Annotated in this window: 108 protein-coding genes, 1 tRNA gene, 1 pseudogene and 1 riboswitch (2 of these 111 only partly in view); of the genes and pseudogenes, 71 read left to right on the plus strand and 39 right to left on the minus strand. The window is 72.9% G+C overall.

Annotated features, from left to right (window positions below; translation table 11 throughout):
* The 3 genes from OG982_RS25330 to OG982_RS25340 all read right to left on the minus strand — a co-directional run.
* Window positions 1-96: the beginning of an ABC-F family ATP-binding cassette domain-containing protein gene (locus OG982_RS25330; RefSeq protein WP_266949276.1), read on the minus strand. It extends 1,551 nt beyond the left edge of the window; the window shows 96 of its 1,647 coding nt (coding positions 1-96); the start codon lies at window positions 94-96; its stop codon lies off the left edge, out of view.
* Between the two features lie 232 nt (window positions 97-328).
* A complete protein-coding gene (locus OG982_RS25335) occupies window positions 329-742 on the minus strand; it encodes an SsgA family sporulation/cell division regulator (RefSeq protein WP_266782855.1) in 414 nt (137 codons plus the stop codon).
* Between the two features lie 188 nt (window positions 743-930).
* A complete protein-coding gene (locus OG982_RS25340) occupies window positions 931-1,341 on the minus strand; it encodes a (4Fe-4S)-binding protein (RefSeq protein WP_266782853.1) in 411 nt (136 codons plus the stop codon).
* A 183-nt stretch (window positions 1,342-1,524) separates the two neighbouring features.
* Between OG982_RS25340 and OG982_RS25345 the strand changes: the two genes are divergently transcribed.
* Both OG982_RS25345 and OG982_RS25350 read left to right on the plus strand, forming a co-directional pair.
* Window positions 1,525-1,671: a hypothetical protein gene (locus tag OG982_RS25345; RefSeq protein ID WP_266950005.1), complete on the plus strand. Its 147-nt coding sequence runs from the start codon at window positions 1,525-1,527 to the stop codon at window positions 1,669-1,671.
* Window positions 1,659-2,678 (plus strand): annotated as a pseudogene (locus OG982_RS25350) (WD40/YVTN/BNR-like repeat-containing protein); the annotation flags it as partial. The gene OG982_RS25345 and the pseudogene OG982_RS25350, both read left to right, overlap by 13 nt.
* On the opposite strand, the gene OG982_RS25355 reads toward OG982_RS25350, so the two are convergent.
* Window positions 2,679-3,161 carry a GNAT family N-acetyltransferase gene (locus OG982_RS25355; protein ID WP_266782851.1) on the minus strand — a complete coding sequence of 161 codons (483 nt, stop codon included), beginning with the start codon at window positions 3,159-3,161 and terminating at the stop codon, window positions 2,679-2,681.
* 223 nt (window positions 3,162-3,384) lie between these two features.
* Window positions 3,385-3,684, minus strand: coding sequence for a YciI family protein (locus OG982_RS25360; RefSeq protein ID WP_266782849.1), 300 nt, complete (start codon window positions 3,682-3,684; stop codon window positions 3,385-3,387).
* Window positions 3,685-3,710: 26 nt separating this feature from the next.
* Between OG982_RS25360 and OG982_RS25365 the strand changes: the two genes are divergently transcribed.
* On the plus strand, window positions 3,711-4,388 hold the full coding sequence (locus OG982_RS25365; RefSeq protein WP_266782847.1) for an endonuclease V: 678 nt from the start codon (window positions 3,711-3,713) through the stop codon (window positions 4,386-4,388).
* Here the strand turns inward: OG982_RS25365 and OG982_RS25370 are convergent, their stop codons facing one another.
* Complete coding sequence (locus tag OG982_RS25370) at window positions 4,389-5,588, minus strand: trans-acting enoyl reductase family protein (RefSeq protein WP_266782845.1); 1,200 nt, start codon at window positions 5,586-5,588, stop codon at window positions 4,389-4,391. It lies immediately after the preceding gene.
* Window positions 5,589-5,684: 96 nt separating this feature from the next.
* Between OG982_RS25370 and OG982_RS25375 the strand changes: the two genes are divergently transcribed.
* The 6 genes from OG982_RS25375 to OG982_RS25400 all read left to right on the plus strand — a co-directional run bounded on the left by OG982_RS25375 (window position 5,685) and on the right by OG982_RS25400 (window position 13,015).
* A complete protein-coding gene (locus OG982_RS25375) occupies window positions 5,685-6,071 on the plus strand; it encodes an MmcQ/YjbR family DNA-binding protein (RefSeq protein WP_266949278.1) in 387 nt (128 codons plus the stop codon).
* Window positions 6,072-6,174: 103 nt separating this feature from the next.
* Window positions 6,175-7,305, plus strand: a complete 1,131-nt coding sequence (locus OG982_RS25380; RefSeq protein WP_323139281.1) for a CaiB/BaiF CoA-transferase family protein — start codon at window positions 6,175-6,177, stop codon at window positions 7,303-7,305.
* Complete coding sequence (locus OG982_RS25385) at window positions 7,305-8,330, plus strand: LLM class F420-dependent oxidoreductase (protein WP_266949279.1); 1,026 nt, start codon at window positions 7,305-7,307, stop codon at window positions 8,328-8,330. The genes OG982_RS25380 and OG982_RS25385 overlap by 1 nt, the downstream gene beginning before the upstream one ends.
* A 12-nt stretch (window positions 8,331-8,342) precedes the next feature.
* Window positions 8,343-9,485, plus strand: a complete 1,143-nt coding sequence (locus OG982_RS25390) for an acyl-CoA dehydrogenase family protein (protein WP_266782841.1) — start codon at window positions 8,343-8,345, stop codon at window positions 9,483-9,485.
* A gap of 34 nt (window positions 9,486-9,519) precedes the next feature.
* Window positions 9,520-10,734: an acetyl-CoA C-acetyltransferase gene (locus OG982_RS25395; protein ID WP_266949281.1), complete on the plus strand. Its 1,215-nt coding sequence runs from the start codon at window positions 9,520-9,522 to the stop codon at window positions 10,732-10,734.
* 109 nt (window positions 10,735-10,843) lie between these two features.
* Complete coding sequence (locus tag OG982_RS25400; protein ID WP_266949283.1) at window positions 10,844-13,015, plus strand: 3-hydroxyacyl-CoA dehydrogenase NAD-binding domain-containing protein; 2,172 nt, start codon at window positions 10,844-10,846, stop codon at window positions 13,013-13,015.
* Window positions 13,016-13,078: 63 nt separating this feature from the next.
* On the opposite strand, the gene OG982_RS25405 is transcribed toward OG982_RS25400, so the two are convergent.
* Both OG982_RS25405 and OG982_RS25410 read right to left on the minus strand, forming a co-directional pair.
* The gene (locus tag OG982_RS25405) at window positions 13,079-13,672 is read right to left on the minus strand and encodes a 1,4-alpha-glucan branching protein (RefSeq protein WP_266782835.1); all 594 of its coding nucleotides are present in this window, start codon (window positions 13,670-13,672) and stop codon (window positions 13,079-13,081) included.
* 58 nt (window positions 13,673-13,730) lie between these two features.
* A complete protein-coding gene (locus OG982_RS25410) occupies window positions 13,731-14,456 on the minus strand; it encodes a MerR family transcriptional regulator (RefSeq protein ID WP_266782833.1) in 726 nt (241 codons plus the stop codon).
* A gap of 109 nt (window positions 14,457-14,565) precedes the next feature.
* On the opposite strand from OG982_RS25410, the gene OG982_RS25415 reads away from it, so the two are divergent.
* Both OG982_RS25415 and OG982_RS25420 read left to right on the plus strand, forming a co-directional pair.
* A complete protein-coding gene (locus OG982_RS25415) occupies window positions 14,566-16,398 on the plus strand; it encodes a long-chain fatty acid--CoA ligase (protein WP_266782831.1) in 1,833 nt (610 codons plus the stop codon).
* 77 nt (window positions 16,399-16,475) lie between these two features.
* On the plus strand, window positions 16,476-18,140 hold the full coding sequence (locus tag OG982_RS25420) for a bifunctional aspartate transaminase/aspartate 4-decarboxylase (RefSeq protein WP_266782829.1): 1,665 nt from the start codon (window positions 16,476-16,478) through the stop codon (window positions 18,138-18,140).
* A 39-nt stretch (window positions 18,141-18,179) separates the two neighbouring features.
* On the opposite strand, the gene sph is transcribed toward OG982_RS25420, so the two are convergent.
* Window positions 18,180-19,172 (minus strand): sphingomyelin phosphodiesterase, encoded by a 993-nt coding sequence (sph, locus tag OG982_RS25425; protein WP_266782827.1) that lies wholly within the window; start codon window positions 19,170-19,172, stop codon window positions 18,180-18,182.
* A gap of 152 nt (window positions 19,173-19,324) precedes the next feature.
* Here sph and OG982_RS25430 point away from each other — a divergent pair, with 152 nt between their 5' ends.
* On the plus strand, window positions 19,325-20,218 hold the full coding sequence (locus tag OG982_RS25430) for an oxygenase MpaB family protein (protein WP_266782825.1): 894 nt from the start codon (window positions 19,325-19,327) through the stop codon (window positions 20,216-20,218).
* Between the two features lie 42 nt (window positions 20,219-20,260).
* On the opposite strand, the gene OG982_RS25435 is transcribed toward OG982_RS25430, so the two are convergent.
* Both OG982_RS25435 and OG982_RS25440 read right to left on the minus strand, forming a co-directional pair.
* On the minus strand, window positions 20,261-21,763 hold the full coding sequence (locus tag OG982_RS25435; protein ID WP_266782823.1) for a M1 family metallopeptidase: 1,503 nt from the start codon (window positions 21,761-21,763) through the stop codon (window positions 20,261-20,263).
* Between the two features lie 204 nt (window positions 21,764-21,967).
* A complete protein-coding gene (locus OG982_RS25440) occupies window positions 21,968-23,089 on the minus strand; it encodes a hypothetical protein (protein ID WP_266782821.1) in 1,122 nt (373 codons plus the stop codon).
* A gap of 196 nt (window positions 23,090-23,285) precedes the next feature.
* On the opposite strand from OG982_RS25440, the gene OG982_RS25445 reads away from it, so the two are divergent.
* The 4 genes from OG982_RS25445 (at window position 23,286) to OG982_RS25460 (ending at window position 28,793) form a co-directional block, all read left to right on the plus strand.
* On the plus strand, window positions 23,286-25,784 hold the full coding sequence (locus tag OG982_RS25445; RefSeq protein ID WP_323139282.1) for a Tex family protein: 2,499 nt from the start codon (window positions 23,286-23,288) through the stop codon (window positions 25,782-25,784).
* Between the two features lie 473 nt (window positions 25,785-26,257).
* Window positions 26,258-26,716, plus strand: coding sequence for an ImmA/IrrE family metallo-endopeptidase (locus OG982_RS25450; protein ID WP_266782819.1), 459 nt, complete (start codon window positions 26,258-26,260; stop codon window positions 26,714-26,716).
* Window positions 26,706-27,887: an MAB_1171c family putative transporter gene (locus OG982_RS25455; RefSeq protein ID WP_266782817.1), complete on the plus strand. Its 1,182-nt coding sequence runs from the start codon at window positions 26,706-26,708 to the stop codon at window positions 27,885-27,887. The genes OG982_RS25450 and OG982_RS25455 overlap by 11 nt, the downstream gene beginning before the upstream one ends.
* A gap of 120 nt (window positions 27,888-28,007) precedes the next feature.
* Window positions 28,008-28,793, plus strand: coding sequence for an SDR family oxidoreductase (locus OG982_RS25460; protein ID WP_266782815.1), 786 nt, complete (start codon window positions 28,008-28,010; stop codon window positions 28,791-28,793).
* Here OG982_RS25460 and OG982_RS25465 read toward each other — a convergent pair.
* The gene (locus OG982_RS25465; RefSeq protein ID WP_266782813.1) at window positions 28,780-30,417 is read right to left on the minus strand and encodes an ABC-F family ATP-binding cassette domain-containing protein; all 1,638 of its coding nucleotides are present in this window, start codon (window positions 30,415-30,417) and stop codon (window positions 28,780-28,782) included. The genes OG982_RS25460 and OG982_RS25465 overlap by 14 nt on opposite strands.
* A 125-nt stretch (window positions 30,418-30,542) precedes the next feature.
* On the opposite strand from OG982_RS25465, the gene OG982_RS25470 reads away from it, so the two are divergent.
* Together OG982_RS25470 and OG982_RS25475 are read left to right on the plus strand one after the other, a co-directional pair.
* The gene (locus tag OG982_RS25470; RefSeq protein ID WP_266782811.1) at window positions 30,543-31,547 is read left to right on the plus strand and encodes a GlxA family transcriptional regulator; all 1,005 of its coding nucleotides are present in this window, start codon (window positions 30,543-30,545) and stop codon (window positions 31,545-31,547) included.
* A 29-nt stretch (window positions 31,548-31,576) separates the two neighbouring features.
* Window positions 31,577-32,203, plus strand: coding sequence for a DJ-1/PfpI family protein (locus OG982_RS25475; RefSeq protein WP_266782809.1), 627 nt, complete (start codon window positions 31,577-31,579; stop codon window positions 32,201-32,203).
* Here OG982_RS25475 and OG982_RS25480 read toward each other — a convergent pair.
* The gene (locus tag OG982_RS25480) at window positions 32,190-33,008 is read right to left on the minus strand and encodes an enoyl-CoA hydratase/isomerase family protein (RefSeq protein WP_266782807.1); all 819 of its coding nucleotides are present in this window, start codon (window positions 33,006-33,008) and stop codon (window positions 32,190-32,192) included. The two genes, OG982_RS25475 and OG982_RS25480, sit on opposite strands and share 14 nt — an antisense overlap.
* Window positions 33,009-33,094: 86 nt before the next feature.
* Between OG982_RS25480 and OG982_RS25485 the strand changes: the two genes are divergently transcribed.
* A complete protein-coding gene (locus OG982_RS25485) occupies window positions 33,095-33,763 on the plus strand; it encodes an HdeD family acid-resistance protein (protein WP_266782805.1) in 669 nt (222 codons plus the stop codon).
* Between the two features lie 94 nt (window positions 33,764-33,857).
* Window positions 33,858-34,415, plus strand: coding sequence for an ATP-binding protein (locus OG982_RS25490; protein ID WP_266782803.1), 558 nt, complete (start codon window positions 33,858-33,860; stop codon window positions 34,413-34,415).
* 71 nt (window positions 34,416-34,486) lie between these two features.
* Here OG982_RS25490 and idi read toward each other — a convergent pair whose 3' ends face one another.
* The gene (idi, locus tag OG982_RS25495) at window positions 34,487-35,086 is read right to left on the minus strand and encodes an isopentenyl-diphosphate Delta-isomerase (RefSeq protein WP_266782801.1); all 600 of its coding nucleotides are present in this window, start codon (window positions 35,084-35,086) and stop codon (window positions 34,487-34,489) included.
* Between the two features lie 130 nt (window positions 35,087-35,216).
* Window positions 35,217-36,557 carry a bifunctional class I SAM-dependent methyltransferase/N-acetyltransferase gene (locus tag OG982_RS25500; protein ID WP_266782799.1) on the minus strand — a complete coding sequence of 447 codons (1,341 nt, stop codon included), beginning with the start codon at window positions 36,555-36,557 and terminating at the stop codon, window positions 35,217-35,219.
* 396 nt (window positions 36,558-36,953) lie between these two features.
* On the opposite strand from OG982_RS25500, the gene OG982_RS25505 reads away from it, so the two are divergent.
* The 15 genes from OG982_RS25505 (at window position 36,954) to OG982_RS25575 (ending at window position 54,323) form a co-directional block, all read left to right on the plus strand.
* Window positions 36,954-38,747, plus strand: a complete 1,794-nt coding sequence (locus OG982_RS25505; RefSeq protein ID WP_266791714.1) for a DUF5941 domain-containing protein — start codon at window positions 36,954-36,956, stop codon at window positions 38,745-38,747.
* A complete protein-coding gene (locus tag OG982_RS25510) occupies window positions 38,744-39,496 on the plus strand; it encodes a phosphocholine cytidylyltransferase family protein (RefSeq protein ID WP_266782797.1) in 753 nt (250 codons plus the stop codon). The genes OG982_RS25505 and OG982_RS25510 overlap by 4 nt, the downstream gene beginning before the upstream one ends.
* Window positions 39,484-40,545 carry an iron-containing alcohol dehydrogenase family protein gene (locus tag OG982_RS25515; RefSeq protein WP_266782780.1) on the plus strand — a complete coding sequence of 354 codons (1,062 nt, stop codon included), beginning with the start codon at window positions 39,484-39,486 and terminating at the stop codon, window positions 40,543-40,545. Before OG982_RS25510 ends, OG982_RS25515 begins: the two co-directional genes overlap by 13 nt.
* On the plus strand, window positions 40,523-41,302 hold the full coding sequence (locus OG982_RS25520; protein ID WP_266782778.1) for a CDP-alcohol phosphatidyltransferase family protein: 780 nt from the start codon (window positions 40,523-40,525) through the stop codon (window positions 41,300-41,302). The genes OG982_RS25515 and OG982_RS25520 overlap by 23 nt, the downstream gene beginning before the upstream one ends.
* An 8-nt stretch (window positions 41,303-41,310) precedes the next feature.
* A complete protein-coding gene (locus OG982_RS25525) occupies window positions 41,311-42,183 on the plus strand; it encodes a glycosyltransferase family 2 protein (RefSeq protein WP_266791713.1) in 873 nt (290 codons plus the stop codon).
* A 97-nt stretch (window positions 42,184-42,280) separates the two neighbouring features.
* Window positions 42,281-43,210 carry an ABC transporter permease gene (locus OG982_RS25530; RefSeq protein WP_266782776.1) on the plus strand — a complete coding sequence of 310 codons (930 nt, stop codon included), beginning with the start codon at window positions 42,281-42,283 and terminating at the stop codon, window positions 43,208-43,210.
* A complete protein-coding gene (locus OG982_RS25535; RefSeq protein ID WP_266782774.1) occupies window positions 43,203-43,985 on the plus strand; it encodes an ABC transporter ATP-binding protein in 783 nt (260 codons plus the stop codon). The genes OG982_RS25530 and OG982_RS25535 overlap by 8 nt, the downstream gene beginning before the upstream one ends.
* 357 nt (window positions 43,986-44,342) lie before the next feature.
* Window positions 44,343-45,269, plus strand: coding sequence for a squalene synthase HpnC (gene hpnC / locus OG982_RS25540; RefSeq protein ID WP_266782772.1), 927 nt, complete (start codon window positions 44,343-44,345; stop codon window positions 45,267-45,269).
* Window positions 45,270-45,319: 50 nt separating this feature from the next.
* Entirely contained in the window at window positions 45,320-46,255 is a 936-nt protein-coding gene (hpnD, locus tag OG982_RS25545; RefSeq protein ID WP_266791711.1) for a presqualene diphosphate synthase HpnD, read from the plus strand.
* Between the two features lie 166 nt (window positions 46,256-46,421).
* Window positions 46,422-47,801, plus strand: coding sequence for a hydroxysqualene dehydroxylase HpnE (gene hpnE, locus OG982_RS25550; RefSeq protein WP_266782770.1), 1,380 nt, complete (start codon window positions 46,422-46,424; stop codon window positions 47,799-47,801).
* The gene (locus OG982_RS25555; protein WP_266782768.1) at window positions 47,798-48,970 is read left to right on the plus strand and encodes a polyprenyl synthetase family protein; all 1,173 of its coding nucleotides are present in this window, start codon (window positions 47,798-47,800) and stop codon (window positions 48,968-48,970) included. Before hpnE ends, OG982_RS25555 begins: the two co-directional genes overlap by 4 nt.
* 115 nt (window positions 48,971-49,085) lie before the next feature.
* A complete protein-coding gene (shc, locus tag OG982_RS25560; RefSeq protein ID WP_266782766.1) occupies window positions 49,086-51,236 on the plus strand; it encodes a squalene--hopene cyclase in 2,151 nt (716 codons plus the stop codon).
* Window positions 51,236-51,880 carry a 1-hydroxy-2-methyl-2-butenyl 4-diphosphate reductase gene (locus OG982_RS25565; protein WP_266782764.1) on the plus strand — a complete coding sequence of 215 codons (645 nt, stop codon included), beginning with the start codon at window positions 51,236-51,238 and terminating at the stop codon, window positions 51,878-51,880. Before shc ends, OG982_RS25565 begins: the two co-directional genes overlap by 1 nt.
* Before the next feature lie 5 nt (window positions 51,881-51,885).
* Entirely contained in the window at window positions 51,886-52,917 is a 1,032-nt protein-coding gene (hpnH, locus tag OG982_RS25570) for an adenosyl-hopene transferase HpnH (RefSeq protein ID WP_266782762.1), read from the plus strand.
* A complete protein-coding gene (locus tag OG982_RS25575) occupies window positions 52,914-54,323 on the plus strand; it encodes an aspartate aminotransferase family protein (RefSeq protein ID WP_266782760.1) in 1,410 nt (469 codons plus the stop codon). Before hpnH ends, OG982_RS25575 begins: the two co-directional genes overlap by 4 nt.
* A gap of 18 nt (window positions 54,324-54,341) precedes the next feature.
* Here OG982_RS25575 and OG982_RS25580 read toward each other — a convergent pair whose 3' ends face one another.
* Window positions 54,342-55,148: a tyrosine-protein phosphatase gene (locus OG982_RS25580; protein ID WP_266782758.1), complete on the minus strand. Its 807-nt coding sequence runs from the start codon at window positions 55,146-55,148 to the stop codon at window positions 54,342-54,344.
* 278 nt (window positions 55,149-55,426) lie between these two features.
* Window positions 55,427-55,635: riboswitch (cyclic di-AMP (ydaO/yuaA leader) on the plus strand.
* Between the two features lies 1 nt (window position 55,636).
* Between OG982_RS25580 and OG982_RS25585 the strand changes: the two genes are divergently transcribed.
* The 3 genes from OG982_RS25585 to OG982_RS25595 all read left to right on the plus strand — a co-directional run bounded on the left by OG982_RS25585 (window position 55,637) and on the right by OG982_RS25595 (window position 59,040).
* Complete coding sequence (locus OG982_RS25585; RefSeq protein WP_266782757.1) at window positions 55,637-56,632, plus strand: LysM peptidoglycan-binding domain-containing M23 family metallopeptidase; 996 nt, start codon at window positions 55,637-55,639, stop codon at window positions 56,630-56,632.
* A gap of 166 nt (window positions 56,633-56,798) precedes the next feature.
* Complete coding sequence (locus OG982_RS25590; protein WP_266782756.1) at window positions 56,799-57,584, plus strand: SGNH/GDSL hydrolase family protein; 786 nt, start codon at window positions 56,799-56,801, stop codon at window positions 57,582-57,584.
* 256 nt (window positions 57,585-57,840) lie between these two features.
* Window positions 57,841-59,040, plus strand: coding sequence for an MBL fold metallo-hydrolase (locus OG982_RS25595; RefSeq protein ID WP_266782754.1), 1,200 nt, complete (start codon window positions 57,841-57,843; stop codon window positions 59,038-59,040).
* Window positions 59,041-59,153: 113 nt separating this feature from the next.
* Here OG982_RS25595 and OG982_RS25600 read toward each other — a convergent pair whose 3' ends face one another.
* A complete protein-coding gene (locus OG982_RS25600) occupies window positions 59,154-59,609 on the minus strand; it encodes a GNAT family N-acetyltransferase (RefSeq protein WP_266782752.1) in 456 nt (151 codons plus the stop codon).
* A 390-nt stretch (window positions 59,610-59,999) separates the two neighbouring features.
* Between OG982_RS25600 and OG982_RS25605 the strand changes: the two genes are divergently transcribed.
* The 8 genes from OG982_RS25605 (at window position 60,000) to OG982_RS25640 (ending at window position 65,891) form a co-directional block, all read left to right on the plus strand.
* On the plus strand, window positions 60,000-61,694 hold the full coding sequence (locus tag OG982_RS25605) for an ATP-binding protein (protein WP_266949285.1): 1,695 nt from the start codon (window positions 60,000-60,002) through the stop codon (window positions 61,692-61,694).
* Window positions 61,695-61,729: 35 nt separating this feature from the next.
* A complete protein-coding gene (locus OG982_RS25610) occupies window positions 61,730-62,161 on the plus strand; it encodes a roadblock/LC7 domain-containing protein (protein ID WP_266791709.1) in 432 nt (143 codons plus the stop codon).
* Window positions 62,158-62,586, plus strand: coding sequence for a DUF742 domain-containing protein (locus OG982_RS25615; protein ID WP_266782748.1), 429 nt, complete (start codon window positions 62,158-62,160; stop codon window positions 62,584-62,586). Before OG982_RS25610 ends, OG982_RS25615 begins: the two co-directional genes overlap by 4 nt.
* On the plus strand, window positions 62,564-63,211 hold the full coding sequence (locus OG982_RS25620) for an ATP/GTP-binding protein (protein ID WP_266782746.1): 648 nt from the start codon (window positions 62,564-62,566) through the stop codon (window positions 63,209-63,211). The genes OG982_RS25615 and OG982_RS25620 overlap by 23 nt, the downstream gene beginning before the upstream one ends.
* Window positions 63,208-63,756: a GAF domain-containing protein gene (locus OG982_RS25625; RefSeq protein ID WP_266782744.1), complete on the plus strand. Its 549-nt coding sequence runs from the start codon at window positions 63,208-63,210 to the stop codon at window positions 63,754-63,756. Before OG982_RS25620 ends, OG982_RS25625 begins: the two co-directional genes overlap by 4 nt.
* Window positions 63,757-63,836: 80 nt before the next feature.
* On the plus strand, window positions 63,837-64,193 hold the full coding sequence (locus OG982_RS25630; protein ID WP_266782742.1) for an MmcQ/YjbR family DNA-binding protein: 357 nt from the start codon (window positions 63,837-63,839) through the stop codon (window positions 64,191-64,193).
* A 101-nt stretch (window positions 64,194-64,294) separates the two neighbouring features.
* Window positions 64,295-64,368 (plus strand) — tRNA-Pro (locus OG982_RS25635).
* A gap of 161 nt (window positions 64,369-64,529) precedes the next feature.
* A complete protein-coding gene (locus tag OG982_RS25640) occupies window positions 64,530-65,891 on the plus strand; it encodes a phosphatase PAP2 family protein (protein ID WP_266782740.1) in 1,362 nt (453 codons plus the stop codon).
* Window positions 65,892-65,898: 7 nt separating this feature from the next.
* Here OG982_RS25640 and OG982_RS25645 read toward each other — a convergent pair whose 3' ends face one another.
* Window positions 65,899-66,522 carry a LysE/ArgO family amino acid transporter gene (locus OG982_RS25645; protein WP_266782738.1) on the minus strand — a complete coding sequence of 208 codons (624 nt, stop codon included), beginning with the start codon at window positions 66,520-66,522 and terminating at the stop codon, window positions 65,899-65,901.
* A 69-nt stretch (window positions 66,523-66,591) separates the two neighbouring features.
* On the opposite strand from OG982_RS25645, the gene OG982_RS25650 reads away from it, so the two are divergent.
* Complete coding sequence (locus tag OG982_RS25650; protein ID WP_266791707.1) at window positions 66,592-67,500, plus strand: LysR family transcriptional regulator ArgP; 909 nt, start codon at window positions 66,592-66,594, stop codon at window positions 67,498-67,500.
* A 22-nt stretch (window positions 67,501-67,522) separates the two neighbouring features.
* On the opposite strand, the gene OG982_RS25655 is transcribed toward OG982_RS25650, so the two are convergent.
* Window positions 67,523-68,026 (minus strand): pyridoxamine 5'-phosphate oxidase family protein, encoded by a 504-nt coding sequence (locus tag OG982_RS25655; RefSeq protein ID WP_266782736.1) that lies wholly within the window; start codon window positions 68,024-68,026, stop codon window positions 67,523-67,525.
* A gap of 76 nt (window positions 68,027-68,102) precedes the next feature.
* On the opposite strand from OG982_RS25655, the gene OG982_RS25660 reads away from it, so the two are divergent.
* The 8 genes from OG982_RS25660 (at window position 68,103) to OG982_RS25695 (ending at window position 74,919) form a co-directional block, all read left to right on the plus strand.
* On the plus strand, window positions 68,103-68,717 hold the full coding sequence (locus tag OG982_RS25660; protein ID WP_266949287.1) for a cysteine hydrolase: 615 nt from the start codon (window positions 68,103-68,105) through the stop codon (window positions 68,715-68,717).
* A gap of 18 nt (window positions 68,718-68,735) precedes the next feature.
* Complete coding sequence (locus OG982_RS25665; RefSeq protein ID WP_266782732.1) at window positions 68,736-69,581, plus strand: HipA family kinase; 846 nt, start codon at window positions 68,736-68,738, stop codon at window positions 69,579-69,581.
* On the plus strand, window positions 69,578-69,961 hold the full coding sequence (locus OG982_RS25670) for a DUF3037 domain-containing protein (protein WP_266782730.1): 384 nt from the start codon (window positions 69,578-69,580) through the stop codon (window positions 69,959-69,961). Before OG982_RS25665 ends, OG982_RS25670 begins: the two co-directional genes overlap by 4 nt.
* Window positions 69,962-70,105: 144 nt before the next feature.
* The gene (fabG, locus tag OG982_RS25675; RefSeq protein WP_266782728.1) at window positions 70,106-70,867 is read left to right on the plus strand and encodes a 3-oxoacyl-ACP reductase FabG; all 762 of its coding nucleotides are present in this window, start codon (window positions 70,106-70,108) and stop codon (window positions 70,865-70,867) included.
* A 20-nt stretch (window positions 70,868-70,887) separates the two neighbouring features.
* Window positions 70,888-71,679, plus strand: a complete 792-nt coding sequence (locus OG982_RS25680) for an SDR family oxidoreductase (RefSeq protein ID WP_266782726.1) — start codon at window positions 70,888-70,890, stop codon at window positions 71,677-71,679.
* A 152-nt stretch (window positions 71,680-71,831) separates the two neighbouring features.
* Window positions 71,832-73,415, plus strand: coding sequence for an ABC transporter substrate-binding protein (locus OG982_RS25685; RefSeq protein WP_266782724.1), 1,584 nt, complete (start codon window positions 71,832-71,834; stop codon window positions 73,413-73,415).
* 140 nt (window positions 73,416-73,555) lie between these two features.
* Window positions 73,556-74,224: a uracil-DNA glycosylase gene (locus OG982_RS25690; protein ID WP_266791706.1), complete on the plus strand. Its 669-nt coding sequence runs from the start codon at window positions 73,556-73,558 to the stop codon at window positions 74,222-74,224.
* 95 nt (window positions 74,225-74,319) lie between these two features.
* Window positions 74,320-74,919 (plus strand): hypothetical protein, encoded by a 600-nt coding sequence (locus OG982_RS25695; protein WP_266791705.1) that lies wholly within the window; start codon window positions 74,320-74,322, stop codon window positions 74,917-74,919.
* A gap of 31 nt (window positions 74,920-74,950) precedes the next feature.
* Here the strand turns inward: OG982_RS25695 and OG982_RS25700 are convergent, their stop codons facing one another.
* Together OG982_RS25700 and OG982_RS25705 are read right to left on the minus strand one after the other, a co-directional pair.
* Window positions 74,951-75,559 (minus strand): hypothetical protein, encoded by a 609-nt coding sequence (locus OG982_RS25700; RefSeq protein WP_266782722.1) that lies wholly within the window; start codon window positions 75,557-75,559, stop codon window positions 74,951-74,953.
* Between the two features lie 146 nt (window positions 75,560-75,705).
* The gene (locus tag OG982_RS25705) at window positions 75,706-76,230 is read right to left on the minus strand and encodes a DinB family protein (RefSeq protein ID WP_266782720.1); all 525 of its coding nucleotides are present in this window, start codon (window positions 76,228-76,230) and stop codon (window positions 75,706-75,708) included.
* 84 nt (window positions 76,231-76,314) lie between these two features.
* Here OG982_RS25705 and OG982_RS25710 point away from each other — a divergent pair, with 84 nt between their 5' ends.
* Window positions 76,315-77,226, plus strand: a complete 912-nt coding sequence (locus OG982_RS25710; RefSeq protein WP_266782718.1) for a Gfo/Idh/MocA family protein — start codon at window positions 76,315-76,317, stop codon at window positions 77,224-77,226.
* Here OG982_RS25710 and lnt read toward each other — a convergent pair.
* The 5 genes from lnt to OG982_RS25735 form a co-directional block, all read right to left on the minus strand.
* Window positions 77,165-78,760, minus strand: a complete 1,596-nt coding sequence (lnt, locus tag OG982_RS25715; protein WP_266782716.1) for an apolipoprotein N-acyltransferase — start codon at window positions 78,758-78,760, stop codon at window positions 77,165-77,167. The genes OG982_RS25710 and lnt overlap by 62 nt on opposite strands.
* Window positions 78,761-78,799: 39 nt before the next feature.
* The gene (locus OG982_RS25720; RefSeq protein ID WP_266782715.1) at window positions 78,800-79,270 is read right to left on the minus strand and encodes a nuclear transport factor 2 family protein; all 471 of its coding nucleotides are present in this window, start codon (window positions 79,268-79,270) and stop codon (window positions 78,800-78,802) included.
* A 69-nt stretch (window positions 79,271-79,339) separates the two neighbouring features.
* Window positions 79,340-79,516 (minus strand): hypothetical protein, encoded by a 177-nt coding sequence (locus OG982_RS25725; RefSeq protein WP_099893904.1) that lies wholly within the window; start codon window positions 79,514-79,516, stop codon window positions 79,340-79,342.
* A 115-nt stretch (window positions 79,517-79,631) separates the two neighbouring features.
* Window positions 79,632-80,510, minus strand: a complete 879-nt coding sequence (locus OG982_RS25730; protein WP_266782713.1) for an undecaprenyl-diphosphate phosphatase — start codon at window positions 80,508-80,510, stop codon at window positions 79,632-79,634.
* Between the two features lie 48 nt (window positions 80,511-80,558).
* Complete coding sequence (locus OG982_RS25735; protein WP_266782711.1) at window positions 80,559-81,275, minus strand: TVP38/TMEM64 family protein; 717 nt, start codon at window positions 81,273-81,275, stop codon at window positions 80,559-80,561.
* Between the two features lie 49 nt (window positions 81,276-81,324).
* Here OG982_RS25735 and OG982_RS25740 point away from each other — a divergent pair, with 49 nt between their 5' ends.
* From OG982_RS25740 to OG982_RS25755, 4 genes are all read left to right on the plus strand, one after another.
* Window positions 81,325-82,041: a DNA alkylation repair protein gene (locus tag OG982_RS25740; RefSeq protein WP_266782709.1), complete on the plus strand. Its 717-nt coding sequence runs from the start codon at window positions 81,325-81,327 to the stop codon at window positions 82,039-82,041.
* Between the two features lie 256 nt (window positions 82,042-82,297).
* On the plus strand, window positions 82,298-83,479 hold the full coding sequence (gene tuf, locus OG982_RS25745; RefSeq protein ID WP_266782707.1) for an elongation factor Tu: 1,182 nt from the start codon (window positions 82,298-82,300) through the stop codon (window positions 83,477-83,479).
* Window positions 83,480-83,574: 95 nt separating this feature from the next.
* Window positions 83,575-84,438, plus strand: a complete 864-nt coding sequence (locus OG982_RS25750) for a patatin-like phospholipase family protein (protein ID WP_266782705.1) — start codon at window positions 83,575-83,577, stop codon at window positions 84,436-84,438.
* Window positions 84,439-84,505: 67 nt separating this feature from the next.
* On the plus strand, window positions 84,506-85,297 hold the full coding sequence (locus OG982_RS25755; protein ID WP_266791704.1) for a spermidine synthase: 792 nt from the start codon (window positions 84,506-84,508) through the stop codon (window positions 85,295-85,297).
* An 8-nt stretch (window positions 85,298-85,305) separates the two neighbouring features.
* Here OG982_RS25755 and OG982_RS25760 read toward each other — a convergent pair whose 3' ends face one another.
* Both OG982_RS25760 and OG982_RS25765 read right to left on the minus strand, forming a co-directional pair.
* Window positions 85,306-86,628: an MFS transporter gene (locus OG982_RS25760; RefSeq protein ID WP_266782703.1), complete on the minus strand. Its 1,323-nt coding sequence runs from the start codon at window positions 86,626-86,628 to the stop codon at window positions 85,306-85,308.
* 155 nt (window positions 86,629-86,783) lie between these two features.
* The gene (locus OG982_RS25765; protein ID WP_266782701.1) at window positions 86,784-87,827 is read right to left on the minus strand and encodes a hypothetical protein; all 1,044 of its coding nucleotides are present in this window, start codon (window positions 87,825-87,827) and stop codon (window positions 86,784-86,786) included.
* A 96-nt stretch (window positions 87,828-87,923) separates the two neighbouring features.
* Here OG982_RS25765 and OG982_RS25770 point away from each other — a divergent pair, with 96 nt between their 5' ends.
* The 4 genes from OG982_RS25770 (at window position 87,924) to OG982_RS25785 (ending at window position 92,221) form a co-directional block, all read left to right on the plus strand.
* Window positions 87,924-88,376: a DUF4442 domain-containing protein gene (locus OG982_RS25770; protein WP_266782699.1), complete on the plus strand. Its 453-nt coding sequence runs from the start codon at window positions 87,924-87,926 to the stop codon at window positions 88,374-88,376.
* 249 nt (window positions 88,377-88,625) lie between these two features.
* A complete protein-coding gene (locus OG982_RS25775) occupies window positions 88,626-88,778 on the plus strand; it encodes a DUF2191 domain-containing protein (RefSeq protein WP_266791703.1) in 153 nt (50 codons plus the stop codon).
* Between the two features lie 140 nt (window positions 88,779-88,918).
* Window positions 88,919-91,423, plus strand: coding sequence for a glycoside hydrolase family 3 C-terminal domain-containing protein (locus tag OG982_RS25780; protein WP_266782697.1), 2,505 nt, complete (start codon window positions 88,919-88,921; stop codon window positions 91,421-91,423).
* Between the two features lie 57 nt (window positions 91,424-91,480).
* Entirely contained in the window at window positions 91,481-92,221 is a 741-nt protein-coding gene (locus tag OG982_RS25785) for a DedA family protein (RefSeq protein WP_266782695.1), read from the plus strand.
* A gap of 365 nt (window positions 92,222-92,586) precedes the next feature.
* Here OG982_RS25785 and OG982_RS25790 read toward each other — a convergent pair whose 3' ends face one another.
* Window positions 92,587-93,138, minus strand: a complete 552-nt coding sequence (locus tag OG982_RS25790) for a gamma carbonic anhydrase family protein (RefSeq protein WP_266782693.1) — start codon at window positions 93,136-93,138, stop codon at window positions 92,587-92,589.
* Between the two features lie 191 nt (window positions 93,139-93,329).
* On the opposite strand from OG982_RS25790, the gene OG982_RS25795 reads away from it, so the two are divergent.
* Window positions 93,330-94,064 carry a DapH/DapD/GlmU-related protein gene (locus tag OG982_RS25795; protein WP_266791701.1) on the plus strand — a complete coding sequence of 245 codons (735 nt, stop codon included), beginning with the start codon at window positions 93,330-93,332 and terminating at the stop codon, window positions 94,062-94,064.
* A gap of 36 nt (window positions 94,065-94,100) precedes the next feature.
* Here the strand turns inward: OG982_RS25795 and OG982_RS25800 are convergent, their stop codons facing one another.
* Window positions 94,101-94,967: a DMT family transporter gene (locus tag OG982_RS25800; RefSeq protein ID WP_266782691.1), complete on the minus strand. Its 867-nt coding sequence runs from the start codon at window positions 94,965-94,967 to the stop codon at window positions 94,101-94,103.
* Window positions 94,968-95,063: 96 nt separating this feature from the next.
* Between OG982_RS25800 and OG982_RS25805 the strand changes: the two genes are divergently transcribed.
* A complete protein-coding gene (locus OG982_RS25805; RefSeq protein ID WP_266791699.1) occupies window positions 95,064-95,666 on the plus strand; it encodes an XRE family transcriptional regulator in 603 nt (200 codons plus the stop codon).
* Between the two features lie 14 nt (window positions 95,667-95,680).
* Here OG982_RS25805 and OG982_RS25810 read toward each other — a convergent pair whose 3' ends face one another.
* Entirely contained in the window at window positions 95,681-96,085 is a 405-nt protein-coding gene (locus tag OG982_RS25810) for a CoA-binding protein (protein ID WP_266782689.1), read from the minus strand.
* Window positions 96,086-96,217: 132 nt separating this feature from the next.
* Between OG982_RS25810 and OG982_RS25815 the strand changes: the two genes are divergently transcribed.
* The 3 genes from OG982_RS25815 to OG982_RS25825 all read left to right on the plus strand — a co-directional run bounded on the left by OG982_RS25815 (window position 96,218) and on the right by OG982_RS25825 (window position 101,137).
* Complete coding sequence (locus tag OG982_RS25815; protein WP_266782687.1) at window positions 96,218-96,844, plus strand: YigZ family protein; 627 nt, start codon at window positions 96,218-96,220, stop codon at window positions 96,842-96,844.
* Between the two features lie 112 nt (window positions 96,845-96,956).
* Entirely contained in the window at window positions 96,957-98,126 is a 1,170-nt protein-coding gene (locus tag OG982_RS25820) for an exonuclease SbcCD subunit D (RefSeq protein WP_266949289.1), read from the plus strand.
* Window positions 98,123-101,137 (plus strand): SMC family ATPase, encoded by a 3,015-nt coding sequence (locus OG982_RS25825; RefSeq protein ID WP_266782683.1) that lies wholly within the window; start codon window positions 98,123-98,125, stop codon window positions 101,135-101,137. Before OG982_RS25820 ends, OG982_RS25825 begins: the two co-directional genes overlap by 4 nt.
* Window positions 101,138-101,204: 67 nt before the next feature.
* Here OG982_RS25825 and OG982_RS25830 read toward each other — a convergent pair whose 3' ends face one another.
* Complete coding sequence (locus tag OG982_RS25830) at window positions 101,205-101,651, minus strand: Lrp/AsnC family transcriptional regulator (RefSeq protein ID WP_266782681.1); 447 nt, start codon at window positions 101,649-101,651, stop codon at window positions 101,205-101,207.
* A gap of 94 nt (window positions 101,652-101,745) precedes the next feature.
* Between OG982_RS25830 and OG982_RS25835 the strand changes: the two genes are divergently transcribed.
* Window positions 101,746-102,279, plus strand: a complete 534-nt coding sequence (locus OG982_RS25835; protein ID WP_266782679.1) for a rhodanese-like domain-containing protein — start codon at window positions 101,746-101,748, stop codon at window positions 102,277-102,279.
* A gap of 120 nt (window positions 102,280-102,399) precedes the next feature.
* Here OG982_RS25835 and OG982_RS25840 read toward each other — a convergent pair whose 3' ends face one another.
* The 5 genes from OG982_RS25840 to OG982_RS25860 all read right to left on the minus strand — a co-directional run bounded on the left by OG982_RS25840 (window position 102,400) and on the right by OG982_RS25860 (window position 109,543).
* Complete coding sequence (locus OG982_RS25840) at window positions 102,400-104,106, minus strand: DUF885 domain-containing protein (protein ID WP_266782677.1); 1,707 nt, start codon at window positions 104,104-104,106, stop codon at window positions 102,400-102,402.
* 228 nt (window positions 104,107-104,334) lie between these two features.
* A complete protein-coding gene (locus OG982_RS25845) occupies window positions 104,335-105,771 on the minus strand; it encodes a GNAT family N-acetyltransferase (RefSeq protein WP_266782676.1) in 1,437 nt (478 codons plus the stop codon).
* 173 nt (window positions 105,772-105,944) lie between these two features.
* Window positions 105,945-107,531, minus strand: a complete 1,587-nt coding sequence (locus tag OG982_RS25850; protein WP_266791698.1) for an alkaline phosphatase — start codon at window positions 107,529-107,531, stop codon at window positions 105,945-105,947.
* Window positions 107,532-107,796: 265 nt separating this feature from the next.
* Window positions 107,797-108,611 (minus strand): IS5 family transposase gene (locus tag OG982_RS25855; protein WP_266949290.1). Its coding sequence is split into 2 segments (ribosomal slippage): window positions 107,797-108,282 and window positions 108,285-108,611, totalling 813 coding nucleotides; the frame shifts between segments, so codons are not numbered across the junction.
* A gap of 68 nt (window positions 108,612-108,679) precedes the next feature.
* Window positions 108,680-109,543 (minus strand): alpha/beta fold hydrolase, encoded by an 864-nt coding sequence (locus OG982_RS25860; RefSeq protein ID WP_266782674.1) that lies wholly within the window; start codon window positions 109,541-109,543, stop codon window positions 108,680-108,682.
* Window positions 109,544-109,829: 286 nt separating this feature from the next.
* Between OG982_RS25860 and OG982_RS25865 the strand changes: the two genes are divergently transcribed.
* A complete protein-coding gene (locus tag OG982_RS25865; protein WP_266782672.1) occupies window positions 109,830-110,603 on the plus strand; it encodes a GntR family transcriptional regulator in 774 nt (257 codons plus the stop codon).
* A gap of 379 nt (window positions 110,604-110,982) precedes the next feature.
* Here the strand turns inward: OG982_RS25865 and OG982_RS25870 are convergent, their stop codons facing one another.
* Together OG982_RS25870 and OG982_RS25875 are read right to left on the minus strand one after the other, a co-directional pair.
* Window positions 110,983-112,137 (minus strand): ROK family transcriptional regulator, encoded by a 1,155-nt coding sequence (locus tag OG982_RS25870; RefSeq protein WP_266782670.1) that lies wholly within the window; start codon window positions 112,135-112,137, stop codon window positions 110,983-110,985.
* Between the two features lie 100 nt (window positions 112,138-112,237).
* Window positions 112,238-112,351, minus strand: the end of a protein-coding gene (locus tag OG982_RS25875; protein ID WP_266782668.1) for a response regulator transcription factor. 537 nt of this gene lie beyond the right edge of the window; 114 of the gene's 651 nt are visible here — the last part of the coding sequence; its start codon lies beyond the right edge, outside the window; it ends in the stop codon at window positions 112,238-112,240.

Genomic DNA, 112,351 nt, shown 5'->3' on the forward strand with positions numbered 1-112,351 from the left:
GCCCACGGCCAGGTGGAAGCCGTCGAAGACGGGGGTTCCGTCGGGCCAGTCGAAGGAGAGGGCGGAGCAGGTGACGAAGGTAGGGGCGTGGCTCATGGAGGCCTCCAGGTTGCGTGAGTGTGCGTGCAACTCGGGGAGACAGCCGTACCGGACCGCGGTGGTGGTGCTGACGGGCGGTGATCGGTGTCTCGGACCTCAGACGAGCAATGTCCTACTCCGTTTCGGCGGCAATGGGGCGTCAACGAAGTTACGGGCGGCCTGGGCCGCCCGCAAACGAATTATGGAGGGGGAAGGGTCAGGGGCGGGGGAGGGGTAGCGGAGATGTGTGTCAGCGGCCGCGCATGAGTTCTGCCAGGCCGTGGTCCACGTCGAGGTAGAGGTGTTCCAGGCCCGGCGGTACGACGGCCGCGGCCCGTTCCAGGAAACGGTGCAGCTCGGCCGTGAGCATCAGCACGATCGCGACGCCCTCCGGCGCGTGGAACTCGACGGTCGTCCGGTCGGCGTCGTACGGGCGCACGCGCACGTCGCCCGCGCCCGTCGGGCGGTCCAGCCCGGACTCCAGCAGCTCGCGCGCGAAGGTCCAGGAGATCTCGATGCCCTCCAGCGTGGCCGGGGCGGGGAAGGCCATGCGGATGGCGAAGGGATCCGCGCGGTCGTAGCTGAGCGTGACAGGTACGGTCTCGACCTTCGGGGCGGTGGCGACCAGACGGGCCTGCACGGCCTGCTCGATGACAGTGATCAAGGCTCGCTCCCTTGCGGCGGATCTGCTGGCGGGCCTGGGGTGGAGCCCGACAACCGGATAGACGCCGGAATCGGCAATTCCGTGCATGCGGAGTTGCGTGAGCTGTGTCACCGATTGGCCGAAACGCGTCCGTGTGATCGCACAGAGTGACCGTGGGGGAGGGTGGGACGGGGATGGGAGAAGGGGTCTCAGTCCGCGCCGCAGGCTCCGGAGTGATCGCAATAAGGCTGGTTCCGGCTCACTCCACAGGCGCAAAGCATCGCCCGGGTCTCCCTGCGGACCCCTTCCGGAGTCGTCACGCTCAGTTCGCCGCGCAGGATCAGTTGGCCGACGGAGGACCGTACGACGGTGGTCGGCCGGTCCGGTTCCTCGGCCGGGCCGTCGGAGAGGCGGTACTGGAGCGCGCCCGAGGGACAGCGCCGGATCACCTCGGCGACCCGCTCGGGATCAGCCGCGTCCGGCTGCACCCAGGGGCGCTGCCCGGAGTCGAAGACCTCGGGCAGGCCGTGCACGCATTCGGCGGCGTGGAGGCACCGCCCGACGTCGTAGGTGACGGTGATGTGCTTGCCGTCGTAGGCCTTGGGTTCCTTGGAGGGCATGGGGCCAGCGTAGGAATGTGGCGGTGGGGACGCACCCTGGACGGCGATTCCGGGGTGCGTTAGCTTCCGGCGCCATGAGACTTCTGGGAGTTGGGGCTGGGGTTGGGGTCGGGTTTGGCGTCGCGGTGCGGGGCGGGGTGTGCGCGGTGAGCTTGGTGTTGGGGGTGATGGGGGCGCCGGCTGTTGCGGGTGAGGGGGCTGGCGGTGATTCGGGTGCTGGTGGTGCCGGTGGTGCTGCTGGTGCCGGTGGTGCTGCTGGTGCCGCTCGTGCCGCCGGTGCTGCTCGTGGCGACGGTGCTGGTGGGTTACGTGGGCTGGGGTGGGGGGTGAAGGAGACCGGGAAGGACTCCCGGTTCCGGGGGCTGGCCGCCGTCAGTCGTAGTACGGCCTGGGTGGCCGGGTCCAAGGGGACCGTGCTCAGGACCGTGGACGGGGGCCGCACGTGGCGGGACGTTTCGCCGCCCGGGGCGGTGGCGGAGGGGCTGGAGCTGCGCGACATCGAGGCCTTCGACGCCCGGCGCGCGGTGGCGCTGTCCATCGGTGAGGGCGAGGCCTCCCGGGTGCTGCGGACCGAGGACGGAGGGGCGACATGGAGCGAGACCTTCCGTAACCCCGATCCGCGGGCCTTCTACGACTGCCTGACGTTCTTCGACTCCCGGCACGGACTCGCGATGAGCGACCCGGTGGACGGCAAGTTCCGCATCCTGTCCACGGACGACGGCGGCCGTAGCTGGGAGGTCCTGCCGAGCACCGGCATGCCGGACGCGCTGCCGGGTGAGGCCGGCTTCGCGGCCAGCGGGCAGTGTCTCGTCAGCGCCGGGGCGCGGGACGTGTGGCTTGCCACGGGTGGCGGCGCCGTCTCGCGCGTGCTGCACTCCGGGGACCGGGGGCGGAGCTGGAAGGTGGCCGAATCCGTGATCCCGGCGGGAGACCCGGCGAAGGGCGTGTTCGCCCTCGCCTTCCGCGACCGTACGACGGGCCTCGCCGTCGGCGGTGACTACCGGGCCGGGCAGGCCTCCCCGCGGGCCGCAGCGGTGTCGTCCGACGCGGGCCGCACCTGGCGCCCGGCGACGACCCCGCCGCCCGGCTACCGCTCGGGCGCGGCCTGGCACCCGTACGCCCGGGGAGCGGCGCTGGCGGTGGGACCGACGGGCACCGATGTGACGCTGGACGGGGGGCGGACTTGGCGGGCGCTGGACGCGGGGTCGTTCGACACCGTGGACTGCGCGGGCGACGGGGGATGCTGGGCTGCGGGGGAGAAGGGGCGGGTGGGGAGGTTGGAGAAGCCTGAAGGGTTGGAGAGGTCTGAAAGGCTGGAGAGGTTGGACCGGGGCTGATCAGGGCCTTGTGTTGGTGAAGAGGTCCATGCCCGGGTAGCGGCCACTGACGAAGCCCGCTGCCTTGTAGACGGGCTCGCCGTCGGCGCTGGCGTGCAGCTGGATGTAGTGGATGCCGCTGTCGTTGAGCCAGGAGACGAGCCCGTCGACGATCCGGCGGCCGTGGCCGCGTCCGCGGGCGGCCTCGTCGGTGACGATGCCGTCGAGGTAGCCGCGGCGGCCGTCGGTCCACTGGGGGCTGGGGAGGTGGTACGTCACCCAGGCCATGCCGGTGGCCAGCAGGGGCTCGCCGGGGGCTCCGCCGACTACCAGGCAGTGCACGTCGGTTCGGCCGGTGATGCGTTCGCGGAACCAGCCGTGGGCGTTCTCGCGCCAGACGGAGTCGGCGGGGCCGGGGTCGACGCCGAGGCTGGACAGGGCGACGGCGCGCAGGCGTATCAGCTCGGGGATGTCGGCGGGGGTTGCGGGGCGGGGGGTGGTCAAGGGGAACTCCGTGGGCGGGGTGGGGCGGGGCGGGGCGCTGCGGTGCGGGGGTGGTGCCGGGCGGGGTTGGGCGGTGCCCAGGGACGGGTCCCGCCGACCGCGTGTTCAGCCCCGCCGGCGTTCGCGGCGCGGGGTCGCCGCGCCACAGATCGCCACGCGCTTCGCACGGCTTGGCGGCTGACCGCCGTATGGGGCCGCCGGGACGCCTCCAGGTCGGGCGACGCTACGGCAGCGGGGTTTCGCGGACCGTCGCGAGGTCGGCCGAGGTCTTCGTGGCGATGAACTCGGTGATGCGGTACTCGCAGACCCCGGCCACCGTGAAGGGGTCGTCGGCGGCGATCTTCTCGATCTCCGCGCGGGAGACCCCGCCGGCCAGGACGACGCCGCCGTCGCGCGGGACCTTGCGGCCGGACGCGAGGAAGACGCCTGCCGCGTAGTGGCCGTCCAGCCAGGCGATGTGGGCGTCCATCTGCTCTTCGACGGCTTCGATGGGCGCGATGTAGGTGAGCTCCATGACGAACATGATCGCCAGGCTACTCTCGCACCATCATGACGAGCGTGAAGACCCCCGCCGACGAGGCCGAGGCCCGGGCGATACAAGACGAACTGCGTAAGAGTGTGGTGCTGGACGAGGCTGGGCCCGCTGTGGGGCTCGGGCTGATCGCCGGTGTGGACGTCGCGTACGACGACGAGCGCGATCTGGTGGCCGCGGCGGCCGTGGTGCTCGACGCGGCGACGTTGGAGGTGGTGGAGGAGGCGACTGCCGTCGGGCGTGTGAGCTTTCCGTATGTGCCCGGGCTGCTGGCGTTTCGGGAGTTGCCGACGGTTTTGGCCGCGCTGGACGCGTTGAGCGCTGCTCCGGGGCTCGTGGTGTGCGACGGGTACGGGTTGGCGCATCCGCGTGGGTTCGGGCTTGCCTGCCATCTCGGGGTGGTGACCGGGTTGCCCAGTATCGGCGTTGCGAAGAACCCCTTTACGTTTGCCTACGAGGAGCCGGGCGCGCGGCGGGGCGACGTCTCGTCGCTTGTCGCGGCGGACGGGCAGGTCGTCGGGCGGGCGCTGCGGACTCAGGGCGGGGTCAAGCCGGTCTATGTGTCCGTCGGGCACCGTGTTTCGTTGGACAACGCCTGTGCGCAGACGCTGGCTTTGAGTCCCCGGTTCAGGATTCCGGAGACCACGCGGCACGCCGACTCGCTGTGCCGGCGTGCGCTGCGTGAGGCGTCCTGATCAGCGGGCGTCGGCCACCCGGAAGCGGATGCCGGCCTTCTGGAGGCGGTCCAGGAGGGCGTCGCCCATGGCCACCGCGGTGGTGAGCTGGCCCGCCCGGTCGGGGAGGGTGTCGTACGCGAGGCAGAGGGCCGATTCCGCGAGCATCTTCGCCGTCTCGCCGTAGCCCGGGTCGCCGCCCGAGACCTCGGTGAAGACCCGGCGGCCGCCGCCGGTGCCGACGAAGCGGACGGTGAACCAGCTGCGCGCCCGGCGCGCCGCGTCCGGGCCCCGGCCCGACTCCCAGCGGCTCATCAGCCAGCGCCGCGCGGGCGGGAGCTGGGCCAGGGCGGCGGTCGCGCCGAGGGCCGCCGTACCGCCCAGGGCGATGGGGAGGTGCTGGACGGAGGCGTAGTGCCGGTAGCGGAAGTCCGGGCCGTAGCGGTCCAGGGCGGCGGCCGAGCGGGCGACGATCCGGGGGTCGAGCGCGGGCAGCGGCAGGGCCCAGGTGCCGGTCTCGGTGCTGAACCGGGGGGCGCCCAGGGGGCCTCGTACGCGGCGTCCCAGGAGGCGGGGCTCGTGCAGGCGGCGGGTGTGGGCGGCGGCCAGGGTCTGGGGGCCGCGGCCGATCGCGGTCAGGGCGGAGGCCAGGGTGCCGCCGGAGAAGAGGGCGTTGGAGCGCATGAAGCCGTCCACGCGGAGCGGGACGCCCTCGGGGAGCTGGTTCACGGTGAAGTACGCGCCGAGGTCGGCCGGGATGGAGTCGAAGCCGCAGGCGTGGACGAGGCGGGCTCCGGTCTCGCGGGCCCGGGCGTCGTGCTCGACGTACGTCCGGTCGACGAACTCGGGCTCGCCGGTGAGGTCCAGGTAGTCGGTGCCGGCCTCGGCGCAGGCGGCGACGAGTTCGGCGCCGTACCAGATGTACGGGCCGACGGTCGTGGCCAGCACCCGGGTGGAGGCGGCCAGTTCGCGCACCGCCTCGGTGTCCCGGGCGTCGGCCCGGAGCAGTGGAAGGTCCGCGCAGGCCGGGTCGAGGGCGGTGAGGTGCTCGCGCAGCCGTTCCAGCTTTCCGAGGTCCCGGCCCGCCAGGGCCCACCGGCAGTCGGCGGGGGCGTGTGCGGCGAGGTACTCGGCGGTGAGTGCTCCCACGAACCCGGTCGCGCCGAAGAGCACTACGTCGTAGGCCCGTTCCGGATCGCCTTGCCGAACCCCTGCGTTCATGTGACCGCTCCTCCCAGCTGTTGTCGGTGGCTGAGGCTAGCGTGAGTCTCGACTGTCCGTGCGAGCAGGTGTGACCTGCGGTAAGTGGAGGCGTCGATGAAGGCTGCGGTGCGCAAGTGGGAGGCGGTGCGGGAGTTCGCCCTGGGGCTTCCGGAGGCGGTCGAGGAGTTTCCCTGGGGTCCCGAGGACTGTGTGGTGAAGGTCAACAAGAAGATCTTCGTGTTCTTGGGCAATACCGACGGGCCGCCCGGGCTGTCGGTCAAGCTGAAGGACGAGGCGCTGCACGGGCACGCGATGACGGCGCCGGGCGCGACGCCCACCGGGTACGGGCTGGGCAAGGCGGGCTGGGTGTCGGTGCCGCTGGCGGAGAAGGGCGCGCCGTCGGCCGAGGTGCTCTGCGAGTGGGTGGAGGAGAGCTATCGGACCGTGGCCCTCAAGCGGCATCTGAGGGAATTGGACGCCCGGATCGAGACAACCGGCTAAGCGCTTGCTTGCTTGGGGCTTGTGCTGAGTGGAACACGTTCCTAGCATCGCTGGTGTTACATCAGTTGTGTCACACCGTGCGGCTAACAATGCTGGGGGCTCGATGGCAGTGACAGGGAACGGCCCGCTCGCCGGAGTGCGCGTCGTCGAGCTGGCGGGCATCGGCCCGGGCCCGTTCGCCGCCATGCTCCTCGCCGACCTGGGGGCCGATGTCGTACGGGTGGACCGGCCCGGCGGCGGCGGGCTCGCCGTCAACCCGGCGTACGACGTCACCAACCGCAACAAGCGGTCCGTCCTGATCGACCTGAAGTCCGCCGAGGGGCCCGAGCGGGTGCTGGAGCTGGTCGAGCGGGCCGACGTGCTCATCGAGGGCTTCCGTCCCGGGGTGGCCGAGCGGCTCGGCGTGGGACCCGCCGACTGCCACGCGCGGAACCCGAAGCTGGTGTACGGCCGGATGACCGGCTGGGGCCAGGAAGGCCCACTCGCGCACTCCGCCGGGCACGACATCGCGTACATCGCCGTCACCGGAGCCCTCGGCATGATCGGGAACCCGGGTGAGCCCCCGGCCGTTCCCGCCAACCTCGTCGGGGACTACGCGGGCGGTTCGCTCTATCTGGTGATCGGCGTCCTCGCGGCCCTCCAATACGCCCGCACCCCGGGCGGCGCGGGCCAGGTCGTGGACGCGGCCATCGTCGACGGGACCGCCCACCTCACCGCCATGATCCACGGCATGGTCGCGGCCGGCGGCTGGCAGGACCGGCGCGGGGCCAATCTGCTGGACGGCGGCTGCCCCTTCTACGGCACGTACGAGACCTCCGACGGGCAGTACATGGCGGTCGGGGCATTGGAGCAGCAGTTCTACGACGAGTTCGTCCGGCTGCTGGGGATCGTGGAGGAAGCGCCCGCGCGCAGGGACGTGGCGCGGTGGGGGGAGCTGCGTGAGGCCGTTGCCGCGCGGTTCAAGGCTCGCACCCGCGCCGAGTGGACGGCGGTCTTCGAGGGGACCGACGCCTGTGTGGCACCCGTGCTCTCGCTGCGCGAGGCGCCGCAGCACCCGCACCTCGCCGCCCGCGGCACCTTCACCGACTTCGGCGGGATCACCCAGCCCGCCCCCGCGCCCCGGTTCTCCGCGACCCCGACCGCCGTCACCGGCGGCCCCGCCCAGCCGGGGGCCGACACCGAAGCCGTGGCCGCCGACTGGGGCGTGCCGGGCCTGACCGCGAAGGGCGCCTGATGGAACTGTCGATGATGCTCGACTACGCCGAGGACCCGCGCCGGGCCGCCGACGAGGCCGCCGCGCTGGAGTCGGCCGGTCTCGACGCCGTCTGGGTCGCCGAGGCGTGGGGCTTCGACTCCCCGACGATCATGGGCTACCTCGCCGCCCGCACCGAGCGGATGAAGATCGGCTCGGCGATCGTCAACGTCTACTCCCGCACCCCCGCCCTCATCGCCCAGACGGCCGCCGGGCTGGACGCGCTCTCCGGCGGGCGGGCCCTGCTCGGACTCGGCGCCTCCGGGCCGCAGGTGGTCGAGGGCTGGCACGGGAAGCCGTACGACAAGCCGCTCGGCCGGACCCGCGAGACGGTCGGGCTGTGCCGCCGCATCTGGCGCCGCGAGACCATCGACCACCACGGCATCACCGACATGCCGCTGCCGCCCGAGAAGGGCGGCCGGCACGGCAAGCCGCTGAAGATGCTCACCCGGCCGGTGCGGAGCGACATCCCCGTCTACATCGCCTCGCTGGGGCCCGCGAACGTGCGGATGACCGCCGAGATCGCCGACGGCTGGCTGCCCACCCTGTTCATCCCCGAGAAGGCCGACGCGGTGTGGGGGAGCGCCCTCGCCGAGGGCGCCGCCCTGCGGGCCCCGGAGCTCGGGCCGCTGGAGACCGTGGCGGGCGGGCTGCTCGCCATCGGTGAGGACGCGGCCGCCGTACGGGACCTCGCGCGCCCGCAGATCGCCCTGTACGTCGGGGGCATGGGCGCGGCCGGCAAGAACTTCTACAACGACCTCGCCGTCGCCTACGGGTACGAGGAGGAGGCCCGCAAGATCCAGGAGCTCTACCTCTCCGGCCGCAAGCGCGACGCCGCGGCCGCCGTCCCGGACGAGTTCTGCGAGCTCATGACCCTGTGCGGGCCGGAGGGCTACGTCCGCGAGCGGGTCGAGGCCTTCCGGGAGGCCGGCGTCACGATGCTCAACGTCACCCCGGTCGGCCCCGACCCGGCCCGGCTGATCGAAACCGTCAAGAACTGGCTGTAAGGAGCCGCATCCATGAGACGCCAGATCTTCGACGCCGACCACGAGGCGTTCCGAGAGACCGTCCGCGCCTTCCTCGCCAAGGAGGTGCTGCCGCACTACGACCAGTGGGAGAAGGACGGCATCGTCAGCCGCGAGGCCTGGCTGGCCGCCGGCCGCCAGGGACTGCTGGGCCTGGCCGTCCCCGAGGAGTACGGGGGAGGCGGCAACGCCGACTTCCGCTACGCCGCCGTGATAGCCGAGGAGTTCACCCGCGCGGGCGCCGCCGGGCTCGCGATCGGCCTGCACAACGACATCATCGGCCCGTACCTGACCTCGCTGGCCACCGAGGAGCAAAAGCACCGCTGGCTGCCCGGCTTCTGCTCCGGCGAGACCATCACCGCCATCGCGATGACCGAGCCGGGCGCGGGCTCAGACCTCCAGGGGATCCGCACCACCGCCGAGGACCGGGGCGACCACTGGCTGCTCAACGGCTCCAAGACCTTCATCTCCAACGGCATCCTCGCCGACCTGGTCATCGTCGTCGCGAAGACCACCCCCGAGGGCGGTGCGCACGGGCTGTCGCTGCTGGTCGTCGAGCGCGGCGCCGAGGGCTTCGAGCGCGGCCGCAACCTCGACAAGATCGGCCAGAAGTCCCAGGACACCGCCGAGCTGTTCTTCAACGACGTGCGCGTCCCGAAGGAGAACCTGCTCGGCGAGCTGAACGGCGCCTTCGTCCACCTGATGACCAACCTCGCGCAGGAGCGGATGGGCATCGCGATGGCCGGCATCGCCGCCGCCGAGTACCTGCTGGAGATCACGACCCAGTACGTGAAGGAGCGGGAGGCCTTCGGGCGGCCGCTGTCCAAGCTCCAGCACATCCGCTTCGAGATCGCGGAGATGGCCACCGAGTGCGCCGTCACCCGCACCTTCCTCGACCGCTGCATCACCGACCACTCCAACGGCGAGCTGGACCACGTCCACGCCTCGATGGCCAAGTGGTGGGCCACCGAACTCCAGAAGCGGGTCGCCGACCGCTGCCTGCAACTGCATGGCGGCTACGGGTACATGACCGAATACCGGGTCGCGCGGGCCTTCACCGACGGCCGCATCCAGACCATCTACGGCGGCACGACCGAGATCATGAAAGAGATCATCGGTCGTTCCCTGCTCGGCTGACCTCCCCCTCGCACACCTCCGAAAGGCTTGACCAGTGAGCACCGAAGCTTACGTATACGACGCGATCCGCACCCCGCGCGGCCGCGGCAAGGCCAATGGCTCCCTGCACGGCACCAAGCCGATCGACCTCGTCGTCGGCCTCATCGACGCCCTGCGCGAGCGCAACCCCGGCCTGGACCCGGCCACCATCGACGACATCGTGCTCGGCGTCGTCGGCCCCGTCGGCGACCAGGGCTCCGACATCGCCCGCATCGCGGCCATCGCCGCCGGGCTCCCGGACACCGTGGCCGGCGTGCAGGAGAACCGCTTCTGTGCCTCGGGCCTGGAGGCCGTCAACCTGGCCGCCGCGAAGGTCCGCTCCGGCTGGGAGGACCTGGTCCTCGCGGGCGGCGTGGAGTCCATGTCCCGCGTCCCGATGGCCTCCGACGGCGGCGCCTGGTTCGCCGACCCGATGACCAACTGGGACACCGGCTTCGTCCCGCAGGGCATCGGCGCCGACCTGATCGCCACCATCGAGGGATTCTCCCGGCGCGACGTGGACGAGTACGCGGCGCTGTCGCAGGAGCGCGCGGCGGCCGCCATCAAGGACGGCCGCTTCGCCAAGTCCGTCGTCCCGGTCACCGACCGCAACGGCCTGATCGTCCTGGACCACGACGAGTTCGTCCGCCCGGGCACGACCGCCGACACCCTCGCCAAGCTCAAGCCGTCCTTCGCGGACATCGGCGAGCTCGGCGGTTTCGACGCCGTCGCGCTGCAGAAGTACCACTGGGTCGAGAAGATCGACCACGTCCACCACGCGGGCAACTCCTCCGGCATCGTCGACGGCGCCTCGCTCGTCGCGATCGGCTCCCGCGAGGCGGGGGAGCGCAACGGCCTCGCGCCCCGCGCCCGGATCGTCTCGGCCGCCGTCTCCGGCTCCGAGCCCACCATCATGCTCACCGGCCCCGCCCCCGCCACCCGCAAGGCGCTCGCCAAGGCCGGCCTGACCATCGACGACATCGACCTGGTCGAGATCAACGAGGCCTTCGCGGGCGTCGTGCTGCGCTTCGTCAAGGACATGGGCCTCTCCCTCGACAAGGTCAACGTCAACGGCGGCGCCATCGCGCTCGGCCACCCGCTCGGCGCCACCGGCGCGATGATCCTCGGCACGATCGTCGACGAGCTGGAGCGCCAGGACAAGCGCTACGGGCTCGTCACCCTCTGCGTCGGCGGCGGCATGGGCGTCGCCACCATCGTCGAACGCCTGTAGCCGTGCGGCGCGGCGCGGGTCCGACGACCCCGTGGCGCCCGAGCCGGACCACCCGGCCCCCCTCCCGCCCGGCCCTGCCGAACCAGACTTCCACGGAGAGACCCACCCCATGACCGAGACCCGCACCATCCGCTGGGAACAGGACGAGACCGGCGTCGTCACCCTGATCCTCGACGACCCCAACCAGTCCGCCAACACGATGAACCAGGCGTTCAAGGACTCCATCGCGGCGATCGCCGACCGCGCCGAGGCCGAGAAGGACTCCATCCGGGGCATCATCTTCACCTCCGCCAAGAAGACCTTCTTCGCGGGCGGCGACCTCAAGGACATGATCCGGCTGCGCCCGGCGGACGCGCAGATCGCCTTCGACACCGGCACCGAGATCAAGCGCTCCCTGCGCCGGATCGAGACCCTCGGCAAGCCCGTCGTCGCCGCCATCAACGGCGCCGCCCTCGGCGGGGGTTACGAGATCTGCCTCGCCTCCCACCACCGCGTCGCCCTCGACGCGCCCGGCTCCAAGATCGGCCTGCCCGAGGTCACCCTCGGTCTGCTCCCCGCCGGTGGCGGCGTCACCCGTACCGTGCGCCTGATGGGCATCGCCGACGCGCTGCTCAAGGTACTGCTCCAGGGCACCCAGTACACCCCGCAGCGCGCCCTGGACAACGGCCTCGTGCACGAACTGGCCGCCACGCCCGAGGAGATGCTGGCCAAGGCCCGCGCCTTCATCGACGCCAACCCGGAGTCGAAGCAGCCCTGGGACGTCCCCGGCTACCGCATCCCGGGCGGCACGCCGTCGAACCCGAAGTTCGCCGCCAACCTCCCCGCGTTCCCGGCCAGCCTGAAGAAGCAGCTGAACGGTGCCCCGTACCCGGCGCCGCGCAACATCCTGGCCTGCGCCGTCGAGGGCTCCCAGGTGGACTTCGAGACCGCGCTCACCATCGAGGCCCGCTACTTCACCGAGCTGGTCACCGGACAGACCGCCAAGAACATGATCCAGGCGTTCTTCTTCGACCTCCAGGCCGTCAACGCCGGCCGCAGCCGCCCGCAGGGCATCGAGCCGCGCGCCGTCCGCAAGGTCGCCGTCCTCGGCGCCGGCATGATGGGCGCCGGCATCGCCTACTCCTGCGCCCGCGCGGGCATCGAGGTGGTGCTCAAGGACGTCACCCCCGAGGCCGCCGCCAAGGGCAAGGCGTACTCCGAGAAGCTGCTCGACAAGGCGCTCTCCCGGGGCCGTACGACCGAGGCCAAGCGCGCCGAGCTGCTCGCCCGGATCACCCCGACCGCCGAGGCCGCCGACCTGGCGGGCTGCGACGCCGTGATCGAGGCCGTCTTCGAGGACACCGCCCTCAAGCACAAGGTGTTCCAGGAGATCCAGGACGTCATCGCGCCCGACGCGCTGCTCTGCTCCAACACCTCCACGCTGCCCATCACCGGGCTGGCGGAGGGCGTTTCGCGCCCCGTCGACTTCATCGGGCTGCACTTCTTCTCGCCCGTCGACAAGATGCCGCTGGTGGAGATCATCAAGGGCGAGCGCACCGGCGACGAGGCGATCGCCCGCGCCTTCGACCTGGTCCGCCAGATCAACAAGACCCCGATCGTGGTCAACGACTCGCGCGGCTTCTTCACCTCCCGCGTCATCGGCCAGTTCATCAACGAGGGCGTGGCGATGGTCGGCGAGGGCATCGAGCCCGCCTCGATCGAGCAGGCGGCGGCGCAGGCCGGCTACCCGGCCAAGGTGCTGTCCCTGATGGACGAGCTGACCCTGACCTTGCCCCGCAAGATCCGCAACGAGAGCCGCAAGGCCTTCGAGGCCGAGGGCAAGGCGTGGACCGAGCACCCCGCCGACGCGGTCATCGACCGGATGGTGGACGAGTTCGGGCGCCCCGGGCGCAGCGGCGGGGCCGGCTTCTACGCGTACGACGAGAGCGGCAAGCGCGCCGGCATCTGGCCGGGCCTGCGCGAGCACTTCGCCAAGCCGGGCCATGAGATCCCGTTCGAGGACATGAAGGAGCGGATGCTCTTCTCCGAGGCCCTGGACACCGTCCGCTGCCTCGACGAGGGCGTGCTCACCTCGATCGCCGACGCCAACATCGGCTCCATCATGGGCATCGGCTTCCCCGCCTGGACGGGCGGCGTGATCCAGTACGTCAACGGCTACGAGGGCGGCCTCGCGGGCTTCGTCGCCCGGGCGCGCGAGCTGGCCGAGAAGTACGGTGAGCGCTTCATCCCGCCGGCCTCGCTGGTCGCGAAGGCCGAGCGCGGCGAGACGTACGCCGACTGAGCGGACGGCCGCGCCGCGGTCCCGGGGGCGGGTCCTGCCCCCGGGACCGTTCGGCGTGGCGGGTCAGCGCGCGGCGAGGGACGCGAACACGCCCCGGTGCGCGGTCCCGTCGGGGCCGGTCCAGCCCGCGGTGACCTCGCCGAGGGGCTTGGCCGCGGGGGCCGACGCATCCCCGAGCACGCGCGTCACGGTGAGCGCGGGGGCGTCCTCGGCGTCCGCCGGCTCCGGTCCCTCGTACCGCGCGGTGACGGAGGGGTCCGGGGTGTCGCTCAGGCTCTGCGCCTGCGGCTCGGCGCGGCCCCGGAACAGCGCCAGCAACTGCGCGGTCAGCACCGGGTCGTGCGGCCCGTCGTACACCCAGCGGCGTCCGAGGACGCCGTGCTCGGTGGTGCCGACGAGGGCGGCCTCGGCGCCGGCCAGCGGAGCGCCGCGGTAGGTGAGCGGCACGTGGTACGCGGTCGGCTCCTCGCCCGAGGTGTCGGTGACCACCATGAACTCGATGCCCACCTCGCCCTCGGGGTCGTCGAGGCGGAATCCGCCCGCGCGGGCCAGGGCCGGCGGCCGCCCGGTGGGCAGGTACCAGGGCTGGGCCGGCAGCCAGGCGGCAAGGAGCTCCAGCTTGCCGGGGCTCATCGTGGTCTTGTGGATGATCGACATGGCGGCGAACCTACCTGCTGGGTCGGCCCGTTGGGTGGCCGGGTGGGGCCGCGCGAGGTCACCCCTCCGGGGCGAACGCCGCCTTCAGTTCTTCCTTCAGCGACCGCTGGAAGGCGGTGACCAGGGCTTGAACCACCATCGGCTGCATGTGCGCGGACAGCGCCTTCATCGACTCCACCCGCTCCGGATCGCTTTCGCCCTGCGTGAACGGCCCCCACACCTCGTCGCGGAACAGCGCCGTCAGCTGGTGCGCGGCGGTCCGCGCGTGCTCCAGCAGCACCTTGCGCGCCACCAGGATCGTCTCGTGCGCGATAGGCACGTCGAGCAGCGCGACCCCCAGCCGCAGCAGGCCCACGTCCACCCGGAAGCCCTCCGCGCTCGGCGTCAGCACGTTCATCGCCGTCAGCCGCCGGATGTCGGCCTCCGTCAGGGCCCGCCCGGCGCGCTTCTCCAGCTCCTCCCGCGAGGACTCCAGCGCCGAATCCGGCGCCCACGTCGCCACCAGCGCCCGGTGGATCGCCAGGTCGTGCGCGCTCAGGTCGTCCGGCAGCGCGTCCAGGTACCGCTCGATGGCCGACAGGGTCATGCCCTGGTGCTGCAACTCCTCGATGAGGGCCAGCCGGGACAGGTGCTCCGGGCCGTAGTGGCCCACCCGACGAGGGCCGATCACGGGAGGGGGCAAAAGCCCGCGCGTGCTGTAGAACCGTACGGTGCGGACGGTCACGCCCGCCCGGGAGGCCAGCTCGTCGACGGTGAGCGTCGGCTCGGGTGCCTGGGTGGTCATGGTCTCCGCCTCGCTCTCTGATCAGCGCGTCTACGCACGTTCCGTTCCTGCACTGCGGTTCAACAGTATTGCTGTCGCACCAACGATGTGAAACGGCCAGGAGCTGCCCATGCCCACGAATCTGCGACTGCCCGGACAACCCGACGAGCTCACCCTCCCCGCCCTGCTGGCCCGCAACGCCGCCGAGTACGGGGACCTCCCCGCCCTCTCGTGGCGCGAGGGCGACGGCTGGTCCACCCTCAGCTGGGCCGAGGCCCGCCGCAAGGTCGCCGTCCTCGCCTCCGGCTACGCCGCCCTCGGCGTCGAGCGCGGCGAACACGTCCTGATGATGATGGGCAACCGGCCCGAGCACTGGCTCAGCGACCTCGCCCTCGTCCACCTCGGCGCCGTCCCCGTCACCGTGTACGGGACCTCCGCGCCCGAGCAGATCGCGCACATCGCCCGCCACAGCCGGGCCCGCGTCGCGATCGTTGAGGGCGCCCGCGAACTGGCCCGGTGGGAGCCGCTGCTGGCCGACGGCACGGTCGCCCTGGAGCGCCTCGTCGTGGCCGAGGCCGCCGAGGCGGGCCCGCACCGGACGTACGGCTCCCTGCACGCGAGCGGCGCCCGCACGCACCGCCCCGACGCGTTCGAGAAGTCCTGGCAGGAGTCCCGCCCCGAGGACCCGCTGACGGTCGTCTACACCTCGGGGACCACCGGGGACCCCAAGGGCGTCCGGCTGACCCACCGCAACATCATGCTCCAGTCCGTCCGCCTCGACCGGCGGGTGGACCTGCCCGAGCACGCCGAGCACATCTGCTACCTGCCGTTCGCGCACATCGCCGAGCGGATCCTCGGCATCTACCTCCCGCTGCTGCGGGCCGCGCACGTCCGGCTGGTCGCCGACCCCACCGCCGTCGCGGGCGCGGTCCGCGAGCTTCACCCCGTGCAGTTCTTCGGGGTGCCCCGGGTCTGGGAGAAGCTCGCCGCGGGCGTACGGGCCGTCCTGGCGCGGCTTCCCGAGGCGCAGCGGCAGGCCATCGAGGCCGCCAACGACCTCGCCCGCGCCTGGGCCGCCCACCGGGAGCGCGGGGAGGCGGTCCCGGCCGCGCTGGAGTCCTCGTACGCCCGGGCGAAGGAGCAGGTGCTCGACCCGCTGCTGGGCCTGGCGGGGCTGGACCGGCTGGCCTGGACCGCCAGCGCCACCGCGCCGATGCCGATCGACGTGGTCCGCTTCTGGGCGGGCTGGGGCATCACCATCATGGACGCGTGGGGGCTCACCGAGACCTCCGGCGTGTGCACGGTCAACAGCCCCGACGGCTTCCGGCTGGGCTCGGTCGGTCGCCCCATCGAGGGGCTGGAGCTGCGCCTCGCCGAGGACGGGGAGATCCTGACGCGCGGCGCGACCGTGTTCGGCGGCTACCTGCTGCCCGACGGCTCGGTGGAGAGCGCGGCCGACGCCGAGGGCTGGTTCCCGACCGGGGACATCGGCCGGCTCGACGAGGACGGCTTCCTCTGGCTGACCGACCGCAAGAAGGAACTGATCATCACCTCGAACGGCAAGAACGTCTCGCCGGCGCTGGTGGAGAACACGGTCAAGGAGCACCCGCTGATCGGCCAGGCCCTGGTGCACGGCGACGGCCGCTCGTACCTGGTCGCCCTGCTGGTCCTGGACCCGGAGCTGGCTCCGGCCTGGGCGGCCGCCCGCGGCATCGAGGCCGCCACGCCCGCCGAGCTCGCCGCGCACCCGGACGTCCGCGAGGAGGTCGCCCGCGCCGTCGAGGCGGCCAACGCCCGCCTCAACCGCACCGAGCAGATCAAGCGGTACCGGCTGCTCACCGAGGAGTGGGGCCCCGAGTCCGGGGAACTGACCCCGTCGCTGAAGCTGCGCCGCCGGGTGGTCCGGGAGAAGTACGGGGCGCTGATCGACGCCCTGTACGAGCAGGCGCCGCCCGCGCGCTGACCCGGATGGCCCCGTCCGGTGAGCGCCCGGCCGCTCACCGGACCAGGGTGGGGTCATGCCGCGCAAAGACGTCAGCCGTGCCTGAGACCAGCTTCAGCCGTGCGCAGATCCGGGCGCTCGCCCGGCTCGGCCCGTTCGAGCTGAAGGACACCTTCATCCGGCTCGCGCAGGAGGCCCAGGCGGGGGAGCCGGGCCAGAAGGAGACCACCGCCCGCGCGATGCTGAACGCCGGCCGGGGCAACCCGAACTGGATCGCGACCGGCCCGCGGGAGGCCTTCCACGCGCTCGGCTACTTCGCGCTCGACGAGTCCCGGCGGGTGTGGACCGCGGACAACCTCGGCGGAATGCCCGAGAAGCGGGGCATCGGGGAGCGCTTCGAGTCGTGGGTGCGCCGCCACCCGCAGCTGCCGGGGGTCGAACTGCTCGCCGCGTGCGTCGGGTACGCCCTGGCGCGGTGGGCGTTCGACAAGGACGCGTTCGTCCACGAGCTGGCCGACGGCGTCATCGGCGACAACTACCCGGTGCCGGACCGGATGCTGACGCACGCCGAGCACATCGTGCGCGGCTACCTGGGGTTCGAGATGTTCGGCACGCGGCCGCCGAAGGGCGACATGTCGCTGTTCGCCACCGAGGGCGGCACCGCCGCCATCTGCTACGTCTTCGACTCCCTGATGAAGAACGGGGTCCTCCGCAAGGGCGACAGGATCGCGCTGATGACCCCGGTGTTCGCCCCGTACGTGGAGATCCCCGAGCTCGACACCTTCGCCTTCGAGGTCGTCGAGGTCCGCGCGAGCCCCTCCGCCGAGACCGGGGTACGGCAGTGGCACTACCCGCCGGAGGAAGTCGCCAAGCTGGCCGACCCCGCCGTCCGGCTCGTCTGCGTGGTCAACCCGGGCAACCCGCCGTCGCTGGCGCTGGACGAGCGGGTGGCGGAGCAGATCAAGGACATCGTCGCCGGCCCCAACCCCGGCCTGCTGATCGTCACCGACGACGTGTACGGCACCTTCGTGCCCGCCTTCCACTCGCTCGCCGCCGACCTCCCCCGCAACACCCTGCTCGTGTACTCGTACTCCAAGCACTACGGGTGCACGGGCTGGCGGCTCGGTGTCATCGGCCTGCACGACGACAACGTCATCGACGAGACGATCGGGAACCTGCCGCAGGAGGAGAAGGACCGCCTGGCCCGGCGCTACCGCACGCTCAGCCTGGAGCCGGACAAACTCCGCTTCATCGACCGGCTGGTCGCCGACTCGCGCTCGGTGGCCCTGGGGCACACGGCCGGCCTCTCGCCGCCGCAGCAGACGATGATGGTGCTCTTCTCGCTCTTCGACCTGCTGGAGGAGGGCCAGGCGTACAAGGAACGCGTCCGGGAGATCGTCCGGCGGCGCCTCGGGCTGCTGATGGAGGGCGCCCGGATGAAGATCGCCGACGACGACCGGCGGGCCGGGTACTACGTCGAACTCGATCTGCTCGCGGAAGCCGAACGGGTCCACGGCAAGGCGTTCGCGGACTTCCTGGAGAGCACCTACGAGCCGCTGGACCCGCTGTTGCGGCTCGCCGCCCAGACCTCGGTGGTCCTGCTGCCGGGCGGCGGCTTCGACGGACCGCAATGGTCGGTCCGGATCTCCCTGGCCAACCTCGACGACATGGACTACCTCAAGATCGGCCACCACCTGCGCGAGGTCTTCCGGGAGTACGCGGCCGAATGGACCCGCGCGCGGTCCCCGGGACGCCCCGCCTGAGGGCGGGGACGTCCGAGGGCGCGCACGGGACGGCCCGGGTCAGCGGCCGATCAGCGGGTAGTGGTCGGAGAGGTTCGTGTACGTGTAGGAGGTGCCCCAGCTGGAGACGGTCCAGGGCGCCGACTGCTCCTTCACCACGTTGTTCTCCCAGCCCGCCGGACGGGCGTTGCCCTTGCGGTACAGGACGTAGTCCAGGTCCTCGCGCGGGTCCGTCGGGTAGCGGTAGTTCGCGATCGAGTTCAGCGCGGTGTCGAAGGAGTACGGGTGGCCCGTACGGGTGTCGGCGCCGGCCAGGTCCGCGTTCGCCAGCATGGAGCCGTACTCCGCCGTGCGGGAGTCGACGTTCATGTCGCCCGCGACGATGACCTGCTCGTTCGCCGGGATGTTCTTGCCGTCGAGGAACGCGTCGATCTGCTTGAACTGGAGCGCCCGCATCTCGGCGGCCTCGCCGGCGCCGCAGCCCGGGTCGGTGGACTGCGCGTGCGTGCCGACCACGTGGACCTTCGTGCCGTTCACGTTCAGCACGGCGTACGCGAAGCCCTTGTTGGACCACCAGTCCGCGCCGCACGCGTCCTTGTAGACCACCTGCTCCTTGCGGACGATGGGCCACTTGCTCAGGATCGTGACGCCGCCGTCCTCCGGGGTGGTGGAGGAGTACGAGCCGCCCGTGGCGTCCCAGCCGCTCTTGCTGCGGCCCACGACCGGGGTCTGGTACGGGTACTGCGCGGCCGAGTTGGCCTTCAGAGCGTCCGAGGCGCCGTTGTCGAAGGCCTCCTGGAGCACGACGACGTCGTGGCCCTGGTAGAAGGAGGCCTTGGGGATCTCCGACGCGCGGTGGTCCTGGCCCCAGTTCGGGTACAGGTTCTTGCTCATCAGGAAGACGTTGTACGACAGGACGCTGAGCCGCGGGGTCGCGGCGGCGCTCTCGGCGGCCGTGGCCGCCGGCGCGGTGGTGGCGGCCAGCGCGCCGACGGCGAGGGCCGCGACGGCCGTGGCGGCGGCCCGGTGGCGGCGGTGCGTGGTGAGCGGCATGAGGTCTCCATCGTTCGCTGCGTGGGGGAGATCGACTCCGTCATCCAAGCAGCCGCGGTTACCTCTGGGTAACACCTGTGACAAGACTTTCTGTCGGGAGTGCGGACGTCTGGCACGGCATGCCACCGGCGCGCCCTCGCATACTGGATGGCATGAGGAAGACACAGGTCCCCGCACCCGCGGAGGCGGCCGCGCGCCGCCCCGACCCCGAGCCGCCCGCCCCCGGCGGGGTGCTCTGGACCATCTCCGGGGACATCCGGGCCCTGCTGATGCTGCCCGCCGCCTTCACCATGCAGGTCGCGCACCCCGCCATCGCCGCCGGAGTCGACGAGTACTCCGTCTTCCGCACCGACCCCTGGGGCCGCGGCGAGCGCTCGCTGCGCTCCGTCCAGCTCTGGGTGTACGGCGGGGAGCGCGCCGCCGAGGAGGGCCGCCGGGTGCGCCGGCTCCACAAGGAGATCCAGGGCACCGACACCCGGGGGCGCCGCTACCACTCCCTCGACCCGGCCTGCTACTCCTGGGTGCACGCCACCGGATTTCCCGTCTACCTGTACGCGGGGCGGTACCTGCTGCGCCCGTTCACCCCGGCGCAGGAACGGCAGCTCTACCGCGAGTGGCTCCAGGTCGGGCGGATCCTCGGCCTCCACGACCGGGACATGCCGCAGACCATCGAGGAGTACTGGCCCTACTACCGGCGGATGCTGGCCGAGGAGATCGAGCCGACCCGGGTCGCCCGCGAACTGGTCGCCACCGATGTGCCGCTGCCCCGGCCCGAGGGCGGGTCCTTCGCCGTGCGGCTGCTGCTGCGGGTGGCGTGGCCGGCGCTGCGGGTGCTGTTCCTGCGCTTCCGGGCCTTCGTCACCGTCGGGTACATGCCGCCCGACGCGCGCGCCGCCGTCGGGCTGGAGTGGAGCCCGGCCCAGGAGCGCAAGCTGCGGCGCTTCAGCGCGGCCGTACGGATCCTCGTACCGCTGCTGCCCGAGCGGCTGCGGTACCTGCCCATCGCCCGCGAGGCGCGGGCCCGGTGGCGCGCCGCCGCCCGCTGAGGGGCGACGGCGCGCGGGGCCTCGTACCGCGGCCGCCTTCGGTCAGTGCTCGTGGACCGAGTCCGTCGCCGCGATCTTCTTCCAGGACTTCGGCTCCACCGGCTGGGCTGCCTTGAGGGAGCGGGCGCCCTTGGACGGGGCGGCGGCCGGCGGGGCGAAGGCGGGCTTGCCCGGGGTGTAGAGCCAGGTCTCGAACAGCTGCGCCAGCGGCTTGCCCGAGATCTTCTCCGCGTACCGGACGAAGTCGCCGACCTTGGCGTTGCCGTACGCGCGCTCCGTCGGCCAGCCCTTGAGGATCCGGAAGAACTTCTCGTCGCCGACCTCGTTCCGCAGCGCCTGGATCGCGATCGCGCCGCGGTCGTAGACGGCTCCGTGGAACTGGTTGTCCGGACCCGGGTCGCCCGGCTTGACCTGCCAGAACGGGTCCTCGGCCGGACGCAGCCCGTAGGCCCAGTCGGCGAGTTCCTGCGCCGTGCCCTCGCCCTCCTTCTCCGACCACAGCCACTGGCTGTAGCGGGCGAAGCCCTCGTTGATCCAGACGTCCTTCCAGCCCTCGACGGAGACGCTGTCCCCGTACCACTGGTGGGCCAGCTCGTGCACGACCACCGAGACGTTCGAGCCGCTCTGGAACTGGCGCGGGCTGTAGAACGGCCGCGTCTGGGTCTCCAGCGCGAAGCCGGTCGGCACGTTCGGGACGTACCCGCCCAGCGCGTTGAAGGGGTACGGCCCGTAGACGCCCTCCAGCCACTCGGCGATCTCGCCCGTCCGCTCGACGCTCGCGCGCGCCGCGCCCGCGTTCTCGCCGAGGTCCGTGCTGTACGCGTTGAGGATCGGCAGCCCGCTCGCCGTCTTGTCGGTGGTGATGTCGAACTTCCCGATGGCCAGGGTGGCGAGGTAGGTGGCCTGCGGCTTGTTCGAGCGCCAGTTGTAGCGGGTCCAGCCGAGCCGGGAGCTCTGGGACTGGAGCACGCCGTTGCTGATGGCCTGCGTACCGTCCGGGACGTTGACGGAGACGTCGAAGGTGGCCTTGTCGAGCGGGTGGTCGTTGCTCGGGAACCACCAGGCGGCCGACTCCGGCTCCTGCGCCGCCACACCGCCGTCCGGGGTGCGCTGCCAGGCGCTGAAGCCGTCGACCTTGAACTCCGAGGGCTTGCCCGCGTACTTGACGACGACGCTCGCCTGCTTGTCCTTCTTCAGCGGCGACGCGGGGGTCACCTCCAGCTCGTGGTCGCCGGAGGTGGCGAACTTCGCCTTCACCCCGTTGACCCGGATCTCGCTGACCCGCAGGCCGAAGTCGAGGTTGAAGCGGGACAGGTCCTGCTTGGCGGTGGCGAGGAGGGTGGCGGTGCCCTCCAGCAGGTCCGTCTTCGGCTGGTACTGCAGGCGCAGGTCGTAGTGCGACACGTCGTATCCGCCGTTGCCGCTGGCCGGGTAATAGGGATCGCCGATACCCGGGGCACCCGGCACGGAACTCGCCGCCGATGCCGGGATCACCAGCAGGAGGGAAGCGGCGAGCACGCTCGGGGCGATGACTTTGCGGTGCACGAAGAGCTCCAAGGGGTAGGGGAGACAGTTGCGTTCGGGCGCTGGTCGTCCGACCGTATTCACGCCCGATCCCCGCGTCATGTCCATGGGGCCCCCTGTCACACGATCGCCATTCGGCCGTCACAGCACGGTGGGCGAACGCGACGCGGCCGGCCCGCGCGGTGGTGCCGCGGGCCGGCCGGTGGATCCGTCGGAGGGGAGTGCCTAGCCGGCGGCCGGCCCCTCGGGCCGCGGCTGCGGGGCCGCGGGGGTGGTGGCGCCGGGCGCGGGGACCGTGACCTCGGCGAGGATCGCCTCGGCCAGGCCCTCGCGCCGGATCCGCTGGTCCACGTACAGCAGCCCGGAGGCCAGCTGGGTGAACACGATCTGGAACATCTGGCCGGCGACACTGCCGATGATCATGAGGAAGACCGCGAACAGCAGGCCGGCGATCAGGCCCGCGGGGAAGCCGCTCTCCTCGGACGCCCCCGCGGTGGCGGGGACCATCGCGAACGTGCCGATGAACTGGAACGGCATCTGGATCGCCCAGGCGACCGCGCCCCCGATCACCCCGGCGAGCAGGGTGATGCCGAAGATCCGCCACCAGGCCCCCCGGACCAGCGCGGCCGAGCGGCGCAGCGCGGTGACCGGGCTCGCGTCCTCCATGACCGCGGCGGCCGGGGCCAGTGCGAGACGGGTGTTGAGCCAGACGGTCAGCGGCACCGTGACCAGCAGGAGCACCGGCAGCAGGCCGAGGAACAGGGGCACGTTGTCCTCGGAGTCCACGGCGGCGATCAGCAGCGGCACGCACACCGCGAGGGCGGCGAACACCGGGGCTCCGGCGATCAGTACCGTCAGGACCATCGCACCGGCCACCGCGGGCGTCCGCCGGAACGCGGCGCGCCACATCGGCCGGAACGCGGTGGGCTTGCCCATGACCGCCTCCCGGAGGACGGCCTGGCACAGCGAGGCGAAGACCGCCATGCCGAGCACGCCGATGACGCCGAGGACCACCAGCAGCGCGGCGCCCGCCACGACCACCGGCACGACGTCCTCGGCCGCCGGATCCTGGCCGTAGGGCGCGTCGAACACGGGCTCCAGGTGGCCGAACACCGTCGCCCCGGCGATCACCACGGCGAGGGCCATGGCCGGCAGCACGATGGCCTGAACGGCCAGCATCACGCCGACGAGCTGCTTCCAGTGGTTGCGAATGGTCCCGAATGCCCCGCTGAGGATCTCCCCGAGGTCCAGCGGCCGCAGCGGGATCACCCCGGGCTGCGGCGACTGCGGCGCCCAGGTCCCCCATTGCGGGGCTCCGGTGGTTCCCCACCCTGCGTTCTGCGTCATGCACGTGCTCCGTCGATCGTCCCCCGAATGGACGCACAACGTATCCCACCTCGTCAGGGACATGGCATGCGAGGTTCATCGGCGGGACCGCAGCGACGGGCCGGGCGCGGCCGGAGCCCCGGGTCCCGGCGTCCGTCGGCGGCACCTGCCACAATTGGCAGCCTTCCATGCAAACGAAGGCAGGCGGGACCGCACAGTGACGATGTCCATCGAAGGCAGGATCGCCGAGGAGCTCGGCGTACGGGAGCGGCAGGTCAAGGCGGCCGTCGAGCTGCTCGACGGCGGTTCCACCGTGCCGTTCATCGCGCGCTACCGCAAGGAAGCGACCGAGATGCTCGACGACGCCCAGCTGCGCACCCTGGAGGAGCGGCTGCGGTACCTGCGCGAGCTGGAGGACCGGCGCGCGGCGATCCTCGACTCCGTCCGCGAGCAGGGCAAGCTCGACGCCGAGCTGGAGGCCCGCATCAACGCGGCCGACACCAAGGCCCGGCTGGAGGACATCTACCTCCCGTTCAAGCCCAAGCGCCGCACCAAGGCGCAGATCGCCCGCGAGGCCGGCCTGGAGCCGCTCGCCGAGGGCCTGCTGGCCGACCCGTCGGTGGAACCGGCCGCCGCCGCGGCCGCGTTCGTCGACGCAGACAAGGGCGTCGCCGACCCGGCCGCCGCGCTGGAGGGCGCCCGCGCCATCCTCACCGAGCGGTTCGCCGAGGACGCCGACCTGATCGGCGAACTCCGCGAGCGCATGTGGGGCCGCGGCCGGCTCGCCGCGAAGGTCCGCGAAGGCAAGGAGGAGGCGGGCGCCAAGTTCGCCGACTACTTCGACTTCGCCGAACCCTTCACCGCCCTGCCCTCGCACCGCGTGCTCGCGATGCTGCGCGGCGAGAAGGAGGACGTCCTCGACCTCAACCTGGAGCCCGAGGAACCGAGCGAGATCCCCGGCCCCTCCACGTACGAGGGCATGATCGCCCGCCGCTTCGGCGTCGCGGCTCCCTCGGAACACAGCCGCCCCGGTGACAAGTGGCTCGGCGACACCGTCCGCTGGGCCTGGCGCACGAAGATCCAGGTGCACCTCGGTATCGACCTGCGGATGCGGCTGCGGCAGGCCGCCGAGGACGAGGCGGTCCGGGTCTTCGCCGCCAACCTGCGCGACCTGCTGCTCGCGGCCCCCGCCGGGACCCGCGCCACGCTCGGCCTCGACCCGGGCTTCCGTACCGGCGTGAAGGTCGCCGTCGTGGACGCCACCGGCAAGGTCGTCGCCACCGACGTGATCTACCCGCACGTGCCCGCGAACAAGTGGGACGAGTCCCTCGCCAAGCTGGCGCGCCTCGCCAAGGAGCACGCGGTCGAGCTGATCGCCATCGGCAACGGCACCGCCTCCCGCGAGACCGACAAGCTCGCGGGCGACCTCATCACGCGCCACCCCGAGCTGAAGCTCACCAAGGTGATGGTGTCCGAGGCCGGCGCCTCCGTGTACTCCGCCTCCGCGTTCGCCTCGCAGGAACTCCCGGACATGGACGTGTCGCTGCGCGGCGCCGTCTCGATCGCCCGCCGGCTCCAGGACCCGCTCGCCGAGCTGGTCAAGATCGACCCGAAGTCGATCGGCGTCGGCCAGTACCAGCACGACCTGTCCGAGGTGAAGCTGTCGCGCTCGCTCGACGCCGTGGTCGAGGACTGTGTGAACGGCGTCGGCGTGGACGTCAACACCGCCTCCGCGCCGCTGCTGTCGCGGGTGTCGGGGATCAGCGGCGGGCTCGCCGAGAACATCGTCGCGCACCGCGACGCCAACGGCCCGTTCCGCAGCCGCAAGGGCCTCAAGGACGTGGCCCGGCTCGGCCCGAAGGCGTACGAGCAGTGCGCGGGCTTCCTCCGGATCCGCGGCGGGGACGACCCGCTGGACTTCTCCAGCGTGCACCCCGAGGCCTACCCGGTGGTCCGGGGCATGGCCAAGACGGCGGGCAGCGAGGTGGCGGCCCTGATCGGCAACAGCGGCGTACTGCGCTCGCTGCGGCCCGAGCAGTTCGTCACCGAGGCCTTCGGCCTGCCGACGGTCACCGACATCCTGCGCGAGCTGGAGAAGCCGGGCCGCGACCCGCGTCCCGCGTTCAAGACGGCCACCTTCAAGGAGGGCGTCGAGAAGATCGGCGACCTGGCCCCCGGGATGATCCTGGAGGGTGTGGTCACCAACGTGGCCGCCTTCGGCGCCTTCATCGACATCGGCGTCCACCAGGACGGCCTGGCGCACGTGTCGGCGCTGTCGAAGACCTTCGTCAAGGACCCGCGGGACGTGGTCAAGCCGGGCGACATCGTCCGTGTGAAGGTCATGGACGTCGACATTCCGCGCAAGCGGATCTCGCTGACCCTGCGGCTGGAGGACGAGGCCGGGGCGGACCGTTCCGCCGGGGCCCCGAAGCAGCGCGAGGAGCGGCGCGGCGGCGGTGGCCGTCCCCCGCAGCAGCGCGGTACGGGCGGTGGCGGCGGCCGCGAGGGCGGCCAGGGCCGGGGCCAGGGCGAGGGTCAGAACCGGGGTCAGAACCGGGGGCAGGGCCAGAACGCGGGCCAGCGCCAGGGTGGTCAGGGTGGTCAGGGCGGTCAGCGCCAGGGCGGTGGCGCCCCGGCACCGGCCAACAGCGCGATGGCCGACGCCCTGCGCCGGGCCGGCCTCACCGGCGGCTCCGAGGAGCGCCGCAAGCGCTGACGGCGGCGGCGCGGGTCTTCGCGGTCCATGCGGTGCAAGCGGTCTTCGCGGTGCACGCGGTCTTCGCGACCGGTGCGGTGGGCGCCCGTTGCGCCCGTTGCGCGCGGGCGGTGGCGTGAGACGGTGGCGTGAGACGGTGGCGTGAGACGGTGGCCGGAGGCGCCCCTTCGGGGGCGGTCCTTCGGCCACCGCCGCGATGGAGACGTCGTGGAGAGATGGCCGAATAGGCGTGCCGCGGGGGGACATTCCTTGCCAACCCCCGTACAAGATCTGTAGGCATGGTGGAACACCCGTTCGTCGCCCGGCGGACGGGCTTGCCGTTTCCCCCCTCCAGGACCGCACTCCCCGAGGCCGCCTTGAAGGCACAGGTCACCATGCCCATGCCCCCGCACGCCTACCGACGCTGCCCGAGAAAGGGTCCGAAGAGGGATCACATGTCCCACCGGCAACTCAACCTGCGTAAACGCTGCGAGATGATTCTCAGCCATCTGGATCTGACTCATCCGTTTTGCCTCGACGGCCTCTGCGAGCGCATAGCCGAACAGCGCGGCCGCCCGATCCGGCTCCACCCGCTCCCCAAGGAGGCGGCCGAGTCCGGCGTCTGCGGACTGTGGGTCGGCACCGACAGCGTGGACTACGTCTTCTACGAGGCGCAGACCACCCCGCTGCACCGGGAGCACATCGTGCTCCACGAGCTGGGCCACATCCTCTTCGGCCACCACTCGCTGGAGGGCGAGGACACCGACGGCGTCCCCACCGTCCTCGGCCGGACCAACTACACCACCCGCCAGGAGCAGGAGGCGGAGATGCTGGCCAGCATGATCCGCATCCGCACCTCGGGCAGCGGACTCCTCCCCTCCGCCGCCCGCGGCACCCTGGCCCGGCTGGAGTCCGCCATGGGCTACGAGCGGGGGCCGCGCGATGGCAGCTGACCTCACCGCCTTCGGCAACTGGCTCGCCGTCCCCAGCGTCGTCTGCCTCTGGATCGCGGTCCTGCTGCGCGCCCCGGGCGCCCTGCGCTCCCCGCAGCAGCGCGGACTGTGGCTCGCCGTCGCCACCGCCGCCGCCGCGATGACCCTGAACCTGCCCGACGTCGTCGCGTACGCGATGCGGCAGGACCCCGACTACGCGCACTCCATCGGCCTGACCCGCAACCTCATCGGCGTGCTCTCCGCCGGCGCCGTGCTCTACTTCGTCGCCGCCGCCGCCGGCGGCCGCCGCCTCCAACTCGCCGCCTGGGTCGGCACGCTGGCCTGGCTGATCACCCTGGTCGCGCTGGACGAGGCCGCGCCCGCCCACGGCACGCACACCATGCCGCCCGTCGGCGACCCGGTGCCCTCGCTCGCGTACTGGCTTGTCCTGATCTCCGCGCACCTGGCCGCCAACACCATCTGCGTGTTCGTCTGCTGGCGCTACAGCGGCCGCGCCGAGAGCCGCGGACTGGCCCTCGGGCTGCGGCTGTTCGGCCTCGGCACCGCGCTGGCGGGCCTGTTCTGGTTCGCGTACCTGCTCAAGGCCCTCTTCGACAGCACCTGGGCGATGCCCGCGCTGCCGCTGATGATGAACCTGCACGGCCTGCTGCGCGCCGCCGCGATCCTGGTCCCGACCCTGTTCACCCTGCGGCGCGGCGCCGTCGACTTCGCCACCGCGTGGCGGCTGTGGCCGCTGTGGCGCGACCTGGTCCAGGTCGTCCCGCACGTCGCCCTCAACAAGCCCCGGGCCGGGCGGCTCCTGGAGCTGCTGTGGCCGCCGGTGCCGCGCGACATGCTCGTGTACCGCAAGGTGATCGAGACCCGCGACGCGATCCTGATCCTGGGGGAGTACGTCGCCCCGGGCGTGCCGGAGCTCGCGCGCAGCCATGTCGCCGGGACGGGGATCCCCGAGCAGCGGCGGACGGCGGCCGCGCTGGCCTGCGTACTGAAGGAGGCGCGGCAGGCGAAACTCGCCGGGCAGCCGCAGCAGGCGGGGGAGGCGGTCGCGCTGGAGCTGCCCGCCGCGATCCAGACGCCGGGGGCCGGCGGAGACCTGGCGGACGAGGCCCGGTTCCTGGTGGACGTGGCCGAGGCCTACGGCTCGCCCGCGACCACGACGTTCACCCCGTGAGGGTCCGGCGGATCCGAACCACCGGAAGCACCCCAACCGGCCGAAGCACCTGAACCACCCGAACCACCTGAAGCACCCGAACCACCCGAACCACCCGAACCACCTGGAAGTGACGTTCCCTTGACCACCGTTCTGATCACCGGGGCCAGCGCCGGCCTCGGCGCCGCCTTCGCCCGGGGCTTCGCGGCCAAGGGCTGCGACCTCGTCCTCGTCGCCCGCGACAAGGACCGCCTCGACGCCCTCGCCGCCGCGCTCGGCCGGGAGTTCGGGGTGGCCGTCGAGGTGCTGCCCGCCGACTTGCTGGACCCGGTGCGCTGCGCCGCCGTCGCCGAGCGGCTCGCGGACACCGGCCGGCCCGTCGACGTGCTGCTGAACAACGCGGGGTTCGGGCTGCCCGCCCCCTTCCCGTACAGCCCCGTCGAGGACGAGGAGCGGATGCTCGACCTGCTCGTGAAGGTCCCGCTGAAGCTCACCCACGCGATCCTGCCGGGCCTGCGCGAGCGCCGCCGCGGCGCCGTGCTGAACGTGTCCTCGGTCGCCGGACTGCTCCCGACCGGGACGTACGGGGCCGCCAAGGCCTGGATCACCGCCTTCAGCGAATCGCTGCGGGTGGACATGGAGCCGTACGGGGTCCGGGTCCTGGCGGTGGTACCCGGCTTCACGCGCACCGAGTTCCAGGAGCGCGCCGGGATGGACGTCAGCGCCCTGCGCGACACGGTGTGGCTGGAGCCGGAGGCGGTGGTCGCCCAGGCCCTGAAGGACCTGGGCCGGCGCCGGCCGGTCAGCATCACCGGCTGGCGCTACAAGGCGTACGCGACCGCCGTCCGCCACCTCCCGCGCACGTTCGTGGCGCGGAAGATGGCCCGCGACCGGCGGCCGCCGGCGGGCTTGCCTACAGCTCGGTGACCTTGCCGTCCGCGACCTCCAGGCGGCGGGTCACGTGGACGGCGTCCAGCATCCGGCGGTCGTGGGTGACCAGCAGCAAGGTCCCCTCGTACGCCTCCAGGGCGGACTCCAGCTGCTCGATCGCCGGGAGGTCGAGGTGGTTGGTGGGCTCGTCCAGCACCAGCAGGTTCACCCCGCGGCCCTGGAGCAGCGCCAGGGCGGCGCGGGTGCGCTCGCCCGGGGAGAGGGTGCCGGCCGGGCGCAGCACGTGCGCCGCCTTGAGGCCGAACTTGGCGAGCAGGGTGCGGACCTCGGCGGGCTCGGTGTCCGGGACGGCCGCGCAGAACGCCTCCAGCAGCGGCTCGTCGCCGAGGAACAGCCCGCGGGCCTGGTCCACCTCGCCGACCAGCACACCGGAGCCGAGCGTGGCCGCGCCGGAGTCCGGGGCCAGCCGGCCGAGCAGGACGGCGAGCAGCGTGGACTTGCCGGCGCCGTTGGCCCCGGTGATCGCGACGCGGTCCGCCCAGTCGATCTGGAGGCTGGCCGGGCCGAAGTGGAAGTCGCCGCGCTCGACGGTGGCCTCGCGCAGCGTCGCGACCACGGACCCGGAGCGGGGGGCGGAGGCGATCTCCATCCGCAGCTCCCACTCCTTGCGGGGCTCGTCGACGACTTCGAGGCGCTCGATCGCGCGCTGCGTCTGGCGGGCCTTGGAGGCCTGCTTCTCGCTCGCCTCGCTGCGGAACTTCTTGCCGATCTTGTCGTTGTCGGTGGCCTTGCGGCGGGCGTTCTTGACGCCCTTGTCCATCCAGCCGCGCTGCATCGCGGCCCGGCCCTCCAGCGCGGAACGCTTGTCGGCGTACTCGTCGTACTCCTCGCGGGCGTGGTTGCGGGCCCGCTCGCGCTCCTCCAGGTACGCGTCGTAGCCGCCGCCGTAGAGGTTGATCTGCTGCTGTGCCAGGTCGAGTTCGAGGACCTTGGTGACGGTGCGGGTGAGGAACTCGCGGTCGTGGCTGATCACGACGGTGCCGGCGCGCAGCCCCTTGACGAACTGCTCCAGCCGCTCCAGGCCGTCGAGGTCGAGGTCGTTGGTCGGCTCGTCGAGCAGGAACACGTCGTACCGGGACAGCAGCAGCGAGGCGAGGCCGGCGCGGGCAGCCTGGCCGCCGGAAAGGGCGGCCATCGGGAGGTCCAGGCCGACGGCGAGCCCGAGGTCGTCGGCAACCTCCTGGGCGCGCTCGTCGAGGTCGGCGCCGCCGAGGTTCAGCCAGCGGTCGAGGGCCTCCGCGTACGCATCGTCCGCGCCGGGGGTGCCGTCGACGAGGCCCTGGGTGGCGGCGTCCAGCTCCGCCTGCGCGGCGGCGACGCCGGTACGGCGGGCCAGGAACTCCCGCACGGACTCGCCGGGCCGCCGCTCGGGCTCCTGCGGCAGGTGCCCGACGGCCGCTCCGGGCGGGGAGAGGCGCAGCTCGCCGGTCTCGGGGGTGTCCAGCCCGGCGAGCAGGCGCAGCAGCGTGGACTTCCCGGCGCCGTTGACGCCGACGAGGCCGATGACGTCGCCGGGGGCGACGACGAGGTCGAGATCGGCGAAGAGCGTGCGCTCACCGTGCGCGGCGGTGAGGTTCTTGGCGACGAGGGTTGCAGTCATGATCTGCCGATCCTATCCGCGAGTCCTTGATCCCCTCACCGGCCGCCGCAGGGCCGCCGCCGATGGCCGGATTGGTGGGATGGCCGTCATTGCGGCCACCGCGCCCGGCGGCGGAGCATGAGGTCATGTCGACGCGAAACGTGCTCGTCGTCCTCTACGACGGGGTGCAGAGCCTGGACGTCACCGGCCCGGTGGAGGTGTTCGCCGCCATCGCCCACTTCCCCGGCCGGACCGGCTACCGGATCCGGACCGTCTCCCTCGGCGCCGCTCCCGTCCGCACCCACAGCGGCCTCACCCTGGTCCCCGACGGGGACCTGGAGAGCGCCCGCCCCGGCCCGGGCACCACGCTGCTGGTGCCCGGCGGGCAGTACCGGGCCGACTTCGAGCCCCGGCTCACCGACTGGCTGCGGGCGCACGGGGGCGGCGCGGAGCGGGTGGTCGCCGTGTGCACCGGCGGACTCCTGCTCGCCGAGGCCGGGCTGCTCGACGGCCGCCGGGCCACCACCCACTGGAACGCGTGCGCCCAGATGGCGCGGGACTACCCGGCCGTCACCGTCGAGCCGGACCCGATCTACGTACGGGACGGCAGGGTCGCGACCTCGGCCGGGGTCACCGCCGGGATCGACCTCGCGCTCGCGCTGGTGGAGGAGGACCACGGGCGGGACGTAGCGCTGCTGATCGCCCGGCACCTGGTGGTGTTCCTGCGCCGGCCGGGCAACCAGGCCCAGTTCAGCGCGCAGCTGGCGGCGCAGACGGCCCGCCGGGAGCCGCTGCGCGACGTCCAGCAGTGGATCACGGAGCACCCCGGCGGGGACCTCAGCGTGGAGGCGCTGGCCGCTCGGGCCAGGCTGTCGCCGCGGCACTTCGCGCGGGCGTTCCAGGCGGAGACGGGGGTGACGCCGGGGCGGTACGTCGAGCGGGTGCGGGTGGAGCACGCGAGACGGCTCCTGGAGGACAGCGCGGACGGCGTCACCCAGATCGCCCGCACCTGCGGCTACGGCACCCCGGAGGCGATGCGGCGCGCCTTCGTGAAGACCCTCGGCCAGTCCCCGGCGGAATACCGCCGCCGCTTCGGCCCACCCCACCGACCCCACCCACCGCAGTCACCCGCACCCCAAGCCCGTCCATGACCCCGCATCCAGCACTTCGGAGGACAGACATGCAGATCGCCGTACTGCTCTACGACCGCTTCACCGCCCTCGACGCCATCGGGCCGTACGACACCCTCGGCCGGTTGCCCGGTGCCGAGACCGTGTTCGTCGCCGAGCGGCCGGGAGCGGTGCGCAACGACTCCGGCTCGCTCGCGCTCGTCGCCGACAAGGGGCTGCACGAGGTGACGCGGCCCGACATCGTCATCGTGCCCGGCGGGCCCACGCCGGAGGTGGAGATGGGGAACCCGGCCGTCCTCGACTGGCTGCGGGCCGTCGACGCCACCACCACCTGGACCACGTCCGTCTGCACCGGCTCGCTGCTGCTCGCCGCCGCCGGGCTGCTCGACGGCCGCCGCGCCGCCTCGCACTGGATGTTCCTCGACCGGCTCCCCGCCTTCGGCGCCGAGCCGACCGGGGAGCGGACGGTGTTCGACGGCAAGTACGTCACCGCCGCCGGCGTGTCCGCCGGGATCGACATGGGGCTCGCGCTGCTCGGCCGGATCGCCGGCGACGAGGTCGCGCAGACCGTGCAACTGATGACCGAGTACGACCCCCGGCCGCCCTACGACGCCGGCTCGCCGGACAAGGCCCCGGCCGGGCTCGTCGCCAGGCTGCGCGAGGTCAGCCCGCTGTAGCCCCGGCCGAGGTTTCCGCCGCGGGGCCCGCCGCAGGGCCCGCCGAGGTTTCCGCCGCAGGGCCCGGCACCGTCCACGTGAACGACGGCGTACGCCGTTCCAGGAACGCGGCGACACCCTCCGCGGTGTCGCCGCTCCCGGCGGCCTGCGCCGTCCAGTGGGCGTCCCGGTCGGTGCGGCCGTCCGCGAACTCCTTCGCCGCCGCCTGCGTCAGCTGCGAGCGGGAGGCCAGGACCCGGGAGAAGTCCGCCACCCGCTTGACCAGTTGGCCGGCCGGCAGCAGCTCGTTCAGGAACCCGGCCCGCAGCGCGTGCTCCGCGTCGATCAACTCCGCCGAGAACAGCAGGTACTTGGCCACCGCCGGCCCGACCAGCCCGGCCAGCCGCCGCGTGGAGGAGGCCGGATAGACGATCCCGAGGCGCGCCGGGGTCACCCCGAAGGACGCCCCCTCCTCCGCGAACCGCAGGTCGCACGCCGCCGCCAGCTGGCTGCCGCCGCCCACGCAGAACCCCCGGATCGCGGCGATCGTGGGCTTCGGGAAGGCGGCCAGGGCCTCCTCCGCGGCCACCGCCAGCGCCTGCGGGTCCTCGTCCCCGGCCAGCGAGGAGATGTCCGCCCCCGCGCAGAACGTGGGGCCGGCCCCGGTCAGCACGAGCACCCGTACGGCCGGATCGGCGGCGAGCCCCGGCAGCAGTTCCGGGAGCGCGCGCCACATCGCCGCCGTCATGGCGTTCCGCTTGGCGGGGTGGGAGATGACGACGGTGGCGACCCCGTCGGCCACCGTGTGGAGGAGGGCTGCGTCCATGCGCCGGATGCTATCCCGCGCGGTGAAACCTATGATCAAGGGAGTCGGGCCAGGGGGCGCGGGGGGTGCTGAAAGGTGGCACGTCCATGGGCGCAGACCGTACCCGCCGCGAAGAACAGCAGGAGAAGAAGAAGCTCAGCCGCAAGTTCGGCCTGCTGGCACTGCTCGGCGTGCTGCTGGTGCTGGCCGGGCTCGTGGGCCTCGTCTACACCGGCCTGGCCACGCTGACCTCGATGTTCCTCTTCGGCTGGCTGCTCCTGATCGGCGGTGTGGTGGGCCTCGTACAGGCTTTCCAGTCGCGCAAGAGCGACTACTTCTGGCTCGCCGTGATCGTCGCTGCCCTCAACCTGGCCGCCGGGTTCGTGATCCTGCGCCGCCCGGAGGCCAGCGCCGAGGCGCTGACCATGTTCGCCGCGCTGCTCTTCCTCGTCGGCGGCGTCTTCCGGCTGGTGGGCGCCCTGGTGGTGCGCGGCTCGAACTTCGGGCTCACCCTCGTCCAGGGCGCCTTCGGCATCCTGCTCGGCCTGCTGATCCTCTCCAACTGGCCCGGCAACAGTCTGTACGTGATCGGAACCTTCTTCTCCCTCGCCCTGCTGTTCGACGGGCTGGCCCTGATCGCCCTGGGGATGGGCGCCCGCCGCATCCTGGGGTTGGTCAGGGAAGACGAGGTGTCGCCGGCGTCCGGCGGGCTCGACGGGGCCCGCGAGGCGGCCGAGAAGCGCGCCCCGGAAGATCAGGAACGGTCGAACAGTTGACGCTGTCATACGCCAACGGTCAGAAAGCGTCCGATTGACGCTGACTTCTGGTCAGCGGTCCGGTCCGGACCAGGCTGTTCCCCACTCTTGACGCGTGGAGACGATCGAGCGTGAAGACGGGGGCCGGAAGATGGAAGACAGCGGGAACGTCCCGCCAGCCAGGGGAGGTGAGCCGGAGGCTCCGGCCGACCCCCTCGCGTACGAGGGAGTGTGGCGTTTCACCGCTCCCGCGGTAGAAGAATCCGTTCCGCAGGCGCGCCGGGCGGTCCGCGACCTGCTCGGCCGGCAGGGGGTGCCGGCCCACCAGGACCTGGTGTACTCCCTGCTGCTGATCGTCTCCGAACTGGTGACGAACTCGGTCCGGCACGCCGCTCTGCTCTCTCCGGAGGTCGCGGTCGAGGTCGCGATCGGCCGGGAGTGGGTCCGGGTGGCCGTCGAGGACAACCACCCGTACCGTCCCAAGGCCCTGGAGGCGGATTTCGGCCAGACCGGCGGCCGGGGCCTGCTGCTGGTGCGCGAGGTCACGCGGGAGGCCGGCGGGGTCTGCGACGTCGAGCACACCTCGACGGGCGGCAAGGTCATCTGGGCGGCCCTGCCGCTCACCACACCCGCCACACCTGCCGCACCCGTCGCGCCGACATCCGCCGTCTGAACGACGTAGCACCCCGTCGACCCACCGGGCCGGCGAACCGCCGGCCTGCCGGAGCACCGGCGTACGACGGGCTACCAGCCCGCGGCGTCCCCGGTCAGCTCGCGGATCGCGGGCCGGGCCGCGTCCAGCACCGTCATGAACCAGGCCGAGAACGGCGCCTCGGCGTGCCGCTTCGCCAGCTCCTCGGCGGTCACGAACGCGGTGTCGCCGACCTCTTCCGGGTCCGGCCGCAGGTCCGCCTGCGCCAGCCCCACGAACAGGTGGTTGAACTCCTGCTCCACCAGGCCCGACGCCGGGTCCGGGTGGTTGTAGCGCACCGTCCCCGCCTCCGCGAGCAGCGAGGGCGACAGCCCCAGCTCCTCGTGGGTCCGCCGGGCCGCGGCCGCGAACGGCGACTCCCCCGGGTAGGGGTGACCGCAGCACGTGTTCGACCAGACGCCGGGGGAGTGGTACTTCCCCAGGGCCCGCTGCTGGAGCAGCAGGCGCCCCTGCTCGTCGAAGAGGAACACCGAGAACGCCCGGTGCAGCTGACCGGGTGCCTGATGGGCGGAGAGCTTCTCCGCCGTGCCGATGGTGTTGCCGGACTCGTCGACCAGTTCGAGCATGATCGGTTCTTGAGTGCCGGTGCCGGTGGACGCGCGGTTCGCGGCGGTGGCTGGTGTGGTCGGCATACCCATCCTTCGCTTCGGACTTCGACCTTCAGTCTGCCGTACAAAAGAGGCTTGTCCCCACTTCGGTGATCCGCGCATGTCTGCCCCCCGCCGCGTGGTAGGCGGCGGGGGGCAGACGATCAGCGGGGCATCAGATCCCGAACGGGGCCGGATACCCGATCGTGCCCGCCGGAACCGGAACGGAATCGTCCAGCACCAGCGCCATCATCGCCTCGTCGGGTACCTCGAACGGCGCCCTGATGCCGAAGCGGGACGCCGGCACGAAACCGAAGCGCGGGTAGTACGACGGGTGGCCCAGGACCAGGACCAGCGACTCCCCGCGCTCCTTGGCGGCCGCGAGCAGGGCCCGTACGACAGAGCTCCCCGCCCCCGTGCGCTGGAGCGCGGGATCGGCGGCCACCGGGGCGAGCGCGAGCGCCGGTACGCCGTCCACCTCGCACCGGGTCAGCAGGGCGTGCGCCGCCACCGACCCGTCCGGGGCCTCGGCCACGTACGACAGCCCGGGCAGCCAGGAGGCGTCCGCCCGCAGCGCGTCCACGAGATCCGCCTCCAGCGGGGTCTCGAACGCCGCGAGGTTGACGTCCCGCACGGCGGCCACGTCGGCCGCGGTCTCCGGGCGGGCCGGCCAGGCGGCGCCGTCCCCGGCGGTCACCGGGCGCAGCACGTACCCGGTGTAGCCGTACTCGTGCCCGTGCCGGGCCCGTACGTCGAGCTCCTCGCGCGTCGCGGCCAGCGCGGCCGCCATCGCGGGAGCCCCGTCGCCGGGCGCGACCCCGGCGCCCTCCCCGGCCCCGTCGGCGGAGTGGGCGCGGGCCCGCTCCGCGAGCGGGCCGTAGTACTCGGCCCAGTCGGAGTCGGGCTGGTGGAAGACGCCCAGCACCCGGTACCCGGCGGCCTGGGCGGCCGCGAGGTTGCGGGCGGTGGAGCGCAGCGGGTAGTGCGTGTCCCAGAACGCGCGGGCCCCGGCGGACGGTCGCGCCGCCGTCCACTCGCACTCGGTCAGCACCAGGGTGCCGCCGGGGGCGAGCAGCCGCTTCCACCGCGTGAGCGCGGTGTCGAAGCCGATCGAGTAGGCGCTGCCCTCGGCCCAGACGAGGTCGAAGGAACCATCCGCACAGGCGAGCGCGCCCATGTCCGCGTTGACGGGGCGGACGCGATCGGCGACCCCCCGGGCCTCGGCGGCCGCGCGGAGCTCGTCGAGGAACGGGCCGTGCAGGTCGACGGCGGTCACCCAGGCGGCGCCGGCGCCCGCCGGCCCCGCCTCCTCGGCGAGGAGCAGCGCGCTGCGGCCCGGGCCGCAGCCCAGGTCGAGGACGCGCGGCCGCTCGGGCAGCGGTCCGCACAGGGACAGCAGGTGCCGGGTGGTCGCGTCGGAGCCGGGAGCCTGCCTGGGCAGCCCGTGGTGGAGTGTGAAGAACGCCTCAGCGAAGGCGTCGCGGGAGAAATCGGAGGAACGCGTGGTGTCGGTCAACGTGAACCCTTGGAAAGGGGGCACCGGCCGACGGGGCCGATCGCTCGGATCAGGCCTGGCCGGACGCCCGGAAGACGGTGGGGATGTACCGGAGTTCGCCGTGCGTGACAGCGACCACTGCGACGGTCATCAACCCACCTCTTTTCGCGTTCCGGGCGTACGAACGCGTACGCGACTTCGTTCACCGTAACATCCACGCGGTTTGTGGTCCGTCGCCGCGATCGTCAATGATGATCACGGCATGGGGGCCGGCCCGCCCAGAGCCCGGGAATCTTCGGCTTATCGGGGCGTAAACGGGTGGTGAACCCCCGCTTCCATTCATCCGATAGCCTCTGCCGACGTGCTGCCGCCCCACCAGGCGCGCGTTCCGCGTTCGTTGCCAAGGAGTGAGTTCGTCTGCCGACCGTCATCCTCACCGGCCTGCCGGTCCCCGGATCACCCCTGGCGGACGGGCTGCGCTCGCTCGGCTTCGACGTCCGCTCCGCCGCCGGGCCGGAAAACGCCACGACCCCCGATGAGATCGCGGCCGCGCTGGCCGACGTACCCGCCGACCAGCGGGTTGCCGTCGTGGACAGCGCCTTCGTCGGGCACCTGCACGCGCTGCGCCTCGCGCTGACCGACCCGCGCTTCGACGCCTGCGCCGTCCCCGGCGCCTTCGCCGTCCAGCCGGGCGCCCGCGCGGCCCTGGACAAGGCCGCGGCGCTCGCGCCCGGCGGCGAGGGCCCGTACGCGGACCGGCTCGCCGCCGCGGTCGAGGACGCGGGGACCACCGTCCAGCGCCCCGAGCTCGGCACGCTCGTCGCCACCGTCCCCGCCACCACCGCGGAGCGCGACGCGGCGGCCGCCGCCGTCGCCGCCGTGGACGACGAGGCCGTCCGGCTGCGGACCGCCGTGAAGTCCCGCGACGGGTTCTTCACCACCTTCTTCATCAGCCCGTACTCGCGCTACATCGCCCGCTGGTGCGCGCGCCGCGGCCTGACCCCGAACCAGGTCACCACCGCCTCGCTGATCACCGCGCTGATCGCCGCCGGCTGCGCCGCGACCGGCGAGCGCTGGGGCTATGTCGCGGCCGGCGTGCTGCTCCTCGTCTCCTTCGTCCTGGACTGCACCGACGGGCAGCTCGCCCGCTACTCGCTCCAGTACTCGACGCTGGGCGCCTGGCTCGACGCGACCTTCGACCGCGCGAAGGAGTACTCCTTCTACGCGGGCCTCGCGCTCGGCGCCGCCCGGGGCGGCGACGACGTCTGGGCCCTCGCGCTCGGCTCGATGATCCTGATGACCTGCAGGCACGTCGTGGACTTCGCCTTCAACGAGGCCAACCACGACGCCACCGCGAACACCAGCCCCACGGCCGCGCTGTCCGGACGGCTCGACAGCGTCGGCTGGACGGTCTGGGTCCGGCGGATGATCATCCTCCCGATCGGTGAGCGCTGGGCGATGATCGCGGTCCTGACCGCCTTCACCACGCCGCGGATCGTCTTCTACGCCCTGCTCGTCGGCTGCGCCTTCGGCGCGCTCTACACGACCGCCGGCCGCGTGCTGCGCTCGCTGACCCGCAAGGCGACCCGGACCGACCGGGCAGCCCAGGCCCTCGCAGACCTCGCCGACTCCGCGGTGCTCGCCTGGCTCGGCGCCCCGCGCCCCGCCAAGCGGGCGTCCCGCGCCTCGGTGTGGCTGGCCGTCGGCGGCGCCGTGATCATGATCGGCGAGGCCCTCCGGCAGGACTTCGGGTCCCCGTGGGTGATCGCCGCGGCGGTGGGCTACGCGGGGTTCTCGGCCGCGGCGGTCGCCGCCCCGCTGAAGGGCTCCCTGGACTGGCTGATCCCGCCGGTCTTCCGGGTCGCCGAGTACGTGACCGTCCTCGTGCTCGCCGCCAAGGCGGACGTGCCCGGAGCCCTTCCCGCCGCATTCGGACTGGTCGCGGCGGTCGCCTACCATCACTACGACACGGTCTACCGCATCCGCGGTGGTTCGAGCGCCCCCCCGAACTGGCTGGTGCGGACGACCGGCGGCCACGAGGGCCGGGTCCTGCTGACCGTGGTCCTGGCGGCCGTCCTCGCCCGTGACGCGTTCCCCGCCGCTCTCACGGCCATGGCCGTGTTCGTGGCGCTCGTGGTGCTCGTGGAGAGCATCCGCTTCTGGGTCTCCTCCGGAGCACCCGCCGTACATGACGAAGGAGAACCAGCATGATCGGCCTTGTCCTCGCTGCCGGTGCCGGACGCCGCCTGCGTCCCTACACCGACACCCTGCCCAAGGCCCTCGTGCCCGTCGGACCCGAGGGCCAGGAGGACAGCCTCACCGTCCTCGACCTGACCCTGGGCAACTTCGCCGAGGTCGGCCTCACCGAGGTCGCGATCGTCGTCGGCTACCGCAAGGAAGCCGTGTACGAGCGCCGGGAGGCCCTGGAGGCCAAGTACGGCGTCACGATCACGCTGATCGACAACGACAAGGCCGAGGAGTGGAACAACGCCTACTCCCTGTGGTGCGCGCGTGACGTCCTGAAGCGGGGCGTGATCCTCGCCAACGGCGACACCGTCCACCCGGTCTCCGTCGAGCGCACCCTGCTCGACGCCCGCGGCAACGGCCAGAAGATCATCCTCGCCCTCGACACGGTCAAGCACCTGGCCGACGAGGAGATGAAGGTCATCACCGCCGACGGCCAGGGCGTGCGGAAGATCACCAAGCTGATGGACCCGGCCACCGCGACCGGCGAGTACATCGGTGTCACCCTCATCGAGCCCGAGGCCGCCGAGCAGCTGGCCGAGGCCCTGAAGACCACCTTCGAGCGCGACCCCGACCTCTACTACGAGGACGGCTACCAGCAGCTCGTCAACGACGGCTTCACGATCGACGTGGCCCCCATCGGCGACGTCAAGTGGGTCGAGATCGACAACCACGACGACCTCGCCAAGGGCCGGACGATCGCATGCCAGTACTGACGCGGCTGATCCCCTCGCCGGTCGTCGTCGACATCAGCCGCGGGGCGATGGACGACCTGGCCGGCCTCCTGGCCGACCAGCGGATCTCCGCGTCCGGCAAGCTGGCGATCGCGATCAGCGGTGGCTCCGGCGTGGCGCTGCGCGCCAAGCTGGAGCCCGTACTGCCGCACGCCGACTGGTACCCGGTCGTCGACGGCACGATCGACTCCGCCGTCAAGCTGGCCGACGACATAAAGGGCCGCCGCTACGACGCCGTCGTGGGCCTGGGCGGCGGCAAGATCATCGACGTGGCGAAGTACGCCGCGGCGCGGGTCGGGCTGCCCATGGTGGCCGTCGCCACCAACCTCTCCCACGACGGCATCTGCTCGCCGGTGTCCATCCTGGACAACGACAACGGCCGGGGCTCCTACGGTGTCCCCACGCCGATCGCCATGGTGATCGACCTCGACGTGATCAAGGAAGCCCCGGTGCGGTTCATCCGCGCCGGGATCGGCGACGCGATCTCCAACATCTCGGCCATCGCCGACTGGGAGCTCTCGCACCGGCTCACCGGGGAGGCCGTGGACGGCCTGGCCGCGGCCATGGCCCGCACCGCCGGCGAATCCGTGCTGCGCCACCCCGGCGGTTGCGGCGACGACGAGTTCCTCACCGTGCTCTCCGAGGCGCTCGTCCTCTCCGGCATCGCCATGTCGATCAGCGGGGACTCCCGCCCGTCGTCCGGCGCCTGCCACGAGATCAGCCACGCCTTCGACCTGCTCTACCCGGGACGCTCCGCGCTCCACGGCGAGCAGGTCGGCATCGGCGCCGCGTTCGCCATGCACCTGCGCGGGGCCACGGAGCAGTCCGAGCTCTTCGTCCGGGTGCTGCGCGGCCACGGACTGCCCGTGCTGCCCGAGGAGATCGGGTTCAGCGTGGACGAGTTCGTCGCGGCCGTCGAGTACGCCCCCCAGACCCGTCCGGGACGTTTCACGATCCTGGAGCACCTCAACCTGTCAGCCGCCGAGATCAGGGACGCTTACTCCGACTATGCCAAGACCATCCGTAGCTGAACTCCGGCCCGTCGTTCACCCGCCGGGCGTCAAGGACCGGCGCAGCGGCGAGCACTGGGGCGGGCGCCTCTACATGCGCGAGATCTCCCTGCGCATCACCCGCGTCCTGGTGAACACCAAGGTCACGCCCAACCAGCTGACCTACGTGATGACCCTCGCCGGCGTCCTGGCCGCCCCCGCCCTGCTGATCCCGGGCATCTGGGGCGCCGTCCTCGGCGTGGTGATGGTCCAGCTGTACCTGCTGCTCGACTGCGTCGACGGCGAGGTCGCCCGCTGGAAGAAGCAGTTCTCGCTCTCCGGGGTCTACCTGGACCGGGTCGGCGCCTACCTGTGCGACGCCGCGGTGCTGGTCGGCTTCGGCCTGCGCGCCTCGGACCTGTGGGGCAGCGGGCGGATCGACTGGCTGTGGGCCTTCCTGGGCACCCTCGCGGCCCTCGGCGCGATCCTGATCAAGGCCGAGACCGACCTGGTCGGCGTCGCCCGCCACCAGACCGGCAAGCCGCCGGTCGCCGAAGCCGCCGCCGAGCCGCGCTCCTCCGGCATGGCGCTCGCCCGCCGGGCCGCCGCCGCGCTCAAGTTCCACCGGCTCGTCCTCGGCATCGAGGCCTCGCTGCTGATCCTGCTGCTGGCCGTCCTCGACCAGGTGCGGGGCGACCTGTTCTGGTCCCGCCTCGGGGTGGCCGTACTGGCCGGCATCGCGCTGCTGCAGACGGTGCTGCACCTGGTGTCGATCCTGGCTTCGAGCAGGCTCAAGTGACGACGGCGATGCGGCTGGGCGCCGTGATCATCACCATGGGCAACCGTCCCGACGAGCTCAAGGCGCTCCTCGACTCGGTGGCCCGCCAGGAGGGCGACCCCGTCGAGGTCGTCGTCGTGGGCCAGGGCGTGCCCGTCACGGGGCTGCCCGAGGGCGTCCGCACCGTCGAGCTGCCCGAGAACCTGGGCATCCCCGGCGGCCGCAACGTCGGCATCGAGGCCTTCGGCCCCGGCGGCGCCGAGGTGGACGCCCTGCTCTTCCTGGACGACGACGGGCTGCTGGAGCGCACCGACACCGCCGAGCTGTGCCGGCAGGCCTTCGCCGAGGACCCCCGGCTCGGGATCGTCAGCTTCCGGATCGCCGATCCGGACTCGGGCGAGACCCAGCGCCGGCACGTGCCCCGGCTGCGCGCCGCCGACCCGATGCGCTCCTCCCGCGTGACCACCTTCCTGGGCGGCGCCAACGCCGTCCGCACGAAGGTGTTCGAGCAGGTCGGGGATCTGCCCGGGGACTTCTTCTACGCCCACGAGGAGACCGATCTGGCCTGGCGGGCGCTCGACGCCGGGTGGCTGATCGACTACCGCGCGGACATGGTGCTGCTGCACCCGACCACTGCCCCGTCCCGGCACGCCGTCTATCACCGTATGGTGGCCAGGAACCGGGTGTGGCTGGCCCGCCGGAACCTGCCGGCCGTGCTGGTCCCGGTCTACCTGGGCGTCTGGCTCCTGCTGACGCTCCTGCGCCGGCCCTCGGTGCCCGCGCTGAAGGCCTGGTTCGGCGGGTTCAAGGAGGGATGGACGACTCCGTGCGGTCCCCGGCGCCCCATGAAGTGGCGTACGGTCTGGCGGCTGACCCGGCTCGGCCGCCCGCCTGTCATCTGACAAGCTCGAGTCTGGGAGCATGGGGCCCGATCGCGGGTCCCGTGCCCTCAGGCCCGTTCCCCTTCTGCCGCATCTTGAAGACGGAAAGTTTCAACTTGTGAGTGACACAACCCACGACGGCGCCCTCGCGACGAGCAAGCCGCTGTCCGAAGACGCGGGACTCAGTCCCGCGGAGCTCGCCGGGAAGTACGGCCTTTCTGTCAGCGGCGCCCGGCCCGGTCTGGGCGAGTACGTGCGGCAGCTCTGGGACCGGCGCCACTTCATCATGGCCTTCTCCCGGGCCAAGCTCGTCGCCCAGTACAGCCAGGCGAAGCTCGGGCAGATCTGGCAGGTGGCGACCCCGCTGCTGAACGCGCTGGTCTACTACCTGATCTTCGGCCTGATCCTGGACGCGGGCCGCGGCATGGAGAAGGGGGTGTACATCCCCTTCCTGGTGATGGGCATCTTCGTCTTCACCTTCACCCAGAACTCGCTGATGGCGGGCGTGCGGGCGATCCCCGGCAACCTCGGCCTGGTGCGCGCCCTGCACTTCCCGCGGGCCTCGCTGCCGATCTCGTTCTCGATGCAGCAGCTCCAGCAGCTGCTGTACTCGATGATCGTCGTCTTCGCCGTCGCGATCGCCTTCGGGAACTACCCGAAGCTGTCCTGGCTGCTGGTCGTGCCGACGCTGGTGCTCCAGTTCGTCTTCAACACCGGTCTCGCCATGGTCTTCGCGCGGATGGGTGCCAAGACGCCCGACCTCGCGCAGCTGATGCCCTTCCTCACGCGCACGTGGATGTACGCCTCGGGCGTCATGTTCTCGATCAGCGAGATGCTGAAGGACAAGCCGGCGTGGATCGCGGACGTGCTCCAGTGGAACCCCGCGGCGATCTACATGGACCTGGTCCGCTTCGCGCTGATCGACGACTACGGCCCGGAGAACCTCCCGCCGCACGTCTGGGCCTTCGCCGTCGGCTGGGCCGTGGTGATCGGCCTCGGCGGATTCGTGTACTTCTGGAAGGCTGAGGAGCGTTACGGCCGTGGCTGAGATCGCAAAGAGCAAGGTCCCCACCGTCATCGCCGACGACGTCCACATCGTCTACCGCGTCAACACGGGCAGCTCCGGCAAGGGCAGCGCCACCGCGGCGCTGAGCAAGATACTCCGCCGCGGCAAGGGCGACGCCCCCGGCGTCCGCAAGGTGCACGCCGTGCGCGGCGTCAGCTTCACGGCGTACCGGGGCGAGGCCATCGGCCTGATCGGCTCCAACGGCTCCGGCAAGTCCACCCTGCTCCGTGCCATCGCGGGCCTGCTGCCCTGCGAGTCCGGCAAGGTGTACACCGACGGCCAGCCGTCGCTGCTGGGTGTCAACGCGGCGCTGATGAACGATCTGACCGGTGAGCGCAACGTGGTCCTCGGTGGTCTTGCGATGGGCATGACCCGCGAGCAGATCAAGGAGCGCTACCAGGACATCGTCGACTTCTCGGGAATCAACGAGAAGGGGGATTTCATTTCCCTGCCGATGCGCACGTACTCCTCGGGCATGGCCGCGCGGCTCCGCTTCTCCATCGCGGCCGCCAAGGACCACGACGTCCTGATGATCGACGAGGCGCTGGCCACCGGTGACCGGAAGTTCCAGGTCCGCTCGGAGGCCCGCATCCGCGAACTCCGCGAGAAGGCCGGCAGCGTTTTCCTGGTGAGCCACAACAACAAGTCCATCCGCGACACCTGCGACCGGGTGCTGTGGCTGGAACGCGGTGAGCTCGTCATGGACGGCCCGACCGACGAGGTCGTGCGCGCCTACGAGAAGCACACCAGCGCCTGACCGGCCGCTTCCGGCCAAGGCCCGCGAAGGCCCCTGCCGCAGCCGTGCGGCAGGGGCCTCGGCATGCCGGTGGCGGGGCTCGCGTACGACATTCAGTAGCGGGGCGAACACCCCTTGGGGCCCCGCGGCGTTGTACAGCGTAAGCTGGAGCGGTCCTGTATCGCGGCAAGAGTGGACGATTCCCCGCAGGTGAAATGGCCTGAACCACCCCGGGGAAAGGCGGGCGGCGTGTCCGAAATAGGATGACTTGGGTCGGCAGTGTAGAACGGGAGATGTGACGGCAATGGCTACGGGAATTCTCCGGCCCCCAGGCTTTACGGCCGTCCCTACGGCAGCCCCCGCACCGGGCGGCGGGCGGTGACCCGGGAGCACGGCATCCGGCCCTCCTCACAGGCGGCCCACACACGCGCCACCCTCGACAAGGCGGCCGCGGAGAATTTCCCGGTCGCCCCCTCCTTCCTTCCCCGCGCCTGGCGCGAGGGACTCATGGCGGTCTACGGATACGCCCGCCTGGTCGATGACATCGGCGACGGCGACCTCGCCCCCGGCGGCCGCGACGCCGTCCTCCTCGGCCTCGACCCCGCCGCCGCGGACGACCGGCTCGCCATGCTCGACGCCTTCGAGGCCGACCTGCTGCGCGTCTTCGGCAGCGACGGCCCGCCCCGCCATCCCCTGCTGCTGGCCCTGCGGCCCGTGGTCCGCGACCACGGCCTGACCCCCGAGCCGTTCCTCGGGCTCATCGAGGCCAACCGCCAGGACCAGCGGGTGACCCGCTACGAGACGTACGGGGACCTCCTCGCGTACTGCGAACTGTCCGCGAACCCAGTGGGCCGGCTCGTGCTCTCCCTCACCGGGACCAGCACCCCCGAACGGATCCGCCGCTCCGACGCCGTCTGTACCGCCCTGCAGATCGCCGAGCACCTCCAGGACGTCGCCGAGGACCTCGGCCGGGACCGGATCTACCTCCCGGGCGAGGACATGCGACGCTTCCACGTGACCGAAACCGACCTGAAAGCCCCGACCGCCGGCGCGTCCGTACGCGCCCTGGTCGCCTTCGAAGCGGAGCGCGCACGCGAACTCCTGAATGAAGGCACCCCGCTCGTGGGTAGCGTGCACGGCAGGCTCCGGCTGCTGCTCGCGGGCTTCGTGGGAGGAGGGCGCGCCGCGCTGCGCGCCGTCGGCGCCGCCGGTTTCGACGTGCTTCCCGGCCCGCCCAAGCCCACCAAGACCGGCCTGCTCCGCGAGGTGGCCGCCGTCCTGCGCACAGCGCCGAGAAAGGGGTGAGCCCGACCGTGGAGGGCCCCACACACCCGTCCGCACCGTCCGCACCGGCGGTGGTGTCCGCACCGGTTGCCGCGGCGTACAGCTACTGCGAGGCCGTCACCGGCGCGCAGGCGCGCAACTTCGCCTACGGCATCCGGCTGCTGCCCACGGACAAGCGGCACGCCATGTCCGCGCTGTACGCCTTCTCCCGGCGGGTCGACGACATCGGTGACGGCACCCTGCCGCCCGAGGCCAAGCTGACCCGGCTGGAGGAGACCCGCGCCCTGCTCGGCCGGATCCGCGCCGACGACGTCGACGAGGACGACACCGACCCGGTCGCCGTCGCCCTCGCGCACGCCGCGCGCCGCTTCCCGATCCCGCTGGAAGGGCTCGACGAGCTCATCGACGGCGTCCTCATGGACGTCCGAGGCGAGACCTACGAGACCTGGGACGACCTCAGGGCCTACTGCCGCTGCGTCGCCGGCGCCATCGGCCGCCTCTCCCTCGGGGTGTTCGGCACGGTGAACTCCGCGGGCCTGGCCGCCGCCGACGCGGAGCGCGCCGGCGAGTACGCCGACACCCTCGGCCTCGCCCTCCAACTCACCAACATCCTCCGGGACGTTCGCGAGGACGCCGGCAACGGGCGCACCTACCTGCCCGCCGAGGACCTCGCCAAGTTCGGCTGCTCCGAGGGCTTCCACGGCGACCGGGCCCCTGCCGGCTCCGACTTCGCCGGGCTCGTCCACCACGAAGTCCGCCGCGCCCGGGCCCTGTTCGTCGAGGGCTACCGGCTGCTGCCCATGCTCGACCGCCGCAGCGGCGCCTGCGTCGCCGCAATGGCCGGGATCTACCGGCGCCTCCTCGACCGCATCGAGCGGGAGCCCGAGGCGGTGCTGCGCGGCCGCGTCTCGCTGCCGACGCACGAGAAGGCGTACGTCGCCGTCCGCGGCCTCTCCGGCCTCGACGCGCGCACCATCTCGCGCCAGAGCACCCGGAGGCGGGCCTGATGCCCCTTCCCGCCACCGCCGCGGCGGCCTCGCCGGCCCGCGGCCACGCCGCACGCCCCGCGCACGGCGGCATCGCAACTCCCGAGGGGGCGTCCGCGTCTCCCTCGGAGGGCGCCGGGCCCCTCGGGGACCGTCCGTTCGTCCGCCACAGCACCGGGGAGGGCTCATGAGCGGCAGCGACGACCGCGCCGTCGTCGTCGGCGGCGGGCTCGCCGGGGTCACCGCCGCGCTCGAACTCGCCGACGCGGGGCTGCGGGTCACCCTCCTCGAAGGCCGCCCCCGGCTCGGCGGCCTGGCCTTCTCCTTCAAGCGCGGCGACCTGACCGTCGACAACGGCCAGCACGTCTACCTGCGCTGCTGCACCGCCTACCGGTGGTTCCTGGACCGTGTCGAGGGCGCCGACCTCGCGCCGATCCAGGACCGCCTCGACGTACCCGTGCTCGACGTCGCCCACCCCGGCGGGCCCCGCCTGGGCCGGCTGCGCCGCAGCGCCCTGCCCGTGCCGCTGCACCTGGCCGCCTCGCTGGCCCGCTACCCGCACCTCTCGCTCGCCGAGCGGGTGAGCGTCGGGCGTGCCGCCCTCGCGCTGCGCCGCCTCGACCCCGCCGACCCGGCGCTCGACGGCCTGGACTTCGCGACCTGGCTCGGCCGCTACGGCCAGAGCCCGCGCGCCATCGAAGCCCTGTGGGACCTCGTCGGCATCGCCACCCTGAACGCCACCGCCGGCCAGTCCTCGCTGGGTCTGGCCGCCATGGTCTTCAAGACCGGCCTGCTTTCCGAGAACGGCGCCGCCGACATCGGCTGGGCCAAGGTCCCCCTCGGCGACCTGCACGACACCCTGGCCCGCAAGCAGCTCGACGCCGCAGGCGTGCGCACCGAGCTGCGGACCCGGGTCACCGGCATCTCCCGCACGCCCGACGGCGGCTGGCGCGTCGACACCGAGGACGAGTCCCTCGACGCGGGCACCGTCGTCCTCGCCGTCCCGCAGCGCGAGGCGCACGGGCTGCTCCCGGCCGGCGCCCTCGCCGACCCGGACAAGCTGCTCGACATCGACACCGCGCCCATCCTCAACGTCCACGTCGTCTACGACCGCAAGGTGCTCAAGCAGCCCTTCTTCGCCGCGCTCGGCTCCCCGGTCCAGTGGGTCTTCGACCGCACCGACGCCTCCGGGCTCACCGACGGCTGCCAGTACCTGGCCCTGTCCCAGTCCGCCGCCCATGCCGACATCGAGGAGCCCGTCTCCGTCCTGCGGACCAAGTACCTGCCCGAGCTGGAGCGGCTGCTGCCCGCCGCGCGCGGCGCGAAGGTACGGGACTTCTTCGTCACCCGGGAGCGGACCGCCACCTTCGCCCCCACCCCCGGCGTCGGCCGGCTGCGCCCCGGCGCGCGGACCGACACGCCGGGGCTCTATCTGGCCGGTGCGTGGACCGCCACCGGTTGGCCCGCGACCATGGAGGGCGCCGTCCGGAGCGGACTGGACGCGGCCCACGCCGCGCTCGCCACTCTCGGCCGCCACCGCGACCACCCCCTGCAGGAGGCGGCATGACGCCCGTCAGCACCACCGCCGCCACCGGCACAGCACGCTCAGCACGTACAGGAACCAGAGGAGAGCCAGTGAACCCGGGGAATCCGGCTGTCGAGAACACGGATGCCAGTGTGGGCACGGCCGGAGGGGGCGTGGAGAAGGCGGACACGCTCGCCCTGCTGGAGCGCGGCCGCACGCTGTCGACGCCCGTGCTCCGCGCCGCCGTAGACCGGCTCGCGGCGCCCATGGACACCGTCGCCGCCTACCACTTCGGCTGGATCGACGCCCAGGGCAACCCGGCGGACGGCGACGGCGGCAAGGCCGTGCGCCCCGCGCTCGCGCTGCTCTCCGCCGAGGCCGCAGGCGCCGCCGCCGAGGTCGGCATCCCCGGCGCCGTCGCGGTCGAGCTCGTGCACAACTTCTCGCTGCTGCACGACGACCTGATGGACGGCGACGAGCAGCGCCGCCACCGCGACACGGTGTGGAAGGTGCACGGCCCGGCGCTGGCGATCCTGGTCGGCGACGCGCTGTTCGCCCTCGCCAACGAGGTGTTGCTGGAACTCGGCACCGCCGAGGCCGGCCGCGCCGCGCGCCGCCTGACCACCGCCAGCCGCAAGCTGATCGACGGCCAGGCGCAGGACATCTCGTACGAGCACCGCGAGCGCGTCAGCGTCGAGGAGTGCCTGGAGATGGAGGGCAACAAGACCGGCGCCCTGCTCGCCTGCGCGGTCTCCATCGGCGCCGTCCTCGGCGGCGCGGACGACCGCACCGCCGACAAGCTGGAGGAGTACGGCTACCACCTCGGCCTCGCCTTCCAGGCCGTCGACGACCTGCTCGGCATCTGGGGCGACCCGGAGTCCACCGGCAAGCAGACCTGGAGCGACCTGCGCCAGCGCAAGAAGTCCCTGCCGGTCGTCGCCGCCCTCGCGGCGGGCGGGCCCGCCTGCGAGGAGCTCGGCCGGCTGCTCGCCGCCGACGCCAAGAGCAACGACTTCGAGAACTTCTCGGAGGAGGAGTTCGCGGCCCGCGCGGCGCTCATCGAGGCGGCCGGCGGCCGGGAGTGGACCGCCGAGGAGGCGCGCCGCCAGCACGCCATCGCCATCCGCGCGCTGGACGACGTCGACATGCCCCAGCGGGTGCGCGAGCAGCTCGTCGCCCTCGCCGACTTCGTCGTCGTGCGCAAGAGGTGATCGCCACCCGAGCTCGGATATGACTCGCGAGTCGCCGGCCGGCGCCACCTGACCGTGGCGCCGGCCGACGGCGGACCCCAGGACAGCAGAGGACACTGCACGCAAAGGGGAAGCCATGACAGCGACGACCGACGGCGCCGGGGCCTGCGGCGCCGATCCGGATGACAGTGCGGCCGCCGGGCCCGCCGCTCCGCCGGGCACCCGAGGGGCCGTCCGGCGGCGCCGGTCACCGGGGGGACCCGGAGCCGGCCCGGAGGCCGACTACGGTCCCGCGCGCGCGGCGCCGCAGGGCGTGATGCGGAGCGACCCGGTGCGGGGCGACGCGCTGCGGCCCGTCCAGGACGCCACCGCGCGGGCCGTGCGCAACCTGCTCGACCGCCAGGACCCCGAGGGCTGGTGGAAGGGCGACCTGGAAACGAACGTCACCATGGACGCCGAGGACCTGCTGCTGCGGCAGTTCCTCGGGATCCGGGACGAGGCCGTCACCCGCGCGGCCGCGCTGTCCATCCGGGGCCGGCAGCGCGACGACGGAACCTGGGCCACCTTCCACGGCGGGCCGCCCGAACTCTCCGCCACCATCGAGGCGTACGTCGCCCTGCGCCTCGCCGGAGACGCCCCCGACACGCCGCACATGGCCGCCGCCTCGGCCTGGATCCGGGGCCACGGCGGGATCGCCGCCGCCCGGGTGTTCACCCGGATCTGGCTGGCGCTCTTCGGCTGGTGGGACTGGGACCACCTGCCCGAACTCCCGCCCGAGCTGATCTTCCTGCCGCCCTGGGTGCCGCTCAACATCTACGACTTCGGCTGCTGGGCCCGCCAGACCATCGTCCCGCTGACGGTCGTCTCCGCGATGCGGCCCGTCCGCCCGGCCCCCTTCGCGCTCGACGAGCTGCACGCCGACGCGCGCGTCCCCGCCCCGGCCCGCCGGATGGCCCCGCTGACCAGCTGGAACGGCGCCTTCCAGCGGATGGACAAGGCCCTGCACGTCTACCGGCGCCTCGCCCCGCGCCGGCTGCGCGCGGCGGCGATGGCCACCGCCGGCCGCTGGATCATCGAGCGGCAGGAGAACGACGGCTGCTGGGGCGGGATCCAGCCACCCGCCGTGTACTCGATCATCGCCCTTCACCTGCTCGGCTACGACCTGGGGCACCCGGTGATGCGGGCCGGGCTGGAGTCCCTCGACCGGTTCGCCGTGTGGCGCGAGGACGGCTCCCGGATGATCGAGGCCTGCCAGTCCCCGGTCTGGGACACCTGCCTGGCCGCCATCGCGCTGGCCGACGCGGGGGTGCGCCCCGACCACCCGGCCCTGGTGAAGGCAGCCGACTGGATGCTCGGCGAGGAGATCGTCCGCAGCGGCGACTGGGCCGTGCGCCGGCCCGGACTCGCCCCGGGCGGCTGGGCGTTCGAGTTCCACAACGACACCTACCCCGACATCGACGACACCGCCGAGGTGGTCCTCGCGCTGCGCCGGATCCGCCACCCCGACCCGGCGAAGGTCGAGGGCGCCATCGCCCGCGGGGTGTCCTGGAACCTCGGGATGCAGTCGCGCAACGGCGCCTGGGGCGCCTTCGACGCCGACAACACCAGCCCCTTCCCCAACCGGCTGCCGTTCTGCGACTTCGGGGAGGTCATCGACCCGCCGTCGGCGGACGTCACCGCGCACGTCGTGGAGATGCTCGCGGTCGAGGGCCGGGCGGCGGACCCGCGGACCCGCCGGGGCATCGCCTGGCTGCTCGCCGAACAGGAGCCGGAGGGCGCCTGGTTCGGCCGCTGGGGCACCAACTACGTGTACGGGACCGGGTCGGTGGTCCCGGCCCTGACGGCCGCCGGCATGGCCCCGGCGCATCCCGCGATCCGGCGGGCGGTGCGCTGGCTGGAAACCGTACAGAACCCGGACGGGGGCTGGGGCGAGGACCAGCGCTCGTACCAGGACCGGGCCTGGGCCGGGAAGGGGGAGTCCACCGCCTCGCAGACCGCGTGGGCGCTGATGGCCCTGCTCTCGGCGGGCGAACGGGACGGCAAGGCCGTCGAGCGGGGCATCGCGTACCTGGTGGAGACCCAGCAGCCGGACGGCGGCTGGGACGAGCCGTACTTCACCGGCACCGGCTTCCCCTGGGACTTCTCCATCAACTACCACCTGTACCGGCAGGTGTTCCCGCTCACCGCGCTCGGCCGCTACCTGTACGGGGAGCCGTTCGGCCCCGACGGCCGGCACACCGGCGCCCGCCCGGGCGACCGCGCCGCGGCCCTGGCCGAGGAGGCGTGATGGAGCGCCGAGCCGACGCCCCCGCCGCGCTGCTGGTCGCCTGCGCCCTGCGCATCGAGCGGGCGGCCCTGCGCAGCGGCCCGGAGCGCGGCGCTCCCGAGGGGTACGCCGTCCTGCGCACCGGCATGGGCCCGCGCGCCGCGGAGCGCGCCGTCGCCCGGGCGCTGGCCGGACCGGGGCGGGGCGGGGCCGCGGTCCTGGCCACCGGGTTCTGCGCCGGGCTGGTGCCCGGCATGAGCCCCGGCGACCTGATCGTCGCCGAGGAGACCCGGGACCCGCGCGGGACCGTCGCCTGCGACGGGACCGCCCTGCTGGCCGAGGCGCTGGCCCGGGCCGTCCCGGGCCGGACCGTGCACCTCGGCGCGCTGACCGGCTCCGACCACGTCGTCCGCGGCCAGGAGCGCGCGCAGCTGCGCGCCACCGGCGCCATCGGGGTCGACATGGAATCGGCGGCCACCCTCTGGAGCGCCACCCGCGACCGGCGCGGCCCGGTTGCGGCCGTCCGGGTGATCGTGGACGCTCCGGAGCACGAGCTCGTCCGTATCGGCACGGTTCGCGGTGGAATATCTGCCTTCCGTGTTCTCCGTGCCGTGCTGCCCGCGTTTTATGAATGGCACCGTTCTTTGCTGCTCCCCAGGAGGTGAGCCAGATGGCCATGCCACTGCGACAGTCCATCAGGGTCGGGACCTATCTTCTCGAACAGAAGCTCAGGAAGCGTGAGAAGTTCCCGCTGATCGTCGAGCTCGAACCGCTCTACGCCTGCAACCTGGCCTGCGAGGGGTGCGGCAAGATCCAGCACCCGGCCGGGGTGCTCAAGCAGCGCATGCCGGTCGCCCAGGCGGTCGGTGCCGTCCTGGAATCCGGGGCCCCCATGGTGTCCATCGCGGGTGGCGAGCCCTTGATGCACCCGCAGATCCACGAGATCGTGCGCCAGTTGGTGGCCCGGCGGAAGTACGTCTTCCTCTGCACCAACGCGATGCTGCTGCGCAAGAAGCTGGAGAAGTTCACCCCGTCCCCGTACTTCGCCTTCGCCGTGCACATCGACGGGCTGCGCGAGCGGCACGACGAGTCGGTGGCCAAGGAAGGCGTCTTCGACGAGGCCGTCGCGGCCATCAAGGAGGCGAAGAAGCGCGGGTTCCGAGTGACCACGAACTCCACCTTCTTCAACACCGACACCCCGCAGACCATCATCGAGGTGCTCAACTACCTCAACGACGACCTCAAGGTCGACGAGATGATGATCTCGCCCGCCTACGCCTACGAGAAGGCCCCCGACCAGGAACACTTCCTGGGCGTCGAACAGACCCGCGAGCTCTTCAGGAAGGCCTTCGCGGGCGGCAACCGGCGGCGCTGGCGGCTCAACCACTCGCCGCTGTTCCTCGACTTCCTGGAAGGCAAGGCGGATTTCCCCTGCACCGCCTGGGCCATTCCGAATTACTCCCTCTTCGGCTGGCAGCGCCCCTGCTACCTGATGAGCGACGGCTACGTGCCGACGTACCGGGAGCTGATCGAGGAAACCGACTGGAACAAGTACGGCCGCGGAAAGGACCCGCGCTGCGCGAATTGCATGGCGCACTGCGGCTACGAGCCGACCGCCGTCCTGGCCACCATGGGCTCGCTCAAGGAGTCCCTGCGCGCGGCCAGGGAGACGATCGGCGGCAACCGGGACAGCGCGGTATGACCCCGGCACGGGGAGGGGCCGGGCGCGGGGGCTTCGACCTCGGCGCCCTCCTCGCCGAGCGCGGCGGGGAGCGCTACGAGCTGCACGCCCGGCACCTCAACCACCAGCTGCCCCGCATGCTGCACACCATCGGCTTCGACAAGGTCTACGAACGGGCCGAGGGCGCCCACTTCTGGGACGCCGAGGGGAACGACTACCTCGACATGCTGGCGGGCTTCGGCGTGATGGGCCTGGGCCGACACCACCCGGTGGTCCGCCGGGCCCTGCACGACGTCCTCGACGCCCAGCTCGCCGACCTCACCCGCTTCGACTGCCAGCCGCTGCCGGGACTGCTGGCCGAGAAGCTGCTCTCGTACAGCCCCCACCTGGACCGGGTCTTCTTCGGCAACAGCGGCACCGAGGCGGTCGAGACCGCCCTGAAGTTCGCCCGGTACGCCACCGGCCGCCCCAGGATCCTCTACTGCGACCACGCCTTCCACGGGCTCACCACCGGCTCCCTCTCGGTCAACGGGGAGGGCGGGTTCCGGGACGGCTTCGCGCCGCTGCTGCCCGACACGAGGATCGCCCTCGGGGACCTGGCCGCCCTGGAGCGGGAGCTGCGGCGGGGCGACGTCGCCGCGCTCATCGTCGAGCCGATCCAGGGCAAGGGCGTGCTCGCGGCCCCGCCCGGTTTCCTGTCCGCCGCGCAGGAACTGCTGCGCCGCCACAAGGCGCTGCTCATCGCGGACGAGGTGCAGACCGGGCTGGGGCGTACCGGTGACTTCTACGCGTACCAGTACGAGCCGGGCGTGGAACCGGACCTGGTGTGCGTGGCCAAGGCCCTGTCGGGCGGCTACGTGCCGGTCGGCGCGACCCTCGGCAAGGACTGGATCTTCAAGAAGGTCTACTCCTCCATGGACCGGGTGCTGGTGCACTCCGCGAGCTTCGGCTCCAACGCGCAGGCGATGGCCGCCGGGCTCGCGGTCCTCTCGGTGATGGACGACGAAGGGGTCGTGGCGAACGCCCGCGCGACGGGTGACCTGCTGCGCGGGCGGCTCGCGGCGATGGTGGACGAGTACGAGCTGCTGCACGAGGTGCGCGGGCGCGGGCTGATGATCGGCATCGAGTTCGGCCGGCCGTCCTCGCTCGGGCTGCGCAGCCGCTGGACCATGCTCCAGGCGGCCCGCAAGGGGCTGTTCGCGCAGATGGTGGTGGTGCCGCTGCTGCAGAAGCACCGGATCCTCACCCAGGTCTCCGGCGACCACCTGGAGGTCATCAAGCTCATCCCGCCCCTCATCGTGGACGAGGGCGACGTGGACCGGTTCGTGACCGCCTTCCGGGCGGTCATGGACGAGGCCCACGGAGGGGGCGGCCTGATGTGGGACTTCGGCAGGACGCTGGTGAAGCAGGCCGTCGGCAACGGCTGACGGCCCGCTCCGGCGGGGCTATTCCAGGAGCCGGTCCCGCAGCCGGCCGAGGGTCTCGGGCGCCAGCCCGAGGCCCTCCGCCAGGTAGGGCTCCACTCCGCCCCAGGTCGTCTCGATGGTGTCGAAGGCCGCCGTCAGGTACTCGGCGCGGGCGTCGAAGAGGGGCGCGAGGAGCTCTGCCACCTCGGGGGAGCGGGCCCCTGCGGGCTCCCCGCCGCGGCGCATCCGGTAGCGGCGGTGCGGCGCGTTGGACTCCAGGTAGTCCGCCACGATGGCGTCGCGCTCCACGCCGAGCGCGAGCAGCGTGACCGCGATCGACAGGCCGGCCCGGTCCTTGCCGGCCGCGCAGTGCATCAGGGCCGGGACGCTGTCCTCGGCGAGGGCGTGCAGGACCCGGCTGTGCTCGGCGGTGCGTCCCGTGATGATGGCGCGGTACGCGTCGGTCATCCGGGTCACGCCCTTGCCGTCGCCCAGGATGCCGCGGAGCTGGGCGAGGTCGCCCTCGCGGACCAGCTTCCAGAACTCGCTGCCGTCCGCCGGGTCCGACAGCGGGATGTTGACGTTCCGGACGCCGGGGAGCTCCACGTCGAGGCCGTCGAGGGCCCGGTCGGCGCCGTTGCGGAAGTCGAAGACGGTGTGCAGGCCGAGCGACGCGAGGAAGTCTGCATCGGTTTCGGTGGCATGTGCCAGATGTCCGCTTCGGAATAGTCGTCCCGACCTGACCCTCCGTCCGTCCGCGGTCGGCATCCCGCCGACGTCACGGAAATTGCGCACTCCGGACAGTTCCGGCTCCATGTACGGGGCCTGGGGTATCTGCTGGGTCACGGGAACTCCTCCGCATCGTCGTGGGGTGTCCGAATTACACTGTTTGGCGCCAACTTGCCATATCCGGAGGCGAGATCGGGTCCGTCCCCGTGAGCCAGATCATACGGTGACCGTGAGTGCCTGATCGCCGAAGTCGAATTGCCTTGCCAGGGCGGTTGTTGAGGGTCCGGAATGGACGGAGGGTGACGGGAATTCCGTTGATCCCTCATACCTGCGAATGCGTCAGGGAATTCGTGGCTTGTTCCGCGTGGCGCGGCTGGATTACCTTCGCGATCGATCCGGGTGGACCGCCGAATCCTGCCGCCGCCCGGGAACCGCACCCGACTATCAGCGCGCGCGGCAGGAGCGGGGGAACCAGGTAAGCCGCTGTTCCGGATCTCTGTCCGGGACGGCTTGGGGTGAAGCCGTACATGTGCTGTTCATGTACGGCCGGACATCTCCAGTCCGAATCCGACAGCTCACCTCGCAGGCGACGGAGAGGAAATGCCATGCCCGCAAAGGGTAAGCACCGCCGTCCCAAGTCCCGTTCGATTTCGCGCGGTTTCGCCGTGGCGGGCACCGGTGGCGCGGCCCTCGCGCTGCCGTTGCTGGGTGCGACCGGCGCCTCCGCGGCCGGCGGCCAGACCGCCGCCCCCGCCGCCGCTCCGGCCTCGGCGCCGCAGGTGCGGGCCGCCGCCCCGCAGGTGCAGGCCGCTGCCCCGCAGGCAACGCAGGCCGCGCCGGCCGTGTACACGGTCGTGCCGGGCGACTACCTCTCGAAGATCGCCGCGGAGCGCCACCTGGAGGGTGGCTGGGAGCGGCTCTACGAGGACAACCGCGAGGCCGTCGGCGCCAACCCCTCCCTGATCCACCCGGGTCTGAAGCTGACCCTGGGCGCGAAGGGCGCGGCGGCCGAGGCCCCGGCGCAGTCCGCCCCGGCCCCGAAGCGCGCGCAGCAGCCGACGCAGCGGTCGGCCGACCGGTCCGCCGAGAAGCCGGCCGAGCGGTCCGCCCCGGCCCCGAAGGCCAAGGCGAAGACGGCCGCCGCCGCACCCGCCAAGCAGCAGGACGCGGGCTCCTCCACCGCCACCGGCAAGACGGCCGCCTTCGTGGCCCCCGTCGGCGGCGGCATCTCCACCCAGTACAAGACGGCCGGCGCCATGTGGTCCTCCGGCTATCACACCGGTGTGGACTTCATCGCGAGCTCCGGCACCACCGTCCGGGCCGTCGGCGCGGGCACCGTCGTCTCCGCCGGCTGGGCCGGCTCGTACGGCAACGAGGTCGTCATCCGGCACGCGGACGGCAAGTACTCCCAGTACGGCCACCTCTCGCAGCTGTCGGTCTCGACCGGCCAGAGCGTGACCCCCGGCCAGACCATCGGCCTCTCCGGTTCGACCGGCAACTCGACCGGCCCGCACCTGCACTTCGAGATCCGCACCGGGCCGTCCTACGGCTCGGACATCGACCCGCTCGCCTACCTCCGCACCAAGGGCGTGAGCATCTGACGGCAGCCGCCGCCGGACGAGGTACGACCGACACGTGAGGCCGGGGCCCGAGGGGGGTCCCGGCCTCACGCCGTTATTCCGATCCGACCGGGTGGTATAGATCACGGTCCGTCAACCCCTGCCTACGGTGGCGTAGGTCACGTGCCGGGGTGAAGGATGTGTTCTCGTGGCAGCGACGACGACGACACTCAAGACCATCGGCTCGTACGCGGCGATCGGGGACAGCTTCACCGAGGGCGTGGGGGACCCGGGACCCGGGGACAGTTTTCTCGGCTGGGCGGACCGGCTGGCCGTACTCCTGGCCGATCAGCGGGAAGAGCACACCTTCCGGTACGCCAACCTGGCCGTGCGGGGGCGGCTCCTGGACCAGATCGTGGAGGAGCAGGTGCCGCGGGCCAAGGAACTCGCGCCCGACCTGGTGACCTTCTGCGCGGGCGGCAACGACATCATCCGGCCCGGCAGCGACCCGGACGACGTCGCGGAGCGGTTCGAGGCGGCCGTCGCCGACCTCGCCGGCGCCGTCGGGCAGGTCATGATCACCACCGGCTTCGACACCCGGGGCGTGCCGGTCCTCAAGCACATCCGGGGCAAGGTGGCCACGTACAGCGCGCACGTGCGCGCCATCGCCGACCGGTACGACTGCCCGGTGCTCGACCTCTGGTCGCTGAAGTCCGTACAGGACCGGCGGGCCTGGGACGCCGACCGGCTGCACCTCTCGCCCGAGGGCCACACGCGGGTCGCGCTGCGCGCCGCGCAGGTGCTCGGCCTGGAGGTGCCCGCCGACCCCGACCAGCCGTGGCCGCCGCTGCGGCCGCGCGGATCGGTGGACGTGACCCGGGACAACATCCAGTGGGCCCGCGAGTACCTGGTGCCGTGGATCGGCAGGCGGTTGCGAGGGGAGTCCTCCGGGGACCACGTCGAGGCCAAGCGGCCCGACCTGCTGCCGCTGTAGGACGGGCGCGGTCGGGGCGGGACACCGGCGAGGGCGGCCGGGCGCGGTGGCGCGGGCAGGCCGTGCGGGCGGGCGGGGGTCGTGGCGCGGGCAGGCCGAGCCGTGGAGCGAGCCCGCCGGGGCCTTGGCGTGGGCGGGCCGGGGCCTTCCCGCGGGCGGGGCGCGGGGACCGGGCGCGGAATCCTTCGGGTCCGGTGCGCGTTGGAACGTCGTAGCCTGTATGACCCGTCCTGCCCCGAGCCTTCCTGGAGGCGCCTTGACCGGCTCCCGTCCCCTGCGTCCGCGACTGCGCGCCCTGCGGCCCGAAGCCTTCGGCGCGGACCCGTCCGGCGCGCGGATGGAGCGGATCCGCCGCTCGCCGAACTTCGCCGACGGCGTCTTCCAGAACCCCATCGGCGCCCGCACCCGGCCCTCCGGCTCCATGGCGGAGTTCGCCAAGATCTACTTCCACAAGGAGCAGCGGGTCCGGCGCAACCCCGGCGCGCCGATCCCGGTCTACCCGACGACCCTCGCCGAGCTGGCGAAGCCGCCGGTCAGCGGGCTGCGCCTGACCTGGATGGGGCACTCCAGCGTGCTGGCGGAGATCGACGGGCGCCGCGTGCTGTTCGACCCGGTGTGGGGCGAGCGCTGCTCCCCCTTCCCCTTCGCCGGCCCCAAGCGCCTGCACCCCGTGCCGGTGCCGCTGGCTTCCCTGGGCACGGTCGACGTCGTGGTGATCTCCCACGACCACTACGACCACCTCGACCTCCCGACGATCAAGGCCCTGGCCGGTACGGACACGGTCTTCGCGGTCCCGCTGGGCGTCGGCGCGCACCTGGAGCGCTGGGGCGTCTCGCCCGACCGGCTGCGCGAGCTGGACTGGAACGAGAGCACCGAGGTCGCCGGGCTGTCCCTGACGGCCACCCCGGCCCGGCACTTCTGCGGGCGCGGTCTGCGCAACCAGCAGTTCACCCTGTGGGCCTCCTGGGTGGTCACGGGCGACTCGCACCGGATCTTCCACAGCGGGGACACCGGCTACTTCCCCGGATTCAAGGAGATCGGCGCGGCGCACGGCCCGTTCGACGCCACGATGATCCAGATCGGCGCGTACTCGGAGTACTGGCCCGACATCCACATGACACCGGAGGAGGGCATGCGGGCCCACCTCGACCTCCAGGGCGACATGCCGCACGGCACGATGCTGCCGATCCACTGGGGCACCTTCAACCTGGCCCCGCACCCGTGGGACGAGCCCGGCGAGGGCACGGTCGCCGCGGCCGAGGGCGCGGGCGCGGCCATCGCGCTGCCGCTGCCGGGCCAGCCTTTCGAGCCGGGCTCGGCCGACGCGCCCGCGGCGCCCTGGTGGCGGCCCTTCGTGGCGGGCGGCTCGCCCGCGCCCGCCGGGCAGCCCCGGTCGGCCGCCGCCGAGCGCCCGCCGGCCGTGGCGCAGGAGGAACCCGAGTCGGTGGGTTCGTAGCACGGCCTCGCCCTTCAGGGCCCGGGTCCCGGCACCGTCCGGAACCCGGGCCCCGGCGTTTGCCGGGGCCCGGCTGTCCCGGGCTCCGGCGTGCCCCGGGCCGCCCGGGTTGGTCAGTGCCCGGGGGCCATGTCGTAGGTGACCCACATCGTGCGCGTCGCGACCTGGTCGTACTTGGAGCGCGCCCGGTGGTTGTCGTCGGCGGTGATCCAGCGGACGACGCTCCAGCCGCGCTCGGCCGCGATCTCGCGCAGCCGGGCGAGCAGCAGGTCGGCGGCGCCGGAGCCGCGGCTGCCTGGGGCCACGAACAGGTCGTCGAGGTAGCAGCCGACCGCCGCGAACAGCGGCCGGGCGTACGGACGGTAGTGCGCGAGGCCGATCAGATGGCCGTCGGCGTCCTCGGCGACGAGGGCGTTCTCCTCGTGGCCGGGGTCGTTGAGCCAGTCCCACACCGTCCGGGCGGCTTCCTCGCTCTGCTCCACCTTGTAGAAATCGGCGTAGCCGCGGAACAGCGCGCGCCACTGGGCGAAGTCTTCGGGCCGGAGCGCGCGTACCTGGATCTGGGACATGTGAGGGAACTCCCGTGGTCGGACAGCGAGGGGTGTGCCGGAAACCGATCATGCTCGATCCCCGTGCGGGGGCTGAGTGCCGCGGTGTCGAAACGCGGCTCTCCCGGACGCCGTCGCGGACACTTGCCCCCTGCCCGGCCCGCCGTGCGCGGGCTGACCGGCGCGATCCCGCCGCGCCGGGGCGTACGCGCTCCCGGCGCATTCGGGCTGCCGTACGAGCGCTCCATCGGGAGCGGGAAGCACCCCCGCCAAGTTCCCCAACTGGGCGTCCGGGGCGGGATCGTGCGGTCTAGCGTGGGTATCCGGTGATCAACACCGGACCCGGGAAACGCTCACCGGCCACCGCCGCGAGAGCCCCGGGATCCGGGACCCACGTACCGAGGACCCCAGATGTCCGGACTCCGCACCGCCCGCCACGCCCCGTCGAGACACGCCGTCACCGGTCCCGGGCGGCAGATACGTCCCCAGCTGGTCCGCGCCGCCGTACTGCCCACGCTCGCCGCCGGGCTCAGCGGCGCGGCCGCCGTGATCTTCACCCTCCAGCTCGGCGGCGGCGCGGGGGAGCGCGACGCCCGGCTGTGGCCCGTCCTCACCGGCTGCGCCCTGCTCGTCGTCGGCGCGCTCGCCGCCGCCCTGCTCGGCGCCCAGCGCTCCGCCAAGGCCGTCCGCGACCGCTGCGAGGCGCTGCGCCGCTCCAGCGTGCGCGGCCGCCAGGAACTGCGGACGGCCGCCGAGCGGCTGGAGCACGGGGAGACGCCGGCCCGCCCGGTGCGCGGGGGCGCGTCCCGGCCGGACGGCGACCCCTCGGCGGTGGACGAGTTCTGGCTCCTCGCGCAGGAGCTGCGCGGCGCCCGCGAACAGGCGCACACCACCCTCGTCCGGCTCGCCGCCCCGGTCGCGCCGTCCGACAGCGACCGCAAGGTCGAGGTCTTCGTCAACCTCGCGCGCCGGCTCCAGTCCCTCGTCCACCGCGAGATCTCGCTGCTCGACGACCTGGAGGACACGGTCGAGGACCCGGACCTGCTCAAGGAGCTCTTCCACGTCGATCACCTCGCCACCCGGATCCGCCGCCACGCCGAGAACCTCGCCGTGCTCGGCGGCGCCGCGTCCCGGCGCCAGTGGACCCGGCCCATCGACCTCAGCGAGGTGCTCCGCTCCTCGGTCGCGGAGGTCGAGCAGTACACGAGGGTCAAGGTGGTGCCCCCAGCGGGCGGCACCGTGCGCGGCCACGCCGTCGCCGACGTGGTGCACCTGCTGGCCGAACTCGTCGAGAACGCCACGGTCTTCTCCGCCCCCGACACCGATGTGGTGCTGCGCGCCGAGCGGGTCACCGCCGGGATCGCCGTCGAGGTGGAGGACCGGGGGCTGGGCATGCCCGCCGCGGAACAGCACCGGATGAACGCCCTGCTCGGGGACCCCGACCGGTTCGACGTCCGGCACCTGCTGGCCGACGGGCGGATCGGCCTGTTCGTCGTCTCGGCGCTGGCCAGGCGGCACGGGATCGCCGTCGAGCTCAAGTCCAACATCTACGGCGGGGTGCTCGCCGTGCTGGTACTGCCGCAGGACCTGCTGGGCGCGGAGGCGCCGAGCGCCGCCGACGTGCTCGGTGGGTCGCGGGCCACCTCGTGGACCGCCGGTGAGCCTCTCGACGCCCCGCCGCTGGAGCCGGTACGGGTGACCCCGCCGCGGCGGGAGCCGGCGGGCCCGGGGTACCCGTCCGACCCGGGCCCGGGGTACCCGTCCGGCCCGGTGCCGGTGCCGGTGCCGGGGCCCGGAGCCGGGCCACCGGCTCCGGCCTGGGCGGAGTCCGTTCCGCGCACGGGCAGCCGAGGCGACGTGCTCGCGGAGCCCACGGGGCTGGACCTGGGGTCCGCGGGCGCGATGCCCGGGCCGTCCGCTTCCCCCGCGGAAGGCGACCGGCCGCCGCTGCCCAAGCGCCGCGCCCAGGAGCACCTCGCGCCACAGCTGCGCGACACCCCCGCCCCGCGCCGGACGGCGGACCCCGAGCCACCGGTGCACGACCCCGGCCTCATGGCCGCCTTCCAGCGGGGCTTCGGCCTCGCCCAGTCGGAGAACCAGGCATGACCATGACCTCTCACCCCAGCAAGGAGCGCACCCTCATGGGCGGCGATGTGGCGACCACGACCAGCCGGCTCTCGGATCTCGACTGGCTGCTCAGCGGCCTGGTCCAGCGGGTGCCGTACACGCGCAGCGCCGTGCTGCTCACCGCCGACGGCCTCGTCACCTGCGTGCACGGCCTCGACGCCGACAGCGCCGACCACCTGGCGGCCCTGGCCTCCGGGCTCTACTCGCTCGGCCGGAGCGCCGGATCCCGGTTCGGCGACGGCGCGGAGGTCCGGCAGGTCGTGGTCGAACTCGACACGGCCCTCGTCTTCGTGTCGGCCGCCGGATCCGGGACGTGCCTGGCGGTCCTCGCCGACCGGGAGGCCGACGCGGGCGTCCTCGGCTACGAGATGGCGATGCTGGTCAAGAGCGTCCGACCGTACCTGGCGGCCCCGCCGCGGCGCCCCGTCGCCGACGTGGGGCGATGAGGGCCCGGGCGACGGGGGCGCACGGATTCGGCGCGACGGGGCGGGACACGCCGTGGCTGGACGACTCGGCGGGCCGCATGATGCGCCCGTACACGGCGAGCGGCGGGCGGACCCGGCCGGCGGTCGCGCTCGATCTGCTCTCCCTGGTGACCGCGACCGGCGTACGCCCACGCGCGCCGCTCGGCGCCGAGCACACCCTCGCGCTACGGCTGTGCGCCGGCGCGGCGGCGGTCACCGTCGCCGAGGTGGCCGGGCAGCTGCGGCTCCCGGCGGTGGTGGTGAAGGTGCTGCTGGCCGACCTGATGGAACACGGAGCCGTGATGGCGCAGTCACCGCGCTTCCCCGGCGGCGGCACCGGCTCGTTCGCCGCCGATGACCAGACTCTGCTGCGGGCGGTGCTCGATGGCTTACGCAAACGGCTGTGACAGCCGCCCCGAAACCCTGCCCGCGACCTTGAAGATCCTGGTCGCGGGTGGGTTCGGGGCGGGGAAGACCACGTTCGTGGGCGCGGTGAGCGAGATCGAGCCGCTGTGCACGGAGGAACTGCTCAGCGGCCTGAGCGAGACCGCCGACCCGCTCGACGGGGTCGAGGCGAAGACCACGACGACAGTCGCGCTGGACTTCGGCCGGATCACCCTGGACGAGCGGCACGTCCTCTACCTCTTCGGCACACCCGGGCAGGAGCGCTTCTGGTTCCTGTGGGAGGAGCTGTGCGCGGGCGCGCTCGGGGCGGTCGTGCTCGCCGACACGCGCCGCCTGGCCGACTGCTTCCCGGCCGTCGACTTCTTCGAGCGGCGCGGGATCGGCTTCATCGTCGCCGTCAACGAGTTCGACGGCGGGCACCGCTACACGGCCGAGGAGGTCCGCGAGGCGGTGGGGCTAGGCCGGGAGGTGCCGGTCGTACGGTGCGACGCGCGGCTGACGAGCTCCGGGACGGCGACCCTGGCCGCCCTGGTCCACCACCTCCTGACCATGAGGCCGCCGGCCCCGGCGTACTCCACGAACCCGATGAACTCAGAGATGTCTCCGGACCCGGGGGAACCGATATGACGTACTACGAATCGACCGGACACCTGTTGCTCACCCCGGTGGACCGGGAGGCGCCCGAGCGCGTCGTCCGGCTGCGCGAACTGGGCTTGGGGGAGCGGCCGGACACCGAGCTCGACCTGTTCGCCCGGCGGGCCGCGCAGACGCTCGGCGCCCCGTACGCGGGGGTCAACTTCATCGGCGAGGAGCGGCAGTTCTTCGCCGGTCTCCACCACGACCCGGACGCCCCGGCGAGCGGCTACCCGGCCCGGTCCCTGGCCCGGGACCACGGCTACTGCCCGCACGTGGTGGTGCGGCGGCGGGCGCTGGTGCTGGAGGACGTGCGGGACTTCGCGCGCTTCGCGGGGAACGCGGTGGTCGACGAGAGCGGGGTGCGGTCGTACCTGGGGGCACCGCTGACGGACCGGCGGGGCATCGTCCTGGGAACCGTGTGCGCGGTGGACGGGGTGCCGAGGCGGTGGGGGACGGACGGGCTGGCGACGGTGAAGGCCCTGGCCGTCGATCTGGTGGCGCTGCTCCACGAGCGGGAGGACCGGCGCGGCCGGTGACCGCCCGGCGGGCCGTTGTCGGTGCCGGGGTCTACGGTCGCAGGGGAGGTCGCACGGGTGACCGGAGAGGAGTCGCGGGGATGGCCACGACGGCGCAGGACGTCCGGGCGATCGCGCTGTCGCTTCCGGACAGCAGCGAGAAGCCGGCCTGGGGCATGCCGACCTTCCGCGTGGGCGGGAAGATCTTCGCCGCCCTCGGGGACGACGACACCTCGATCGGGGTGAAGTGCCCCAAGGAGGACCGCGCGGAGCTGATCGCCGCGGAGCCGGAGAAGTTCTTCGTACGGGAGGGCCACGACGACAACTACGCGTGGCTGCGGGTCCGGCTGAAGGCGGTGTCGGACGCGGCGGAACTGCGCACGATCCTGACGGACTCCTGGCTCCAGGCGGCCCCGAAGCGCCTCGCCGCGGCCCACCCGGAGCTCACCGCCGACTGACGCCGCCAACGGGCACCGAAAGGTGCGCGCGACCACCCCGCGAAGTGCGGTATTGTTCTCCTGCGCGTTCAACCAGGGGAAACCCCCAGGTCAGCGGGCATCGGGACGTGGCGCAGCTTGGTAGCGCACTTGACTGGGGGTCAAGGGGTCGCAGGTTCAAATCCTGTCGTCCCGACTGTGCATGGAGCACGTCGGAGGCCGTTCTCTCATCCGTGAGAGGGCGGCCTTTCGTGCGTCCCGGGCCGTTCTCCGTACCCGCCCTCAGTGAAACGCAGCCGCTCCGCTAGCATGTTCGAGTTAACACGATCATGTTGAAACATATACATCGGCTGAAAATTGATATCTAAGGCATCGCGAGTTCCCTCGCGAACGGGTGGCGGAGCCGGGTTCGCCACGTGGCGTCAACCACGGGTCCTGCTGTGGGCCGCGGTGAGTGTGGTTGCCTTCGGATTCCTCATCGCGCTGGAGATCGCCGCGCGCCACTACGGCGAGCGGGGCCCGATCGCCGACCAGGCGCGAGAGGTGATATTCGCCCCCAAGTCGGGGACGGTGCTGTACGCCAGCATGGCGTTGATGATGGTGGTGCTCAGCTGGCGCCAGCGCTTCATCGCGGTCGGTGCGGCGATCGGCATCGACCTCGTCTTCTGGGCCGTGCGGTCGGCGGTCGGCGCCGAGATGATGTTCGGCAACGGCGCGCTGTGGGTGACGTTGGCCTGCGCCGTCATCGCCGTCACGCGCCGGACCGGCCGGGAGCGCGCCCTGCTGCTGAAAGGCGTCGCGCTGGCCCTGTTGCTGGTGGCCGGCCGCAAGACGGGCTACACCTGGCTGCTGATCACGTCACAGACCCGTCCGATGGTGCTCGACCAGTACGTGGCGACCGCCGATCACGCGCTGGGCAACCCGTCATGGGTGGCGGGCCGGATCGTCGAGGCCACCGGCGCGATCGGCGCCCACGTTCTGGAGTGGGTCTACATCCAGCTCGCGGTGGGCGCGGTCATCGTCGCGCTGTACCAGCTGCGCCACGTGGCGGCCGAACGCCGCTTCCCGCGCCATCACCTGGTGCGCACGTTCCTCGTCGTCGGCCTGCTCGGTCCCGGCATCTACATGATCTTCCCGGTGGTCGGGCCGATCTTCGCCTACGGCGCCGACGGCGGGCAGTGGGCGCTGGCCGACCTGTGGCCGCACACGCCGTCGCCGGTCGGTGTCCCGCAGCCGATGCCCTTCAACGACTTCACCCCGCGCAACTGCATGCCCAGCCTGCACACGGCGTGGGCCACCGCGATCTTCATCCACTCCCGCAAGGGCCCGCTGGCCCTGCGCCTGCTGGGCACGTTCTGGCTGATCGCCACGCTCGGCGCGACGCTGGGCTTCGGCTACCACTACGGCGCGGACATCGTCGCCGGCGTCGTGTTCACGTACACGATCGAGACGGGGCTGCGCTCGCTCGACCGTGGCTGGGACCGGTCGGGAATCAAGCTGACGGTCTACGGCGCCGCGGTCTTCGTCGCGTTCTTGGTGTCGTTCCGCTTCCTGTCGACGGAGATGGCCGCCTACCCGTGGGTGTTCGGGCCGCTGCTGATTCTGGGGATGGCCTCGGTGGTCTACGGCCACGTGCGGATCACCAGGCTGTGGGAGCGCGAGGCCGTGTCTGCGCGGGTGCCGCAGCAGCGACGCGAAACGCAGCCCGAACTGGTCTGAGCCCGGCTCAGGCCCGGGCGAGGAGCATGCCGCCCATCGTGACCATCGTCGCGGCGACGAGGCCGTCCAGGACGCGCCAGGCCGACGGGCGGGCCAGGAGGCCGCTCAGCAGGCGGGCGCCGTAGCCCAGGGAGCCGAACCAGGTCAGGCTGGCCAGGGCCGCGCCGGCGCCGAAGGCCCAGCGCAGGTCGCCGCGGTCGGCGGCCAGGGAGCCCAGCAGCAGCACGGTGTCCAGGTAGACGTGCGGGTTGAGCCAGGTCATGGCCAGGCAGGTCAGCACCGCGCGGCGGCCGGAGCCGGGGGAGGCGCCGTCGGCGGTGAGGGCGGCGCCCGGGGCGGGGCGCAGTACCCGGCGGGCCGCGAGCACTCCGTAGCCGATCAGGAAGGCGCCGCCGGCGATGCCGACGGCGGTCAGGGCGGCCGGCCAGGCGGTGACGACGGCGCCGACGCCCGCGACGCCGAGCACGATGAGCAGCGCGTCCGAGAGGGCGCAGATGGCGACCACGGCGAGGACGGAATGCCGGCGCGCGCCCTGCCGGAGGATGAACGCGTTCTGCGCGCCGATGGCGACGATGAGGGAGAGGCCGGTGCCGAAACCGGCGAGTGCCGCCGTGATGATGCCGTGTGTCATGTGATCGACCGTAGGAGTGGGCGCGGCGACAGTACAGCTAAAGATTTTTACGTAGCATTAGCGCTCGTGATGGACGAGCTGCCGCTGGACCAGGTACGGACCCTCCTCGCGGTCGTGGACGAGGGCACCTTCGACGCGGCCGCCGCCGCCCTGCACGTCACGCCCTCCGCCGTCAGCCAGCGGGTCAAGGCGCTGGAGCAGCGCACCGGGCGGGTGCTGCTGATGCGGACCAAGCCGGTACGGGCGACCGAGTCGGGCCAGGTGGTGATCCGGTTCGCGCGTCAGCTGGCCCGGCTGGAGCGCGACGCGCGGGCCGAGCTGGGCATGGGTGCGGCGCAGGGGCTGGGGCCGGTACGGCTGCCGATCGCGGTGAACGCGGACTCGCTCGCCACCTGGTTCCTGCCCGCGCTGGCCCTGGTTCCGCAGGATCCGCCCGTCTGCTTCGAGCTGCACCGCGAGGACGAGTCCCATACGACCGCCCTGCTGCGGGAGGGGCAGGTGATGGCGGCGGTCACCTCCTCGCCGGACCCGGTGGCGGGCTGCACCGTACGGGCGCTGGGGCTCGCGCGGTACCTGCCGGTCGCGAGCCCCGGTTTCGCCGCCCGCCACCTCACGGGCGCGCTCGCGCGGGACCTTCGCGAGGCGCCTGTGATCGTGTTCGACCGGCGGGACGTCCTCCAGGACACCTTCGTACGGTCGCTGGCCGGCCCGGACGCCGAGGCCTCGCCCGCGCGCCACCACGTGCCCACCTCGGAGGGGTTCTGTGACGCGGTCGCCGCGGGGCTGGGGTGGGGGCTGGTGCCGCAGTCGCAGGCCGCCCCACTGGTGCGGTCCGGGGGGCTGGTGCTGCTGGCGCCCCGGCGGCCGCTGGACGTGCCGCTGTACTGGCAGCAGTGGAAGCTGGACTCCCCGGCGCTGTCGCTGGTGGCCGCCGTGGTCGCGCGGGCGGCGGCCGAGGCGCTGCTGCCGGCGGGCTGACGGGCGCCGCGGGTCGACACAGCTAGAGCTTTCGGAAGTCCCAGGACACGACCGACTCCGGGGTGAGGCGGATCCAGGCGTGCCGCCCGTCGTGGGGCATCTCCTCGATGCCGAAGTTCTTGACGGGGAAGATCCGCTCGGCCTCCGCCAGCTCCGGGCAGGGCTCGCCCGTCCGCGGGGCCTCGCCCACGAACACGGCGGTGCCGCGGAGCTCGACCCCGCGCAGTTCGTCGTAGGCCTCGCCCGCGTCCACGACCACCGAGATGCGGGGATCCTTGCGCAGGTCGGCCCAGCGGCGGCTGCGTGTGATCGAGTACAGCCACAGCGAGCGGCCGTCCCAGGCGAACCACAGCGCGCCCACGTGGGGGCGGCCGTCCGGGGAGACCGTCGCCACCCGGCAGGTGCGCTGCTCGCGCAGGAAGGCGTCCACTTCCTCCCCGGTCATCATGATGCGGCGGCCCCGCCGCTGCGGGGCGGCGGCCCCGGTCGTCCGCTCGCCGTCGTCGATCCCCTGGGTACCGTCCATCGGCTCCGCTCCTCTTCACATCTGACTGTGTGTCAGGAATCATGAGGGCTCTTCGGCCGCCACGCCAGGGGGATACATGCCGCACCTCGATCCCGCCACCACCGCGCTGCTCACCGTCGAGTGCCAAAGCGGCGTCGTCGGCGACGAGAGCGCCCTGCCCGAGCTGGCCAAGGAGGCCAGGGACTCCGGGATGCTGGCCCGGGTGGCCGCGCTCGTCGACGCCGCGCACGGAGCCGGCGTACAGGTGCTGCACGCGGTCGCCGAGCGGCGGCCGGACGGGCGCGGTGCCAACACCAACGCGCGGCTGTTCCGGGCCGCCGGAAAGCTGCCGGTGCGCCAGCTCACCGGGAGCCGGGCGGTCGAGGTCGCGGCGCCGATCGAGGTGGCCGAGGGGGACCTGGTCGTCCGGCGGCTGCACGGGCTGTCCCCGATGGCCGGAACCGATCTGGACCCGCTGCTGCGCAACCTCGGCGTCCGCACCCTCGTCGTCACCGGGGTCTCCTCGAACATCGCGATCCCGAACACGGTCTTCGACGCCGTGAACCTCGGCTACCAGGTCGTGGTCCCCTCGGACGCCATCACCGGGGTGCCCGCCGCCTACACCGCCGAGGTGATCCGCAACTCCCTCGCGCTGGTCGCGGCCATCACCACGGCCGAAGCGCTGATCGCGGAGTGGGCTTCGCCGCGCTGACCCCCGTAACCTGGGCGGATGTTGTCCGAAGTGATCGCGACCCGCTACGTCACGCCCTTGCGCGAGGGCGGCTCGCTCCCGGGAATCGTCGAGGCCGACGACCTCGGTACCTACGTCATGAAATTCACCGGAGCCGGCCAGGGGCGCAAGACCCTCGTCGCCGAGGTCGTCTGCGGCCGCCTGGCCCAGCACCTGGGCCTGCGGGTCCCGAGGCTGGTGCAGATGCAGCTCGACCCCGTCATCGGGCTCGGCGAGCCCGACCAGGAGGTCCAGGAGCTGCTCAAGGCCAGCGGCGGGCTGAACCTCGGGATGGACTACCTGCCCGGCTCGATCGGCTTCGACCCGCTCGCGTACCAGGTCGACCCGGTCGAGGCGGGGCGCGTGGTCTGGTTCGACGCCCTGATCAACAACGTCGACCGGTCCTGGCGCAATCCGAACATGCTGGTCTGGCACGGGGACCTCTGGCTCATCGACCACGGCGCCACCATGATCTGGCACCACAACTGGCCGACCGCCGAGGCCGCCGCCGCCAAGCCCTACAACGCCTCCGACCACGTGCTCGCCCCGGTCGGCCCGGACGTCGCGGCGGCCGCCGCCGCGCTCGCGCCCCTGGTGACCCGGCAACTGCTCGAAGAGGTCGTCGCCGACGTGCCCGACGAGTGGCTGGTCGACGAGCCGGGTTTCGACTCCACCGACGCGGTGCGCCGCGCCTACGTGGACGTGCTGCTGCCGCGCGCGGCCTCGATCCACGAGAGGATCTCGATGGAGGCCGAGGTGAAGGCGTCCTCGAAGCCGCCCGGGTGGCTCACCGACCATCTGACCGAATGGCCCCACAAGACCAAGAAGAAGAGCGGCAGCGAGTGACCAAGCGGGACGTGTTCGAGTACGCGCTGGTGCGCGTGGTGCCCCGGATGGAGCGCGGCGAGTGTTTCAACGCCGGCGTGATCGTCTACTGCCGGGCGCGGTCCTACGTCGCCGCCCGCACCCACCTGGACGAGGCCAAGCTCCTCGCCCTGGACCCCAAGGCCGACGTGGCCGGGGTGCGGGCCGCGCTGCGCGCGGTCGAGGGGCTGTGCGCGGGCGGCGAGAGCGCCGGCCAGGCGGCGGGCGACGAGCCGGGCCGCCGGTTCCGCTGGCTGGTCGCGCCGCGCAGCACGGTGGTCCAGCCGGGCCCGGTGCACACCGGTCTGACGGCGGACCCCGAGGCCGAAGTGGAACGGCTGCTCGACCTGCTGGTGCGCTGATCGCCGTACCGCCCGGAGCCCTGGGACCCGATGCCGTTGACACCGGGTGCCAGGGCTCCTAGCGTCTCCTCAGCTGAGGCTACTAAGCGGTTGCTCACCCATCGGGCGCCGCTGTTGAGGATTCCAAGGGCGAGGAGATCCAGCATGTCCACCACCGAGCAGCGCGTCGCGATCGTGACCGGGGCGGCCCGGGGCATCGGCGCGGCCACCGCCGTACGCCTGGCCGCCGAAGGCCGCGCCGTCGCCGTACTCGACCTCGACGAAGCGGCCTGCAAGGACACCGTGGAGGCGATCACGGCCGCGGGCGGCACGGCCCTGGCGGTCGGCTGCGACGTCTCCGACGCCGCGCAGGTGGAGGCGGCCGTCGAGCGCGTCGCGAGCACCCTGGGCGCCCCGACCATCCTGGTCAACAACGCCGGCGTACTGCGCGACAACCTGCTGTTCAAGATGAGCGAGACCGACTGGGACACCGTCATGAACGTGCACCTGCGCGGCGCGTTCCTGATGTCGAGGGCCTGTCAGAAGTACATGGTGGAGGCCAAGTTCGGCCGCATCGTCAACCTCTCCAGCAGTTCGGCGCTCGGCAACCGCGGCCAGCTCAACTACTCCGCCGCCAAGGCCGGCCTGCAGGGCTTCACCAAGACCCTGGCGATCGAGCTCGGCAAGTTCGGCGTCACCGCCAACGCCGTCGCCCCCGGCTTCATCGTCACCGAGATGACCGCCCAGACGGCCGCCCGCGTCGGGATGGGCTTCGAGGACTTCCAGGCCGCCGCGGCCACCCAGATCCCGGTGCAGCGCGTCGGCCGCCCGGACGACATCGCCAACGCCATCGCGTTCTTCACGGGCGAGGCCGCCGGCTTCGTCTCCGGCCAGGTCATGTACGTGGCCGGCGGCCCGCTCAACTGACGAGAGGCAGGCCCACGGCCATGACGGACAGCACCAGCACCAGCACCAGCAGCGCGGGCGGCGGCGCGGACAGCGGCAAGGTCGCGCTGATCACCGGAGCCAGCCGCGGCATCGGCTACGGCGTCGCCGAGGCGCTCGTCGCGCGCGGCGACCGGCTCTGCATCACCGGACGCAACGAGGAGGCCCTCAAGGAGGCCGTGGAGCGCCTCGGGGCGGACCGGGTGATCGGGGTCGCCGGGAAGGCGCACGACGAGGCCCACCAGGCCATCGCCGTGGAGCGCACGATGGAGGCCTTCGGCCGGGTCGACTTCCTGATCAACAACGCGGGAACCAATCCGGTCTTCGGCCCGATCGCGGACCTTGACCTCGGCGTCGCCCGCAAGGTCTTCGAGACGAACGTGATCTCGGCGCTCGGCTTCGCCCAGCGCACCTGGCACGCCTGGCAGAAGGACAACGGCGGGGCGATCGTGAACATCGCCTCCATCGCCGGCGTCTCCGCCTCGCCCTTCATCGGCGCGTACGGGATGAGCAAGGCCGCGATGGTCAACCTCACCCTCCAGCTCGCCCACGAGATGGCGCCGGGCGTCCGGGTTAACGCGATCGCCCCCGCGGTGGTCAAGACGAAGTTCGCGCAGGCGCTCTACGAGGGCCGCGAGCAGGAGGCCGCGGCGGCCTACCCGCTCGGCCGGCTCGGCGTCCCGGAGGACATCGGCGGGGCCGCGGCGTTTCTCACATCTGCACAAGCGGAATGGATCACCGGGCAAACTCTGGTCGTCGACGGAGGAATGTTCCTCAATGCCGGTGTCCACTGACCGATAATCGGACGCATTTGCCTCCCTGGGGGAGGCAAATGCGTACCTAATATGCACGAAATCGGTCAAGTGCCTCACGAAACCTGCCCATTGGATTTGGTGAGCACTGCGGTAGGGTCTGCCGCACCCCTGGCTGATCGAGGAGCGTGCACGTGTTCATCCGGACCAGATGCCTGCAGATCACTGCGGCCCTTGCGTCCATATCCCTGCTCGCCGGATGCGGCCTGCTGTCGGACGACAAGGGCGAAGCCGCTCAGAAGATCGTCGTCGGCACGACGAGCGCCCCGAGCACCCTCGATCCCGCGGCCGCCTGGGACGGTTCCTGGGAGCTGTACCGGAACGTCTACCAGACCCTGCTCGCGTTCCCCACGGGTGCCACCAAGCCCCAGCCGGACGCGGCCCAGAACTGCGAGTTCACCGACTCCGCCAGCGAGTCCTACCGCTGCACGCTGAAGAAGGGCCTCAAGTTCTCGAACGGGGAGCCGCTCGACGCCAAGGCGGTCAAGTACTCCCTGGACCGGATCAAGACCATCAGCCACAAGAACGGTCCCAAGGACCTGTTCGGCAGCCTGGACAAGATCGAGGCCCTCGACGCGCACACGGTCGTCTTCCACCTGAAGGCCCCGGACGCGACGTTCCCGTTCGTGCTCGGCTCCCCGGCGGCCTCCCTGGTCGCGCCGAAGGAGTACCCGGCCGACAAGGTGCGCGAGGACGGCAAGGTCGTCGGCTCCGGCCCGTACGTCCTCCAGTCGTACAAGGAGGGCAGCGAGGCGGTCCTCGCCAAGAACGAGAGCTACGCCGGTTTCGCGAACCGCAAGAACGACGCCGTCACCATCCGGTACTTCGCGGAGTCCAAGCAGATGGTCGCGGCGCTGAAGAACAAGGAGATCGACGCGACCTACCGAGGCCTGTCCGCCGCGGAGATCAAGGACCTCCAGAGCCCCGAGTCGCACAACGAGGGCGTCCAGGTCGTCGAGAACGTCGGCGCCGAGATCCGCTACCTGGTCTTCAACCCCCAGGACCCGCAGGTCAACAAGCTGCCGGTGCGCAAGGCGATCGCCCAGATCATCGACCGCGGGACGCTCGTCACCAAGGTCTACCAGGGCACGGCCGAGCCGCTTTACTCCATGGTCCCCAAGGGCGTCGTGGGCCACAAGACGCCCTTCTACGACACCTACGGCCACGCCGACGTCGCCAAGGCGAAGAAGACCCTCAAGGACGCCGGGATCACCCAGCCGGTGGACCTGACCTTCTGGTACACCACCGACCGCTACGGCGCCTCCACGGCGGACGAGTTCACCGAGATCAAGCGCCAGCTCGACGAGAGCGGCCTCTTCAAGATCACCCTGCGCGGACAGCCCTGGAAGACCTTCCAGGAGGGCTACAAGAGCGGGCAGTACCCGGTCTTCGGCCGCGGCTGGTTCCCCGACTTCCCAGACCCGGACAACTTCATCGCGCCGTTCGTCGGCAAGGAGAACGCGGTCGGCACCCCGTACGAGCCCGCCGAGATCCTCACCGACCTGCTGCCGAAGTCCCGCCGCGAGAGCGACCGCTCGGCCGGTGCCAAGGAGTTCGAGAAGGCGCAGGAGATCTTCGCCCAGGACGTCCGCCTGCTGCCGCTGTGGCAGGGCAAGCTGTACGTCGCCGCCCGCGAGGACATCGCCGGCGCCGAGCGGTCCCTGGACCCGCAGACCGCCATGCAGATGTGGGAGATGTACCGCAAGACCAGCTGGTAGCGGCCCCCGCCCGGCGGGCGGGTGGGGCGTTGTCAGTGGCCCCGGGTAGGTTCTGATCAGTAGCCCGACGCAGTTGCACGACGCAGTCGCGCGAAGCGGTTTTGGAAGAACCTGTACCGGAGGTTGTAGACGTGACCCAGATGCTGCCCGAGTCCTGGCTCCCCGCTGTCGGCGGGGAGCTGGACCAGCCCTACTTCAAAGAGCTCACCGAGTTCGTCGAGAAGGAGCGGGCGAACGGGCCGGTCTACCCGCCCCGCGAGCAGGTCTTCGCCGCCCTGGAGGCCACGCCGTTCGACAAGGTGAAGGTCCTGGTCCTCGGCCAGGACCCCTACCACGGCGCCGGCCAGGGCCACGGCCTGTGCTTCTCCGTGCGGCCCGGGGTCAAGACCCCGCCCTCGCTGCGCAACATCTACAAGGAGATGAAGGAGGAGCTCGGCCTCCCCGTCCCCGACAACGGGTACCTGATGCCGTGGGCCGAGCAGGGCGTCCTGCTCCTCAACGCGGTCCTCACCGTCCGCGAGGCCGAGCCCAACTCGCACAAGGGCAAGGGCTGGGAGAAGTTCACCGACGCGGTGATCCGCGCCGTGTCCGAGCGCCCCGACCCGGTCGTCTTCGTGCTCTGGGGCGCCTACGCCCAGAAGAAGATCCCGCTGATCGACGCGGAGCGGCACGTCATCGTCAAGGGCGCCCACCCCTCGCCGCTGTCGGCCAAGAAGTTCTTCGGGTCCCGGCCCTTCACGCAGATCAACGAGGCCGTCGCCGCCCAGGGCCATGAGCCGATCGACTGGCGGATCCCGGACCTGGGCTGACGCCCCACCGCGCCTCGGCGCCATTGCCGGTGCCTGCGGCTAGCGTCTTGACGATCAGACCGGAGCAGGTCTGGCGGAGCGAGCCGGAGGCCGCGGTGACGGAGCAGCGGGAGGCGTCGGAGGACGCCGTCATGACCAGGATCGGCCAGGCGGTCATCCTGCTGCACGCGGGGGACCGTGAGGAGGCGCGCAACCGGCTCGGCGAGATCTGGGCCGAGATCGGAGTGGAGGGCGACGCCCTCCACCGGTGCACGCTCGCGCACTACATGGCCGACGCCCAGGACGATCCCGCCGACGAACTGGCGTGGGACCTGCGCGCCCTCACCGCGGCCGACGGGCTGGGCCCGGGGGACGGGCCCGCCCCGGCGGCGGACGGGCCGGGTCCGGCGGTCGGCGGGCCGGTCCCGGTGGGGCAGCGGCCGGCTCCGGGAGAGGGGCCGCCCGCCCGCCCCGAACCGCATCAGGCCGTGCGCGTGTTCTACCCGTCGCTGCACCTCAGCCTGGCCGCCGACTACGTGAAGCTCCGCCGGCCCGAGGCCGCCCGGGTGCACCTCGCCCGGGCCCGGGCCGCCACCGGCGCACTCGCCGACGACGGCTACGGGAACGGGGTGCGGGCCGCCATCGCCCGGCTGGAGCGCAGGCTCGCGGCGGAACCCGGCGAGGGGCCCCGCGCGTTCCCGGAGCAGGGTTCCTAGGACCTGCGCGGGTTTGCGTACCCGGGCCGGGTCAGCCTTCGCGGACCCCCGCGCAGATGCGGGCCTCGGGGCTGTCCGGGTGCCAGCGGCCGTGGCGGCGCCCGAGGGCGCAGACCTCCGCCGGGTGGACCGGCAGCTCCTTCACCAGCTCCCGCGGTACCTCCGGCCCCGCCTTCTTCCCGCGGTGCCGACGACCCCCGCGGCCCTCGCCGTCGCCCTTGCCGTCGCCGCGTCCGTCGGCCCTGTCGTGCCCGTCGGGCCCGCCTGAGAGCCCCGTCGCGGCCTCGGCGGGCTGCCGGGGCTCCGGGATGTCCGGGACCGGCGGTACGGCCGCCTCCGCCCCTGTGGCGGCGTCCGCGGCGGCGCTCGCCGCGGGGGCGGGGGCGGCCTGGGACGCCGCCGCCTGCCCGGGGCGCCCCGCGACCGTGTCCCCGGCCTTCAGCGCCTCCAGCGCGGGCGCTTGAACGACCACCGGCGAGGCCCCCGGCCCGCCGCGCGCCTCGTGCTGTGGCGGCACCCCGGACGCGGGGGCCGCCGCCGGCTGCATCGGGGCGGGGGTCACATTCACACAGCCGGAGACGGCCGAGACGGCACAGGCGACTCCGAGCAGCAGCGTTGTCGTGGTTCGGGTTGGATGCACCCGCGCAACTCTGCTGTGCGAGGACCCCGTTGCGAAAACCCGCGGGCGATATTGACCCCGCACGGGTGACGGCCGTCCGCAGGTGGACCTGCCGTGCAGTCGCGCGAGTTGCCCGCGGCGCCGGCCCGTGGCGCCGGCCCGCCGCGTCAGTCGCCGGTGGAGCCGTCGAGCTGCTCGCGCAGAAGGTCCGCGTGTCCGTTGTGGCGCGCGTACTCCTCGATCATGTGCGTGTAGACCCAGCGCAGGCTGAACACCTCGCCGCGGTGGTGGCTCTCGGCGCGCGACTCCAGCTCCAACGGGCGGCCCGCCGCGGCCTGCCGGGCCAGTTCGACCTCGGTCTGCCAGACCCGCTCGGCATCCGCATAGGTGTCTTCCTCGCTGAAGTGGAAGTCACCGTCCGGGTCTTCGCGCGTGCAGTACAGCTCGGGCAGCTCCTCGCCCAGCATGATCTCCCGGAACCAGTACCGCTCCACCTCGGCCATGTGCCGCACGAGCCCCAACAGGCTGAGTTCGGACGGGGCGAGGACGGCCTGCCGCAGTTGCGCGTCCGCGAGCCCCTCGCACTTCCACACGAGGGTGGCGCGGTGGTAGTCGAGCCACCCGTCCAGCATGTCCCGCTCGTTGGCGGTGGTCGACGGTTCGGTGCGCTGTGATCCGGAAGTGATGGTCATGCGGCCCATCCTCGGCGACCCCGCCCCCCGCCACCAGGGATTAAGCTCCTCAAGTCCCACAAGGAACGAACCTGGAGGCTCCCGGTGAAGGTTGGCGTCATCGGACTCGGCGACATCGCCCGCAAGGCGTACCTGCCCGTCCTCACCACCCGCCCGGGGATCGAGCTGCACCTGCAGACCCGCACCCCCGCCACACTGGAGCTGATCGGCGGGACCCACCACATCCCGGCCGCACGACGACACACCGACCTGGACGGGCTGCTCGCCGCAGGCCTAGACGCCGCCTTCGTGCACGCCCCCACCGACGTCCACCCCGAGATCGTGACCCGGCTGCTGGAGGCCGGCGTACCGACGTACGTGGACAAGCCGCTCGCCTACGAGCTCGCCGACGCGCGGCGGCTGGTGGAACTCGCCGAGGAGCGCGGGGTGTCGCTGTGCGTCGGCTTCAACCGCCGCCACGCGCCCGGCTACGCGCAGTGCGCCGACCACCCGCGCGAGCTGATCGTCATGCAGAAGAACCGGGTCGGCCTGCCGGAGGACCCGCGCACCCTCGTCCTGGACGACTTCATCCACGTCGTCGACACGCTGCGCTTCCTGCTGCCCGGCGAGGCCGACCACATCGACGTCCGCGCCGTGGTGCGCGAGGGGCTGATGCACCAGGTGGTGCTCCAGATGTCCGGCGAGGGATTCACGGCGCTCGGCATCATGAACCGGCTGTCCGGCTCCACCGAGGAGGTCCTGGAGGTCTCGGGGCAGGACAGCAAGCGCCAGGTCGTCAACCTCGCCGAGATCATCGACCACAAGGGCCAGCCGACCGTGCGCCGCCGCGGGGACTGGGTCCCGGTCGCCCGCCAGCGCGGGATCGAGCAGGTCGTGGACACTTTCCTGGAGGCCGTCCAGGCGGGCAAGACGGTCAGTGCCCGGGACGCGCTGCTCACCCACGAGCTGTGCGAGCGCGTGGTGCTGTCCGCTCTGGAGCAGGCCGCCCGGTCCTGACCGAGCGCACGCCCTCGGCCGCGCAGTACGCCGCCAGTACGGCGAGGGCCGCGCCGACGGGCCAGGCCCCGAAGCGGACGTAGAGGGTGGTGCCCCGGGCGAGCGGGACCTCGTACAGCGCCGCCGCGCTCTGCGAGGTGGACAGCGCGGAGCCGACCCGCTCGCCGGACGGGCCGTACACCGCGCTGATGCCCGTGAGGGTGGCGTGCACCATGGGGCGGCCGGTCTCGGCGGCGCGCAGGGCGGCGATCGAGGCGTGCTGCGCCGGCGCCCAGCTGTCCTGGAAGGACGAGGTCGCCGACTGCGCGATGAGCAGGCCGGCGCCCTCGCGGGCCAGGTACCGGCTCATGTCGGGGAAGGCGGACTCGAAGCAGACCAGCGGGCCCAGCCGGACGTCCGGCCACCCCGGCAGGTCCATGACCACCGGGGAGGCGCCGCGCACGCGGTCCTCGCCGGCCGCCTTGCCGACCGAGGTGGCCCAGCCGAGCAGCGAGCGGGCCGGTATGTACTCGCCGAAGGGGACCAGGCGCATCTTGTCGTAGCGGGCGCCGGTGGGGCCCTGGGGGCCGACCAGCACGGCCGACTTGTGAATCCCGGCCACGGCGCCGGCCGCGGTCGGCGTGGTCGCTCCGGCGCCCGCGCCCGCCGGTGGTTGCCGGGCGTCCACGTTGACCAGCAGCGGAGCCCCCACCTGCGCCGACAGTGCGGCGAGTCGCCGGGCCAGGTCCGGGCGGGCCGTCAGGTCCGCGCCGACACTGCTCTCGCCCCACACCACCAAGTCCGGGCGCTGCCCCGCGAGCTCCCGGGTCAGGCGCTCCCCGGCGGCGAACCGCCGCTCCGCGCTGTCCGGGCCGTCCGCGACGAGACCCGGCTGTACGACGGCCACCCGCAGCCCGCCCGACACCTCCGGCCGGGGCACCCACAGCCACACCACGCCGGTCAGCACCGCGCACCCCGTGATGCCCGCCACCGCCGGGACCCGCGCCGCCGGCGCCGCGATCAGCAGCACCACCGCGCAGTTCACCGCCACCAGCAGCAGGCTCACCAGCCAGACCCCGCCCACCGAGGCCAGCCGCAGCACCGGCGCCACCTGCCACTGGCTGGCTCCGAGCAGCCCCCACGGCCCGCCCAGCCCCTGCCAGGACCGGGCCAGCTCCGACAGCAGCCACCCCGCCGGTACGAGGACCAGCGCCGCGCCCGCCCGCGCCCCGGCGGGGACCCCGCCGAGCAGCTCCCGCACCAGCAGTGCCCACGGGATCCAGAGCAGCCCCAGCAGCGCGGCCAGGGGCAGCAGGAACACGTGCAGGCTGGGCAGCAGCCAGTGGTGGACGGCCAGGATGAACCCGGCGCCGCCCAGCCACCCCTCCAGCGCGGCGCGCCGCCCGGTCGGCGCGGACCTCAGCAGCAGCATCCAGGGCACGAGGGCCACGTAGGCGAACCACCAGAGGGCGGGCGCCGGGAAGGCGAGGCAGGGCAACGCGCCGGCGGCGACCGCGGCCGCCGCACGCCACCACCGGGCCGGCTTCGTGAGCATGAGGCGCCTCCGCTTCCAGTGTGGGACGGGCGGGCCGGATCAGCCGGACAAGTGGCGCCACTTCTCGTGCACGGTGACGCGGCTGAGCCGCCAGCCGTCGCGGGTGCGGGCGAGCGCGAAGGTGTAGCGCCCGGCCGCGACGAAGTTGGGCGCGGCGGCGCCGTCGTCGCCGGACCCGGCGGCGGACAGCCGCATCGGGTTCACGAAATCCGCTCGCACCTCGGCCGAGTCCCCGGGCGAACCGCCCAGGTCCTCCAGCCGGATCAGCCGGTTGACGATCAGGTGCTGCCGTACGGGGAACAGCCGCATGGTCTGCTCGAGCCAGTCCGCGACCTGCACCGCGGGGCCCTCGATCCCGCCCGCCGAGCTGTAGTCGGCCCGGCCGGACGGGACGAACAGGGCGCGGTAGGCGTCCCAGTCCCCGTCGTCCACGGCCACGGCGTACCCCGAGACCACCTCGTCGATGGCGAGGCGGTCCATTACCGTCGCGAGGTCCACACGCTGCGTCATCGGGTCAGTGTGGAGGCGCGGGCCGCCCAGGCCAAGGGGCGTGCGCGTACGGGATCTCCGTCGGCGCGGTCAGTGACCGGAATGTGCCTCCCGCTGCCGCACCACGACGAGGAACGCGTCGGTGGCCAGGTCCATCACCACCTCGGCCGGCACGCCCTCCCGCATCCGCTCCGCGGCGTACTCCTCGGCCGGCCAGCTTCCCCTCGGACTACCGGCCGGAAAACGCTCCAACACCACGCGACCCATGGGACACCCCCTGCTGCTTGCCTTCAGGTCTCTCCAGGCACAACGACGCGGAGGCCGCCCGGGAACGTTCCCGAGCGGCCTCCGGTTCACGCGTCCTGGTGACGCGAAGGGGTGGCTAGGACCCGGACTCGCCGGCGTGCGGGCTCAGCACGCCCGCGGCGATCAGGGCGAACAGGGCGATGCCCAGCAGGATCCGGTAGATCACGAACGGCATGAAGCTCTTGGTGGAGATGAACTTCATGAACCACGCGATCACGGCGTAGCCGACGAAGAAGGCGATGACCGTCGCGAAGATCGTCGGTCCCCAGGAGATGTGGCCCGGGTTCTCCATCACGTCCTTGATCTCGAACGCGCCCGAGGCCAGGACGGCCGGGATGGCGAGGAGGAAGGAGTACCGGGCCGCCGCCTCGCGGGTGAAGCCCAGCAGCAGACCGCCGGAGATCGTCGCGCCGGACCGGGAGACGCCCGGGATCAGGGCCATCGCCTGGCATACACCGAAGATCAGGCCGTCCTTGACGCCCAGTTCCTTCAGCGTCTTGCGGCTGCGGATCGCGCGGTGGCGGCCGCCCTCCTCGTCACGCGCGGCCAGCCGGTCGGCGATGCCGAGCACGATGCCCATCACGATGAGGGTGGTGGCGGTCAGCCGCAGGTCGCGGGCAGGGCCCACGATCGCGTCCTTGAACACAAGGCCGAGGACACCGATCGGGATCGACCCGACGATCACCAGCCAGCCCATCTTCGCGTCCTGCTCCGAGCGCAGCGCCTTGGTGTAGAGCGAGCGGAACCAGGTGGAGACGATCCGCGCGATGTCCTTGCGGAAGTAGATCAGCACGGCGGCCTCGGTGCCGATCTGGGTGATGGCGGTGAAGGCAGCTCCGGGATCGTGCCAGCCGGCGAACGCCGCGGTCAGCCGCAGATGGGCGCTGGAGGAGATCGGGAGGAACTCCGTAAGCCCCTGGACGAGACCGAGGATTAGGGATTCGAACCAGCTCATGTCGGGGTGCGCTCGTCCTTGTGATCGTCGGGCAGTTCGGGTCCGATGCTAGGGCCCGTGGGAAGCGGCCGTGACCACAGGGGGGTGTTGGGGCGCCTGCTCACGCGGGGCGGGCGGTGCGAACCGGTGCCGCTCGCGCCAGGCGACGGCCCCCGCGACGACCGCGGAGACGGCGATGAAGCCGAACGAGGCCAGGAACGCCGGGGAACCCGGGGAGGAGGCACTGGACCCCGCGATCACGTACGCGGCGGTGTTGGGGACCGTGCCGATCGCGGTGGCCAGCAGGAACGGCAGCCAGCCGCAACGGGAGACGGCCGCGCAGTAGTTGGCGGCCGCGAACGGCACCCCGGGGAAGATCCGGACCGCGAGCATCGAGCGGAAGCCGTGCCGGCTGAGCTGGCCGTCGGCCGCCTTCAGCCAGCGCCCGCGAAGGTACGGACGCAACGCCTCCTGGCCCATGATCCGGCCGAGGCCGAAGGAGATCCCGGCGCCCAGGACCGTCCCGCCGACCGCCGCGACCAGGCCGAACTGGGTCCCGAAGACGGCTCCCGCCGCGAGGTTGAGCAGGGGTCGCGGGACGAACGCCGCCGTGCAGAGCCCGTACGCGGCCGCGAACAGCAGCACCGCCGCGCCGACGGGCAGTCCCGGCGGCCAGCCCTCCGAGAGGATGCGCTGGGGCTCGTACAGCAGCACGCACACCCCGGCCGCCACGAGCAGCAGGACGAGCAGCGCAAGCCGGGTCCACGGCGCGAGGAGGAGGGACATCCCGGGAGACTAGCCGACGTATGCGGCGTCGCGCCGTAATCTGGGCCTCATGCGGCCGAACGACCAGCGACCCCCGGGTGTTCCGCTCAGCGCCCTCGCCGACCTGCTGACCGAGCGCCTGATCGCGGCGTACGGAGCGGCTGCCGACCCGGAGCGGGCCGGGCAGATGGCCGCGTACATGAAGGACGTCGCGCCGTTCCTCGGGATCCGCACCCCGCTGCGCCGCGAACTGTCCCGGGCCGTGACCAAGGACACCCCGGAGCCGGCCGAGGCGGACTGCGCGGCGCTCGCGCTGCGCTGCTGGGGCCTCGCGGAGCGTGAGTACCAGTACTTCGCGGCGGACTACCTGCGGCGGCACGTGTCCCGCTGCTCCTCCGGGTTCCTGCCCGTCGTGCGGCACCTGATCGTCACCGTCCCCTGGTGGGACACCGTGGACACGCTCGCCGCGCACACCGTCGGCCCGCTGGTGGCCGCCGACCCCGGGCTGCGGGCCGTGATGGACGAGTGGATCGGGGACGAGCACCTCTGGGTCGCCCGCACCGCCCTCCTGCACCAGCTGCGCTACAAGGAGGCGACCGACACCGGGCGGCTCTTCGCCTACTGCCGCCGCCAGGCGGGCCACCCGGACTTCTTCGTCCGCAAGGCGATCGGCTGGGCGCTGCGCGAGTACGCCAAGACCGACCCGGAGGCCGTGCGCGCGTTCGTCACGGCCGAACGGGGCTCGCTGTCCCCGCTGTCGGTGCGCGAGGCTCTCAAGAACCTCTGACCGGGGGGAAATTCATTCGACGCCGCCCCGGCCCTCCGGCAGGATCAGGGGCATGTCCCGGTACGCCTTCCCCGCAGCGCCGTCCGCAGTCGCGGACGCGCCGAAGGCTGCCCTCCCCGCAGCGGCACCCGCTCCCGCCGCGTTCGGCGGCGCACGAAGCTGACCCTTCCCGGATCGTCCGGCGGACCCCACAGGGGGAGGGTCGGTTCGCTCCAGGGGTCCCGTCTCCAGCTTCGGAAGCACTCGGGAAGACATCATGGCCAAGACGGCCTTCGTACGCACCAAGCCGCACCTCAACATCGGCACCATGGGTCACGTCGACCACGGCAAGACCACGCTCACCGCCGCCATCACCAAGGTCCTCGCCGCGCGGGGCGGCGCCTCCTTCGTACCCTTCGACCGGATCGACCGGGCCCCGGAGGAGTCCCGGCGCGGGATCACCATCAACCTCACGCACGTCGAGTACGAGACCGACACCCGCCACTACGCCCACGTGGACATGCCGGGCCACGCCGACTACATCAAGAACATGGTCACTGGCGCCGCCCAGCTCGACGGGGCGATCCTCGTCGTCTCCGCGCTCGACGGCGTCATGCCACAGACCGCCGAGCACGTCCTGCTCGCCCGCCAAGTCGGCGTGAACCACATCGTGGTGGCGCTCAACAAGGCGGACGCCGGGGACCCCGAGCTCACCGACCTGGTCGAGCTGGAGGTCCGCGAGCTGCTCACCGCGCACGGCTACGGCGGGGACGCCGCTCCCGTCGTACGGGTCTCCGGGCTCGGGGCGCTGGAGGGCGACCCGCGCTGGACCGGGGCGATCGAGGCGTTGCTGGACGCGGTCGACACGTACGTCCCGATGCCCGTGCGGTACACGGACGCGCCGTTCCTGCTGCCGGTGGAGAACGTGCTGACCATCACCGGGCGCGGGACCGTCGTGACCGGCGCCGTCGAGCGCGGCAGCGTCCGCCCGGGCGACCGGGTGAGCGTCCTCGGCGGCGACGGCGAGGCCGTCGAGACCGTGGTCACGGGCCTGGAGACCTTCGGGAAGCCGATGGAGTCCGCCGAGGCCGGCGACAACGTCGCTCTGCTGCTGCGCGGGGTGCCGCGCGACGGCGTGCGCCGCGGGCACGTGGTGGCCGCGCCCGGCAGCGTGCGGCCGCGCCGACGCTTCACGGCGCGGGTGTACGTGCTCTCCGGACGGGAGGGCGGCCGCACGACACCGGTCGCCAGCGGGTACCGGCCGCAGTTCTACATCCGGACCGCCGACGTGGTCGGGGACGTGGACCTGGGCGAGGCCGCGGTGGCCCCGCCCGGCGAGACGGTCACCATGACCGTCGAGCTGGGGCGGGACGTCCCGCTGGAGGCGGGGCTCGGCTTCGCCATCCGCGAGGGCGGCCGGACGGTCGGCGCGGGCACGGTGACCACCGTGCTCGACTGAAGCCCACTCGCGCGGGGGCGACCCCTTGGTGGTGACGGCGGACGGCGTGCGCCAGACTGCCGTCACCACTGGCGCGTGAAGAGGGGCGGACGGACATGGGAAGCGGCGGCGACACGGCACTGGTGCTCGGCGGCGGGGGACTCACCGGCGTCGGCTGGGAGTCCGGGATCCTGTACGGCCTCGCCCGCGCTGGCGTGGACCTGAGCACCGCGGACCTCGTCGTCGGCACCTCGGCGGGCTCGCTCGTCGGCGCCCAGCTCACCTCCGGGCTGCTCACCCCGCAGGAGCTCTACGAGCGCCAGCTCGGCGACGGCTCCGGGGAACCGGTGGCCCGGTTGGGGGTCGGGCTCGTCGCCAAGTACGCCGTCGCGATGGCCCGGTCCCGGGACGCCACGGCCTACCGGCAGCGGGTCGGCGCCATGGCCCTCGCCGCCGCCGGGACCACCGACGAGGCGGAGCGGCGCGAGGTGCTGGCGGCCCGGCTCGTCTCGCACGAGTGGCCCGAGCGCCGCCTCGTCGTCACCGCCGTCGACGCCCTGAGCGGCGAGCTGGCCGCCTTCGACCGCGAGAGCGGCGCCGGGCTGCTGGACGCCGTCTCGGCGAGCTGCGCGGTGCCGATGGTGTGGCCGCCCGCGACGGTGGGCGGGCGGCGCTTCATCGACGGCGGGATCCGCTCCGCGACCAACGCCGATCTGGCCGCCGGACATGCCCGCGTCGTCATCATCGCGCCCATGGCCCTCGGTGCCGGGCTGATCCCCTCGCCCGCCGCTCAGGCGGCGCGGCTGCGGGAGGAAGGCGCGCGGGTGCTGCTGATCACGCCGTCCTCGGCGGCCCGCAAGGCCTTCGGGCGCAACGTACTGGACCCGGCCCGGCGGGCGCCGGCGGCGCGGGCCGGGCTCGCGCAGGCGGCGGAGCACGCCGCCGAGGCCGCCGCGATCTGGTCCGGCCCGGCGGCCTGACAATGGTGGGGTGAGCGACGAACAGATCCCGGTGATCCGGGAAGTGGGCCAGGGCACCGCCAAGCTGATGCCGGACGTGGACCGGGAGCGGGCCTGGCTGCTGACCGTCGACGGGGCCCCGCAGTCGTACGTGGACCTGGACGAGCCGGAGCACCTGGAGTTCGAGTACGTACGCCGACTCGCGCACGTGCTCGACTGCGCGGCGGAGCCGGGGGCCGGGCTGGACCTCCTGCACCTGGGCGGGGGCGCACTGACCCTGCCGCGCTACACGGCGGTGACCCGGCCGGGCTCCCGGCAGACGGTGGTCGAGTTCGACGCGCCACTGGTGGAACTGGTCGCGGAGCACCTCCCGCTGGCCGACGGCGCGCGGGTGGCGGTGCACGCCGCCGACGCCCGCGCGTGGCTGGAGGGCGCGGCCGCCGGGAGCGCGGACGTGATCGTGGCCGACGTGTTCGGCGGCTCGCGGGTCCCGGCGCAGCTCACGTCCGCCGAGTACGCCCGGGAGGTGGCGCGGGTGCTGCGCCCCGGCGGGCTGTACGCGGCGAATCTGGCCGACGGGGCGCCGTTCGGCTTCCTTAAGGCGCAGCTGGCGAACTTCGGGGCGGTGTTCGGGGAGCTCGCGCTGATCGCCGAGCCGTCCGTGCTGCGCGGGCGCCGGTTCGGGAACGCGGTGCTGGTGGCGTCGGACCGGGAGCTGCCGCTGGCGGACCTGACGCGGCGCTGCGCGGCGGACGTGTTCCCCGCCCGCGTCGAGGCGGGGCCGGCGCTGGCCCGCTTCATGCGGGGCGCACTGCCGGTGCCGGACGCGGACGCCGTGTCCTCGCCGGAGCCACCGGAAGGCGCCTTCAGCGTGGGCTGAGCCCGGGCTCAGGCCGCCTTGGCGGGATGGGGCGCGGACGGCTGCTGGGTTCCGGTGGCGACGGGCTTCGATGGTTTGCGGGTCATCCGGCGGACGTCCGGGACGAGCAGGACGACCGCCGTGCCGAGGACGACCAGGGCCGCGCAGCCCCACAGAGCCGTGGTGCGCCCGAAGGCGGTTTCGGCCGGCCCGGCCAGCGCGGTGGCCAGCGGGAGCATCGACACCGAGCCGAACCAGTCGTAGGCCGAGACGCGGGAGAACTTCTCCTCCGGGATCTCCTGGTGCATCGTGGCCATCCAGTTCACGCCGAACACCTCGATGGCCAGGCCGCTGACCAGCATCACGGCGCACAGGCCCCACACCGGCAGCGGAACCGCCAGCCCTGCCGACGGCAGCGCCAGCGGGAACACGCACAGGGTGCCGACCAGCAGCAGCCGGCGCGGCTTCCAGAACATCATCAGGACGGCCCCTGCGATGGTGCCGGCGCCGAAGCAGGCCAGGGCCACGCCCCAGGGGGCGGGCCCGCCCAACTGGTCCCGGGCGACGAGCGGACCGTAGACCGCCTCCGCGGCGCCCACGACGGCGACGACGACGGAGAACTGGAGCACGATGCTCCACAGCCAGGGGCGGGTCTTGACCTCGACCCAGCCCTCGCGCAGGTCGGCCAGCAGGCCGCCGCCGGGGGCCCGGCCGGGGACGTGGCCGACGTCCAGGAACGCCCGCAGGGCTCCGGCGACCGCGAACGCGGCCGCGTCCACCGCCAGCACCCAGCCGGGGCCGATAGCGGCGATCATCGCTCCGCCGAGCGCGGCGCCGCCGATGCCGGCGCCGTTCATCGCCATCCGGAAGAGGGCGAAGGCGCGGTTGGAGTGTTCGCCGGAGACGCTGGAGAGCAGCATCCCCTCGGCCGCCGGGTTGAAGAACGCCGTGCCGGTGCCGCAGAGCGCGGTGAGCAGCATCATCTGCCACAGCTGGGGGTCGCCGGCCAGCACGAGGACGGCGAAGGCGGCCTGCGAGACGCAGTTCAGGGCGTTGGCCGCGACCATCACGCGGTGCCGGGGCAGCCGGTCGGCGAGGGCCCCGCCGATGAGGAGGAACAGGACGAGCGGCAGCGTACGGGCGGCGGCGACGAGGCCGACGTCGCCGGGGGAACCGCCGGCCTCCATGACCGCGAACGAGGCCGCGATGAGCGCTCCGTGGCTGCCGAGGTTCGTCACGACGGCGGCGCCCGTCAACAGGGTGTAGTTGCGGCTGGCCCACTCGGGTCTGCGGCGGCGCGGCGCGGACGTACGGACGGAGCGGGAGGAGGCGTCGGCGGGTGGAGAGCTCACCCACGGACTATCCCCGCCCCGGGCCGAGAATCCAAACGGATATCCGGCCCGGGGTGGGGACGCGTCAGCGCTGCGGGCCGGCCTCCACGGGCGGCGGGCCGGCCTTCGCGGGCGGCGGACCGATCAGCTGGTGCTGAGGCGGACCGAGCTACCGATCAGCTGGTGCTGAGGCGGACCGAGCTGAGGATCTTCTCGTACGTCTCCTGCGTGACCTCGCCCTCGACACCGGCGGCGCCGTACAGCACCCAGGTGGCGAAGTCGCCCTTGGTGTTCTTGAAGCTGAAGGCGATGCTCTTGCCGTCGGAGGAGCACTTGTTCGCCTTCGGCACCGGGCCGGCCGTCGCGGTGGCGATGTGGCCCTTGAGCCCGGAGGCGGTGGTGTACTCCTTGGCCGGGGTGGACTTGACGACCTCGCGCGGGTTCTTCACGCCCTGCGCGTACGCGGCGAACACCCAGCTCTCGGCGGCGTTGACGGAGGCCTCGGCGGTGTCCTTGGCACCCTGGGCGCCCTTGGTGCCGGTGCCGGCCAGCGAGGTCGACTCCTCACTGCCGTTCTTGTCGGAGTCGACCTTGCACCAGTCGTCCTTGAGGAAGGCCGGCGCCGACATCATGACGAAGGCCGAGCCGTCGTTCTTCTTCTCGTCCTCGAAGCCCGTGGACATGCCGGAGCTCGAGACCTTCCACTCCGGCGGAACGTCGAAGACAGTGCCGTACTTGGGGTTGACGACCACCTTCCAGCCGGGGATGACCGGCTTGACCTGGTCGTCGGCGCGCGGGTTCGAGCTCGGGGCGGCCGGCGCCGCCGAGCTGGGCGGCGGGGAGGAGGCCGCGGCGGGCTTGGCGTCCGCCTCGTCGTTCTTCTTGTCGTCCCGGGTCAGGACGTACGCGCCCATGCCGGCCGCCGCGACGACGACCGCGGAGGCCGCGACGATGGCCACCGTCTTGGTGGAGTACGGGCTGGTGCGGCCACCGCGCGGGGCGGCGGCGGGCTGCTGCTGCGGGGCCTGGCCCCAGGGCTGAGTGGGAGGCGGCGTCTGGTAGCCCGCCTGCGGGTATCCGTAACCGGGCTGCTGCTGGCCGAACCCCGGCTGCTGCTGGTTGTACGGGTTCGGCTGTCCCGGCTGCTGCTGGTACGGGTTCTGTTGCGCGTCCTGGGGGTTCTGCTCGCCCCCGGGCTGCTGCTGCTGTCCTGGCCACATGGCCGGTAACGATAGTGGGAGCGGGGGCGACGGGTCACGGCCGCCCCCGTAACAGGTCTGGTCAAGGGCGTCTACTCGTGGGTAACATCGCGTCTCATGAGCGCAGATCAGATGAACGTGGGCGAACTGCTCGCCGCGACCGTGCCGATGGCCCGGACCCTGAACCTCCAGTTCCTGGAGACCACCCCGGAGCGCGCCGTCGTCCGCCTTCCGGACCAGCCCGACTTCCACAACCACGTCGGCGGTCCGCACGCGGGCGCCATGTTCACGCTGGCCGAGTCCGCGAGCGGGGCCATCGTCCTGGCCGCCTTCGGCGAGCAGCTCTCGCGCGCCGTGCCGCTGGCCGTGCGGGCCGAGATCGGCTACAAGAAGCTCGCCAAGGGCGTCGTCACGGCCACCGCCACCCTGGGCCGTCCGGCAGCCGAGGTCGTCGCCGAGCTCGATGCCGGCGGTCGCCCCGAGTTCCCGGTCACCATCGCGATCCAGCGCGAGGACGAGGCCGTGACCGGCGAGATGACGGTCGTCTGGACCCTCCGCCCGAACGCGTAGCGGGCCGACGGTGGAGGAGTGCGGGGCCGCGTCCGGAAGGGCGCGGCCCCGCACTTGTCCCCGGCTCCGAATCCCGCTCCGAATCCCGTGCCGCAACGCGCTGGGTTCCCCACCGGGTCCCCCGCCCGATCCCCGGCGGGCCCGGGCCCGGCGCCGCTAGAGTCCCTCGCACGACGAAGGGGAGGGGTCCTCGTGAACAAGACGGCCAAGGTCAGCGTCAGTCTCGACGCCGAACTCGTGGTGGAGGTGATGGTCCTCGCCGGGATCGGCTCGCCCCAGGACGCGGTGGAGGCCGTCGTACGGGACTACATCGCCCGCGGCCACCGCACCGAGGCGCGGGTGCAGACCCAGGACGAGCCCCGGCGGGACCCCGACACCCTGCAGCAGCCGCCGCAGGGCTGAACCTCGGCGGCGCGGTGGCGCGTCAGGGCGGACCCGCGGGGCGGGCGGCGCACAGTGGTCGGCGGGGAGCGGTCCGGCGCGGGCCGCTCCCCGCCGACTGACGCCGGTCGACTCCGAAGCCGACTCCGCGGGGAGCGCCCATGAGCGAGGCCTTGTCCAGACGTTCCGCGATCCGGCTGCTCGGGGCGTTGGGGGCCGCGCTCGGGACGGGAGGCTGCGTCGCCACCGTCCCGCCGGGCGCGGGCGTGCGGGAATCCTCGGCCGAGGCCACGGCGGCCGCCGCCCGGCCCGGGAGCGCGGCCCGCGTCGACGCCCTGCTCGGCCGGCTCACCCTCGACGAGAAGACCGCCCTGCTGCACGGCGCTCGGGACCCGGCCCCGCTCGGCCAGGCAGGCTACGTGCCCGGCGTCCCTCGCCTCGGCGTCCCGGCGCTGCGCTTCGCCGACGGGCCCGCCGGGGTGCGCGTCGCCCGGCCCGCCACCGCGCTGCCCGCGCCGGTCCTGCTCGCCTCCGCCTTCGACCCCGCGCTCGCCCGCGAGTACGGCCGGGTCCTCGGCCGCGAGGGCCGCGCCCTCGGCCAGGACGTCCTCCTGTCGCCCATGGTCAACCTGATCCGCACCCCCTTCGCCGGGCGGAACTTCGAGACCTTCTCCGAGGACCCGCGGCTGACGGCCGACCTGGTAGGCGAGGTCGTGCGCGGGATCCAGGACGAGGGGCTCATCGCCGCCGTCAAGCACTTCGCCCTCGGCAACCAGGAGCAGGGCCGCGACACCATCGACGCCGTCGCCGCCGAGCGGACGCTGCACGAGACCGAGCTGCGCGGCTTCGAGGCCGCCGTCGTCGCCGGCGCCGGAGCGGTGATGGGCGCGTACAACAAGGTCAACGGCACCTACGCATGCGAGAGCAAGCCGCTGCTCGACGAACTGCTGCGGGGCGGCTGGGGGTTCGACGGCTGGGTGATGTCCGACTGGGACGCCACCCACAGCACCGTCGCCTCCATCAACGCCGGCCTCGACATGGAGATGCCCGACGGCACCCACTTCGGCGGCCCGCTGCGCGAGGCGGTGACGGCCGGCTCGGTGCCCGAGGAGGCCGTCGACCTCGCGGTGCGCCGGGTGCTGAGCACCATGGACCGTTTCGGGCTGCTCACGGACCGCCCCGCCGCCCGGCCCCGGCGCGAGCCCGCCGCCGGGGCCCGGATCGCCCGCCGGGTCGCCGCCGCCGGGGCGGTGCTGCTGCGCAACGAGCACGCCACCCTGCCGCTGACCGGGGCCGCGGCCCGCTCCGTCGCGGTGATCGGCCCCACCGGCCAGGTGCCGTTCGTCAGCGGCGGCGGCAGCGCCCACGTCGTCCCCGACCGGGCGGCCGCCCCGCTCGCCGCCATCAGGAAGCGGGCCGGGAACGGCGCCACCGTCCGCTACGCCCTCGGCGAGGACGTCTACGGCCGCCCCCTCCCGCCGGACCTGCTCTCGCCCGCCGCCGCCCTGGACGACCGGGCCGTCGCCCCCGGGGGCCGCTGGAGCCACGAGGGCGGGTTCAGCCTCGCCGCCGACGACGAATGGACCCTGATCGTCCACTACACCGGCATGCGGCCCAGCGTCTGCCTCGACGGCGAGGAGCTGTTCCCCGTCCTGCAGGGCATGGCCGAGTACTTCGCGGGCGGACTCCTCGCGGCCGCGCCCGACGGGCGGACCGTCCGCCGCCGCAGCCTCGCGCTCAAGGCGGGCCCCCACCGGCTCGCGGTGACCGCCGAGGGCGGGGAGCGGGGGCAGCGGTTCCGGCTCCGGCACACCACCGGGGCGACCCGGGCCGCCGACGTCGCCGAGGCCGTCAAGACCGCCAAGGCCGCGCGCAGCGTGGTGCTGTTCGCCTACGAGGACGCCACCGAGGGCAGGGACCGTACCTCCCTGGGACTGCCCGGGGGACAGGCCCGGCTGATCGAGGAGGTCGCCGCCGCGAACCCGCGCACCACGGTGGTGCTCAACACCTCCTCCAGTACGACCATGCCGTGGCTCTCCCGTACCGGGGCGGTCCTCCAGATGTACTACCCGGGCCAGGAGGGCGCGGGCGCCACCGCCGACCTCCTCTTCGGGGACGTGGACCCCGGCGGGCGGCTCACCCAGACCTTCCCGGCCGACGAACGGGCCACCCCGGTCGCGGGGGAGCCGCTGCGCTACCCCGGGGTCGGCGGCCGCCAGGAGTACACCGAGGGCGTGCACGTCGGCCACCGCTGGTACGACGAGCAGCGGGTGGCCCCGCTGTTCCCGTTCGGGTACGGGCTCTCGTACACGACGTGGGAGTACGAGAAACCGGCCGTCCGGGCGGAGCGCGGCGGGCTGCGCGTGGAGTTCACCGTCCGCAACACCGGGCGCCGCAAGGGCACCGAGGTGGCCCAGGTGTACGTGGGTCCCTCCCCGGACCTGAAGCTGGACCAGCCGGTGCGCGTGCTGGCCGGCTACCGGCGGCTGACCCTGGCGCCGGGGGAGGCGCAGCGGGTCGTGATCGACGTCGACGCCCGGGCGCTGTCGTCCTGGGACCCCGAGGCGCACGGCTGGGTGCTCGGTTCCGGCCGCAGGGAGGTGTTCGTGGGCCGTTCCTCCCGAGAACTCCCACTGAAGGCAAAGGCTGTGGTGAGGAGCGGATAGGCTGCCCGTTCGGCGCGCCACAGGGGGCGCGTCGCCGCGATTGGGGAGGACGTACCGGTGCACATCCAGGAATGGCTGGAGACGATTCCGGCGGTCAGCATCTATCTCCTGGTGGGTCTGGTCATCGGCCTGGAGAGCCTCGGCATCCCGCTGCCGGGCGAGATCATCCTCGTCAGCTCGGCGCTGCTGGCCTCCCAGCACGGGGAGATCGACCCCGTGGTGCTGGGCGTCTGCGCGAGCACCGGCGCGATCGTGGGCGACTCGATCGGCTACGCGATCGGACGCCGGGGCGGCAAGCCGCTGCTGGAGAAACTGGGCCGGCGCTTCCCCAAGCACTTCGGGCCGGAGCACGTGGCGCTGGCGGAGCGTTCCTTCGACCGGTGGGGCATGTGGGCCGTCTTCTTCGGGCGGTTCGTGGCGCTGCTGCGGATCTTCGCGGGTCCGCTGGCCGGTGTGCTGCACATGCCGTACTGGCGGTTCCTGATCGCCAACATCCTGGGCGGGATCCTGTGGGCCGGCGGCACGACCGCCGTCATCTACTCGGTCGGGGTCGTCGCGGAGCCGTGGCTGAAGCGGTTCTCCTGGGCGGCGCTGGCGCTGGCGGTGCTGTTCGGCCTGGTGGTGACGCTGGTGATGCGGAGCCGCATGAAGAAGGCGGCACGCTCACTCCCGGCCCCGACGTCGCCGGCCGAGGACGCGGCGTCCCCGGTCCCGGCCCCGACGTCGCCGGCCGAGGACGCGCCCCCGGCCACCGCCATCGATGCCGCCCCGGCCCCCCGGGCGACCATCTCCGACTGAGACCCTCCCGACCCCGACCCCGACCCCGACCCGGCTTGGCCTGGACCCGGCTCGGCCTTGCCTCGGTCCGGCCCGGCCCGGCCCGTCCCGGCCCCGGCTCGGGCCCGGATCATCGGACCGGCCGGATCGGACCCGGTCTGGGGCGAGCCCGTTCCGCGGCGCTGCCTGCGGCGAGCCCGTTCCGCGGCGCTGCCTGCGGCGAGCCCGTTCCGCGGCGCTGCCTGCGGCGTGAGGTCGGCCGGCTGGGCCTGGTCTGGGTGAGCCCGGCTCCGGGCGGACTGGGGTGAGCCCGGCTCCCGGTAGGGCCGCGGCGGCGTGCGGCTGGGGCCGGTGCCTGAGCGCGCCGCGCCCCCGTCGGCCAGACGCTACGCGCCCGGGGTGACCGATGCGGCGTGCTGCTTCGCCAGGTCCACGTACATCAGGGCGTTGACCTTGATGCCCTCGCGCTCCTCGTCGGTCAGCTCGCGCCGCACCTTCGCCGGGACGCCCGCGACAAGCGAGCCGGGCGGGACCACCATGCCCTGCGGGACCAGCGCCTGCGCGGCCACGAGCGAGCCGGCTCCGATGACCGCGCCGTTCAGGACCGTCGCGCCCATCCCGATCAGGCAGTCGTCCTCGACCGTGCAGCCGTGCACGACCGCGTTGTGGCCGATGGAGACCCGCTCGCCGATCGAGACCGGGAAGCCGGGGTCCACGTGGACGGTGCAGTTGTCCTGCACGTTGCTGTCGGCGCCGAGCGTGATCGGACCGCAGTCGGCGCGCAGCACCGCCGAGTACCAGATGCTCGCGCCGGCGCCCATGGTGACGTCGCCGACCACGACGGAGGTGGGCGCCGTGAAGGCCGTGGGGTCGATCCGCGGGCTCGTTCCGTTCACGCCCGCGACGAGTGCCCGGCCCTGGTCCGTCTGATGCGTCATCTTCTCTTCCTCAGTCCTCTGTCGTCGTCTTCATCCGGGGTGCCTGCCGCGCTACGGGCACGGTAGGCCACGCCACCGGCTCCGCCCGCGATGGGGTGAAGATCACGGCGCGCTCCGGGCGCCCGGGGCGTTACGGTGGCCGGGTGCCGAAGAACCAGAACACGTTCTCATCCCTCACGCCCCTCGCATCCCTGAAGGTCCTGCGCCGCCGCCTCGCGAGCCGGGCCGCCCACGCCGGCTGGCGCTGGATGCAGCAGGCCGGCGCGGTCACCGCGCAGACCCCGGGACGCCTGCGGTTCGGCGCGATCGGGCCGCACACCCGGCTCGCCTTCCCCCAGGGCACGGTCTTCGGCGAGCCGTGGATCCGCCTCGGCGACCACTGCATCATCGGCGAGCAGGTCACGCTCACGGCCGGGATGATGCCGGACCTGGACCTCGGCCCGGAGCCCGTGCTGGTGCTCGGCAACGGCGTGGTCATCGGCCGGGACAGCCACGTCATAGCCGACACCCGGATCACCATCGGGGACGACACCTTCTGTGGACCGGGGGTCTACATCACCTCCACCAACCACAGCTACGACGACCCGCACGAGCCCGTCGGCAAGCAGTGGCCACGCAGCGCCCCGGTGGAGATCGGCCCGGGCTGCTGGCTGGGCACGGGAGCGGTGATCCTGCCCGGGGCGCGCCTGGGCCGCAATGTGGTGGTGGCCGCGGGTGCCGTCGTACGGGGTGAAGTGCCCGACCACGCCGTCGTGGCGGGCGCGCCCGCGCGGATCGTACGGCGCTGGGAGCCGGAGACGGGCTGGACGCCGCCGCTGCGCACTCCGGCGCCCGTGCCGATACCCGACGGGGTCACGCCGGCTCAGCTGCGGGCGCTGGCGGAGCTGGAGCAGCCCGAGCAGCGCCCGACGGCGGACACGCTCTAGCCAGTGCTGTGACCGGAAAGGTTCGCGGTCACAGCACTAGCCGGCGGCGAGCAGTACCGTGCCCGCCAGGGCCAGGCCGGCGCCGGCCGCCTGGACGGTGCGCAGCCGTTCCTTCAGGACGGCGAAGGCCGCGAGCGCGGTGATCACCGGGTACAGCGAGGAGAGCACCGCCGCGAGGGTCACGGGGCCGTTCTGGGCGGCGATGGAGTAGGTCCCGTTCGCGGCGACGTCCGCGAGGCCGACGAAGGCCAGGGCGGGCAGCAGCGCCCACAGGATCCGCGGGCCCGCGCCCTCCGGCAGGGCCGGGGTGCCGCGCCGGACCTGGACCCAGAGCGCCGCGCCGCCCGCGGCCACGTTGGTGACGCGCTGGACGAAGAGCGCCAGGAACAGCCCGGTGACGGTGCTGGAGGCGTGCGAGATCAGTGCCATCACCGCGCCGAATCCGAAGGCCGCGACCAGGGTGAGGACGACCGCCTGCCGCTGCACGGGCGCGCCGCGCAGCTCCGGACCTCCGGCCAGGACGATGCCGACGACGGCCACCGCGATCCCGGCGAACTGGCCGGCGCCGGGGCGCTCGCCCAGCGCGAGGCCGGCCGCGACGGGAACGACCACCCCGAGCGAGCCGAGCGGCGAGACCACGCCCATGGGGCCGAGGGCGAGCGCCTTGTAGAAGCTCAGCATCGCGACCGGGCCGACCAGGCCGGCGGCGACCGCGAACCACAGCTGCGGGCCGGCCTCCCGCCAGGCGCCGGTGGCGAGGACCACCGCGCCGAGGACGACGACGGCGACGACCTGCGAGACCACGACCACGGTGAGGGCGGGCAGGCGCCGGGTCAGCAGCCCGCCGCCGAAGTCGGCGAGACCCCACAGCACTGCTGTGGCCAGGGCGAAGAGGGCGGTCATGACAGGAGCCTCGCAGTACAGTGCAGTGAACGGTGCAGTGCAGTGCACGGTAGTTCAGTCTGTTGGACTCTGCCAACCAAGATATTGGACGGAATGGTGTCGGACCTCGAAGAGCTCACCCAGGCGCTCGCGCGCAACCTCAAGCGCTGGCGCGGTGAGCGCGGTTTCACCCTGGAAGCCCTGGCGGCCCGGGCGGGCGTCAGCCGGGGCATGATCATCCAGATCGAGCAGGCCCGTACGAACCCCAGCGTCGCGACCACGGTGAAACTGGCCGACGCCCTCGGCGTCAGCATCACGACCCTGCTGGACCGCGAGCGCGGCCCCCGGGTGCACCTGGTGCCGCCGGGGGAGGGGGTACGGATGTGGTCCACCGAGTCGGGCAGCGGCGCGACCATGCTGCTCGGCGACGACCGGCGCGGGCCGCTGGAGGTGTGGACGTACCGCCTGGAGCCGGGCGACGGCACGGCCTCGGACCCGCACCCCGCCGGGACGCTGGAGATGCTGCACGTCACGGCGGGGCGGCTCACGCTGGTCGTCGACGGGGAACCGCACGAGGTGCCGGCGGGCGGGGCCGTCTCCTTCGAGGCGAACCTTCCGCACGAGTACCGCAACGACGCGGCCGAGCCGATGGAGATGACCATGGCGATCTCGATCCCGCCGGTCGGCGCGGGCGGGGCGGAGCTGCCCGTACAGCGCTGACTCCTAGCGCGCCATCACAAGGCGGGGATCTCGATCGCGGGGCAGCGGTCCATGACCATCTCCAGCCCGGCCCCGCGGGTGCGGGCGAAGGCGGCCTCGTCGAGCACGTCCAGCTGGAACCAGACGGCCTTCGCGCCGACCGCCACGGCCTCGTCGGCGACCGCGCCGGCGAGGGAGCTGTTCACGAAGACGTCCACCACGTCCACCGCGAACGGAATCGCCTCCAGCGAGGGGTACCCCTGCTCGCCGTGCACCGTCTCGGCCTTGGGGTGCACCGGGATCACGCGCTTGCCGAACCTCTGGAGCACCCGGGCCACGCCGTACGCGGCGCGGTCCTGGTTGTTCGACAGGCCCACCACCGCCCAGGTGTCGCCGAGTTCGGTAAGGATCCTGCGGATGGTCGCCGGGTCGCCGTACACGTGTGCCGCCTCCTGCTGCTCGTACTCTCACCCGCGGCCCGGCCGATCCGCCGGCCCGCACCGGCGACAACCGGAGACCGGCCTGTTCGATTCCCAGCCGGGCGGCGCCGGGGCACGGCTTAGGGTGGAGCGGTGAAGGCAAACCAGTATGTGACGGTGGCCCGTGAGGGCGTGCACGAGGCGGAGATCAACCGCTCGCGCTTCCTGTGCTCGCTCGCTCCCGCCGCGACCGAGGAGGAGGCGCAGGAGTTCATCGCGCGCGTCCGCAAGGAGCACCCCACCGCCACGCACAACTGCTTCGCCTACGTCATCGGCGCCGACGCCTCCGTCCAGAAGGCCAGCGACGACGGCGAGCCCGGCGGCACCGCCGGGGTGCCCATGCTCCAGATGCTGACGCGCCGGGACGTCCGGTACGCCGTCGCCGTGGTGACCCGCTACTACGGCGGCGTGAAGCTCGGCGCCGGCGGGCTCATCCGGGCCTACGGCGGAGTCGTCGGCGAGGCGCTCGACGCGCTCGGCACCGTCACCCGCCGCCGCTACCGGCTGGCCACCGTCACCGTCGACCACCAGCGGGCCGGCAAGACCCAGAACGACCTGCGCTCCACCGGCCGCACCGTCGTGGACCTGCGCTACGGGGCCGAGGTCGAGATCGAGGTGGCCCTTCCCGAGGCAGACCTGCCCGCCTTCGAGGCCTGGCTCGCCGACAGCACGGCGGGCAGCGCCACCCTCACCCTCGGCGGCGAGACGTACGCGCCGTAGGAGAGGCCCGTCTTCCCGACCCGGCCTGTGTGACCCCGGTGACGGGTTAGCGTAGAGGGGGGCACAGTGCCACGATTCGACCCGGGGGAGAGACCATGCGCGGCGGCGGCGAGTGAAGTTCCTGCACACCTCCGACTGGCACCTCGGCCGGGCCTTCCACCGCGTGAACCTGCTCGGCGCCCAGGCCGCCTTCATCGACCACCTCGTCGAGACCGTCCGCGAGCACGAGGTCGACGCCGTCCTCGTCGCCGGTGACGTCTACGACCGCGCCGTCCCACCGCTGCCCGCCGTCGAGCTGTTCGACCAGGCCCTGCACCGGCTCGCCGACCTCGGCGTGCCGACCGTGATGATCTCCGGGAACCACGACTCCGCCCGCCGCCTCGGCGTCGGGGCCGGGCTGATCGACCGGGCCGGGATCCACCTCAGGACCGACCCGGCCGGCTGTGCCGACCCCGTGGTGCTGGCCGACGTACACGGCGAGGTGGCCCTGTACGGGCTGCCGTACCTGGAACCGGCCCTGGTCAAGGACCGGTTCGGCGCCGGGCAGGTCAGCCACGAGGCCGTACTGGGCGCGGCCATGGACCGGATCCGGGCCGACCTGGCCACCCGCCCGCCCGGCACCCGATCCGTCGTCCTCGCCCATGCCTTCGTCACCGGCGGGCAGGCCAGCGACAGCGAGCGCGACATCACCGTCGGCGGGGTCGAGGCCGTGCCCGCCGCCGTCTTCGACGGGGTGGACTACGCCGCCCTCGGCCACCTCCACGGCTGTCAGGCGATCAACGAACGGGTCCGCTACTCGGGTTCCCCGCTCGCCTACTCCTTCTCCGAGGCCGACCACCGCAAGACCATGTGGCTGATCGAACTCGGGGCGCGGGGGGAGATCGTGGGCGCCGAGCGGATCGCCACCCCCGTGCCGCGGGCACTCGCCCGGCTGCGGGGACCCCTGGAGGAACTCCTCGACGATCCCGCGCACGCCGCCTGCGAGGACCGCTGGGTCGAGGCCACCCTCACCGACCCCGTGCGCCCCGAGGACCCGATGGCCCGCCTCGCCGCCCGCTTCCCGCACGTCCTCAGCCTCGCCTTCGACCCCGAGGGCCGCGAGGAGGACAGCGCGGGCACGTACGCGCAGCGCCTCAAGGGCCGCAGCGACCAGGAGATCGCCGAGGACTTCGTCGCCCACGTCCGCGGCGGGGGCGCCGCCAGCGAGGCCGAACGGGCCGTGCTCCAGGGCGCCTTCGACGACGTACGCACCGACGCCACGCGTCAGGAGACCCTGCGATGAGGCTGCACCGGCTCCGGGTCACCGCCTTCGGCCCCTTCGCCGAGCCCCAGGAGATCGACTTCGACGCCCTGTCCGGCGCCGGCATCTTCCTCCTGCACGGCCCCACCGGCGCCGGCAAGACCTCCGTCCTCGACGCCGTCTGCTACGCCCTGTACGGATCCGTGCCCGGCTCCCGCCAGGCCCCCGGCACCAGCCTGCGCAGCGATCACTCCGCCCCCGACACCCCGACCGAGGTCACCCTCGAACTCACCGCCGGCGGCCGCCGCCTGGAGATCACCCGGCGGCCCGAGCAGGACCGGCCGAAGAAGCGCGGCTCGGGCACGACCAAGGACAAGGCGCAGAGCTCGCTGCGCGAGCACACCGGAGAGGGCTGGGAGCCCCTGAGCCGCTCCCACCAGGAGATCGGCGAGGAGGTCGAGCAGCTGCTCGGCATGAGCCGCGAGCAGTTCTGCCAGGTCGTGCTGCTCCCGCAGGGGGAGTTCGCGCGCTTCCTGCGGGCCGACGAGGGGGCGCGGGGCCGGCTGCTCGGCCGGCTCTTCGACACCCGCCGCTTCGCCGCCGTCGAGACCCTGCTCGCCGAGCGCCGCCGCGCCGCCGAGGCGAAGGTCCGGGCCGGCGACGAGAAGGTGCTCGGCACCGCCCAGCGGCTCGCCCAGGCCGCCGGGCACGGCGTCGACCTGCGCGACTGGCCGATGCCCCGGCACCAGCCCGGCGACCCCGGCCTCGCCGAGGCGGTCCGGGCCTGGGCGGCCGTCGCCCGCTGCTCCGCCCGGGAGCGGCAGACCGTCGCCGAGTACGCCCTCGCCGCCGTCGAAGGGCGGGACGCCGCCGCCCGGCGCGCCGCCGAGGACGCCCGGGAGCTCGACCGGCTGCAACGCCGGCACGCCGAGACGGCCCGCCGGGCCGCCCTGCTGGCCGGGGCCGCGCCCGAGCGGGAACGGGTGCGCCACCTGCTCGACCGGGCCCGGCGCGGCGCCCTGGTCGCCCCCGCCCTGGAACTGCGCGGAGCCGCCTACGCCGCGCACCTGACCGCCGCCCACGCGGAGAACGCCGCCCGGGCGCAGCTCCCGGCCACCCTCGCCGAGGCCGGGACCGAACAGCTCGGCTCCGTCGAGCAGCGCCTGCGGGAGGAACTCGGGGCGGTCGGCGCCGCACACCGCTCCGAGCAGCGCAGCGCCGAGATCGGCCGCGAGCGCGCCACCCTGGAGCGGGAGGCCCGCGCCGCGGAGGAGCAGCACCAGGAGTCCGCCGAGTGGCTCGCCCGCTGGGACGACACCCGGGCCGCGCTGGCCGGCCGGGTGGAGGCCGCCCAGCAGGCCGCGACCCTGGGCGAGCAGCTCGCCGGGAAGCTGGAACCCGCCCGGATGCAGCTGAAGGCCGCCCGGCGGCGCGACGAGCTGGACGCCGAGGCGGAGGTCGCCTCCGGCGAGCTGCTCTCCGTGAGGGACGAGTCCGCCGCCGCGCGCGAACGCTGGCTGGAGCTGAAGGAGGCCCGGCTGCGCGGGATCGCCGCCGAGCTGGCCGAGGCGCTGGAGGCGGGCCGGCCGTGCACCGTGTGCGGCTCCGCGCAGCACCCGGATCCGGCGCGGCCCGCCCCCGGACACGTGGACCGGGCCGCCGAGGACGCCGCCCACGCCCGCTTCGAGGAGGCCGAGGAGCGCAGGGCCGCCGTCGAGCGGAAACGCGCCGCCGTCCGCGAGGCCCGCGCCGAGGCCGCGGCCGCCGCTGGCGAGGCCACCACCGCCGAACTGCTGGAACTCACCGCCGACCTGAGCTCCCGGCACGCCGGCGCCCACGCGGCGGCCGCCGGGCTGCACGCCGCCCGGGAGCAGCTCGCCCGAGCCGAGCGGGAGCACGCCGCGCGCAGCTCCGACCGGCTGGACGCCGAACGCCGCGCCGCCGCCCGGATCTCGCGCCGGGAAGCGCTGGACCGCGAACAGGCCTCCCTGGAGGCCGAGCTCGCCCTCGTCCGGGGAGACGCGCCCACGGTCGCCGCCCGCGCCCGGATCCTGGAGGACCGGATCCGCATGGTCACCGGCGCCGCCCACGCGCTGCGCCGGGCCGAGACCACCGCCGCCCGCCTGAAGGAGGCCGACGACCAGTTGGCCGACGCCGCGTTCAAGGCGGGCTTCGACACCGTCGACGCCGCCGCCGACGCGGTGCTCCCCGAGTACGAACGCACCGCCCTCCAGCACCGGGCGGACGCCTGGCAGGCCGAGGAGGCGATGCTCGCCGACCGGCAGGCCGAGGCCGACACCGCGGCGGCCGCCGCGCTGCCCCCGGCCGATCCGGAGACCGCCCAGGCCTATGCGGAGCGGGCCGCCGCGAAACTTCGTACGGCCGGCTCTGCCTACGACGCCGCCCGGGTCCGCTGCGCCGAGCTCGACCGGCTCTCCCGGCAGGCCGAGCAGGAGCTGCGCGCGATGGGCCCGCTGCGCGAGGAGTACGACCGGGTGGCCCGGCTCGCCGGACTCACCGCGGGCACCTCCGCCGACAACGAGCGCAAGATGCGGCTGGAGGCGTACGTCCTGGCCGCCCGGCTGGAGCAGGTCGCCGCCGCGGCGACGGTACGGCTGCTGCGCATGTCCGGCGGCCGCTACACCCTCGTCCACTCGGACGCGAAGACCGGCGGGCGGGGCCGCTCCGGCCTCGGCTTGCACGTGGTCGACGCCTGGACCGGCAGCGAGCGCGACACCGCCACCCTCTCGGGCGGGGAGACCTTCTTCGCCTCGCTCGCGCTGGCCCTGGGACTGGCCGACGTGGTCACCGACGAGGCGGGCGGCATGCGCCTCGACACCCTGTTCATCGACGAGGGCTTCGGCAGCCTCGACGACCAGGCGCTGGACGAGGTCCTCGACGTTCTGGACTCGCTGCGCGAACGGGACCGCAGCGTGGGCATCGTGAGCCACGTCGCGGACCTGCGCACCCGGGTGCAGGCGCAGCTGGAGATCGTCAAGCAGCGCGGCGGCTCGGTGGTGCGCCACCGCACGGCGGCCGCGCTCGCGGACTGAGCTGAGGAGCCGCGCTCACGGGACGAGCTGAGGAGCCGCGCTCACGGACTGAGCGGAGAGGCCGCGCTCACGGACTGAGCGGCCTGCGCGGGAGCGGCGAGGAGTACACGATGCTGGTGGTGACGGCGCCCAGGCCCGCGATCCGGCCCGTGACCTCCTCCAGGTGCGCCATCGAGCGGGCGGCGACCTTGAGGACGAAACAGTCGTCGCCCGTGACGTGGTGGGCCTCCAGGATCTCCGGAGTGGATTCCAGCAGGTCGTGGAACGGCTTGTAGTTGCCGTGCGGATAGCGCAGCCGGACCAGGGCGAGGATCGACTTGCCCAGCTTCTCCGGGTCGACCACGGCCGTGTACCCAGTGATCACACCGGCCTCCTCCAGCCGGCGCACCCGCTCGGTGACGGCGCTCGACGACATCGACACGGTGCGCGCGAGCTCGGCGAACGTGGCCCGGCCGTCCGCCTGGAGGGCCGTCAGGATGCGCCAGTCCGTGGCGTCAGGGGAATACTCGGTCATGCCGCAGATCTAGCAGGTCAATCCCCGGCCGGACAACCGGAAGGCCGGGGAATTCCACTTCCCGAGATGATCAAGCGCTCGTAGATTTTCAGCCATGACGACGACACAGACCAGCACCACGACCGCCACCACCACAGCCGCCGCCATCGCCCCCAACCCGGTCCTGCGGGTCCCCCCGGCCAGCCCGGCCGCCGCGGCCGCCTACTTCGCCGCCAGCCTCGCCTTCCACGCGGACGTGTCGGACGTCGCCGCCGCCTTCAAGGCCCACCGCGAGCAGGGCGCCGCACTCGGCTTCCAGCTCGTCGACTCCCGCTCCACCCCGTCCTGGGACCAGGCCCACGTGCCCGGCGCGATCCACCTGCCCACCGCGCTGATCCCCGAGCAGGCCGAGCGGCTCCTCGACAAGAACGTCCCGGTGGTCACGTACTGCTGGGGCCCCGGCTGCAACGGCGCCACCCGCTCCGCGCTCGCCCTGGCCGAACTCGGCTTCCGGGTCAAGGAGATGCTCGGCGGCATCGAGTACTGGATCCGGGAAGGCTTCGAGGTCGAGACCTGGCAGGGCAGCGAGCAGCGCGCCGAGGCCGACCCGCTGACCGCGCCCACGGACTCCGACGACTGCGGCTGCTGACAGCTGAACGGAACGGAACGGGCCGCTCGCTCCCCGGGGGAGGCGAGCGGCCCGTCCGTGTGCCGTGCGGCCGTGTGGCATGCGGCGGTGTGGCCGTGTGGCCCGTGGGACCTGGCGGGATCAGAGCTTCGAGAGCTCGTCCACCAGGTCGTCCAGCCCCAGCGAACCCTGCGACAGCGCCGCCATGTGCCAGGCCTTCAGGTCGAAGGACTCGCCACGCGCGGCCCGCGCGTTGTCCCGCCCCAGCAGCCAGGCGCGCTCGCCCAGCTTGTAGCCGATCGCCTGCCCCGGCATCGACAGGTAGCGGGTCAGCTCGCTCTCGACGAAGTCCGCCGGCCGGCCGCTGTGCAGCCCGAAGAACTCCTGCGCCAGGTCGACCGTCCAGCGCTCACCCGGGTGGAACGGCGAGTCCGTCGGGATCTCCAGACCCAGGTGCATGCCGATGTCCACGATGACCCGCGCCGCGCGCATCATCTGGCAGTCGAGGTAGCCCAGGCGCTGCTCGGCGTCCTTCAGGTAGCCCAGCTCGTCCATCAGGCGCTCCGCGTAGAGCGCCCAGCCCTCGGCGTTCGCGCTCACGAGACCGACGCTGGCCTGGTAGCGGGAGAGCTGGTCCGCCACGTGCGTCCACTGCGCGAGCTGGAGGTGGTGGCCCGGAACGCCCTCGTGGTACCAGGTGGAGACCAGGTCGTACACGGGGAAGCGGGTCTGGCCCATCGTCGGCAGCCAGGTGCGCCCCGGACGGGAGAAGTCCTCCGAGGGGTTGGTGTAGTACGGGGCCGCCGCGCCGCCGGGCGGGGCGATCTTCGACTCCACCTTCTTGACCCGCTCGGCGAGTTCGAAGTGGGTGCCGTCGAGGTTCTCGATGGCCTCGTCCATCAGCCTCTGCAACCAGGCCTGGACCTCGTCGACGCCCTCGATGTGGGTGCCGTGCTCGTCCAGGTGCTTCAGCGCCTCCCAGGGACCGGCGCCGGGCAGGATCTTCGCCGCCTCGGCCTTCATCTCCGCGAGCAGCCGGTGGTACTCCGACCAGCCGTACGCGTACGCCTCGTCCAGGTCCAGGTCCGTGCCGTTGAAGTAGCGCGACCAGCGGGCGTAGCGCTCGCGGCCCACGGCGTCCGGCGCGTCCGCGACGGCCGGGGCGTACACGTCGCGCATCCAGTCGCGGAGTTCGACGATGGCCGCGGTCGCACCGGCCGCCGCCTCGTCCAGCTCGGCGCGCAGCGCCTCGGGGCCGCCGGCGGCGAACGCGCCGAAGAAGTCGCGGGCGCCGTCGGCGTCCTGGCCGGCCCAGGTGGTGAGCTGGCCGATGAACGTCGTGGTCGGGCGCGGGCTGCCCGGCAGGCCGCGCTCCAGGCCGAGCGCGAGGCTCTCGCGGTAGCCGGCGAAGGCCGCGGGGACGGCGCGCAGCCGCTCGGCGATCGCCGCCCAGTCCTCCTCGGTGTCGGCCGGAGTCAGCGTGAAGATCTCGCGGACCGAGTGCGCGGGAGAGTGGATGTTGCTGACCGCGCGCAGGTCCTCTTCGGCCTCGTGGATCGCGAGTTCGGCTGTGAGGCGTTCGCGCAGCAGCCGGGCGCAGCGGCGCTCGGCGTCGCTGTCCGCTCCGGGCAGCAGCTCGGCGGCGTCGAGGCGGGCGAGGGTGGTACGGGCGAGCTCGGCGGCGGCCGCACGGCCCGCCGGCGAGAAGTCGGGGAGCTTGCTGGAACTCGCGGCGACACCGAGGTAGGTGCCCGTGAGGGGATCGATGGCGATGAGGTCGTCGACGAACGCGTCGGCGACCTGGCGGGGCAGCCGCGCGGCGCTGTCACTGTGGAGGGTCTCTGACATGCGGACATCTTCGTCTGTGAGACGGGTCCGCGTCATCACCGATGACTCTCGGCCGCCTGACTTGGCCGGGAAGCAGCGGCTCTGGGTCCGGTATCCGGACACCCGTCGCCCCCGCCCGCCCTCCGGCCGGTTCGCGACCGGGGGGCAGGCGGGGGCGGGCGGGCGAGGAGGGTCGGAGTCTGCGGCGCCGCGGCCGGGCCTGCGGTCCTGTCGACCGCGCCCGTGGTCCTACGAGCGGTGCGGCTGCCGGCTCGACACCTCGCGCGGGAGTTCGTACGGCAGCCGCGAGCTGACCGGGCTCGCGTCGAGCCGGGCCGTGATCACCAGCGTGCCCTCCTCGATCTGGTAGTCGAGGGGCAGGCCGAGGCCGCGCATGGCCGCGACCATGCCGGTGTTGGACGCCTGCGTGACGGCGTACACGCTGTCGCACCCGGCCTCCACGGCCATCGCGACCAGGCGGCCCAGCAGTTCGGTGCCGATGCCCCGGCGCTGCCAGTCGTCCTCGATGAGCAGCGCGACTTCGGTCTCGTCGCCGTCCCACAGCAGGTGGCCGAGGGCGACCAGCTTCCCGGAGGCGGTGGTGGCAGCGAGGGTGCGGCCGAACCGCGGGCTCAGCAGGTGGCCGAGGTAGCGGTCGGCGTCGGCGACGGGGCCGTGGTAGCGCAGGCCCAGGGTGCGATCCGAGCAGCGGTCGTGCATCGCGCGGGCCGCCGCCTGGTCGGAGCCGTCGGCGCGGCGCACGGTGATCTCGTTGCCCTCGGGCAGCGTCAGCACGTCGTGGCTGCGCGGCACGCGCGGGCCGAGACGGGTGTCGAGCTCGACGAGCGCGCGGGCGCGGGCGAACTCGGTCGGGGTGAAGGGCAGGTACGGGCGCTCCACGGTGATCGCACCGCCCGCCGGGTCGCGCAGCTTCATCACCGTGGCTTCCAGGACCCCTTCGACCGGCGCGTCGGCGCCCGCGTTGGGGCGGCCGGAGAGAGTGGTCGCCGGGATCGAGTGGATGGTGCAGCGGCCGAGCAGCTGGCGCAGCGCGAGCGGGAGTTCGGCGGCGTCCAGGGCGGTGCGGGTGGCCAGGCCGAGGACGCGGGTGGGGGTGTCGACCAGGTCGTGCGCGTCGGCGCGCTCGATCCAGGTGCTGACGCCGCCGGCCCGGGCGATGGCCCGGGTCAGCTCGGCGGAGGACAGGTCCTGCGGGGCTCGCAGCAGGAACTCGTCCACCGTGCCCCCCTCGGGCAGCGGGTGGGTCTGCAGGGTCAGGATGTCGACGCCGTTGTGCGCGAGTGCGGTGCACAGCGCGGCGAGGCTGCCCGGCTCGTCACGCACGGTCGTCCGCATGCGCCACAGGGCGGCGTTGGTCCTCGGATCGGCCGGGGATCCGACCGCGGGCGCCGCGGGCACTGCCGGCGCCGGATCGGAGGGCGCTGTGCCGCCCGGCGGTGGGGCATGGCCGTGACGGCGTGCCCACCAGGTGTGGAACGCCGCCGTGACCAGGAGTGCGACGGCCGAGGCGACCAGCAGGATCGGGCCCCTCGGGCCGTGCACGACGAGATTGGCGATGCCGTCGGCCACCGCGACGGCGCAGAACAGGGCGGCGAGTTCGACGACGTCACGGCGCCAGTGGTGGCGGTGGGGACGGTGGGCGGAGGCAGGATTACGTTCAGTCATGCACATCACTGTGGCGCAGGGGTGTTGCGTGATCACGAACGATCTGTGACCGGCGGGTTAAGTGTCCATCTGGTCGATTTCGCCCAGTTTTCCGGCTGATTTCCGGAATTGCGGTGGACGGGCGCCGTGTTGCCCTGCCCTGCCCTGCCCGGCTGCGGCGCCGCCTGGTTCCCCTACTGCCCCACGCGCCCCGGCCGCAGCGTCTTGGTGAAGAGTACGCCGCCGCCCTGGCGGCGCAACCGGACGGTGAGGTCGCCGCCCGCCCCGTCGATCTCCACCTCGCCGTAGTACGGAGGGTTCTCCGCCGGCGACATGTTGGCGACCGGAGCCGACTGGACGTACGCCGTCTCCGGGCCGAAAGTGGCGTCGAGCCGCCCGGCGGGGAAGCCGCCCGCGCCGATGGGGCCGGAGACGAACTCCCAGAACGGGGCGAAGTCGGTGAACGCGGCCCGCTCCGGCGCGTAGTGGTTGGCGGCCGTGTAGTGGACGTCGGCCGTGAGCCAGACGGTGCCGGTGATGCGCTGGTGCTTGATGTGGCGCAGGAGTTCGGCGATCTGGAGCTCCCGGCCCAGCGGAGCGCCCGGGTCGCCCTGGGCGACGGCCTCGAAGTTCGCGGCCCCGTCGGGGACAACGATGCCGATCGGCATGTCGGCGGCGATGACCTTCCAGGTGGCGCGGGAGCGCGACAGCTCGCGCTTGAGCCAGGCCAGCTGCTCCGGCCCGAGGATCCCGATCGGGTCCTCGGTCTGGAGGCCGGGGGAGTTGGCGTTGCGGTACGTGCGCATGTCGAGGACGAACACGTCCAGCAGCGGCCCGTACCGCATCACGCGGTACATCCGGCCCTCGGCCCGGCCGCCCCGGAGGTCGGTGACCGGGAAGTACTCGCCGAAGGCCTGGCGGGCGCGGGCGGCGAGGGTGTCGGCTTCCTTCACGGTGTAGCGGGGGTCGTCGATCAGCTGGCCGGGGTACCAGTTGTTGCGCACCTCGTGGTCGTCCCACTGGGCGAGGACCGGCACCTGGGCGTTGAAGTCCCGCAGGTTGCGATCGAGCAGGTTGTAGCGGAAGTTCCCGCGGAACTCGGTGAGGGTCTCGGCGACCTTCGCCTTCTCCTCGGTGGTGATGTTGTGCCAGACGGTGCCGTCCCGCAGCGGCACGGCGGCCTGGATCGGCCCGTCGGCGTAGATCGTGTCACCGCTGAACAGGAAGAAGTCGGGATCGCGCAGCCGCATCTCCTCGAAGACGCGGTAACCGCCGACCTCGGGGTTGATGCCCCAGCCCTGCCCGGCCAGGTCCCCGGACCACAGGAAGCGCACGTCGTGGCGGCGCGAGACCGGGGTGGTCCGGAAGGTGCCCCGGACCGGCTCGCTGGTGCGGCGCGGGTCGTCGGGGTCGGCGAGGGTCACCCGGTAGTGGATCTGGCGGCCCGGCGGCAGGTCGCGCAGGGTGGTGGTGCCGGTGTAGTCGGTGGCGGGGCCGAGGAAGGGGCCGCCGTGCCGGCGCACGCCGTAGCGGAACGACTCGCTCGGGGACGTGTCGACGTACATCCGCGCGGGCCGGTCGGAGCGCGTCCAGATGGTGGCGGAGTGCGCGGTGATCTCGCCGGACTGGGTGCCCCAGAGCGCGCTAGGGCGCCCGGAGCGGGTGAACGCGGGCGCCGTCGCGGTGGCGGCGAACGCGGGCGCGGCGAGCGCGCCGGACAGGGTGAGGCCCACGGGGACGGCGAGGGAGCCGCCGAGCAGGGAGCGTCGGGTGTGCCACATCGGTGCCATCGGTGCGCCTCCAGGGGCCGGCGGGGACGGGTCGGACCAGTGTGCCGCCGCACACCGGCCCGGCCGCGTCGCCCACGCGAACCGCGGATGAACAGCCGTCAGCTGCTCAGATCGCCCGGGGAGTTGTGCCGGGCGTTGTGTCAAGAGCCGTGACAGGGGCAATGTCCCGGGGCCCTCTCCCTCTTCGCCTCGGTGTTCTCCCCGGTGTTCTCCTCGGCCTTCTCCCCGCGTTCTCCTCGGCGGGCCCTTAGAACTGCTATCGGAATGACTTCAGGCGCCGCCAGCAGATGAGTGAGCAAGCGAGGCTGAGGAATGCCTCGTGGATGTCGTCGCGTACTTCCCAGCGGATCCGTAGCCGGCGGAACCAGTGCAGGTGGGCGAAGGTCCGCTCGACGACCCAGCGGTCGGTGCCGAGGCCGGATCCGTGTGGGACGCCGCGTCGGGCGATAACGGGTTTCACGCCCAGGGCCCAGGCCAGACGCCGGTACTTGTCGTGGTCATAGCCGCGGTCCCCGAGCACGGTGTCGGGCCGCTGACGCGGTCGGCCGCGCTTGCCGCGGACCGGTGGAACGGCTTGGAGAAGGGGGATGAACTGGGTGACGTCGTTGCGGTTGCCGCCGGTCAGGGTGGCAGCAAGCGGAATGCCGGTGGCGTCGGTGATCAGGTGGTGCTTGCTGCCATTCCTGCCCCGGTCAACGGGGCTTCGCCCTGTCTTGGGGCCCCCTTTAACGCGCGTATGTGGGAGCCGTCGACCACGGCCCGTGAGAAGTCCAGGGCATCCGCTCCACGAAGCCGGGCCAGAAGGGTTTCGTGTAGTCGTGGCCAGACGCCAGCCTCGGTCCACTCGGCCAGGCGTCGCCAGCACGTCATGCCCGACCCGAAGCCCAGTTCCTGCGGGAGGTGTTCCCATGCGATCCCGGTGTGCAGCACGAACAGGATGCCCTGGCACACCAGCCGGTCCGGATGCCGCTTCCGACCAGGATGACGAGCCCGACGCTCCACCCTCGGCAGGAGCGGCTCGATCACCACCCAAAGCTCATCGTCTACTTCCCACGGCTTCCGCCGAGCCATCCTGCACCCCCAGATCAAGGCTCTTCAGGGCCATCCAACCAGCCCGAAGATCATTTCGTTAGGGGTTGTTAGGCCGTCGCCGGGGCCGTCTCCCGTGCCGCCGCCCGCGCCGTGTCCAGGATCACGCGGGAGACCAGCGCCGGGTCGTCGTGCATGGGTACGTGGCCACAACCCGGCAGCCGCACCAGCCGGGCGCCCGGGATGGTGTGCTTGGCCCGGACGCCCTGGCGGCGCAGCAGCAGCCGGTCGCGGCTGCCCCAGGCGATCGTCACCGGCAGGCCGGGCACGTCCTCGGTGAACCGTACGGACCCGCCGGCCGCCAGGGTCTGCTCGAACCCGGTGGCCTCGCGCAGGGCCAGGGTCTCGGCGACCACGGCCCCGGGCGCGCGGCGGGCCGGGGCGGCGTAGATGCTGCCGGTCAGCGCGGCACGCCCGGCGGCGCTCCGCGAGAGCCGCTCCAGCGCGGGCAGGGGCAGCGCCTTGGCGCCGACCCGCATCGCCCTGAGGGTGGCGAAGGCGTACCGGCGTTCCCCCTCCGTCCAGAACCCGGCGGGGGACAGGGCGGTGACCGAGCGGGCCAGGCGGGTCCGGCCCATCTCCAGCGCGAGCAGCCCGCCGAGGGAGTTCCCGGCGACGTGCGGGCGCTCGACGCCGAGCGCCGCGGCGAGGGCTCCGAGGGCCGGGGCGACGGTCGCCAGGTCGTACGGAACCCCCTCGGGCAGCGGCTCCGAGGTCCCGAAGCCGGGCAGGTCGACGGCGATGACGTCGTATTCGGCGGCCAGGATGTCGGTCACCGGCTGCCAGGCCTGGAGGTGGTGGCCGATGCCGTGCAGCAGAAGAAGCGGTTCGCCGGCGCCCTTGCGCTCGTAGGCGACGGTGGTGGTGCGGGGACCCAGCGGCGAATCGATCGTGAAGGAGACCGTGGCGGTCATGCTGCTCCTCGTCGGGTGGACGCGTATGAGACAGGCCGTCAGTAATGACTACAGCCATGATTACCGCCCGGTAGCCCTTGACTACAAGCCTTCGAGGACAGCGAGAACATCCCGTGAACGGCTTGATACGTATGCCCGATCTGCCCGGCAAAGGGATGAGGATTGGTCTTGACCAAGGGATTGCGCCGTCTTATCGTCGCAGGGATAGTGCAGGAACCTTTAATAAACAAGGGCGCGGAACTGCCGCTGGAACACGGCGATTGCAGCGATGGCAGGAGGAGTCAGGGTGGGGACCACGCAGCTCGAATCGGTACCGGAGCCGAAGTACTGGCACCTCAAGACCGTGCTCAGCGAGGCGCTGGACCAGGATTTCGCCGTGGGTGAGATCCTGCCGAACGAGCGTGAGCTCGCCGCCCGCTTCGGCGTCGCCCGTGCGACCCTGCGCCAGGCCCTGGAGCAGCTGGAACTCGAAGGCCGTCTGCAGCGCCGGCGCGGCGTCGGCACCACCGTGGCCCCGCCGCGCGTGGGCGTCGCCGTCGGCAGCGCCCAGCACAGCTGGCCCGGCGAGAGCGCCGACGGCTGGGAGGCCGTGGACGCCGCCGAGGCCCTGCCCACCGCCGCCGTCCTGAAGCTGCTCGCCACCGGAACGGGAACCGCCGCGTTCGCCGCCGACCAGCCCGTACACATCGTGCGCCGGACCCGCGTCACGCAGGGGCAGGCCGTCGCCGCCGAGCTGCTGTACGTGCCGGCCGCCTCCGTGCCCGGCCTCTCCGCCATCGACGCCCCGGTCGGTCCGGCGCGCGCCCGCGCCGTCCTGCGCGAGCTCCAGCGGCTCGCCCTCGACGGGCAGGACCGCTCGGTGGAACTCGGCTCGGCCCGCGCTGACGACGCCAAGGAACTCGACCGGCTGCCGGGCGCCCCGGTGCTGCTCGTCACCACCCGCTACTTCACCGCTGCGGGGACGGCCGCCGTCTCGGTCGCCACCTATCGCGCCGACACCTGCCGGCTCACCTTCGGCGACTCGGGCGTGGAGATCACGGAAACCCGCGTCGCCTCCTGACCCGCCCGCTGACGCCGTACCGCACCGGCCGCCCGCACATCGCGGGCCCGGTGCGGCGGCGTTTCCGCTGTCGCGGGCGCGCCGCTGTCGCGGGCGCCGTCGACTGGGGGCGTCGACACCCCGGGCGGCGACCACGCAGGCCGGTGAGCCGGGAGCCCGGGAGCGGTCGGCTCGTACGGGCCGTCAGCAGCGTGGCCGACGACGGGTACGGGGAATCCCGAAGGCCGGATCGCGGTGAAGCCACGGGCCGGTCCGCCGGTCCGCCTGTCGGCCTGTCGGCCTGTCGGCCTGTCGGCCTGTCGGCCTGTCGGCCTGTCGGCCTGTCGGCCTGTCGGCCGGTCCGCCTGTCGGCCGGTCCGCCCGTCGGTCGGCCCGCTGGTCAGCGGCTGGCGGTGACCGTCTTCTCCACCGCGAACAATTCTTCCTCCACGTGATCCAGCGCCAGCCGCAACGCCCCGGTCGCCACCGCGGCCTCGCCGAGCAGGGACTGCGCCACCCGCGGCGGGCGCAGGCAGTACCGCTCCAGTTCCTGGCGCAAGGGGTCCAGGACCCCGTCCAGGCCGGCCGCCCAGCCGCCGACCACCACCAGCTCCGGATCCATGGCCAGGACCAGCGCCGCGACGTCGTGCACCAGGCGCTGGATGAACCGCTCCACGGCGGCCACCGCACGCTCGTCGCCGCGCTTGGCCATGGCGAAGACCTCGGCGACGGCCTGCTCGTCCAGCGGGTGCAGTGGTTCGCCGGTCGTCGACAGCAGCCGCTCGGGCGTGACCTCGCGTCCCAGCAGGTGCAGCGCGCCGATCTCGCCGGCCGCCCCGCCGAAGCCCCGGTGCAGCCGGCCGCCGATCAGCGAGCCGGCCCCCGGACTCAGGCCCGCCATCACGAAGACCATGTCGCCGGTGTCCCGCGCCGCGCCCTTCCAGTGCTCGGCGACCGCCGCCGCGTTCGCGTCGTTCTCCACCTGTACCGGGCAGCGGAACGAACGCCGCAGCCGTTCCCCGAGCGGCAGCCCGGTCCAGCCGGGCAGCGCGGTGCCGAGGCGGACGGTGCCGTCCGCCTCCACGATCCCCGGGCTGCCGACCCCGACCGCCCGCAGGGAGTCCCGGGGGACCCCGGCCCGGCGCAGCAGGTCGGCCACCGCCGCCCGCACCCGCTCCAGCCGCTCATCGGCCGACGCGTCCTCGGCGACCTCCTTGGTACCGGCGCCGATCACCCGCCCGTCCAGCCCGGACAGCAACACCGCGATGCGGTGCGAGCCGATCTCTATGCCCAGCAGATGACCCGCCTCGGTACGGAAGCGGAACCTCCTGGCCGGCCGCCCCTGCCGCCGCGCGCCTTCCTCCGCGTCGGCCTCGACGACGAGCCCGGTCCCGATCAGCCCTTCCACCACACCTTCGACGGTCGGCCGGGAAAGCCCGGTCACCCGTGTCAGGTCCGTGAGGGTCGGCGATCCGGCCGCACGCAGTGCCCGCAGTACGACGGCGGAATTGATCCGCCGGAGCAGAGAGGGATCCCCGCCGGTCAGCTGCCCCAACGTGTGTCCTCCCAGCTAGCGAGCTTGTCAGCCGGATCGTACTGCGCCGCTGGTGCGGGGGCGAGAAGCGGCCCCCCATCGGCCGGAACCGGTCGCTCCTTCAGGAGGGGGAGACGAATCCGGACTCGTACGCCATGATGACCGCCTGGGTCCGGTCCCGCGCCCCCAGCTTCGCCAGAATCGCGCTGACATGGGACTTCACCGTCTCCGTGCC

This window comes from Streptomyces sp. NBC_01551 (assembly GCF_026339935.1).
GTDB lineage: Bacteria > Actinomycetota > Actinomycetes > Streptomycetales > Streptomycetaceae > Streptomyces.

Excerpts from the sequence above, each read along its gene's own strand:
- OG982_RS25340 (WP_266782853.1), bottom strand. The coding sequence starts at position 1,341 with ATGCCCTCCAAGGAACCCAAGGCCTACGACGGCAAGCACATCACCGTC.
- OG982_RS25360 (WP_266782849.1), bottom strand. The coding sequence starts at position 3,684 with ATGTTCGTCATGGAGCTCACCTACATCGCGCCCATCGAAGCCGTCGAA.
- OG982_RS25365 (WP_266782847.1), top strand. The coding sequence starts at position 3,711 with ATGACGAGCGTGAAGACCCCCGCCGACGAGGCCGAGGCCCGGGCGATA.
- OG982_RS25370 (WP_266782845.1), bottom strand. The coding sequence starts at position 5,588 with ATGAACGCAGGGGTTCGGCAAGGCGATCCGGAACGGGCCTACGACGTA.
- OG982_RS25375 (WP_266949278.1), top strand. The coding sequence starts at position 5,685 with ATGAAGGCTGCGGTGCGCAAGTGGGAGGCGGTGCGGGAGTTCGCCCTG.
- OG982_RS25380 (WP_323139281.1), top strand. The coding sequence starts at position 6,175 with ATGGCAGTGACAGGGAACGGCCCGCTCGCCGGAGTGCGCGTCGTCGAG.
- OG982_RS25385 (WP_266949279.1), top strand. The coding sequence starts at position 7,305 with ATGGAACTGTCGATGATGCTCGACTACGCCGAGGACCCGCGCCGGGCC.
- OG982_RS25390 (WP_266782841.1), top strand. The coding sequence starts at position 8,343 with ATGAGACGCCAGATCTTCGACGCCGACCACGAGGCGTTCCGAGAGACC.
- OG982_RS25400 (WP_266949283.1), top strand. The coding sequence starts at position 10,844 with ATGACCGAGACCCGCACCATCCGCTGGGAACAGGACGAGACCGGCGTC.
- OG982_RS25405 (WP_266782835.1), bottom strand. The coding sequence starts at position 13,672 with ATGTCGATCATCCACAAGACCACGATGAGCCCCGGCAAGCTGGAGCTC.
- OG982_RS25410 (WP_266782833.1), bottom strand. The coding sequence starts at position 14,456 with ATGACCACCCAGGCACCCGAGCCGACGCTCACCGTCGACGAGCTGGCC.
- OG982_RS25415 (WP_266782831.1), top strand. The coding sequence starts at position 14,566 with ATGCCCACGAATCTGCGACTGCCCGGACAACCCGACGAGCTCACCCTC.
- sph (WP_266782827.1), bottom strand. The coding sequence starts at position 19,172 with ATGCCGCTCACCACGCACCGCCGCCACCGGGCCGCCGCCACGGCCGTC.
- OG982_RS25430 (WP_266782825.1), top strand. The coding sequence starts at position 19,325 with ATGAGGAAGACACAGGTCCCCGCACCCGCGGAGGCGGCCGCGCGCCGC.
- OG982_RS25440 (WP_266782821.1), bottom strand. The coding sequence starts at position 23,089 with ATGACGCAGAACGCAGGGTGGGGAACCACCGGAGCCCCGCAATGGGGG.
- OG982_RS25450 (WP_266782819.1), top strand. The coding sequence starts at position 26,258 with ATGATTCTCAGCCATCTGGATCTGACTCATCCGTTTTGCCTCGACGGC.
- OG982_RS25455 (WP_266782817.1), top strand. The coding sequence starts at position 26,706 with ATGGCAGCTGACCTCACCGCCTTCGGCAACTGGCTCGCCGTCCCCAGC.
- OG982_RS25465 (WP_266782813.1), bottom strand. The coding sequence starts at position 30,417 with ATGACTGCAACCCTCGTCGCCAAGAACCTCACCGCCGCGCACGGTGAG.
- OG982_RS25470 (WP_266782811.1), top strand. The coding sequence starts at position 30,543 with ATGTCGACGCGAAACGTGCTCGTCGTCCTCTACGACGGGGTGCAGAGC.
- OG982_RS25475 (WP_266782809.1), top strand. The coding sequence starts at position 31,577 with ATGCAGATCGCCGTACTGCTCTACGACCGCTTCACCGCCCTCGACGCC.
- OG982_RS25480 (WP_266782807.1), bottom strand. The coding sequence starts at position 33,008 with ATGGACGCAGCCCTCCTCCACACGGTGGCCGACGGGGTCGCCACCGTC.
- OG982_RS25485 (WP_266782805.1), top strand. The coding sequence starts at position 33,095 with ATGGGCGCAGACCGTACCCGCCGCGAAGAACAGCAGGAGAAGAAGAAG.
- idi (WP_266782801.1), bottom strand. The coding sequence starts at position 35,086 with ATGCCGACCACACCAGCCACCGCCGCGAACCGCGCGTCCACCGGCACC.
- OG982_RS25510 (WP_266782797.1), top strand. The coding sequence starts at position 38,744 with ATGATCGGCCTTGTCCTCGCTGCCGGTGCCGGACGCCGCCTGCGTCCC.
- OG982_RS25515 (WP_266782780.1), top strand. The coding sequence starts at position 39,484 with ATGCCAGTACTGACGCGGCTGATCCCCTCGCCGGTCGTCGTCGACATC.
- OG982_RS25520 (WP_266782778.1), top strand. The coding sequence starts at position 40,523 with ATGCCAAGACCATCCGTAGCTGAACTCCGGCCCGTCGTTCACCCGCCG.
- OG982_RS25525 (WP_266791713.1), top strand. The coding sequence starts at position 41,311 with ATGCGGCTGGGCGCCGTGATCATCACCATGGGCAACCGTCCCGACGAG.
- hpnE (WP_266782770.1), top strand. The coding sequence starts at position 46,422 with ATGAGCGGCAGCGACGACCGCGCCGTCGTCGTCGGCGGCGGGCTCGCC.
- OG982_RS25555 (WP_266782768.1), top strand. The coding sequence starts at position 47,798 with ATGACGCCCGTCAGCACCACCGCCGCCACCGGCACAGCACGCTCAGCA.
- shc (WP_266782766.1), top strand. The coding sequence starts at position 49,086 with ATGACAGCGACGACCGACGGCGCCGGGGCCTGCGGCGCCGATCCGGAT.
- OG982_RS25565 (WP_266782764.1), top strand. The coding sequence starts at position 51,236 with ATGGAGCGCCGAGCCGACGCCCCCGCCGCGCTGCTGGTCGCCTGCGCC.
- hpnH (WP_266782762.1), top strand. The coding sequence starts at position 51,886 with ATGGCCATGCCACTGCGACAGTCCATCAGGGTCGGGACCTATCTTCTC.
- OG982_RS25575 (WP_266782760.1), top strand. The coding sequence starts at position 52,914 with ATGACCCCGGCACGGGGAGGGGCCGGGCGCGGGGGCTTCGACCTCGGC.
- OG982_RS25585 (WP_266782757.1), top strand. The coding sequence starts at position 55,637 with ATGCCCGCAAAGGGTAAGCACCGCCGTCCCAAGTCCCGTTCGATTTCG.
- OG982_RS25600 (WP_266782752.1), bottom strand. The coding sequence starts at position 59,609 with ATGTCCCAGATCCAGGTACGCGCGCTCCGGCCCGAAGACTTCGCCCAG.
- OG982_RS25605 (WP_266949285.1), top strand. The coding sequence starts at position 60,000 with ATGTCCGGACTCCGCACCGCCCGCCACGCCCCGTCGAGACACGCCGTC.
- OG982_RS25610 (WP_266791709.1), top strand. The coding sequence starts at position 61,730 with ATGGGCGGCGATGTGGCGACCACGACCAGCCGGCTCTCGGATCTCGAC.
- OG982_RS25615 (WP_266782748.1), top strand. The coding sequence starts at position 62,158 with ATGAGGGCCCGGGCGACGGGGGCGCACGGATTCGGCGCGACGGGGCGG.
- OG982_RS25620 (WP_266782746.1), top strand. The coding sequence starts at position 62,564 with ATGGCTTACGCAAACGGCTGTGACAGCCGCCCCGAAACCCTGCCCGCG.
- OG982_RS25625 (WP_266782744.1), top strand. The coding sequence starts at position 63,208 with ATGACGTACTACGAATCGACCGGACACCTGTTGCTCACCCCGGTGGAC.
- OG982_RS25630 (WP_266782742.1), top strand. The coding sequence starts at position 63,837 with ATGGCCACGACGGCGCAGGACGTCCGGGCGATCGCGCTGTCGCTTCCG.
- OG982_RS25645 (WP_266782738.1), bottom strand. The coding sequence starts at position 66,522 with ATGACACACGGCATCATCACGGCGGCACTCGCCGGTTTCGGCACCGGC.
- OG982_RS25650 (WP_266791707.1), top strand. The coding sequence starts at position 66,592 with ATGGACGAGCTGCCGCTGGACCAGGTACGGACCCTCCTCGCGGTCGTG.
- OG982_RS25655 (WP_266782736.1), bottom strand. The coding sequence starts at position 68,026 with ATGGACGGTACCCAGGGGATCGACGACGGCGAGCGGACGACCGGGGCC.
- OG982_RS25660 (WP_266949287.1), top strand. The coding sequence starts at position 68,103 with ATGCCGCACCTCGATCCCGCCACCACCGCGCTGCTCACCGTCGAGTGC.
- OG982_RS25665 (WP_266782732.1), top strand. The coding sequence starts at position 68,736 with ATGTTGTCCGAAGTGATCGCGACCCGCTACGTCACGCCCTTGCGCGAG.
- fabG (WP_266782728.1), top strand. The coding sequence starts at position 70,106 with ATGTCCACCACCGAGCAGCGCGTCGCGATCGTGACCGGGGCGGCCCGG.
- OG982_RS25680 (WP_266782726.1), top strand. The coding sequence starts at position 70,888 with ATGACGGACAGCACCAGCACCAGCACCAGCAGCGCGGGCGGCGGCGCG.
- OG982_RS25690 (WP_266791706.1), top strand. The coding sequence starts at position 73,556 with ATGCTGCCCGAGTCCTGGCTCCCCGCTGTCGGCGGGGAGCTGGACCAG.
- OG982_RS25705 (WP_266782720.1), bottom strand. The coding sequence starts at position 76,230 with ATGACCATCACTTCCGGATCACAGCGCACCGAACCGTCGACCACCGCC.
- lnt (WP_266782716.1), bottom strand. The coding sequence starts at position 78,760 with ATGCTCACGAAGCCGGCCCGGTGGTGGCGTGCGGCGGCCGCGGTCGCC.
- OG982_RS25720 (WP_266782715.1), bottom strand. The coding sequence starts at position 79,270 with ATGACGCAGCGTGTGGACCTCGCGACGGTAATGGACCGCCTCGCCATC.
- OG982_RS25725 (WP_099893904.1), bottom strand. The coding sequence starts at position 79,516 with ATGGGTCGCGTGGTGTTGGAGCGTTTTCCGGCCGGTAGTCCGAGGGGA.
- OG982_RS25730 (WP_266782713.1), bottom strand. The coding sequence starts at position 80,510 with ATGAGCTGGTTCGAATCCCTAATCCTCGGTCTCGTCCAGGGGCTTACG.
- OG982_RS25735 (WP_266782711.1), bottom strand. The coding sequence starts at position 81,275 with ATGTCCCTCCTCCTCGCGCCGTGGACCCGGCTTGCGCTGCTCGTCCTG.
- OG982_RS25740 (WP_266782709.1), top strand. The coding sequence starts at position 81,325 with ATGCGGCCGAACGACCAGCGACCCCCGGGTGTTCCGCTCAGCGCCCTC.
- tuf (WP_266782707.1), top strand. The coding sequence starts at position 82,298 with ATGGCCAAGACGGCCTTCGTACGCACCAAGCCGCACCTCAACATCGGC.
- OG982_RS25750 (WP_266782705.1), top strand. The coding sequence starts at position 83,575 with ATGGGAAGCGGCGGCGACACGGCACTGGTGCTCGGCGGCGGGGGACTC.
- OG982_RS25755 (WP_266791704.1), top strand. The coding sequence starts at position 84,506 with ATGCCGGACGTGGACCGGGAGCGGGCCTGGCTGCTGACCGTCGACGGG.
- OG982_RS25765 (WP_266782701.1), bottom strand. The coding sequence starts at position 87,827 with ATGTGGCCAGGACAGCAGCAGCAGCCCGGGGGCGAGCAGAACCCCCAG.
- OG982_RS25770 (WP_266782699.1), top strand. The coding sequence starts at position 87,924 with ATGAGCGCAGATCAGATGAACGTGGGCGAACTGCTCGCCGCGACCGTG.
- OG982_RS25775 (WP_266791703.1), top strand. The coding sequence starts at position 88,626 with ATGGTCCTCGCCGGGATCGGCTCGCCCCAGGACGCGGTGGAGGCCGTC.
- OG982_RS25780 (WP_266782697.1), top strand. The coding sequence starts at position 88,919 with ATGAGCGAGGCCTTGTCCAGACGTTCCGCGATCCGGCTGCTCGGGGCG.
- OG982_RS25790 (WP_266782693.1), bottom strand. The coding sequence starts at position 93,138 with ATGACGCATCAGACGGACCAGGGCCGGGCACTCGTCGCGGGCGTGAAC.
- OG982_RS25800 (WP_266782691.1), bottom strand. The coding sequence starts at position 94,967 with ATGACCGCCCTCTTCGCCCTGGCCACAGCAGTGCTGTGGGGTCTCGCC.
- OG982_RS25825 (WP_266782683.1), top strand. The coding sequence starts at position 98,123 with ATGAGGCTGCACCGGCTCCGGGTCACCGCCTTCGGCCCCTTCGCCGAG.
- OG982_RS25830 (WP_266782681.1), bottom strand. The coding sequence starts at position 101,651 with ATGACCGAGTATTCCCCTGACGCCACGGACTGGCGCATCCTGACGGCC.
- OG982_RS25835 (WP_266782679.1), top strand. The coding sequence starts at position 101,746 with ATGACGACGACACAGACCAGCACCACGACCGCCACCACCACAGCCGCC.
- OG982_RS25840 (WP_266782677.1), bottom strand. The coding sequence starts at position 104,106 with ATGTCAGAGACCCTCCACAGTGACAGCGCCGCGCGGCTGCCCCGCCAG.
- OG982_RS25845 (WP_266782676.1), bottom strand. The coding sequence starts at position 105,771 with ATGACTGAACGTAATCCTGCCTCCGCCCACCGTCCCCACCGCCACCAC.
- OG982_RS25850 (WP_266791698.1), bottom strand. The coding sequence starts at position 107,531 with ATGTGGCACACCCGACGCTCCCTGCTCGGCGGCTCCCTCGCCGTCCCC.
- OG982_RS25860 (WP_266782674.1), bottom strand. The coding sequence starts at position 109,543 with ATGACCGCCACGGTCTCCTTCACGATCGATTCGCCGCTGGGTCCCCGC.